Source organism: Pseudomonas duriflava, assembly GCF_007830155.1.
Taxonomy (GTDB): Bacteria; Pseudomonadota; Gammaproteobacteria; order Pseudomonadales; family Pseudomonadaceae; genus Chryseomonas; species Chryseomonas duriflava.
This window is the reverse complement of record NZ_VLKY01000007.1, coordinates 1-112,487: the sequence shown is the minus strand read 5'-3', so window position 1 is coordinate 112,487 and position 112,487 is coordinate 1. Positions and strand designations below refer to the sequence as shown.

At 53.8% G+C, this 112,487-nt stretch carries 109 protein-coding genes, 1 tRNA gene, 1 pseudogene and 1 riboswitch (1 of these 112 running past the window's edge); of the genes and pseudogenes, 70 read left to right on the top strand and 41 right to left on the bottom strand.

Annotated features, from left to right (window positions below; genetic code table 11):
* Positions 1 to 1,629: the 3' portion of a SurA N-terminal domain-containing protein gene (locus IQ22_RS11665; RefSeq protein ID WP_145141939.1), read on the top strand. The gene continues 231 nt to the left of window position 1, outside the view; the window shows 1,629 of its 1,860 coding nt (coding positions 232-1,860); the start codon falls outside the window, past its left edge; its stop codon occupies positions 1,627 to 1,629.
* A gap of 178 nt (positions 1,630 to 1,807) precedes the next feature.
* Here IQ22_RS11665 and cysK read toward each other — a convergent pair whose 3' ends face one another.
* Positions 1,808 to 2,782 carry a cysteine synthase A gene (gene cysK / locus IQ22_RS11660; protein WP_145141937.1) on the bottom strand — a complete coding sequence of 325 codons (975 nt, stop codon included), beginning with the start codon at positions 2,780 to 2,782 and terminating at the stop codon, positions 1,808 to 1,810.
* A gap of 125 nt (positions 2,783 to 2,907) precedes the next feature.
* Here cysK and IQ22_RS11655 point away from each other — a divergent pair, with 125 nt between their 5' ends.
* The 5 genes from IQ22_RS11655 (at position 2,908) to IQ22_RS11635 (ending at position 7,700) form a co-directional block, all read left to right on the top strand.
* Positions 2,908 to 3,972 carry an AsmA family protein gene (locus IQ22_RS11655; protein WP_145141935.1) on the top strand — a complete coding sequence of 355 codons (1,065 nt, stop codon included), beginning with the start codon at positions 2,908 to 2,910 and terminating at the stop codon, positions 3,970 to 3,972.
* A 51-nt stretch (positions 3,973 to 4,023) separates the two neighbouring features.
* Positions 4,024 to 4,869, top strand: coding sequence for an AAA family ATPase (locus IQ22_RS11650; protein ID WP_145141933.1), 846 nt, complete (start codon positions 4,024 to 4,026; stop codon positions 4,867 to 4,869).
* 394 nt (positions 4,870 to 5,263) lie between these two features.
* On the top strand, positions 5,264 to 6,445 hold the full coding sequence (locus tag IQ22_RS11645) for a vWA domain-containing protein (RefSeq protein ID WP_145141930.1): 1,182 nt from the start codon (positions 5,264 to 5,266) through the stop codon (positions 6,443 to 6,445).
* A gap of 257 nt (positions 6,446 to 6,702) precedes the next feature.
* Entirely contained in the window at positions 6,703 to 7,302 is a 600-nt protein-coding gene (locus IQ22_RS11640; protein ID WP_145141928.1) for a tRNA-uridine aminocarboxypropyltransferase, read from the top strand.
* Positions 7,303 to 7,481: 179 nt separating this feature from the next.
* Positions 7,482 to 7,700 carry a hypothetical protein gene (locus tag IQ22_RS11635; protein WP_145141926.1) on the top strand — a complete coding sequence of 73 codons (219 nt, stop codon included), beginning with the start codon at positions 7,482 to 7,484 and terminating at the stop codon, positions 7,698 to 7,700.
* Between the two features lie 50 nt (positions 7,701 to 7,750).
* Here IQ22_RS11635 and IQ22_RS11630 read toward each other — a convergent pair whose 3' ends face one another.
* Positions 7,751 to 8,458 (bottom strand): 4'-phosphopantetheinyl transferase family protein, encoded by a 708-nt coding sequence (locus IQ22_RS11630; protein ID WP_145141924.1) that lies wholly within the window; start codon positions 8,456 to 8,458, stop codon positions 7,751 to 7,753.
* A 401-nt stretch (positions 8,459 to 8,859) separates the two neighbouring features.
* On the opposite strand from IQ22_RS11630, the gene IQ22_RS11625 reads away from it, so the two are divergent.
* Positions 8,860 to 10,191, top strand: coding sequence for a dicarboxylate/amino acid:cation symporter (locus IQ22_RS11625; protein WP_145141922.1), 1,332 nt, complete (start codon positions 8,860 to 8,862; stop codon positions 10,189 to 10,191).
* A gap of 55 nt (positions 10,192 to 10,246) precedes the next feature.
* Here IQ22_RS11625 and IQ22_RS11620 read toward each other — a convergent pair whose 3' ends face one another.
* Positions 10,247 to 10,747 carry a SprT family zinc-dependent metalloprotease gene (locus IQ22_RS11620; RefSeq protein ID WP_145141920.1) on the bottom strand — a complete coding sequence of 167 codons (501 nt, stop codon included), beginning with the start codon at positions 10,745 to 10,747 and terminating at the stop codon, positions 10,247 to 10,249.
* A gap of 84 nt (positions 10,748 to 10,831) precedes the next feature.
* Complete coding sequence (locus IQ22_RS11615; RefSeq protein WP_145141918.1) at positions 10,832 to 11,446, bottom strand: DNA-J related domain-containing protein; 615 nt, start codon at positions 11,444 to 11,446, stop codon at positions 10,832 to 10,834.
* A 100-nt stretch (positions 11,447 to 11,546) separates the two neighbouring features.
* On the opposite strand from IQ22_RS11615, the gene ttcA reads away from it, so the two are divergent.
* From ttcA to IQ22_RS11585, 6 genes are all read left to right on the top strand, one after another.
* Complete coding sequence (gene ttcA / locus IQ22_RS11610; protein ID WP_145141916.1) at positions 11,547 to 12,371, top strand: tRNA 2-thiocytidine(32) synthetase TtcA; 825 nt, start codon at positions 11,547 to 11,549, stop codon at positions 12,369 to 12,371.
* Between the two features lie 14 nt (positions 12,372 to 12,385).
* On the top strand, positions 12,386 to 13,057 hold the full coding sequence (locus IQ22_RS11605) for a DNA-3-methyladenine glycosylase I (protein WP_145142226.1): 672 nt from the start codon (positions 12,386 to 12,388) through the stop codon (positions 13,055 to 13,057).
* On the top strand, positions 13,057 to 13,818 hold the full coding sequence (locus IQ22_RS11600; RefSeq protein ID WP_145142224.1) for an NAD-dependent protein deacylase: 762 nt from the start codon (positions 13,057 to 13,059) through the stop codon (positions 13,816 to 13,818). Before IQ22_RS11605 ends, IQ22_RS11600 begins: the two co-directional genes overlap by 1 nt.
* Before the next feature lie 96 nt (positions 13,819 to 13,914).
* Positions 13,915 to 14,517 (top strand): C40 family peptidase, encoded by a 603-nt coding sequence (locus IQ22_RS11595; protein WP_425298857.1) that lies wholly within the window; start codon positions 13,915 to 13,917, stop codon positions 14,515 to 14,517.
* Between the two features lie 69 nt (positions 14,518 to 14,586).
* Complete coding sequence (locus tag IQ22_RS11590; protein WP_145141913.1) at positions 14,587 to 15,123, top strand: C40 family peptidase; 537 nt, start codon at positions 14,587 to 14,589, stop codon at positions 15,121 to 15,123.
* A 78-nt stretch (positions 15,124 to 15,201) separates the two neighbouring features.
* Positions 15,202 to 15,522, top strand: coding sequence for a hypothetical protein (locus IQ22_RS11585; protein ID WP_145141911.1), 321 nt, complete (start codon positions 15,202 to 15,204; stop codon positions 15,520 to 15,522).
* 36 nt (positions 15,523 to 15,558) lie between these two features.
* Here IQ22_RS11585 and IQ22_RS11580 read toward each other — a convergent pair whose 3' ends face one another.
* On the bottom strand, positions 15,559 to 16,059 hold the full coding sequence (locus tag IQ22_RS11580; RefSeq protein WP_145141909.1) for a hypothetical protein: 501 nt from the start codon (positions 16,057 to 16,059) through the stop codon (positions 15,559 to 15,561).
* A gap of 796 nt (positions 16,060 to 16,855) precedes the next feature.
* Here IQ22_RS11580 and IQ22_RS11575 point away from each other — a divergent pair.
* Genes IQ22_RS11575 through IQ22_RS11565 form a run of 3 tightly spaced genes read left to right on the top strand, consistent with a single transcriptional unit; the run spans position 16,856 to position 20,760 of the window.
* Entirely contained in the window at positions 16,856 to 18,022 is a 1,167-nt protein-coding gene (locus IQ22_RS11575) for a c-type cytochrome (RefSeq protein ID WP_145141907.1), read from the top strand.
* A 9-nt stretch (positions 18,023 to 18,031) separates the two neighbouring features.
* Positions 18,032 to 18,511, top strand: coding sequence for a (2Fe-2S)-binding protein (locus IQ22_RS11570; RefSeq protein WP_145141905.1), 480 nt, complete (start codon positions 18,032 to 18,034; stop codon positions 18,509 to 18,511).
* Positions 18,508 to 20,760 carry a xanthine dehydrogenase family protein molybdopterin-binding subunit gene (locus IQ22_RS11565; RefSeq protein WP_145141904.1) on the top strand — a complete coding sequence of 751 codons (2,253 nt, stop codon included), beginning with the start codon at positions 18,508 to 18,510 and terminating at the stop codon, positions 20,758 to 20,760. Before IQ22_RS11570 ends, IQ22_RS11565 begins: the two co-directional genes overlap by 4 nt.
* Positions 20,761 to 20,763: 3 nt before the next feature.
* On the opposite strand, the gene IQ22_RS11560 is transcribed toward IQ22_RS11565, so the two are convergent.
* Positions 20,764 to 21,633, bottom strand: a complete 870-nt coding sequence (locus IQ22_RS11560) for a metallophosphoesterase family protein (RefSeq protein ID WP_145141902.1) — start codon at positions 21,631 to 21,633, stop codon at positions 20,764 to 20,766.
* A gap of 425 nt (positions 21,634 to 22,058) precedes the next feature.
* Between IQ22_RS11560 and IQ22_RS11555 the strand changes: the two genes are divergently transcribed.
* On the top strand, positions 22,059 to 23,033 hold the full coding sequence (locus tag IQ22_RS11555) for a restriction endonuclease (protein WP_145141900.1): 975 nt from the start codon (positions 22,059 to 22,061) through the stop codon (positions 23,031 to 23,033).
* Between the two features lie 193 nt (positions 23,034 to 23,226).
* Here the strand turns inward: IQ22_RS11555 and IQ22_RS11550 are convergent, their stop codons facing one another.
* Positions 23,227 to 23,586, bottom strand: coding sequence for a YggL 50S ribosome-binding family protein (locus IQ22_RS11550; RefSeq protein WP_145141898.1), 360 nt, complete (start codon positions 23,584 to 23,586; stop codon positions 23,227 to 23,229).
* Between the two features lie 174 nt (positions 23,587 to 23,760).
* A riboswitch (cobalamin riboswitch) is annotated at positions 23,761 to 23,968 on the top strand.
* Between the two features lie 117 nt (positions 23,969 to 24,085).
* On the opposite strand from IQ22_RS11550, the gene cobO reads away from it, so the two are divergent.
* The 10 genes from cobO to IQ22_RS11500 are packed head-to-tail and all read left to right on the top strand — an operon-like array spanning position 24,086 to position 32,874.
* Positions 24,086 to 24,724: a cob(I)yrinic acid a,c-diamide adenosyltransferase gene (gene cobO, locus IQ22_RS11545; protein ID WP_145141896.1), complete on the top strand. Its 639-nt coding sequence runs from the start codon at positions 24,086 to 24,088 to the stop codon at positions 24,722 to 24,724.
* Positions 24,721 to 26,022: a cobyrinic acid a,c-diamide synthase CobB gene (locus IQ22_RS11540; RefSeq protein ID WP_145141895.1), complete on the top strand. Its 1,302-nt coding sequence runs from the start codon at positions 24,721 to 24,723 to the stop codon at positions 26,020 to 26,022. Before cobO ends, IQ22_RS11540 begins: the two co-directional genes overlap by 4 nt.
* Positions 26,019 to 26,678 carry a 5,6-dimethylbenzimidazole synthase gene (gene bluB, locus IQ22_RS11535; RefSeq protein WP_145141893.1) on the top strand — a complete coding sequence of 220 codons (660 nt, stop codon included), beginning with the start codon at positions 26,019 to 26,021 and terminating at the stop codon, positions 26,676 to 26,678. Before IQ22_RS11540 ends, bluB begins: the two co-directional genes overlap by 4 nt.
* The gene (gene cbiB, locus IQ22_RS11530; protein WP_145141891.1) at positions 26,675 to 27,583 is read left to right on the top strand and encodes an adenosylcobinamide-phosphate synthase CbiB; all 909 of its coding nucleotides are present in this window, start codon (positions 26,675 to 26,677) and stop codon (positions 27,581 to 27,583) included. Before bluB ends, cbiB begins: the two co-directional genes overlap by 4 nt.
* Positions 27,576 to 28,565, top strand: a complete 990-nt coding sequence (gene cobD, locus IQ22_RS11525; protein WP_145141889.1) for a threonine-phosphate decarboxylase CobD — start codon at positions 27,576 to 27,578, stop codon at positions 28,563 to 28,565. Before cbiB ends, cobD begins: the two co-directional genes overlap by 8 nt.
* Positions 28,562 to 30,028: a cobyric acid synthase gene (locus IQ22_RS11520; protein ID WP_145141887.1), complete on the top strand. Its 1,467-nt coding sequence runs from the start codon at positions 28,562 to 28,564 to the stop codon at positions 30,026 to 30,028. The genes cobD and IQ22_RS11520 overlap by 4 nt, the downstream gene beginning before the upstream one ends.
* Positions 30,016 to 30,531, top strand: coding sequence for a bifunctional adenosylcobinamide kinase/adenosylcobinamide-phosphate guanylyltransferase (gene cobU / locus IQ22_RS11515; RefSeq protein WP_145141885.1), 516 nt, complete (start codon positions 30,016 to 30,018; stop codon positions 30,529 to 30,531). Before IQ22_RS11520 ends, cobU begins: the two co-directional genes overlap by 13 nt.
* Before the next feature lie 2 nt (positions 30,532 to 30,533).
* A complete protein-coding gene (gene cobT / locus IQ22_RS11510) occupies positions 30,534 to 31,589 on the top strand; it encodes a nicotinate-nucleotide--dimethylbenzimidazole phosphoribosyltransferase (protein WP_145141883.1) in 1,056 nt (351 codons plus the stop codon).
* On the top strand, positions 31,586 to 32,140 hold the full coding sequence (locus IQ22_RS11505) for a histidine phosphatase family protein (RefSeq protein ID WP_145141880.1): 555 nt from the start codon (positions 31,586 to 31,588) through the stop codon (positions 32,138 to 32,140). The genes cobT and IQ22_RS11505 overlap by 4 nt, the downstream gene beginning before the upstream one ends.
* Before the next feature lie 2 nt (positions 32,141 to 32,142).
* A complete protein-coding gene (locus IQ22_RS11500) occupies positions 32,143 to 32,874 on the top strand; it encodes an adenosylcobinamide-GDP ribazoletransferase (RefSeq protein ID WP_145142219.1) in 732 nt (243 codons plus the stop codon).
* A 44-nt stretch (positions 32,875 to 32,918) separates the two neighbouring features.
* On the opposite strand, the gene IQ22_RS11495 is transcribed toward IQ22_RS11500, so the two are convergent.
* Together IQ22_RS11495 and IQ22_RS11490 are read right to left on the bottom strand one after the other, a co-directional pair.
* The gene (locus IQ22_RS11495) at positions 32,919 to 34,214 is read right to left on the bottom strand and encodes an OmpP1/FadL family transporter (protein WP_145141878.1); all 1,296 of its coding nucleotides are present in this window, start codon (positions 34,212 to 34,214) and stop codon (positions 32,919 to 32,921) included.
* Positions 34,215 to 34,357: 143 nt separating this feature from the next.
* Positions 34,358 to 34,837 (bottom strand): hypothetical protein, encoded by a 480-nt coding sequence (locus IQ22_RS11490; RefSeq protein ID WP_145141875.1) that lies wholly within the window; start codon positions 34,835 to 34,837, stop codon positions 34,358 to 34,360.
* Between the two features lie 365 nt (positions 34,838 to 35,202).
* On the opposite strand from IQ22_RS11490, the gene rnd reads away from it, so the two are divergent.
* The 3 genes from rnd to IQ22_RS11475 are packed head-to-tail and all read left to right on the top strand — an operon-like array spanning position 35,203 to position 37,608.
* Positions 35,203 to 36,330 carry a ribonuclease D gene (gene rnd / locus IQ22_RS11485; RefSeq protein WP_145141873.1) on the top strand — a complete coding sequence of 376 codons (1,128 nt, stop codon included), beginning with the start codon at positions 35,203 to 35,205 and terminating at the stop codon, positions 36,328 to 36,330.
* Between the two features lie 21 nt (positions 36,331 to 36,351).
* Positions 36,352 to 36,645, top strand: a complete 294-nt coding sequence (locus IQ22_RS11480; RefSeq protein WP_145141871.1) for a YcgL domain-containing protein — start codon at positions 36,352 to 36,354, stop codon at positions 36,643 to 36,645.
* Positions 36,646 to 36,675: 30 nt separating this feature from the next.
* Positions 36,676 to 37,608 (top strand): D-2-hydroxyacid dehydrogenase, encoded by a 933-nt coding sequence (locus IQ22_RS11475; RefSeq protein WP_145141869.1) that lies wholly within the window; start codon positions 36,676 to 36,678, stop codon positions 37,606 to 37,608.
* 38 nt (positions 37,609 to 37,646) lie between these two features.
* On the opposite strand, the gene IQ22_RS11470 is transcribed toward IQ22_RS11475, so the two are convergent.
* The gene (locus IQ22_RS11470) at positions 37,647 to 38,243 is read right to left on the bottom strand and encodes a nitroreductase family protein (RefSeq protein ID WP_145141867.1); all 597 of its coding nucleotides are present in this window, start codon (positions 38,241 to 38,243) and stop codon (positions 37,647 to 37,649) included.
* Between the two features lie 169 nt (positions 38,244 to 38,412).
* Between IQ22_RS11470 and IQ22_RS11465 the strand changes: the two genes are divergently transcribed.
* Positions 38,413 to 38,862 carry a YcgN family cysteine cluster protein gene (locus IQ22_RS11465; RefSeq protein ID WP_145141865.1) on the top strand — a complete coding sequence of 150 codons (450 nt, stop codon included), beginning with the start codon at positions 38,413 to 38,415 and terminating at the stop codon, positions 38,860 to 38,862.
* Between the two features lie 56 nt (positions 38,863 to 38,918).
* On the opposite strand, the gene IQ22_RS11460 is transcribed toward IQ22_RS11465, so the two are convergent.
* Both IQ22_RS11460 and IQ22_RS11455 read right to left on the bottom strand, forming a co-directional pair.
* On the bottom strand, positions 38,919 to 39,677 hold the full coding sequence (locus tag IQ22_RS11460; protein ID WP_145141863.1) for an SRPBCC family protein: 759 nt from the start codon (positions 39,675 to 39,677) through the stop codon (positions 38,919 to 38,921).
* Positions 39,678 to 39,800: 123 nt separating this feature from the next.
* The gene (locus IQ22_RS11455; RefSeq protein WP_145141861.1) at positions 39,801 to 41,822 is read right to left on the bottom strand and encodes a S9 family peptidase; all 2,022 of its coding nucleotides are present in this window, start codon (positions 41,820 to 41,822) and stop codon (positions 39,801 to 39,803) included.
* 99 nt (positions 41,823 to 41,921) lie between these two features.
* Between IQ22_RS11455 and IQ22_RS11450 the strand changes: the two genes are divergently transcribed.
* The 3 genes from IQ22_RS11450 (at position 41,922) to IQ22_RS11440 (ending at position 43,855) form a co-directional block, all read left to right on the top strand.
* Positions 41,922 to 42,362, top strand: a complete 441-nt coding sequence (locus tag IQ22_RS11450; protein WP_208733633.1) for an MFS transporter — start codon at positions 41,922 to 41,924, stop codon at positions 42,360 to 42,362.
* 173 nt (positions 42,363 to 42,535) lie between these two features.
* Positions 42,536 to 43,309 carry a class II glutamine amidotransferase gene (locus IQ22_RS11445; protein ID WP_145141859.1) on the top strand — a complete coding sequence of 258 codons (774 nt, stop codon included), beginning with the start codon at positions 42,536 to 42,538 and terminating at the stop codon, positions 43,307 to 43,309.
* A 33-nt stretch (positions 43,310 to 43,342) separates the two neighbouring features.
* Positions 43,343 to 43,855, top strand: coding sequence for a DUF2937 family protein (locus IQ22_RS11440; RefSeq protein ID WP_145141857.1), 513 nt, complete (start codon positions 43,343 to 43,345; stop codon positions 43,853 to 43,855).
* Between the two features lies 1 nt (position 43,856).
* Here IQ22_RS11440 and IQ22_RS11435 read toward each other — a convergent pair whose 3' ends face one another.
* Entirely contained in the window at positions 43,857 to 43,994 is a 138-nt protein-coding gene (locus IQ22_RS11435; RefSeq protein ID WP_208733632.1) for a hypothetical protein, read from the bottom strand.
* A gap of 142 nt (positions 43,995 to 44,136) precedes the next feature.
* Between IQ22_RS11435 and IQ22_RS11430 the strand changes: the two genes are divergently transcribed.
* Together IQ22_RS11430 and IQ22_RS11425 are read left to right on the top strand one after the other, a co-directional pair.
* Positions 44,137 to 44,213: transfer RNA gene (locus tag IQ22_RS11430), tRNA-Val, on the top strand.
* 716 nt (positions 44,214 to 44,929) lie between these two features.
* On the top strand, positions 44,930 to 45,298 hold the full coding sequence (locus tag IQ22_RS11425; RefSeq protein ID WP_145141855.1) for a DUF2493 domain-containing protein: 369 nt from the start codon (positions 44,930 to 44,932) through the stop codon (positions 45,296 to 45,298).
* Positions 45,299 to 45,509: 211 nt separating this feature from the next.
* Here IQ22_RS11425 and ssb read toward each other — a convergent pair whose 3' ends face one another.
* Positions 45,510 to 45,989, bottom strand: coding sequence for a single-stranded DNA-binding protein (ssb, locus tag IQ22_RS11420; RefSeq protein ID WP_145141853.1), 480 nt, complete (start codon positions 45,987 to 45,989; stop codon positions 45,510 to 45,512).
* 299 nt (positions 45,990 to 46,288) lie between these two features.
* On the opposite strand from ssb, the gene IQ22_RS11415 reads away from it, so the two are divergent.
* Positions 46,289 to 46,519 carry a hypothetical protein gene (locus tag IQ22_RS11415; RefSeq protein WP_145141851.1) on the top strand — a complete coding sequence of 77 codons (231 nt, stop codon included), beginning with the start codon at positions 46,289 to 46,291 and terminating at the stop codon, positions 46,517 to 46,519.
* Between the two features lie 10 nt (positions 46,520 to 46,529).
* Here the strand turns inward: IQ22_RS11415 and IQ22_RS11410 are convergent, their stop codons facing one another.
* Positions 46,530 to 47,225 carry an endonuclease gene (locus tag IQ22_RS11410; protein ID WP_145141849.1) on the bottom strand — a complete coding sequence of 232 codons (696 nt, stop codon included), beginning with the start codon at positions 47,223 to 47,225 and terminating at the stop codon, positions 46,530 to 46,532.
* Positions 47,226 to 47,894: 669 nt separating this feature from the next.
* Positions 47,895 to 48,125 carry a hypothetical protein gene (locus IQ22_RS11405; RefSeq protein WP_145141847.1) on the bottom strand — a complete coding sequence of 77 codons (231 nt, stop codon included), beginning with the start codon at positions 48,123 to 48,125 and terminating at the stop codon, positions 47,895 to 47,897.
* Between the two features lie 162 nt (positions 48,126 to 48,287).
* Between IQ22_RS11405 and IQ22_RS23340 the strand changes: the two genes are divergently transcribed.
* The gene (locus IQ22_RS23340; RefSeq protein ID WP_167654169.1) at positions 48,288 to 48,425 is read left to right on the top strand and encodes a hypothetical protein; all 138 of its coding nucleotides are present in this window, start codon (positions 48,288 to 48,290) and stop codon (positions 48,423 to 48,425) included.
* Between the two features lie 193 nt (positions 48,426 to 48,618).
* Here the strand turns inward: IQ22_RS23340 and IQ22_RS11400 are convergent, their stop codons facing one another.
* Positions 48,619 to 48,855 carry a hypothetical protein gene (locus IQ22_RS11400; RefSeq protein WP_145141845.1) on the bottom strand — a complete coding sequence of 79 codons (237 nt, stop codon included), beginning with the start codon at positions 48,853 to 48,855 and terminating at the stop codon, positions 48,619 to 48,621.
* Positions 48,856 to 49,138: 283 nt separating this feature from the next.
* Between IQ22_RS11400 and IQ22_RS23170 the strand changes: the two genes are divergently transcribed.
* The 3 genes from IQ22_RS23170 to IQ22_RS11390 all read left to right on the top strand — a co-directional run bounded on the left by IQ22_RS23170 (position 49,139) and on the right by IQ22_RS11390 (position 50,151).
* Positions 49,139 to 49,282, top strand: coding sequence for a hypothetical protein (locus IQ22_RS23170; RefSeq protein WP_158635428.1), 144 nt, complete (start codon positions 49,139 to 49,141; stop codon positions 49,280 to 49,282).
* Positions 49,283 to 49,442: 160 nt separating this feature from the next.
* Positions 49,443 to 49,769, top strand: a complete 327-nt coding sequence (locus IQ22_RS11395) for an I78 family peptidase inhibitor (RefSeq protein WP_145141843.1) — start codon at positions 49,443 to 49,445, stop codon at positions 49,767 to 49,769.
* A gap of 154 nt (positions 49,770 to 49,923) precedes the next feature.
* Positions 49,924 to 50,151 carry a hypothetical protein gene (locus tag IQ22_RS11390; protein WP_145141841.1) on the top strand — a complete coding sequence of 76 codons (228 nt, stop codon included), beginning with the start codon at positions 49,924 to 49,926 and terminating at the stop codon, positions 50,149 to 50,151.
* Between the two features lie 79 nt (positions 50,152 to 50,230).
* On the opposite strand, the gene IQ22_RS11385 is transcribed toward IQ22_RS11390, so the two are convergent.
* Together IQ22_RS11385 and IQ22_RS11380 are read right to left on the bottom strand one after the other, a co-directional pair.
* Positions 50,231 to 50,443 carry a cold-shock protein gene (locus IQ22_RS11385; protein WP_145141839.1) on the bottom strand — a complete coding sequence of 71 codons (213 nt, stop codon included), beginning with the start codon at positions 50,441 to 50,443 and terminating at the stop codon, positions 50,231 to 50,233.
* A gap of 437 nt (positions 50,444 to 50,880) precedes the next feature.
* Positions 50,881 to 53,310 carry a glucose/quinate/shikimate family membrane-bound PQQ-dependent dehydrogenase gene (locus tag IQ22_RS11380; protein WP_145141837.1) on the bottom strand — a complete coding sequence of 810 codons (2,430 nt, stop codon included), beginning with the start codon at positions 53,308 to 53,310 and terminating at the stop codon, positions 50,881 to 50,883.
* Positions 53,311 to 53,685: 375 nt separating this feature from the next.
* Between IQ22_RS11380 and IQ22_RS11375 the strand changes: the two genes are divergently transcribed.
* Positions 53,686 to 54,555 (top strand): bestrophin family protein, encoded by an 870-nt coding sequence (locus IQ22_RS11375; RefSeq protein ID WP_145141835.1) that lies wholly within the window; start codon positions 53,686 to 53,688, stop codon positions 54,553 to 54,555.
* Here IQ22_RS11375 and IQ22_RS11370 read toward each other — a convergent pair.
* Positions 54,552 to 54,992, bottom strand: a complete 441-nt coding sequence (locus tag IQ22_RS11370) for a hypothetical protein (protein ID WP_145141833.1) — start codon at positions 54,990 to 54,992, stop codon at positions 54,552 to 54,554. The genes IQ22_RS11375 and IQ22_RS11370 overlap by 4 nt on opposite strands.
* A 232-nt stretch (positions 54,993 to 55,224) precedes the next feature.
* On the opposite strand from IQ22_RS11370, the gene IQ22_RS11365 reads away from it, so the two are divergent.
* Entirely contained in the window at positions 55,225 to 55,479 is a 255-nt protein-coding gene (locus tag IQ22_RS11365; protein WP_145141831.1) for a DUF2789 domain-containing protein, read from the top strand.
* 105 nt (positions 55,480 to 55,584) lie between these two features.
* On the opposite strand, the gene IQ22_RS11360 is transcribed toward IQ22_RS11365, so the two are convergent.
* Positions 55,585 to 55,821, bottom strand: a complete 237-nt coding sequence (locus IQ22_RS11360; RefSeq protein ID WP_145141830.1) for a DUF2171 domain-containing protein — start codon at positions 55,819 to 55,821, stop codon at positions 55,585 to 55,587.
* A gap of 159 nt (positions 55,822 to 55,980) precedes the next feature.
* Here IQ22_RS11360 and IQ22_RS11355 point away from each other — a divergent pair, with 159 nt between their 5' ends.
* Positions 55,981 to 56,757, top strand: a complete 777-nt coding sequence (locus tag IQ22_RS11355) for a glutathione S-transferase family protein (RefSeq protein ID WP_244309098.1) — start codon at positions 55,981 to 55,983, stop codon at positions 56,755 to 56,757.
* A 14-nt stretch (positions 56,758 to 56,771) separates the two neighbouring features.
* Here IQ22_RS11355 and IQ22_RS11350 read toward each other — a convergent pair whose 3' ends face one another.
* The 5 genes from IQ22_RS11350 to IQ22_RS11330 form a co-directional block, all read right to left on the bottom strand.
* Positions 56,772 to 57,563 (bottom strand): SIR2 family protein, encoded by a 792-nt coding sequence (locus IQ22_RS11350; protein WP_145141829.1) that lies wholly within the window; start codon positions 57,561 to 57,563, stop codon positions 56,772 to 56,774.
* A 2-nt stretch (positions 57,564 to 57,565) separates the two neighbouring features.
* Positions 57,566 to 58,114 carry a non-canonical purine NTP pyrophosphatase gene (locus tag IQ22_RS11345; protein WP_145141827.1) on the bottom strand — a complete coding sequence of 183 codons (549 nt, stop codon included), beginning with the start codon at positions 58,112 to 58,114 and terminating at the stop codon, positions 57,566 to 57,568.
* Positions 58,115 to 58,274: 160 nt separating this feature from the next.
* Positions 58,275 to 59,012 (bottom strand): DUF72 domain-containing protein, encoded by a 738-nt coding sequence (locus IQ22_RS11340; protein ID WP_145141825.1) that lies wholly within the window; start codon positions 59,010 to 59,012, stop codon positions 58,275 to 58,277.
* A gap of 35 nt (positions 59,013 to 59,047) precedes the next feature.
* A complete protein-coding gene (locus IQ22_RS23420) occupies positions 59,048 to 59,662 on the bottom strand; it encodes a hypothetical protein (RefSeq protein WP_208733631.1) in 615 nt (204 codons plus the stop codon).
* Positions 59,663 to 59,882: 220 nt separating this feature from the next.
* Positions 59,883 to 60,329, bottom strand: coding sequence for a GNAT family N-acetyltransferase (locus tag IQ22_RS11330; RefSeq protein WP_145141823.1), 447 nt, complete (start codon positions 60,327 to 60,329; stop codon positions 59,883 to 59,885).
* 183 nt (positions 60,330 to 60,512) lie between these two features.
* Here IQ22_RS11330 and IQ22_RS11325 point away from each other — a divergent pair, with 183 nt between their 5' ends.
* Positions 60,513 to 61,811, top strand: a complete 1,299-nt coding sequence (locus tag IQ22_RS11325) for an NAD(P)/FAD-dependent oxidoreductase (RefSeq protein ID WP_145141821.1) — start codon at positions 60,513 to 60,515, stop codon at positions 61,809 to 61,811.
* 20 nt (positions 61,812 to 61,831) lie between these two features.
* Here IQ22_RS11325 and IQ22_RS11320 read toward each other — a convergent pair whose 3' ends face one another.
* On the bottom strand, positions 61,832 to 62,638 hold the full coding sequence (locus IQ22_RS11320; protein WP_145141819.1) for an IclR family transcriptional regulator: 807 nt from the start codon (positions 62,636 to 62,638) through the stop codon (positions 61,832 to 61,834).
* A 162-nt stretch (positions 62,639 to 62,800) separates the two neighbouring features.
* Here IQ22_RS11320 and IQ22_RS11315 point away from each other — a divergent pair, with 162 nt between their 5' ends.
* The 7 genes from IQ22_RS11315 (at position 62,801) to IQ22_RS11285 (ending at position 70,624) form a co-directional block, all read left to right on the top strand.
* A complete protein-coding gene (locus tag IQ22_RS11315; protein ID WP_145141817.1) occupies positions 62,801 to 63,499 on the top strand; it encodes an SDR family NAD(P)-dependent oxidoreductase in 699 nt (232 codons plus the stop codon).
* Positions 63,499 to 64,830: an NAD(P)/FAD-dependent oxidoreductase gene (locus IQ22_RS11310; protein WP_145141815.1), complete on the top strand. Its 1,332-nt coding sequence runs from the start codon at positions 63,499 to 63,501 to the stop codon at positions 64,828 to 64,830. The genes IQ22_RS11315 and IQ22_RS11310 overlap by 1 nt, the downstream gene beginning before the upstream one ends.
* Positions 64,831 to 64,937: 107 nt before the next feature.
* On the top strand, positions 64,938 to 66,614 hold the full coding sequence (locus tag IQ22_RS11305) for a peptide ABC transporter substrate-binding protein (protein WP_208733630.1): 1,677 nt from the start codon (positions 64,938 to 64,940) through the stop codon (positions 66,612 to 66,614).
* A gap of 111 nt (positions 66,615 to 66,725) precedes the next feature.
* Positions 66,726 to 67,676 (top strand): ABC transporter permease, encoded by a 951-nt coding sequence (locus tag IQ22_RS11300; RefSeq protein ID WP_145141812.1) that lies wholly within the window; start codon positions 66,726 to 66,728, stop codon positions 67,674 to 67,676.
* 10 nt (positions 67,677 to 67,686) lie between these two features.
* Positions 67,687 to 68,574, top strand: a complete 888-nt coding sequence (locus tag IQ22_RS11295; protein ID WP_145141810.1) for an ABC transporter permease — start codon at positions 67,687 to 67,689, stop codon at positions 68,572 to 68,574.
* The gene (locus IQ22_RS11290; RefSeq protein WP_145141808.1) at positions 68,571 to 69,590 is read left to right on the top strand and encodes an ABC transporter ATP-binding protein; all 1,020 of its coding nucleotides are present in this window, start codon (positions 68,571 to 68,573) and stop codon (positions 69,588 to 69,590) included. Before IQ22_RS11295 ends, IQ22_RS11290 begins: the two co-directional genes overlap by 4 nt.
* Entirely contained in the window at positions 69,587 to 70,624 is a 1,038-nt protein-coding gene (locus IQ22_RS11285; RefSeq protein WP_145141806.1) for an ABC transporter ATP-binding protein, read from the top strand. Before IQ22_RS11290 ends, IQ22_RS11285 begins: the two co-directional genes overlap by 4 nt.
* A 64-nt stretch (positions 70,625 to 70,688) precedes the next feature.
* Here the strand turns inward: IQ22_RS11285 and IQ22_RS23165 are convergent, their stop codons facing one another.
* Complete coding sequence (locus IQ22_RS23165) at positions 70,689 to 70,856, bottom strand: hypothetical protein (RefSeq protein WP_158635427.1); 168 nt, start codon at positions 70,854 to 70,856, stop codon at positions 70,689 to 70,691.
* A gap of 340 nt (positions 70,857 to 71,196) precedes the next feature.
* Positions 71,197 to 71,394 (bottom strand): hypothetical protein, encoded by a 198-nt coding sequence (locus IQ22_RS11280; RefSeq protein ID WP_145141804.1) that lies wholly within the window; start codon positions 71,392 to 71,394, stop codon positions 71,197 to 71,199.
* A gap of 164 nt (positions 71,395 to 71,558) precedes the next feature.
* On the opposite strand from IQ22_RS11280, the gene IQ22_RS11275 reads away from it, so the two are divergent.
* The 3 genes from IQ22_RS11275 (at position 71,559) to IQ22_RS11265 (ending at position 75,834) form a co-directional block, all read left to right on the top strand.
* Positions 71,559 to 72,749, top strand: coding sequence for an alpha/beta hydrolase (locus tag IQ22_RS11275; RefSeq protein WP_145141802.1), 1,191 nt, complete (start codon positions 71,559 to 71,561; stop codon positions 72,747 to 72,749).
* A gap of 380 nt (positions 72,750 to 73,129) precedes the next feature.
* The gene (gene dcp / locus IQ22_RS11270; protein ID WP_244309096.1) at positions 73,130 to 75,193 is read left to right on the top strand and encodes a peptidyl-dipeptidase Dcp; all 2,064 of its coding nucleotides are present in this window, start codon (positions 73,130 to 73,132) and stop codon (positions 75,191 to 75,193) included.
* A gap of 92 nt (positions 75,194 to 75,285) precedes the next feature.
* A complete protein-coding gene (locus IQ22_RS11265; protein WP_145141798.1) occupies positions 75,286 to 75,834 on the top strand; it encodes an adenine phosphoribosyltransferase in 549 nt (182 codons plus the stop codon).
* Between the two features lie 77 nt (positions 75,835 to 75,911).
* On the opposite strand, the gene IQ22_RS11260 is transcribed toward IQ22_RS11265, so the two are convergent.
* From IQ22_RS11260 to IQ22_RS11250, 3 genes are all read right to left on the bottom strand, one after another.
* A complete protein-coding gene (locus tag IQ22_RS11260; protein WP_145141796.1) occupies positions 75,912 to 76,307 on the bottom strand; it encodes an Arc family DNA-binding protein in 396 nt (131 codons plus the stop codon).
* 245 nt (positions 76,308 to 76,552) lie between these two features.
* Positions 76,553 to 77,131 carry an acyl-homoserine-lactone synthase gene (locus tag IQ22_RS11255; protein ID WP_145141794.1) on the bottom strand — a complete coding sequence of 193 codons (579 nt, stop codon included), beginning with the start codon at positions 77,129 to 77,131 and terminating at the stop codon, positions 76,553 to 76,555.
* Positions 77,132 to 77,211: 80 nt separating this feature from the next.
* The gene (locus IQ22_RS11250; RefSeq protein WP_145141792.1) at positions 77,212 to 77,583 is read right to left on the bottom strand and encodes a DUF4902 domain-containing protein; all 372 of its coding nucleotides are present in this window, start codon (positions 77,581 to 77,583) and stop codon (positions 77,212 to 77,214) included.
* A 167-nt stretch (positions 77,584 to 77,750) separates the two neighbouring features.
* Here IQ22_RS11250 and IQ22_RS11245 point away from each other — a divergent pair, with 167 nt between their 5' ends.
* From IQ22_RS11245 to IQ22_RS11235, 3 genes are all read left to right on the top strand, one after another.
* Complete coding sequence (locus tag IQ22_RS11245; protein WP_145141790.1) at positions 77,751 to 78,464, top strand: autoinducer binding domain-containing protein; 714 nt, start codon at positions 77,751 to 77,753, stop codon at positions 78,462 to 78,464.
* A 149-nt stretch (positions 78,465 to 78,613) separates the two neighbouring features.
* On the top strand, positions 78,614 to 79,852 hold the full coding sequence (gene alaC, locus IQ22_RS11240; RefSeq protein WP_145141788.1) for an alanine transaminase: 1,239 nt from the start codon (positions 78,614 to 78,616) through the stop codon (positions 79,850 to 79,852).
* A gap of 477 nt (positions 79,853 to 80,329) precedes the next feature.
* Positions 80,330 to 80,893, top strand: coding sequence for a GAF domain-containing protein (locus IQ22_RS11235; protein ID WP_145142213.1), 564 nt, complete (start codon positions 80,330 to 80,332; stop codon positions 80,891 to 80,893).
* Between the two features lie 63 nt (positions 80,894 to 80,956).
* Here IQ22_RS11235 and IQ22_RS11230 read toward each other — a convergent pair whose 3' ends face one another.
* Positions 80,957 to 81,466, bottom strand: a complete 510-nt coding sequence (locus IQ22_RS11230; RefSeq protein WP_145141785.1) for a hypothetical protein — start codon at positions 81,464 to 81,466, stop codon at positions 80,957 to 80,959.
* 208 nt (positions 81,467 to 81,674) lie between these two features.
* Between IQ22_RS11230 and IQ22_RS11225 the strand changes: the two genes are divergently transcribed.
* From IQ22_RS11225 to IQ22_RS11200, 6 genes are all read left to right on the top strand, one after another.
* A complete protein-coding gene (locus IQ22_RS11225) occupies positions 81,675 to 83,804 on the top strand; it encodes a DEAD/DEAH box helicase (RefSeq protein ID WP_145141783.1) in 2,130 nt (709 codons plus the stop codon).
* Between the two features lie 448 nt (positions 83,805 to 84,252).
* Entirely contained in the window at positions 84,253 to 85,407 is a 1,155-nt protein-coding gene (locus IQ22_RS11220; protein ID WP_145141781.1) for a mandelate racemase family protein, read from the top strand.
* Positions 85,408 to 85,693: 286 nt separating this feature from the next.
* A complete protein-coding gene (locus IQ22_RS11215) occupies positions 85,694 to 86,419 on the top strand; it encodes an oligogalacturonate-specific porin KdgM family protein (protein ID WP_425298858.1) in 726 nt (241 codons plus the stop codon).
* Between the two features lie 443 nt (positions 86,420 to 86,862).
* Entirely contained in the window at positions 86,863 to 88,650 is a 1,788-nt protein-coding gene (locus IQ22_RS11210; protein ID WP_145141777.1) for a sodium:solute symporter family protein, read from the top strand.
* Between the two features lie 105 nt (positions 88,651 to 88,755).
* Positions 88,756 to 90,495, top strand: coding sequence for a sodium:solute symporter family transporter (locus IQ22_RS11205; protein ID WP_145141775.1), 1,740 nt, complete (start codon positions 88,756 to 88,758; stop codon positions 90,493 to 90,495).
* 83 nt (positions 90,496 to 90,578) lie between these two features.
* On the top strand, positions 90,579 to 91,745 hold the full coding sequence (locus IQ22_RS11200) for an oligogalacturonate lyase family protein (RefSeq protein ID WP_145141773.1): 1,167 nt from the start codon (positions 90,579 to 90,581) through the stop codon (positions 91,743 to 91,745).
* Between the two features lie 14 nt (positions 91,746 to 91,759).
* Here the strand turns inward: IQ22_RS11200 and IQ22_RS11195 are convergent, their stop codons facing one another.
* Positions 91,760 to 92,497, bottom strand: a complete 738-nt coding sequence (locus tag IQ22_RS11195; protein WP_145141771.1) for a FadR/GntR family transcriptional regulator — start codon at positions 92,495 to 92,497, stop codon at positions 91,760 to 91,762.
* A gap of 420 nt (positions 92,498 to 92,917) precedes the next feature.
* Here IQ22_RS11195 and IQ22_RS11190 point away from each other — a divergent pair, with 420 nt between their 5' ends.
* The 5 genes from IQ22_RS11190 (at position 92,918) to IQ22_RS11170 (ending at position 102,682) form a co-directional block, all read left to right on the top strand.
* The gene (locus IQ22_RS11190) at positions 92,918 to 95,614 is read left to right on the top strand and encodes an EAL domain-containing protein (RefSeq protein WP_145141769.1); all 2,697 of its coding nucleotides are present in this window, start codon (positions 92,918 to 92,920) and stop codon (positions 95,612 to 95,614) included.
* 154 nt (positions 95,615 to 95,768) lie between these two features.
* Positions 95,769 to 98,504, top strand: a complete 2,736-nt coding sequence (locus tag IQ22_RS11185) for an AMP-binding protein (RefSeq protein WP_145141767.1) — start codon at positions 95,769 to 95,771, stop codon at positions 98,502 to 98,504.
* Between the two features lie 394 nt (positions 98,505 to 98,898).
* A complete protein-coding gene (locus IQ22_RS11180) occupies positions 98,899 to 99,096 on the top strand; it encodes a hypothetical protein (protein ID WP_145141765.1) in 198 nt (65 codons plus the stop codon).
* A gap of 815 nt (positions 99,097 to 99,911) precedes the next feature.
* A complete protein-coding gene (locus IQ22_RS11175) occupies positions 99,912 to 101,540 on the top strand; it encodes an SGNH/GDSL hydrolase family protein (RefSeq protein ID WP_145141763.1) in 1,629 nt (542 codons plus the stop codon).
* Positions 101,541 to 101,554: 14 nt separating this feature from the next.
* Positions 101,555 to 102,682 (top strand): pectinesterase family protein, encoded by a 1,128-nt coding sequence (locus IQ22_RS11170; RefSeq protein ID WP_145141761.1) that lies wholly within the window; start codon positions 101,555 to 101,557, stop codon positions 102,680 to 102,682.
* Positions 102,683 to 102,757: 75 nt separating this feature from the next.
* Here the strand turns inward: IQ22_RS11170 and IQ22_RS11165 are convergent, their stop codons facing one another.
* The 7 genes from IQ22_RS11165 to IQ22_RS11135 form a co-directional block, all read right to left on the bottom strand.
* Positions 102,758 to 103,816, bottom strand: coding sequence for a lipocalin-like domain-containing protein (locus IQ22_RS11165; RefSeq protein WP_145141759.1), 1,059 nt, complete (start codon positions 103,814 to 103,816; stop codon positions 102,758 to 102,760).
* Positions 103,806 to 106,274: an ABC transporter permease gene (locus IQ22_RS11160; protein WP_145141757.1), complete on the bottom strand. Its 2,469-nt coding sequence runs from the start codon at positions 106,272 to 106,274 to the stop codon at positions 103,806 to 103,808. Before IQ22_RS11160 ends, IQ22_RS11165 begins: the two co-directional genes overlap by 11 nt.
* Positions 106,271 to 106,948 (bottom strand): ABC transporter ATP-binding protein, encoded by a 678-nt coding sequence (locus tag IQ22_RS11155; protein ID WP_145141754.1) that lies wholly within the window; start codon positions 106,946 to 106,948, stop codon positions 106,271 to 106,273. The genes IQ22_RS11160 and IQ22_RS11155 overlap by 4 nt, the downstream gene beginning before the upstream one ends.
* Before the next feature lie 289 nt (positions 106,949 to 107,237).
* Positions 107,238 to 108,146, bottom strand: coding sequence for a bifunctional methylenetetrahydrofolate dehydrogenase/methenyltetrahydrofolate cyclohydrolase FolD (gene folD / locus IQ22_RS11150; RefSeq protein ID WP_145141752.1), 909 nt, complete (start codon positions 108,144 to 108,146; stop codon positions 107,238 to 107,240).
* A gap of 164 nt (positions 108,147 to 108,310) precedes the next feature.
* Positions 108,311 to 108,991, bottom strand: a complete 681-nt coding sequence (locus tag IQ22_RS11145; RefSeq protein WP_145141750.1) for a response regulator — start codon at positions 108,989 to 108,991, stop codon at positions 108,311 to 108,313.
* Positions 108,992 to 108,994: 3 nt separating this feature from the next.
* The gene (locus IQ22_RS11140; protein ID WP_145141748.1) at positions 108,995 to 110,401 is read right to left on the bottom strand and encodes an ATP-binding protein; all 1,407 of its coding nucleotides are present in this window, start codon (positions 110,399 to 110,401) and stop codon (positions 108,995 to 108,997) included.
* An 890-nt stretch (positions 110,402 to 111,291) separates the two neighbouring features.
* Positions 111,292 to 112,110, bottom strand: a complete 819-nt coding sequence (locus IQ22_RS11135; protein ID WP_145141746.1) for an alpha/beta fold hydrolase — start codon at positions 112,108 to 112,110, stop codon at positions 111,292 to 111,294.
* 137 nt (positions 112,111 to 112,247) lie between these two features.
* On the opposite strand from IQ22_RS11135, the pseudogene IQ22_RS11130 reads away from it, so the two are divergent.
* Positions 112,248 to 112,487 (top strand): annotated as a pseudogene (locus IQ22_RS11130) (IS110 family transposase); the annotation flags it as partial.

Sequence of the window (112,487 nt, the reverse complement as noted above, 5' to 3'; positions counted from 1 at the left end):
GCATTATTGGATGAACAACGACTTCGTGAAGCCGCACTGAAGGGCTTAATCGAGCGTGAGTTGCTCCTGCAGGATGCTAAGCAGAATAAATTTGCCTTTTCTGATGCAGCCTTGGATCAGCTAATTCTACAAACGCCTGAGTTTCAGGTAGACGGCAAGTTCGACGCACAACGCTTTGACCAAGTGATCACTCAAATGGGTTATTCGCGTTTGCAGTTTCGTAACATGCTCAAGCAAGAAATGCTGATCAGTCAATTAAGAGCAGGGGTTGCAGGGACTGGCTTTGTAACCGATGCCGAGCTTAATGCGTTTGCAGCGTTGGAGCGGCAGACACGCGATTTTGCTACGCATACGGTAAAGTCAGGTACCGTCAAGGTGACTGTGTCGGATGAAGAGTTGCAAGGCTATTACGATGAACATCGTACTGAATACCTGTCACCTGAGCAGGTAGTGATCAATTACGTTGAGCTCAAGAAAGACGAGTTTCTAGCCAAAGCTCAAGTCAAGCCCGAGGATGTCCAGGCGCTGTACCAGTCAGAGACGTCAAATCTGTCTGAGCAGCGTGAAGCGGCTCATATCCTGATTGAGGTGAACAGCAAGGTATCTGATGAGCAGGCTAAGGCCAAAATTGAAGAGATCAAAGCGCGCCTGGAAAAGGGTGAAGATTTCGCTGCTTTGGCCAAGGAGTTTTCCCAAGATCCTGGCTCGGCCAGCAAAGGGGGTGACTTGGGCTACGCAGGACGTGGCGTATACGACCCAGCCTTTGAAGAAGCTTTGTATTCATTGAATAAAGGGCAGGTCTCAGAGCCGGTCAAGACAAGCTTTGGCTGGCATCTGATTAAACTCTTGGGTGTACAGGCTGCCGATGTACCTAGCTTAGAGAGTATGAGGCCTCGTCTTGAGGCAGAATTGAAAGCACGTGAAGCCGACCGGCTGTTTGTAGAGGCTACACGCAATCTGGAAAGTTCAGCCTTTGAAGCCTCTGACTTGACTCAGCCGGCTCAAGAGTTTGGCCTCAAAGTTCAGACCAGCAAGGCATTTGGTCGTGAGGGTGGTGAGGGGCTAACTGCTAATCGTCAAGTCATTCAGGCGGCATTCAGTCCAGAAGTATTGGAAGATGGTGCCAACAGTACGGCGATTCAGGTAGATCCAGAAACGGTAGTGATTCTCCGCGTCAAGGAGCATCTCAAGCCTACCCAGCAAACCCTGGAGCAGGTCAAGGATACAATTCGTGATGCGTTGATAGAACAAAAGACCGCTGAAGCTACTCGTCAGAAGGGCGAAGCACTACTGGCGGACCTGAGGGCTGGTAAGACAGCTGCTGTCAAAGAGTGGAATGTTGTCGAAGCGGCTACTCGCAATCAGGAAGGTGTGTCGCCTCTGGTGTTACAACAGGTTTTCCGCATGACCAAGCCTGAAGCTAATGACAAACCTAGTTATGCCGGTATCAACTTGCCAGATGGAAGCTACACCGTTATTCGGCTGACTGGTGTCAGTGTGCCTAAAGAAGCCTTTACAGACGAGGAAAGGGCCATGTATCGCCGTTTCCTAGCCTCGCGTAGCGGCCAAGAGGATTTTGCGGCTTATCGTAGAGCACTTCAAGCCAATGCGGAGATCAAGAACCTCTGATGAGGTAATTGTTGAAACCGTATGGGGTACTAGATGCCAGTCAGTTAATTTTGACTGGCATCTTTGTTTAAGGATTTTGTATCTGGCGCTATGAGGCCTGGAAACTCACGCTTGACTTGGTGGCTGTAAGGGGCACTGAGTGTAATGCCGGGCTGGCAAGGCAGACACGGCAGACTTTTTACTGGACGGTTTCCTGCTCGCTGAAGAGATCGTCAAAGAGCATGGTTGAAAGATAACGCTCACCAGAGTCTGGCAAGATTACTACAATGGTTTTGCCAGCCATGGAAGGCTCACGAGCGATCCTGACGGCGGCAGCCATAGCTGCACCGCAGGAAATGCCACATAAGATGCCTTCTTCTCGCATTAGTCGCTGGGCCATGGTTTTAGACTCTTCGTCACTTACTTGCTCTACGCGATCTACCATAGAGAGATCCAGATTCTTAGGCACAAAGCCAGCACCGATGCCTTGGATCTTATGAGGGCTCGGTTTTACGTCTTCTCCAGCCAGGGTTTGGGTAATAACCGGAGAATTTTCCGGTTCTACAGCAACCGATAGGATCGGCTTACCCTTGGTGTTTTTGATGAAGCGAGAAATGCCTGTAAGCGTACCGCCAGTACCTACGCCAGCAACCAGGACGTCGACGGCGCCGTCTGTGTCATTCCAGATTTCAGGGCCAGTGGTTTTTTCATGAATGGCCGGATTGGCTGGGTTCTCGAATTGTTGAGGCATAAAATAGAGGGAAGGATCGCTTTCGGCGATTTCCTTGGCTTTCTCGATGGCGCCTTTCATACCTTTAGCTGGCTCGGTCAGTACGAGTTCGGCTCCTAGGGCTTTCAAGACCTTGCGTCGCTCCAGGCTCATGGAAGCAGGCATGCTCAGGATCAGTTTGTAACCTCGTGCGGCCGCGACGTAGGCCAGTCCAATTCCTGTATTTCCAGAAGTCGGCTCAATAAGCGTCATGCCGGGTTTGAGTTTTCCTGTGGCTTCCGCATCCCAGATCAGGTTGGCACCGATCCGGCATTTCACCGAGTAACCCGGATTCCGTCCTTCGATCTTGGCCAGAATAGTAACCCCCTTGGGGCCAAGGCGGTTGATGTAAACCAGAGGCGTATTACCGATGGATTGTGCATTGTCAGCGAAAATGCGGCTCATAGAGAGCTCCCTGCTTGGGTCGATGATGCTTCAGCCTAAGTCTCTAAGGACGAGGCGTCTAGTCCAAGGAAACTGACAGGGCAGTAGTCTGTCCACCCAAAAGGTTCCTAGAAGGGTATCAATTAATGAAACCACGTTACCGAAGACCGCTCCTGGTCGTTCTTACCTTGGTCGTATTGTTACTGATTTTGCAGATTGCCCTACCGTACGTAGTCCTGCATTACCTAAACGGTAAGCTGGCGGACATGGGCGAGTACCGTGGACATATCGAGGATGTTGATCTCGCCTGGTGGCGCGGAGCCTACCGAATCGATGGGCTCAAGATCGAAAAAGTGACTAGTAACATTCCTGTTCCATTTCTGGACATTCCCAGTACAGACATCGCCGTGAGCTGGCGTTCGCTATGGCAGGATCATGCCATCGTAGGGCGGATCGTTTTTGAGCAACCAGAGCTGAACTTCGTTGATGGGGGTGAAGATCCCAAACAGTCGCAAACCGGCGAAGGAACTGATTGGCGGGCGCAATTGGAAAAAATCATTACCATTACCTTGAATGAAGTGCGGATTGAAGAGGGAAAAATCAGCTTTCGGAATTTCAACTCATCACCACCCGTTAATCTTCAGGCAACCCAGGTCAACGCCAGTCTGTACAACCTAACCAATGCGGCTGATGCCCAAGGGCGCCGGGTGGCGCACTTTGAGGGTAAGGCCAATGTTCTAGACGGTTCGCCATTGGAGACTTCCGCTGAGTTTGATCCGTTTAGTGATTTCAGTAACTTCAATTTTAAATTGCGGATAACGCAGATCAGCCTGCCCAAGCTCAATGATTTCTCCAAAGCCTATGGAAAATTCGATTTCAAGGCGGGCAGTGGTGATTTAGTGGTTGAGGCAAAAGCGAACCAGGGGCAACTGAGCGGTTATATCAAGCCCCTATTCAAGAACGTAGATATTTTCGACTGGCGCCAAGATGTAGAAGCAGAGGACAAAGGCTTTTTCCGCAGTTTGTGGGAGGCCATTGCAGGAGGAGGGCAAACGGTACTCAAAAATCAGCGTAAGGATCAGTTCGCTACCCGTGTTGAGTTAAACGGTAATGTCAAGGATCAGGATATAAGTCCATTACAGACTTTTTTTTCTATCTTGCGTAATGCATTTATCCAGGCGTTTAGCGCACGCTATGACGAGCAGGGGTGAGCTACGAGTGCATGGAGCCGCTTGTGATCGAAACAGTGTTGAGGAGCACTCATGAAATTCGAAGGCACGGCCACGTATGTGGCAACCGCAGATTTGCAGTTAGCCGTCAATGCGGCTGTTATTTTGCAGCGTCCTTTGTTGGTGAAGGGAGAGCCAGGCACCGGTAAGACGCTTTTGGCTGAGGAGCTGGCGCAGGCCTTTGGGGCTCGCTTGATCACTTGGCATATCAAATCCACCACCAAGGCGCAGCAAGGCCTGTATGAATATGATGCAGTCAGCCGATTGCGGGATTCGCAGTTAGGTATGGAGAAGGTCCATGATGTGGCCAATTACATCCGCAAAGGCAAGCTATGGGAGGCGTTTGAAGCAGAAGAGCGTGTAGTCTTGTTGATTGATGAAATCGACAAGGCCGACATTGAGTTTCCTAACGATCTGCTACAGGAGTTAGATCGTATGGAGTTTCATGTTTACGAAACCGGTGAAACGATACGTGCGCGGCATCGGCCTATTATCTTGATTACTTCTAACAACGAGAAGGAATTGCCTGATGCCTTTCTTCGTCGTTGTTTCTTCCATTACATAGCATTTCCTGATCAAGAGACGCTGAAGCGTATAGTCGATGTGCATTTTCCTGGAATCAGCCAAAGTCTAGTCAATGAGGCTCTAGAGATATTTTTTGATATTCGAAAGGTACCAAGCCTAAAGAAGAAGCCTTCTACCTCCGAATTGGTGGACTGGCTCAAACTGCTCATGGCCGACGAAATTGGCGAGGCTGTATTACGTGAGCGTGACCCGCGTAAGGCTATACCGCCATTAGCTGGGGCTTTGGTTAAAAGCGAGCAGGATGTACAGCTGTTGGAGCGTCTGGCTTTCATGACGCGCCGTGGACGCCATTAACTCTTTAGCTCTTAGTAGAAAGTTTGGCCTCAGGATAATTATTTGGCGGTGCCGTACGTTACGAATCAGATGCGTTGTTGGAGCGGATGACTACGTATTGTCGTGCCGCATTTGCTACCCCTCTATAGTGCTAATCGGGGGCTTCAGCTTTACTCAGGGGAAGAAGTGGGAGCATACCTTTTCAAAGGCGCTGCGGCTTAATCTCCAGTTTTGAAAGGATCCTTGGTTAAGTGATGAGGGCGCTCGATTCCAATACTGGACTTCCTGGTTTGAATATTCATACGGATGCAGGCGTGAGCTGGTATCAATCTTGAAATGCGAAAGCTGGTGAGTGTCTAAGGCTTATAGTGCTTTTGGCATCAAAAGTGATGTCGCCTACTAACAGGAGCATTCCGTGCTGCTGAATCTATTTCATGAGCTTCGTGCGGCTCAGGTACCAGTTTCGTTACGCGAGTTACTCGATCTGCATGAGGCCTTGCGCCAGCATCTGGCCTTTGCAGATATGGAGGCCTTTTATTTTCTGGCGCGAGCCATCCTGGTTAAAGATGAACGCCATTTCGATAAGTTTGATCGTGCTTTTGCGGCTTATTTTGAAGGACTACAAGCGCTTGGGGCGCCATTAGATGCATTGATTCCTGAGGAATGGCTACATCGTGAGTTCCAGCGCTTTTTGACGGAAGAAGAGCGAGCGGGCCTACAAGCGCTGGGTGGACTGGGAGCTTTGCTCGAGATGTTTAAAAAGCGGCTAGCCGAGCAGACTGATAAGCATGCCGGGGGTAACAAGTGGATCGGAACAGGCGGTACCAGTCCATTCGGTTCTGGGGGCTATAACCCCGAAGGCATTCGTGTCGGCGAGGCTGGAGAGCGGCAAGGCAAGGCCGTCAAGGTTTGGGAGCAACGCGACTATCGAAACCTTGATGATCAGGTGGGGCTAGGGCGACGTAACATCAATGTGGCCTTACGACGTTTGCGAAAGTTTGCACGTGAGGGTGCTGCCGACGAGTTTGATATTGAGAGTACGATTGACCATACGGCGCGAAATGCAGGATTACTTAATATTCGCATGCGGCCGGAGCGGCATAATGCTGTCAAGTTGCTGCTGCTGTTCGATATTGGCGGCTCTATGGATATGCATATTCAGATCTGCGATGAACTATTTTCTGCCTGCAAGACCGAGTTCAAGCACCTCGAACATTTCTACTTTCATAACTTTATTTATGAATCTGTCTGGAAAGATAATCAGCGGCGCATAAGCGAGCGAACGGCCACACACGATATCCTGCATCGTTATGGTGATGACTACAAAGTGATTTTCGTCGGAGACGCCTCAATGGCACCCTATGAGATCATGCAGCCTGGCGGCAGTGTTGAATATTGGAATGAGGAGCCTGGAATCTTGTGGATGAAACGCTTCAAGCAGGCCTTCCGCAAGGTCATTTGGCTGAATCCTTACCCTCGAAACGCTTGGGACTATACGGCGTCTATTCAGTTGGTCCGGGAGCTGGTCGATGAGCATATGTATCCGCTGACCTTGGAAGGATTGGAGGAAGGAATGCGTTATCTAGCCAAGGGGTAGCAAGAGAGGGCCGAACATTTCGTCTGTTCTAAACTTTTCTGCCAGGGCGTTAATCGGTTCAGTGCGGCCAGGATTGGAGCTTTCGCTGGGTATACCAGGCATTCTGGAAATTCGTATAACCTGAATGTGGTCGAGGTACGTGGCTGGTATCTCAGTACGCCCTTACGATTCGGCTGTGTAACTTGATGGCTGATTGAAAATGCCCAAGCGAAAGATCGAAGGGTAAAATAAGCGCCATATCCACTGCGAAATTACTTATGCCTCGCCAACGCTGTAGCCAATGCTTGCGTCCGCAGAACTATTGCCTGTGCAATCTGATACCCCGGTTGCAGAGCATTACACGAGTCCTGATTCTGCAGCATCCCGACGAAACTCGGCATGCCTTGAATACAGCACGCCTAGCGGCCCTAGGGCTGGTGAACAGCGAGTTGTTGATAGGTGAGAATTTTGATGGGCTTGAGCAGTACTGGCGAGATTATTCGCCCTGGTTGCTCTTTCCGGGGGAGCAGGCGCTTGAGTTGGAAGCGGCGGCGCAGCGGCCGGAGTCGCTACCCCGGTTATTGATAGTGCCAGATGGTACTTGGCGCAAGGCTCGCAAGCTTCTTCATTGCAATCCTATATTGGCCGCATTGCCACGACTTTCTCTGCCACAAGGGCTGACGTCACGCTACCGGTTGCGCAAGGCACCTGAAGCTGGTGCCTTGGCTACGCTGGAGGCTATAGTCCATACGTTAAATGGATTAGAAGCACCGAATCGGTTCGATACGCTGCTTCTGCCGTTTGAGGCGTTGATCGACGGACAGATAGAAGCGATGGGGCAGGCAACCTTCAGGCGTAACCATGAAATACAGCCGTAACGGCTGTTATACAGCTGGCACTCGCTGCGGCAGGATGAGGAGTGGTAGGGTTTTGGCAGATAGCGCTTGTAAGCCGTGGTAGGCCAGTTACCTGAAAATCTGAATTTCCTGTACTGGCTGGGTTCTATTGTTATACCCGGTAAACATCCGGTATGACCGGTCGACGAAGGAAACAAGCGATGACCTTGAATATCCAGTTAGTACGACAAGTGGAGGAAGATGGAAGCATTCTGGCCTTCACTCCTATCCAGGCCGGCGGTGACCAGCCCATCGAGCCCGGTGTTCCCACCGAGCCAGTAACACCGCCTTCCCAGCCCATCGAGCCAGGTGAGCCTACGGTTCCTGACCCTATTCCGCCTACGCCAATCGCTGATGCCAGAAGTGGGATGTCCATCTGACGACGCCAGATAAACGGAGCTATAAGGCTCCGTTTTTTATCAATCAAAAATCAGGCCGGCACGGCTATCAGACTTATAATTCTGTTGTCCTGCAGAACATGCCAGGCCTCCAGTTCACAGCCAGCCGACCATTGTGTTGAGAGTGAGGTACGCAAGCGAAGCCTGGCCACGCCGTCTGGCGTCCAGTGGATTATTTCAGCATCCTGAAAGTAGAACCGTACTCCAGTAAGCGGATAAAGCGCCTTGAACAAACTTTCCTTGAGCGAAAAGGCAAGTGTCACCCAATAAGGATCGCTGGCCTCGTGTTGTAAGGTTTTTTCACTAGGCGTGAGGATTTCATCCGTCAGGCGCAGTGAACGCTCGGAGGATAATAGGATTTCGGTATCCATTCCTATACTTTGCCAATGCTTGGTTCGTGCTGCGAGGGCAGCTGCCCAGCCTGCGCTATGAGTAATGGAGCCACAGGTTCCTCTCGGCCAGCGCGGTGCCCGGTCTTCTCCTATTTCAGGTACATGAGGTTCCCCAGTGAGGGCGTGCAGTGCAGTTCGTGCGCATAACCGTCCAGCCAGAAATTCGCTGCGTCGCTTGGGAACAGCGCGTTGAAGTGTAGGGGGAGGTTCAATGCCTGAATTCATAAAGTCACTGTCAACGAGACGCGTTGGATCAAAGCCAACCGAATACAGAGCCACGTCCGAGAGCCGAACTGGAAAAGGCCATGAAGCATCAAGAGGTGTGCAATACGCAGGTATGAATGTCATGTCGCTATTGTCTTTAGTTTGCTAGGGACCAGTCAGGATGGTTCAGGCTGTCGTAGTGGAATCTACAACAATGACGCGTCACTCGAGTTAACTCAGGTTCTTAAACATTAAGTTTTTGATGTCAGCAATGCAGGGCGGATATCCACCTGACTGAAAGGGGGATATCCGCCATTCGAGGCGGCTATCCGCCTAAAAACCAAGTAATAGAAGAACGTTTCTGCATTAACTTATTGATAGCTAAAGAGTTTATAGATTTTTTAAAAAATGGCACGCCGGTTGCTTTGTCATGGGTAAGAGCGAGTTGATACTCGATCCACAAAAAGCTCTCCGGATAAGAGAGTGAACGTATTTGCTTGGCGTCTCGCAAGGATGTGAGCGTAAGCACCATGGACTCGATACCCATGACAGCTACTACTCAAACGACTTTAGTAAGCTCTGCCGTTAAACCGCCATTGTATAAGACCCTCTATTTTCAGGTTCTTGTCGCTATCGCTATTGGTATTCTGGTTGGCCATTTCTATCCTGATACCGGAGCCGCGCTTAAGCCGCTGGGCGATAGCTTCGTCAAGCTGATCAAGATGGTCATTGCACCGATTATCTTTTGTACGGTTGTAACCGGTATCGCTGGCATGCAAAGCATGAAGGCCGTAGGAAAAACCGGCGGCTATGCCTTGCTGTACTTCGAGATCGTATCGACTATTGCCCTGGTTATCGGTCTGGTGGTCGTGAACCTGGCGCAGCCGGGAGTCGGCATGCATGTCGATCCGACCAGTTTGGATACCAAGGGTATCGCTGCCTATGCCGCTGCAGGTGAGAAGCAGAGCACCGTCGAGTTCCTGATGAATGTTATTCCGGGAACCGTAGTAGGCGCCTTTGCCAATGGTGAAATCCTTCAGGTTCTGTTCTTCTCTGTGCTGTTCGGTTACGCCCTGCATCGGCTAGGTGATCGCGGGCGCCCGGTGTTCGAGTTCATCGATCGTATTTCGCACATCTTCTTTACTATTATCAATGTAATCATGAAGGTGGCGCCTATCGGTGCGTTCGGTGCCATGGCATTTACTATCGGTAAGTACGGTGTGGGCTCACTGGTCCAGCTTGGTCAGCTAATGCTGTGCTTCTACATCACATGCGCACTGTTCGTTTTGATCGTGCTGGGTGCTATTGCCCGTGCGCATGGCTTCAGCATCGTCCGGTTCATCAACTATATCCGTGAAGAGTTGTTGATTGTTCTGGGTACGTCTTCTTCTGAGTCCGCTCTGCCACGCATGCTGGCCAAGATGGAGAAGCTAGGCTGTCAAAAGTCGGTTGTTGGCCTCGTTATCCCAACCGGTTATTCCTTCAACCTGGACGGAACTTCCATCTATTTGACGATGGCGGCAGTCTTTATCGCCCAGGCCACGGATACGCCTATGGATATCACGCACCAGATCACATTACTGCTGGTATTGCTGATCGCTTCGAAAGGTGCTGCAGGCGTAACGGGTAGTGGCTTCATTGTTCTGGCGGCCACGTTGTCTGCTGTAGGGCATCTGCCTGTAGCTGGCCTGGCGTTAATCCTGGGTATTGACCGCTTCATGTCTGAGGCGCGTGCCTTGACCAACCTGATTGGTAACGGTGTGGCCTCGATCGTTGTGGCCAAATGGTGCAAGCAGCTCGACGAAGATACCTTGCGCCGTGAGTTGGCGAATGGCCCGACTAAGATTGAGGAAGAGGAGGCCCAGAAAGTCGCCTGATTTTCCTGCTCTATGGATGATCTATAAAGCCCGCCTTTTGGCGGGCTTTTTTATTTCAGTTCTGCTCTAGACGAGTCTGGCCGGTATAACTCAATGGCGAACGGCAACGGCGACAAGAATAGCGCTGACCTTTAGTAACCAGGCTATGGCGTCGCGCAGTAAATGGGAATGGGCTGTCCTGACAGCCGCAACGATAAAGATAGACCGTGCGGGAAGGGCGTTCGATTTCATACGTATGGCAGCGGTTCGGCTCCAGGCCGTAAACGGCACGCATAATGTTCTGCCATTCTTCTCCGTGCGGCTTGATTCGCATACCAAACAATTGATGAGCGACTAGATGAGCTACTTCGTGTGCCACCGTTTGCTTAAGAAAGTGCTCCTGGTTGTTCCGATAAAGTGTCTCGTTAAAGCGCAGTAGGTTTTCATTCAAGTGGGCCACGCCTGCCCTCTGTCCGCGCAGGCGTAGGCTGACCTGTGCGCGGGTGAAGGGTCTTTTGAAATACTGTTCGGCCCGCTGAAAGCAAGCCTCGACTCGAGCTAAAAGGGCTTCAGCCATGCGCAAATCTCCTCGGCGGCACAATTATGAAACAAAGTGCCGGCAGGCCCAATGCTAGCCGCTGACTGGTCGTTCAAAAAGCGATCAAAAACTTTGTAATGTACCGCTGCGTGCATAATGACGCTTGAGTGCTTCCATGGCGCCATTCAGGGACTGCAATCGCTCCGTGCTGCCGCCACGGTCAGGATGATGAAGGCTGACCAGTTGACGATAGCGCTGACGAATCTCGCTATAGCTGGCTGACTTGTCCAGGTCGAATAGGGACAAGGCGTGTTTGATTTCATCACCTTCGTGATAGCGGGACCAAAAGCTCTCGAGAAGCGCTTCCACATCCTCCAGAGTGGTGCTGTTCAATTGATCGATATCCAAGTAATAACTGCGCAACGGGTCGGCAACAACCAGGCCGGGCTGGGCGCGGCGATAATCCTGAAGTTGGAGGCGCAGGGGGCTGATTTCGAGGTGTGCGCTGGCGTCAGCCCATAGCCGGTCACGTAAGATATACAGCGCATTGAAAACGGTAAAATGAGTGCGGAATAGAACCAACTTATCGAGCAGGGCTACTTGAGGTACATAGGGCGATTGTTCGGCTCGTAGCCGCTGGATTAGGTCATACTCTGACAGGCCGGCCGGCGCAGAGCGAAGCAGCCTATATACGTGCTCGATAAACGATTCGTTGGGTAGGGAAAGAGACGACGTCATAGTGCGCACCGCTCGACCGTTGATGCAGGGTGGGGTAGGGGAAAGCGTGCTTTATGCGTAAAATGATCCTTTTTTCGCATTTCCATATCTGGATTCATCCATGGGTACCCTTTCGGTCAATCAGAATAAGCTGCAGAAGCGTCTACGCCGCCTGGCAGGCGAGGCCATCGCCGATTTCAACATGATCGAGGATGGTGACAAAGTCATGGTCTGCCTGTCCGGGGGCAAAGATAGCTATACCATGCTCGACGTCCTGTTGTATTTGCAAAAGGTCGCACCGATCAAGTTTGAGATCGTGGCGGTCAATATGGACCAGAAGCAACCTGGCTTTCCAGAACATGTCCTGCCGGCGTATCTGGAATCTCTCGGAATTGCCTATCACGTCATCGAAAAAGATACGTACTCGATCGTCAAGGAAAAGATTCCTGAAGGCAAGACGACATGCTCGCTCTGCTCGCGCCTGCGTCGCGGTACGCTTTATACCTACGCGGATGAAATAGGGGCGACTAAGATGGCGCTCGGTCATCACCGCGACGATATCGTCGAGACGTTCTTCCTAAATCTGTTTTATGGCGGAACTCTTAAGGCCATGCCTCCTAAGTTGCTGGCCGATGATGGACGTAACGTTGTAATCCGCCCATTGGCCTACTGCAGCGAAAAGGACATCGAGGCGTACGCTGAGCTCAAGGCCTTCCCGATCATTCCTTGCAACTTGTGTGGCTCGCAGGAAAACCTGCAGCGTCAGGTCGTGAAGGAAATGTTACTAGAATGGGAGCGTAAGTCGCCCGGTCGCACCGAGATTATGTTCAGGGCTTTGCAAAATGTGGTCCCCTCCCAGTTAGCCGACCGAAATCTGTTTGACTTTGTGAATTTGCGTATTGACGAAGACGCGACGCCGCGTTTCCTTGATGTCATGAATCTGTGACTAGTTGTATGCCCATGCGCGATTATGCCTGGCTTCATGATTTCTGCCTCCAGCGCTTCGGCTCCAGCCAGGCGCTGGAGGCAGTTTTGCCGCGTCCAGCTGATGCGAAGGTATTGGCAGAGGTCGAGGATGATCGTTATCTGTCACTCCTGACGCGCCGGATTTTTCGTGCTGGGCTGAAGCACAGTCTGGTCGATTCTAAGTGGCCAGCTTTCGAGGAGGTATTTTTTGGGTTCGACCCTGAAAAGGTCGTGCTGATGGGCGGCGAGCGGTTAGAACGATTGATGCAGGACACCAGGATCATCCGGCATCTGGGAAAGCTAAAAAGCGTGCCGCATAATGCTCAGCTTATATTGGATATTCGCCAAGAATATAATCGCTTTGGCGTGTTCCTTGCCGAGTGGCCAGTCGACGATATTGTGGGGCTATGGCATCTGCTGAGTAAACGTGGCAATCAACTGGGTGGTCTCTCAGCGCCACGGTTTCTGCGTATGGCTGGCAAGGATACGTTTATTCCTACACAGGATGTTGTAGCGGCACTCAAGGCCCAAAAAATTTTAGACAAAGACCCGACCAGTCAGCGCGATCGAGCTGCAATGCAAGAAGCGTTTAATCAATGGCGACACGAAAGCGGGCGTCCGTTATGCCAGCTTTCCGTAATGCTGGCGCATACGGTAAATCACTGATGGATGCACGGCAGGTAGTTGCTCGCGAACTCAGCCGTGCACAGCGGATACTGATCATTACGGGCGCTGGGCTGTCGGCAGACTCGGGATTGCCAACCTATCGCGGTTTGAACGGGCTATACAACGGTTTGACCGAAGAGGGTATTCCTATTGAGTCAGCGCTTTCGGGGCCTATGCTGCGCAAGCGTCCAGAGGTTTGCTGGAAATACTTGGCGGAACTGGCACGCGGATGCCTCAACGCTGAGCCGAACGACGGGCATTATGCAATCGCTGCCTTGCAGCAACGTAAATCAGAGTGTTGGGTGCTGACTCAGAATATAGATGGCTTTCATCGGCGTAGCGGATCGCCGGTGGATCGTCTGATCGAAATTCATGGTGATCTGGCGCCTGTGTATTGCTCAGTTTGCGGCTATGGCGACGTCTCTTTTTCCAGGGTCCTGGCTTATCCATTACCGCCTCGGTGTGACCGCTGCGGTGGTATTTTACGGCCATCTGTTGTCTTGTTCGAAGAGGCTTTACCTGCCGAGGCGCTTGCTCGGTTGGTGCAGCAAATCAACTTAGGGTTTGATGCGATAGTGCTCGTCGGAACAACAGCCAGCTTCCCCTATATTGTCGAGCCCGTACTCCACACGCTCCAAAGCGGAGGTTTTGTCGCTGAAATAAATCCCGCTATGACTGATTTGAGTGCTGCTGTCACGATCAGGCTTCAAGAAAGGGCCGTAGACGTTTTGCCAATAGTTTTAAGTCACATATGTGATTAAAAAAACTTGCCAGCTGTGAAGCGAGTCGGCAAAGTGTCGCAACTTTTGGAATTTGACACGGTTGTGCCCATGCTACGGACTCGCTTAGCACCCCTCGTGCCCCTTAGTTTTATTTTCGTGTTGGCTGCTTGTGCGAATGCACCACACTCTTTTGATCAGGCCGGCCTGAGCGAATCAGTCATTAAAGACGCCTCGGTCCAGTCTGCATCCTCGCAGCAAGAGTCTGTTCAGCGGGACTCTAGATCGAGTCAGGGCGGTAATACTCATAAGGTGTTGGACTGGGAGCAGGAAGTAGGTTCTACCCCGCCCATGCCCGTACTGGCCGATAGCATTATCAGTCGTGCCGAAGAGCTTCTAGGAACGCCTTACCGGAGTGGTGGCAGCACTCTCAAAGGCTTTGATTGTAGTGGTTTTGTCAGCTACCTGTTCCGTGAAGAAGCCGGTATCCAGTTACCTCGTTCTACGCGGCAAATGATCAATCTCGATGTTCCGGTCGTAAGCAAAGCCGATCTGGAGCCGGGCGATATCTTGCTGTTCAACCATAACGGGCGTGGTCGAGTCAGTCATGCCGGTATCTATATGGGGGATGGTAAATTCATTCATTCATCAAGCCGTCGCAGTGGAGGCGTTCGAGTAGACAATCTGGATGACCGTTATTGGAAGGTCAGCTTTCTTGAAGGCAAGCGTATCTTGCATTGACGGCGCTTTGGGTCCGTCATGGTCGTAAGCGGGCTCGAATGCGGAGCGTAAAACCAAATGGATTGCCCTATGTCTGCTCTCATGCGTTTTGCTCTGATCGGTGTCGTAGCTCTCTTGACTGCATGCGTGGGGAATTCTCCGCCGGTCGTGTCGCCTCAGCCCGCCGCGCCCATGTCTGTACCGAATACCTATTCTCAAGCAGCAGACGATGTTCTGTTTCGGGCATTGGGGCTGGTAGGGACACCGTATCGTTACGGCGGCAACACGCCGGCGGGGGGGTTTGATTGCAGCGGTCTGATCAACTTTGTCTATCAAGATGTCATGGGTATTCGTCTTCCTCGTACGACCCATGACATGATCAACCTGAACACGCCATCCGTTGCGCGGGCATCTCTCCAGCCGGGCGATCTTGTGTTCTTTGCAACGGCAGGCGGCAAGCAAGTCAGTCATGCGGGTATTTATGTTGGAGAAGGGCGTTTCGTTCATGCGCCCAGCTCCGGTGGTACCGTCAGGCTTGATAGCCTCGACAGTCGCTATTGGCAAAAGGCTTACCTGAATGCCAAGCGTGTTTTGGTCACGTCGAATCTAGCTAGCAGCGCTCCTTAAGGCAGTCGGTCGGTAGGGTACGAACTCCTGTAAGTCCCGGGTATCTGAAAGGAAACCTGTTTTGTCTTGCCAGATGCCATGCCAGAAGCAATTCGTCTCCCGCCCCAGCCTGATACTTGTGAGCTATGTGGGCGGCAGACTCCTCTAACGCGGCATCACCTGATTCCTAAATCTCTTCATGACAAGCCCTACGTACAGAAGCGCTTTGGGCGTACGGAGCGGATTACGGCCACGCTGTGGATCTGTCGCCCTTGCCATAGCCATATTCATGCTACGTTCACTGAGAAGGAATTAGCGCTGGTATACAACAATCGGGAACGTTTGATGGAAGATGAACGCATTCGATTGTTCGTCGAATGGCTGTCACGCAAACCGGCTGGATTCGTACCGAAACGCTAGGACGCAGTACGCACCCAGCCAGCTTTAGTCAGTGGATTAGTTCACACTATAGCCACGGCCTGTCAAGCAGGCTGTCAGAGCGCGTCGATAATATTCGCTGCTTGTAACTGGAGGGGCCGTGTTGGCTGTAGCAGGGTCGAAGCCACTTTGGCTTACGGCCCATTTGTGGCACTCGTAGCGGTCCTGTCCCTGTTGTTCTACGGTTTGGCCGCGTGCGGGATAGGCAATGACATCATAGGTCTGGCTGCTTACCGTGGCAGGTACAGGCGGTGGCTGGACCACGACATAGCGCTGCTGATTAGCGTTCCAGGCGTAGTACGTACCAGCGGCCAAAAAGTAAAGGGTACTACCAATCCAGACCTCGCGGGCAAAATTAGGCAGTCCGTGTCCATGACGTGGGCCTGGGTTAAACGCAGGGCCATGGCCTGGACGGCCTTCTTTCCAGCCTGGGCCGCGAGGTGGCTCTGCCCAAGCCGTGCTGGATAGGCTCGTGGCTAACAAGATGATCGCTAGGCGTTTAATGGTTGAAATGCTCATTACCTTCTCCTTGACTTAACGTTCAAGTCTGTTCCGATATGAACATACCAATTTGAAGCAGGGGGTAGGTTTAGGTTGGGTAAAGACTGGGTAAATCTTATGCGTATGACGGGAGAATGACAGTCTAGTGCTTAGATATCAGAGCTATAGCAAATGATAAATTTAGTCATGGTAATACCAGCCTTACATGGTGCGCACGGAGTTCCGCTCGCTGTCATATCAGTGCTGGCTAAACATAGGTAATAGCATTATGGGTAGAAATAAAATAAGTACGCTTTTTTCAGGTATATAAGGTCGCTAGAAATCATAGGTGTTTACGAAGATGAGAAGTTTTGTTAGCCATTTAACCCTATCGGTCTTGTTATAAGGATAGAGTGATAGGTGGCCGGTAAATGATTACGTTTAAGCCGTGTTCGGGATAAAGAAAGGCAAGACAGGTTTAGCCTGAGGTATTCGGCAGGCTATGGATAAGGGTAGGTGTTTTTCCAGTCGGGCTTGCTTGGGAAGCAACTGAGTGACAGGCGGGGAGTTGCTTGACGATAAGCTATGTTCTTAAACCTTATTAAAGAATGTAGGGAATTTATCTTTTGAGATTTGATCTAAGGTCGGCTCCGGCTGTTTTGCTAGTCGGTCCTGGTATGCTTTATCGTAGTTATGTCATTGTGCAGCTGTCGTCTCGAAGGATGATTCGAGACAGAAAACATTAAAAATAGGACGACAGCCAATGGGGCTATGCCCATTCTTATGGCGGTTGCTATATAGCGCTTTGCCTGTGTTGTGGATGATGCTAACGAGTATGGCAGTCTGGGCGAATAATGGTTTCGCTACAGATGCACAGCGCGGTGAGTATTTGACGCGGGCTGGTAATTGCCAAAGCTGCCATACGCGAAAGGATGGTTTGCCCTTTGCGGGGGGGGTGCCGTTCAAGACACCTTTTGGGACCTTATACTCAAGCAACATCACGCCCGATAACCTTACCGGTATTGGTGCCTGGAGCGACGAACAGTTTCTGAGGGCAATGCACGAAGGTATCCGTCCTGACGGCCAGCACTTGTATCCTGCTTTTCCTTATACGGCTTACACGAAATTGTCTCGTAACGATGTGTTGGCCATTCGTGCCTATCTCCGCTCAAGGCCAGCTGTAACCTATCGGCCACCTGCTAATGACTTGCGGTTCCCTTATGATCAGCGCTGGTTGATCCAGGGGTGGAAGCTGGTGAACTTTCGAGAGGGACGGTTTAATAGAATCTCATCGGATGAGCAGGTCAATTGGGGGGCCTATCTGAGCGAGGCTCTAGGACACTGTGGTGAGTGTCATACGCCTCGTACTTGGAATCAGGGTCTCGACAAATCGAGGCATCTAGCTGGCGCTACTCAGCAAGGCTGGACGGCCTGGAATATTACGCCAGACGTACGTGGTATCGGTGCCTGGAGCGACGAAAAGCTGCTGGATTATCTGCGTAATGGCCATCGACGCGGTGAAGCCGTGGCTGGAGGGCCTATGGCTCAAGTGGTCAGCGATAGCCTGCGTTATTTAAAGGAAGAAGATCTTCAGGCCATTATCGCGTATTTACGTAGTCTGCCTGCTCAGCCAGGTGCTGTTCCGGCACGCTCGGAAATCAGCGGTGCGGCCAGTCGTGCGGAAGATGCCCCCGTCGAGAGGCTTTTCAATGCTCTATGTGAAAGCTGTCATCATCCAAGCGGAAATGGAATGGGGGGGGCATACCTTTATTCTTTCCCCAATTACTCAGCCGTCCGTGATCCCAAGGGTACTAATCTGATCCGCGTCATGCTCGAAGGGCTTCAGCGGCGTGGTGCTAATGATGAGGCATTCATGCCGGCGTATCGGGATGTTTTGAGTGATGCTCAGATTGCTGATCTGGCTACTTATATAGGTCGGCGATTCGGTGGACATACGACAACATTCACGCCTAGTGATGTTGCAGCACAGCGTGAAGAGTAAGGAGGGGGTGTGACCGTGCTTAGCCTGACAATAAATGGAATCACGCATAAGGTAGATGCTGACCCACAAATGCCTCTTCTTTACGTATTACGTAATATAGTGGGTATTACAAGTCCCAAGTTTGGTTGTGGATTGAGTGAGTGTGGTGCTTGTACCGTCCTGGTTGAGGGTAAGCCTGTACGTGCCTGCTGCGTGCCAGTCGTTTCGTTTTCAGGACAAGCTGTTACCACACTGGAAGGGCTTAGCACATCAGATGCGCCGCATCCCTTGCAGCAAGCCTTTATAGACGAGCAAGCGGTTCAATGCGGGTATTGTATTTCCGGCATGATCATGACTGCACATGCGCTGCTGATGACGAACCCCTCTCCTACCAGCGAGGAGATCAAGCTGGCTTTGATGGGTAACCTATGCGGTTGCGGGACTCATGTAAGAATCGTACGCGCTATTCAGCGAGCAGCAACGATGCTGCGTGCGGGACAGTCGACATGATTGATTGTCGACTGTCCCGCCGAAATTTCCTGCAAGGTTGCTCCGCTCTGATTGTGGGTTTTAGCCTTACGCGTTCTTTAGCCGCTCAAGTTCTAGCCCCTGACCTGCCTGTCGAAGCCGTACAAAAGACGCTTGATATTCATGCGCTCGATGCCTGGTTGGCCATTCGAGATGATGGTCGCATTGTTCTTTACAGTGGCAAGGTTGAATTGGGGACAGGCGTAAAAACCGCGTTGTGCCAGATAACGGCAGAGGAATTGTGTGTTTCATTCGAGACGGTGTCTCTGGTGCAGGGGGATACCTGGTTAACACCTAACCAAGGCATTACTGCTGGAAGCAAGACCATTCAGGTTGGCGGTGCTCAGATTCGTCGTGCGGCCGCCAGTGCTCGACAGTACCTTCTTGAAGAAGGGGCCCGCCGGATGGGGGTGGATCCTTCGGTACTGGACACGGTCGAAGGGCGGGTGATGTACCCAGGCGATTCCGCCGAGCGCTACGTTACCTATGCGGAGCTGGTGGCGGGCAGGTCCTTTGAACGCCCGGTGAACCCTCAGGTTGATGAGCGTGCTCCTGAAGCGTTTCGGGTAGTAGGTAAATCCTTACCACGGCTCGATATTCCTGCCAAAGTCTTTGGGCACTTTCAGTATATGCATGATATTCGTGTGCCCGGCATGATGCATGGCCGCGTAATTCGGCCCCCTATTACCGGAGCGAGCCGGTTGGATGGGCTTTCAATCGCACATATTGATGCCAGTCGCTTGCCTGCCGGAGCTCGTCTTATCTACGAAGGTAACTTCATTGGTGTAGTGGCCGAGGATGAATGGGTAGCGATGCAAGCGGCCGACGCGCTGCGCGTCACGTGGGGGTATACCTCCACTTTGCCTAATCCTGGTGACTTATATGACCGCCTGAAGTATATGGCCGAAAAGCCTGAGGTTCAGGTGGACCACGGTGATGCCGCTGGGCAGCTAGCACAGGCGGCACGCATCGTAGAGGCAGAGTATCGCTGGCCTTATCAAAATCATGATTCTATTGGCCCTTCTTGCGCGCTAGCTGATGTGCGTCAGGATGAGGCAACTATCTGGTCAGGTACGCAAGGTGTCTATGCCCTGCGCAGTGCCTTGGCAGATCTCTTGGAAATGCAGGAGTCCGCTGTTCATGTGATTTATACCCAGGCTTCCGGCTGCTATGGGCATAACGGAGCTGACGATGCGGCGGCTGATGCTGCCTGGCTATCCAAGCGTTGCGGACGTCCGGTACGGGTTCAATGGTCGCGTGCTGATGAGCATGGTTGGAATCCAAAAGGGCCTGCCATGATCATGCGTGTAAAGGGCGGGCTGAATGCAACAGGTGATCTAGTTGCTTGGCATTTTCAAAATTGGACGCCTACGCACCTAACGCGACCTAATGCTCGGACAGGGGCGGCGGGTCTACTGGCCGGACAGCTAATTCGCGGTGTGCCGCTCAAGGGCCAAAAGGGTGGCGGCAACCGCAATGCCCCGCTCAATTACACCCTTGTAAACTGTCGTGTCGAAACACATTGGATCAAGCCGCTCGACTCCCCCCTGCGGCCTTCCGCACTGCGAGGGCTCGGGGCTGTGGCAAATACCTTCGCCAATGAGTCCTTCATGGATGAAATGGCTTTCGCTGCCCATGTCGATCCGCTCGAATTTCGCTTGCGTTACTTGCAAGACGCTCGTGCTCGTGCCGTATTAACCGCTGTAGCCGAGCAGGCCCGCTGGGTTCCTCAGCCTGTACAGGCTAAAGCATGGTGTGGCGAGTCTACGCAAGGGCGAGGTCTCGCCTTTGTTCAATATGAAAATGAGAATGCCTATGTGGCCGTGATTGCCGATGTTGAGGTGAGCGAGGCCGGTATTCGAGTCCAGCGTGTCACGGTCGCCCATGATTGTGGATTGATCGTTAACCCCGACGGGGTCAAAAACCAGATTGAGGGAAACGTCATTCAGGCCACGGCTCGTGTGCTCAAGCAGGAAGTAACTTTCACGCCTACAGGGGTAACGAGTCTGGAATGGAATACTTGTCCGATTCTCAGCTTTCATGAAACGCCGGAAATCGACATTGTGCTGTTGGATCAGCCGAACCTGCCCTCAGTGGGAGCTGGCGAGGCGACATCTGCAGCGGTGCCGGCGGCAATCGCTAATGCCGTCTACAACGCTACGGGCCTTCGGCTGCGGCAGGTACCGCTGACTCGCCAGCGTCTGGCTGAGGCAAGGGAAAGGCTGGCCTAAGGGTTACTGCTGGCCGCCGGGGATGAGAACTTCGTGGCGTTCCGTTTCAAGTGCTTCCTTGTTCGAATGCCAGCTCAGCATGAACCGTTCAGCAACAACAAAGCATCCCTCAATGAAGTCCCAGCGCTCTACATCTACGCATTTATGGGCAGTATCTGTCAGGGTAAGGCGATTGAACGAGTTTGGTGCCGTTCCGCGGAGGCGGGACGAAAGGGTTGTGCCGGCCTGAACAATCCAGACTTCACGTGAAAGATCCGGATACTGATTTCGCAAGGGCAATACGTAGGGCAGATGGATATGTCCACCCATGACCAAATCCAGGCCGGCATCTGCCCAGATGGATAACGCTTCTTCAGCGCCGCCTTGCAGATTGCTTAAGTCCGACATTTCCATGGCACCAAACGGTTGGTGAGCAACTACGATGCGTAGTTTATGCGCGGGTGTACGGATAAGACGTTCTGCCACGCGCTCAACTTGCTTTGGCGTCACGGCGCCATCTTTGCGCCGTGTAGGATGGGTAGTGTTGAGGCCTATTATCAAAAGCTGATCGTTTTCGAAGAGCGGCTCCAGATTTTCCCCGAAATGCTGCTTGTAATTGGCATAAGGTGCAGTAAAGCGAGCAAATAGATTGTACAGGGGGATGTCATGGTTGCCGGGAATTACCAGGGTGGTAGGGATTCCATGGGATTCCAGACGCTGCACATAGGCTTGGCCTGCCTCGAATTGTGCCCGTCGAGCACGCTGGGTGATATCTCCAGAGAGCACTAGAATATCGGCGCCATGCTCCTGAACATGGTTTTCTAGGGCTTCTAGAACAAGTGGCTGTTCTGTGCCGAAGTGTGTGTCGGAGATGTGCAGAATGGTCGTAGTCATGGATGTCTTGTAGATCAGCTGTCAGGTTACGACCGCCAAGGACGAGGAATAATTCGATAAAGGCCGTCATGCTGTTGGTAAAGAGCGGAAGCCTAACAGAGCCGCTCCAGGGTTCCCAAGGTAGACGGTGCGGTATGGATTGGGCTAAAGCCTCTTCGGTGGCACCACAGGGGAAATTTGTGATGTAGTAAGTATGGTGTGTGCAATGAAAGTCTCAAAATTGAAGGCTCACATTGTTAACGCTTGTTGTCGGAGCAATAGGACGGTAATTCCTATAGTCTCATAACGCATTAATGTCCGGCCAAGCCTTATTCTGGGCTAGGCAATGTTTCATTATCCTGAACAGGCTATGTCTCGTCAGAGTTTGCAGTCGACTAGGTCAAGCAAAATTCGTCCGGCTTCAGATTATTGGAAAGACATGAGCTATGAGCCAAGCGTGGAAAATCGAGGTAGAAGGGCGCGCGCTCAATGAGGCCTTGCGGCGTGGTGTCCTAGCGTTGGGGTGGCCTAAATTGGGTGACTTGCGAGCCTATCCCGATACTGAATCCATCAAAAGCAAGCTTTCTGAATATTGTTCTCATCACCCTGAGTCATTGCTTGATCGCTGGGCTGGAGTCCTGAAGACGCTGAGCCATGACATCGAAGTAGGTGATGCGGTGGTAGTCTATGATCATGCCACCCGCCAGTACTGGCTAGGGCATGTGACCAGTAGTTATTGCTATGATCCCTTGGAGTGCGAGGAGTGGCCCAATCTACGTCAAGTCGAGTGGTATGCGCAGATTCCTCGGGCCAATTTGAGCGTTACTACACGAAATGCCTTGGGCGCCTTGCAAGGATGTGCTGTACGTAGCGACCTTTGGCAGCAGCTTGACGCCTTGAGCCGTGGCGATACGGACAATCGCGGTGGCGAAGAGGTCGAGACGTTGCTGCATGCTCGGCAGGACATGGAGCTTCAGGCCAAAGAGCTCATCGCCGATCGTATCGACCGCTTGGCTGAAGATCAGGTCATTCAGATCGTGGCTGGATTACTACGGGCGATGGGGTTTGTAACCAAGGCTGGCCGGTTATTCGAGCGAGGTCTCGATATCGAGGCTTCCCAGGATGGGCTGGGATTACGTCCGCCTTATATCAAGGTTGTCGTCAGGCATCGCAGGGGAATCATTGGCAGTGATGCGCTGCGCCATTTTTGTCAGCAATTGAAGATCGACGACAAAGGATTGTTTGTGAGTACCTGCGGCTTTAGCCAGGAGGCTTTGTATGAGTCAGAGCGAGCGGGTCCGCTACTGGCTCTAATGGACATGGACCAGTTGGTCGAGATGCTTCTGGTGCATTACGAAGCGCTTGACCTGGAAATCAAATCGCTGGTGCCATTAACACGGATTTATTGGCCTGCTGCCTGATGGATCTAGTGGTTACGTTCTAGGCTCGTATAGCTGAAGTATGCTTTACGAATCAGGCAGAACGTCACATTACATTTCTGCGGCGTGGTATTGCATGATGGTGAGGCCGTCCGCCATGTTCACACCGCGGCTCAGCTGACTGAGTCGCGGTGTGAACGATCAGCCTTTGCCCACTGGAAGGCTGATCATTGGCTTAATAGTGCCAGGCGTCGTACAGGTCGCTAGCCGTGGCGCTGGCTACTTCACTGCGTGCTTTGAGCCAGTCGGTCAATACCTGCCGGTCCTCTTCGCTAGGTGAGTGATAGCGCTTGGAGGCCATGATGGTGCCTTCGATCCAGGTCTCACCGAAACCGCCGACGTAATCCAGGTCGCGCGATTCGATAAAGTCGATAAAGGCTTCGAGGAACGCATCGAGTTCCGGGTCTTCGAGGGTCTGTTTGAAGTCAGCCTTGAGCTCAAATGCCAGTTCCTGGAATTCACCCAGATAAAGCTTTTTGCGCAGGCGGCGTTTCATACGGCTCAGGCGTGGATCGATAGCGGTGGTGTCGGACATGTAGGGAACCTGTTTCTGGATGAATCGAGGTCAGCCGTTTGCAGGGCGAGCGGCTGGAGAAGCGGTGCATTATCACTGCCTTATCCCAGCATGGCTATCAATTGTGACAATCAGGCGCAAGGCTGGATGTTCAATCAGGTTCGATCACGTTGACGCTCCGCAGGCTTGGCCGTAACCTGCGCCCCTGTTCGAGGTGCCTTGCGTTCCGACGTTGGACGTGGAATGACGAGGTGAAACAGGGAAGCCGGTAAAAGCCGGCGCTGCCCCCGCAACGGTAAGTGAGTGAAGACCACACGGGCCACTGGGTTGTTCGCCTGGGAAGGCGTGGTCGAGGAGCGATCCCCTCACGAGCCCGGAGACCGGCCTCGAGCGTTACACGGCAATGCGGAGGGCATTGATCGTCGCACGGTGCTTTATGGCGTCGTTCGTCGTGCCTTGTGTCTGACTTTCACAGTCGGATCCTTCCGTTCGCCTCAGTCCCTGCCTGAAGGAGAGCGTCATGAGCGATACCCCCGAAAATGTCGCAGCGACGAACGCCGAAGCGCGTAATGAGCGCCACCGCGAGCGCATGGTCCGCAAGAAAACTGTTATGGATGAGCGTATTGCTAATGCTCAGAGCGAACGTGGCCTGTTGCTGGTTAATACCGGAATCGGTAAAGGCAAGAGCAGTTCGGCCTTTGGCATGGTTGCTCGTGCATTGGGGCATGGGCTCAAGGTGGGCGTGGTGCAGTTCATTAAGGGGCGCGTCAGTACCGGGGAGCAATTGTTTTTCAAGCGTTTCCCTGAGGAAGTGCGCTATCACGTGATGGGTGAAGGCTTCACCTGGGAAACTCAAGACCGTCAACGAGATATTGAGACCGCAGGCAAGGCCTGGGAGGTGGCGGTGGAGCTGCTCAATGACCCGGGTATCGCCCTGGTCGTTCTGGATGAGCTTAATATTGCCTTCAAGCATGGTTACCTAGATGTTGACCAGATATTGGAGGATTTGCGTAACCGGCCTCTGACGCAGCACGTTGTGGTGACCGGGCGTGGCGCGCCACAGGCACTGATCGAAGCAGCTGATACCGTTAGTGATATGAGTCTGGTAAAGCATGCCTTCCAGAGCGGTATTCGCGCCCAGAAAGGAATCGAATTTTGAATGCGTCATTGGATCGTCATTGTCCAGCTCTGTTGATAGCCGCTCCGGCATCAGGACAAGGGAAAACCAGCGTGACGGCAGCGCTGGCCCGTTTGCATGTACGGCAAGGCCGTAAGGTTCGTGTTTTCAAGTGCGGACCAGATTTCCTCGACCCTATGATCCTTGCTCGAGCGAGCGGTGCGCCGGTCTACCAACTTGATTTATGGATGGTGGGCGAGGCGGAAAGTCGCCGGCTGCTCTGGGAGGCGGCTGGCGATGCGGATTTGATTATGATTGAAGGTGTGATGGGCCTGTTTGATGGGACGCCCTCCAGTGCGGACTTGGCTCGGCATTTTGGGGTGCCCGTTCTGGGGCTCATCGAAGCGACCGGCATGGCGCAGACGTTTGGGGCTCTGGCCTACGGCCTGGCTCACTATCAACCGGATCTGCCATTTGCGGGGGTTATGGCCAATCGGGGCTCCAGTGCACGGCAGACCGAATTGCTGAAAGCCAGCCTGCCGGAAGGTATGCGTTGGTATGGCGCTTTGCCGCGGCAGACGGCTATCGAACTGCCGAGCCGGCATCTGGGCCTGATCCAGGCCGATGAGCTGACTGATCTGGACATTCGACTGGATGCGGCAGCGGATGCCCTGGCGGCCAGTGCCGATACTTCGCTACCAGATCCGGTACTTTTCCAGGCGCCTGTTGTATCCGAGGCAGCCCCGCTTCTGGCTGATGTAAGAATTGGCGTAGCCCGCGATGCGGCACTGTCCTTCTTGTACCAGGCCAACCTCGATCTGTTGCGTGCCATGGGAGCCGAAGTGCGCTTCTTTTCAGTGCTCACGGATCATGTTCTCCCAGAGGTCGATAGCCTGTATCTGCCGGGCGGTTATCCAGAACTGCATTTGGAGACGCTTGCGGGCAATGAGCCTATGCAGGCCGCTATCAGGGCTCATCATGCTGCAGGCAAGCCCATTTTAGCCGAGTGCGGAGGTATGCTTTACCTGCTTGATGGTTTGATGGACAAGGCTGGCACGCGGGGCAACATGGTTGGTTTGTTGCCGGGCGAAGCGGTATTGCAGCCCCGGCTGACGGCCCTTGCGTTGCAAAGTGTCGCGTTCGAGGCGGGTACGCTGCGAGGGCATACCTATCATCATTCTTCCTTACAGTCCCCTTTGGAGCCGACCTGGCGAGGCGTCTGTCCTAATGGCAAGGCTACAGCGGAAGCTGTCTTCCAGCAGGGTAGGCTGACGGCTAGTTATATTCACTTCTATATGCCTTCCGCTCCAGAAGCGGCAGCAGCTCTGTTAAAACCATGAACAAACATGCCTTTAGTTCCGCCGAGCAGGCGGCTGTTTATCGCGTCATCGCGGAACGCCGTGACATGCGCCATTTCTGTGGCGGACATGTACCGGATGAGCAACTGCTGCGTTTGCTCAGCGCCGCTCATCATGCCCCTAGTGTAGGGTTGATGCAGCCGTGGCGTTTTATGCGCATTACAGACGGCGAATTGCGCACTGAGCTGCATCGTTTGGTCGAGGCCGAGCGGGTACGTACTGCCGAAGCCCTGGGTGAACGCAGCGATGAGTTCATGCGCCTCAAGGTCGAAGGCTTACGCGACTGCGCAGAGGTTTTGGTGGCCGCGCTCATGGAGGGCCGCGAGGCACATGTTTTTGGGCGTCGTACGCTGCCGGAGATGGATCTGGCCTCGCTTTCCTGTGCCATTCAAAATCTGTGGCTGGCAGCCCGGGCCGAAGGGCTTGGTATGGGGTGGGTCTCGCTGTTTGATCCTGTAGCGGTTGCCGATGTACTCGGCATGCCCACTGGAAGTCAGCCTGTAGCAATTCTATGCCTTGGCCCTGTCGAGCGGTTCTATGAGCAGCCTATGTTGGTCGAAGAAGGGTGGCGTACACCCCGATCGTTGGACGAGTTGGTCTACGAAAATCGCTGGGGGCAGGAGCGCACAACGCCATGAGTCTGGCCATTATGACGTGTCTGGGCGTGCTGCTGGACACACTGTTCGGTGAGCCCCGGCGCGCCCATCCATTAGTAGCGTTCGGGCGCTGGGCAAGTGCACTGGAGCGCCGGTTCAATCCGGGTGGCCGTGGGTGGCGTAGCCATGGGCTGACAGCCTGGTGCCTCGCGGTTTTGCCCTGGGTAATGGTGTCCGTCATGCTGGTTAACATCCCTTATCTGGGCTGGATGTTCGAAGCGCTGGCCTTGTATCTGGCGCTGGGCCTGAAAAGCCTGGGCGAGCATGCGACGCCGATTGCCCAGGCCTTGCGCCGCAATAATCTGGAGGTGGCGCGGCGGCGTGTCGGGTATATCGTAAGCCGTGAAACGTCTGATCTCGATGAGACGGCCGTGGCGCGTGCAGGTACCGAGTCGGTTCTGGAAAATGGCAGTGATGCCGTCTTTGCAGCGCTGTTCTGGTTTGCCCTGCTAGGGGCTCCAGGCGTGGTGTTGTATCGGCTTGCCAATACACTGGATGCCATGTGGGGATACCGTAACGAGCGCTTCGAGCGCTTTGGTTGGGCTGCTGCGCGGATAGATGATGTGCTGAACTATCTTCCAGCCCGGCTGGTGGCTTTGACGTATGCCCTATTAGGAAACTTCAGCGCGGCGATTCACTGCTGGCGAACCCAGGCGCCGTTATGGGATAGCCCGAATGCTGGTCCTGTCATGGCGGCAGGGGCCGGTGCGCTGGAAGTCCAGTTGGGTGGGCCGGCTCGTTATCAGGGTGAGCTGCATGATCGCCCCGTTCTAGGGCTTGGCCGTCTCCCCACGGCGCACAGTATCGATATGGCCCTGCTGATGGTGCGGCGAGGCGTTGTGCTCTGGGTTGTGCTGATCGTTATAGGAGGGCTGCTCAGTGCTTGAGCACGGTGGTCGCCTGCGTAAGGCTGCGCAACAGTATGGTATTCCCTTGGAACAATGGCTGGACCTTTCAACCGGTCTGGCGCCAACGCCATGGCCTATTCCTGAAATCCCCCTGTCGGCCTGGGCGCGGCTGCCCGAAGACGAGGATGGCCTGGAGGCTGCTGCACGTGAATATTATGGCGCCTTGTCACTATTACCCGTCGCCGGCTCGCAGGCGGCCATCCAGGCGTTACCTGCATTACGATTGCCAGGACGGGTTGGCCTCTTGACACCGTGTTATGCGGAACATGAACAGGCCTGGCGACGCCAGGGGCATCAAGTGGTTCCACTTCGAGACGATGAAGTTGACGTCGCATTGGATAGCCTGGATGCGCTTGTGCTGGTGAACCCTAACAACCCGACGGGCCGCCTGTTGACACCTGAAACGCTCATGGCGTGGCAGGCTCGGCTGGCGGAGCGGGGCGGCTGGCTTGTAGTGGACGAGGCCTTTATGGATCTCACGCCTGCATACAGTTTAAGTGCTTATGCCCATCGCCCAGGTCTGATTGTCCTGCGCTCCTTTGGCAAGTTCTTCGGATTAGCCGGAATCCGCCTGGGTTTCGTATTGGCACCAGATGCCTTGCTTGCTCGCCTCCAAAAGTTGCTCGGACCTTGGGCCGTCAGCGGGCCGGCCCGCGCCGTGGCACGAATGATTCTGCTGGATCAGAGCGGACATGCTTGGCAACGCGAGCAGCTTGAACAGGGCAGTCAAAGGCTTTCCGCACTGCTTCAGCGCTATGGTGTGATTCCAACGAGCGGATGTGGCCTATTCTGCTGGTGGCTGGATGAGGGAGCTGAAGCACTGCATAAGCATCTGGCTCAGCGAGCAATTCTAACCCGTTTATTCCCCGCACTATCGGGGCTGCGCTTTGGCTTGCCAAGCGCTGAGGCTGATTGGGCTCGACTTGAGCAGGCCCTGCATGGTTATAAGGACAGATCATGACAACCCTGATGGTACAAGGCACCACGTCTGATGCCGGTAAAAGCACATTGGTAGCGGCCCTGTGCCGCTGGCTGAAACGCAAGGGCGTGGCTGTGGCGCCCTTCAAACCGCAAAACATGGCGCTTAACAGTGCCGTGACAGCTGACCACGGCGAGATCGGTCGTGCACAGGCCGTTCAGGCGCAGGCCTGTGGAATCGAGCCGCACACGGACATGAACCCGGTCTTGCTCAAGCCCAATACTGATATCGGGGCGCAGGTCATCATTCACGGGCGCGCCGTGGCGACGATGGATGCCAAAACCTATCACGGCTACAAGCGCATCGCCCGGGAGGCTGTGTTGGCTTCTCATGCTCGCCTGGAAAATCAATACGATGTAGTGCTGGTAGAAGGTGCGGGATCTCCTGCGGAAATAAATCTGCGTGAGGGTGATATTGCGAACATGGGCTTCGCCGAAGGCGTCGATTGCCCGGTAATCCTAGTTGCTGATATTGACCGCGGTGGTGTTTTCGCTCATCTCGTCGGTACGCTTGAGCTACTTAGCGAAAGCGAGCAGGCGCGTGTCGCCGGTTTTGTCATCAATCGTTTTCGGGGGGATATCGCGTTACTCAAGCCCGGGCTGGATTGGCTTGAACAGCGTACGGGAAAACCGGTCTTGGGTGTCTTGCCGTATGTGCATGACCTGCATCTGGAGGCAGAGGATGCGGTCGACACGCGGCAAGCGGTCAAGCAGGGGCATGTGCTGAAAGTTGTCGTCCCGGTGTTTCGGCGTATCAGCAACCATACCGATTTCGACCCGCTTCGCCTTCATCCTCAGGTTGAGCTGGTGTTTGTTCGCCAGGGAGAGCCGTTACCAGCGGCTGACCTGATCATTCTGCCTGGCTCGAAAAGCGTACGAAGTGACCTGGCATTTCTTCAGGCGCAAGGATGGGACACAGCTATCCGGCGCCATTTGCGTTATGGCGGAAAACTTCTCGGCATCTGTGGCGGTTATCAGATGCTCGGCATGACGGTAAGCGATCCGCTCGGCCTCGAAGGAGAGCCGGGTACCAGTGTTGGCCTGGGATGGCTGGATATCCATACCACGCTTGCTGCGGAAAAGCAGTTGTGCAATGTCACAGGGCGGTTCCGCTTGTCAGGGTTGCCTGTCAGTGGTTATGAGATACATGCAGGCGTGACCGAAGGTGTTGCGCTCGAGCAGCCCTTGATCATGCTGGATGACGGCCGAAGTGATGGCGTCTGTAGTGCTGATGGACAGGTCATGGGCACCTACCTGCACGGTTTATTTGAATCGCCAGAGGCCTGTATAACGTTGTTGCGTTGGGCAGGGCTGGAACAGGTCGAGCGGGTCGACTATCGCGCCTTGCGCGAGCGTGATTTAGAGCGACTGGCTGACTTGATCGAGCAGCACCTTGATACAGCGCGTCTGAAACAACTATGTGGAGTGCCTTTATGCGAGAGTTGATCCTGGGCGGCGCCCGCTCAGGTAAGAGCCGACTGGCCGAGCGGCTGGCCAGTGAGTCGGGTCTTGCGGTGACCTATATCGCTACGGGGCAGGCCTATGATGACGAGATGCGGGCCCGAATAGCGCTGCATGCCGGGCGGCGGCCAGCCCAGTGGGGGTTGGTGGAGGAACCTGTGTGTCTGGCTGGAACGCTAGAGACCCTGGCGTCTCCTGAGCGCTGCCTGTTGGTCGATTGCCTTACCTTGTGGCTGACCAATTTGCTCATGCTCGACGATGCCGAGCGATTTTCCCGAGAGCGCGAGGCGCTACTCCACTGCCTGCCTGCGCTACCGGGGCGGATTATTCTGGTCAGTAACGAAACCGGCTTGGGTGTTGTACCGATGGGCGAGTTGACTCGCCGTTATGTCGACGAAGCCGGTTGGTTACATCAAGCCCTGGCTGAGCGCTGTGAACATGTCGTGCTAACCGTGGCGGGTCTGCCAATGACGCTCAAAGGAGCTTGATAATGCTGCAGTACTGGTGGCAGTCCGTCTGCCAACCCCTGGATGAAGAGGCGCGTGCGCGCGCCGCAGCCCGACAGGCGCAACTGACCAAGCCGCGTGGCGCCTTGGGGCGGCTTGAAGAAGTAGCGATTGACCTGGCAGCCCTGCAGGGCTGCGAACTTCCTACGCTAGAGCGCATATCGATCAGTGTGTTTGCAGGCGACCATGGAGTGGTCGAAGAAGGTATTTCGGCCTATCCGCAGGCGGTAACGGGCGAAATGTTACGCAATTTTGTCCGCGGTGGCGCTGCGATCAGCGTGCTCTCACGAAGCCTGCAGGCGCCGTTGGAAGTCATCAATCTGGGTACGGTCGAGCCGCTCGAAGCGCTAAATGGCGTTACGTTCTTGCCGCTGGGACCTGGGACCGCGAACTTTACAGTCGAGCCCGCTATGACAGTCGCACAATGCGAAGCCGCCTTGCTGGCAGGGCGAGACAGCATTCAACGTGCTCGCACAAATGGCGTTCAGCTATTCATCGGCGGTGAAATGGGCATTGGAAACACTACCTCTGCGAGCGCCATGGCGTGTGCCTTGCTAAACGTTTCGCCGGTGAGCATGGCAGGGCCGGGTACTGGCCTCGATCGTGACGGCGTAGCCTTGAAGGTTGCCGTTATTCAGCGTGGTCTGCTACGACATGGCGAAGCCTTAAGCAGTCCGCTGGAAGTTTTACGTCGCCTGGGGGGCTTTGAGATTGCCGCACTGACTGGAGCTTACTTGGCATGTATGCAGGAAGGTATTCCCGTTCTGGTCGACGGCTTTATCTGCTCGGTAGCAGCCCTGTGCGCTGTGCGATTGAACCCGGAGGGTCGCTCCTGGTTACTCTTTTCACATCGCGGCGCCGAGCCGGGCCATGCCGCCATACTAAGCGCATTGGATGCACGCCCGCTGCTTGACTTGGGACTACGGCTGGGTGAGGGAAGCGGTGCTGCCGTAGCGGTTCCGCTGTTGCGGCTGGCTTGCGACCTGCATCAAGGCATGGCGACCTTTGCCGAGGCCAGCGTCACGGATCGGCTGGAATGACATTTTTCTTGTTGCGACATGGCGAAACGGAAGGGCCGGGAGGCTTTCGAGGTCGACTGGATCCCAGGCTTACCCCAAAAGGGCTGGCCCAGATGCATGCTGCCATTGCAGGTGAGCCAGCGTGGGAACTTGTCGTCAGTTCACCTTTGCAGCGTTGCCTGCTGTTTGCGCAGTCCATAGCCGACGCTGACCGAACCAACTGTCTGGTTGAGCCGGGTTTGCGAGAGTTAGACTTCGGTGACTGGGAAGGGCATACGGCTGCTGAGTTGATAGAGGATCAGGCAGAGGCGTTAGGTCTTTTCTGGGCGGATCCTTATACCTACACGCCGCCTAACGGAGAGCCTGTTGCAGCCTTTGAGGCACGGGTTCTCGCAGCTATGCGCGCACTGGTAAGTGATTATTCCAGAAGTCGAACTTTAATCGTCACGCATGGAGGAGTCATTCGGCTACTGTTGGCTCGCCAGCAGGGGTTGCCTCGGCATGCCTTGCTGCAGGTTGAGGCCGCATATGGCAGTTTACATGCCTTTGACCCGCATGCGCTGGGTCTTTGATGATGCTGCCCTTTCTCATTGCTCTGCAGTTCCTAACCCGAATTCCGGTGCGCCTGCCTGGTATGCCTCGACCTGAGCAGATGGGGCAGTCCTTGTTATGGTATCCCGCCGTAGGGCTGCTTATTGGCATGCTGCTCTGGAGTATTCGTGAGCTGGTGGAAGCCAGTTCATTCTTGTTACAGGCTGCGCTCATTTTGGCGGCGTGGGTGCTGGTAACCGGAGCGCTTCATCTGGACGGTCTGGCAGACACAGCCGATGCGTGGGTAGGTGGCTTTGGTGACCGAGAGCGCACGTTGGCCATCATGAAGGACCCGCGGTCCGGCCCCGTCGGTGTAGTGACAATAGTTGTGGTGCTCCTGCTCAAATTTGCGGCACTCACTGCGCTGCTGGAATCGGGGCAGCTAGGCGCACTCGTGCTGGCACCCTGGTTGGCGCGTATCGCCTTGCCAGCGATTCTGCTAAGCACCCGTTACGTAAGGGCGGGAGGGCTAGGGCAAACGTTGGTAGACCATATGCCGCGCTGGCGCCTGGGTATTACGTTGAGCGCTTATGGCTTTGTCGCATTATTTGTTCTGCCAGGTGCTCTTTCGGCAGTGATCTGTGCCGCGCTGATTTTCTGGACATTACGGCGGCAATTCAAAAGGCGGTTGGGCGGCATTACGGGCGATACAGCCGGAACGCTAGTCGAGCTGACCGAATGCGCCATTCTGGTGACGCTGGCATTGCATGCCTAAATGAAAACGCCGCCCAAAGGCGGCGTTGTTAGCCAGCATCCACATTAGAAACGATAGCTCAGCTGTGCCGCAATGCCGTGAGCACTGTTCTTGACGTTAGCGTTGTAGGCAGGTTGCAAGGTATTACCTTCCCGATTAATCGACGATTCGCTTTCCCACAGGTAGGCATAAGCAACATCGACGGTCATGTCAGGTGTGGGCGACCAACCGGCTCCGATCGAAACAGTCTTCCGGTTTCCGACGGGAATACGTACGTTGCGGTATTCGTTATCGGTCGGTGACGGATCAAGGGCAAAACCGGTACGCAACACCCACTGCGGGTTCAGTTGATAAGCCGCTCCGATGGCATAGGACCAGGTATCGTGCCACTGGAGTTCCTCGTCCACCGTACCTGTCACATTACCTAATCCGGGTATGGTTGGCGTACCAGAGTTCTCGACGACGATCGCTTCCAGGCGACTCCAGCGAGTCCAGGTTGCTCCACCGTAGAGTGTCCACCGGTCGTCCAGCTTGTAGGTAAAGGACGCATCCAAGGATTCTGGTGTCGTTAGATCCAGCGAAGCGTCATAACTGCCGTTGAGCGGGCTTATAAGAGAGTTCACTACCGGTGATGCACTGGAAACGCCAGTGACCTTGGTATGACCTTCCAGTTCGTACTTGACCTTGGAGTGATACGTAACACCTACAGCTAACTGATCCGTTACGTCCGCCAATACACCTATATTGTAGCCAACCGCAACATCATCCCCCTTGATGTTCAGCTTGGCATCGCCACCGCCCAAGGCAGCCAGCGACAGGTTATTGGTCAGCTTGCCTTCGATCCGGTTGAAGGTGGGGCCGAAACCAATAGACACCTTATCGTTGATCTTATAGCTCAGGGTAGGCTGTACGGTAATGACCTCGACCTTGCTGTAAAGGCCATGGTAGCGGCCCTGAAAGCTTTTCTCGTAATCACTGATCACGGCGTAAGGAACATAAATCCCCAAACCAAAATGCCAATCCTCATTCAGGGGTGTGACCACATAGCCGAATGGAATGGCAGAAGTCGGAACCATGTCCCCTTTATTGGTTCCAGTGGCACTGCTTTGTGCGTCGCTATAGTCCGTGCTGGCATCGATAACGGCGACACCGCCAGTGACCTCAGTACGTTCAAGCTTAGACATACCTGCCGGGTTACCAAAGACCGTCGAGGCGTCCAGGGCCGAAGAGGAGCGTCCGGCAAAGGAGGTACCCATGCCGCTGGCACTTTGTTCGTTGATGGCGATGCCGTTGGCAAGGCTAAGGCTGGAATAGCTGGCGATAGCCAGCGCTATTGCTGATTTCAACCCTATTGTTTTCATTGTTAGCGCAACTCCAGAAGATGACGCGGGCGGAAACTATCAGAATGGGAAGTGCTTTTCCAAGCACCGTCCATAAGCTAGACGCTCACTAATGCTTTTAACAGGCTCAAAGGCTTTATTCAAAAAAGACTACTGAGTCACGCTTAGGCCACTTGGTTCCAGGCTTCGCTGCAATGTCGCCAAGCGGTAAGAAAGTCCTGTAGCCGCCCCTGGGAATTAAAAACCCTGCGCCACAAACGGGCTTGACCTTGTCGGTCTGCTGGAGAAGGGAGGGGAAGACCGGACTCCTCGATCAAGAGCCAGGCGATTGCCGTCGCGTAACGTAAGTTGACGGTAAGCTCCAGATGAGGAGCACCAAAAAAAGCATGCTGGCTGGCCAGCCCGCGTACTAGGCTGGCTCGCTCTGGATCATGAGCCAGATAGGCATCCCAGAGAGCAGCGTGGCGCTCGGCCGTGATGCGATAGATACCATGATGCTCCTGATTTTCCAGGGTCGCTCCCAGGGCGGACTGCGTAGCTGCCGTAGCCAGCAGCATCATTTCGGCGGCTGGGGAGTAGCGATCCAGGTAGACAAGCGTTGGACGAATGACATACTGGCTTAATTCGCATGCAGCGATTCCCATGGCTACCTCATCACTAACGCGTTGATCCGGGTAGTCCGGATGATTTGCCGATAGGTATTGTCTTTTCGTAGCCCTGACTTCACATGACCTTAGGCTCTTAACTTCAAGTTTAGTCTTAACATTGGCACCTAACTTACGGTTTTTAGAAGATTTTGAAGTTTTCATCCGTGTTGATATATCGCTTCATGATGGTGCATTCACCTTTTTGAGCGTCGAGATGGTTACCCTGCTCCTTGAAAAAATGAGGGTTTATGCATGGTAAGACAGCGGAGCGGATTAAAGGTGGCATATAGCCGCGCCTGCGTTAATGCTTCTTCAAGCGGCCAGGGCGGATATACTTCCGGTATTAGTTCTGGAGGTTTTACGTGACCCTCGCAATACAATGGATCAAAGACAACGAAAGCCTGGCTCGTCATTGCGCTCATTGGCGGACCTGCCCCTTTGTTGTGCTCGACACCGAATTCATGCGGGTCGACACGTTCTATCCCATTGCTGGACTTGTTCAGGTGGGCGACGGAGAGGCTAGCTATCTGATTGACCCGCTGACCATCGATGATTGGCAGCCCTTCGTCGAGGTGCTTGAGGCGCAGGCCGTAGTCAAGGTTTTACATGCCTGCAGTGAAGATCTAGAGGTCTTCTTACAACTGACAGGTAGCCTGCCGGTGCCGTTGTTCGATACACAACTGGCAGCGGCCTACCTGGGCATGGGGCATTCAATGGGATACTCGCGACTGGTACACGAGGTCCTGAATATTGCCTTGCCCAAGGACGAGACGCGTTCCGACTGGCTACAGCGTCCCCTGACGGAGCTGCAAGAGCGCTATGCCGCTGCGGATGTAGAGCACCTTGCAGAGCTGTATCAGGTTCTGTCGGCGCGACTGGATCCCTCCAAGCGGGCTTGGTTGCTGGAGGATGGAGCAGAGCTGGTTGCGCATTTGCGTCAGGATTCTGATCCCTCTTTGGCGTACCAGGACGTCAAGCTAGGTTGGCGGTTATCGCGTCAGCAATTGGCGGTGCTGCGGGAAATCTGTGCCTGGCGTGAGCAAGAGGCTCGTCGTAGCAACCAGCCGCGTAACCGGATCGTACGTGAGCGGTCCTTGTGGCCGCTGGCCCGCTTACAGCCTACCGATAAAGCCGCGCTGGCTCAGATCGAAGACATGCATCCGCGAACAGTCCGCCAGTATGGCGACGTGCTTATCCAATTGATTGCCGATGCGGCCAAAGTACCGCCTGAATATTGGCCTGAGCGTTTGCCAGAGCCACTGCCCCCTGAGATTTCTCCTATTCTCAAGGATCTGCGCTTGATTGGGCATAATGAAGCGGAGCGCTTGAATATGTCACCTGAACTGATGCTGCGCAAAAAGGTGCTAGAGGCTCTAATCAAAAGTGGTTGGCCCGACGGTGAGTATGTATTACCCGATACATTACGCGGCTGGCGGCGTGAGTTGATGGGGCAAGCCCTGCTGGATCGCTTGGCCTTACTACGTGCCTGACCAGTTTAATCCGGAGTACTCATGAAGCGAATTTGTTCAATTTATAAAAGCCCGCGTAAAAACGGGATGTACCTTTATGTTGAAAAGCGAGATGGCCTAACCCGTGTTCCTGAGGCTCTCTTAACGGCGTTTGGCGCGCCGCAGCTGGCTTTTGAGTTCATTTTGACTCCTGAGCGTCGTCTGGAGCGGGAGGACACCGAAAAGGTATTGGCTAATCTGGAAAAGCAGGGATATCACCTGCAAATGCCGCCGCCGGAAGAGGACTATATCGAGCACTTGCCAGAGCATCTGCTACGCATGAACGATCCCGTTTAATCAGGGTTAACCCAATCCAAGGATAGGTCGATGCGTATACTGCTCCTAGAGAAAAGCCATGCGGCTTATACAGCCGTGCTACGAAAGACGGTTCCAGAGCTTGAGTTCGTAGCGGGTGACGAGCCGGCGGTAATGGCCGAGGCGGCCAGGGGCTGCCCAATCTGGTTTGGTCAGCCTGATCAGCTGGCCTATTTGCTGTCTAAAGGGATTACCCCGCGTTGGCTGCACTCTACCTGGGCCGGTATTCGCCCTTTGCTATGCGACAAGCTACCCTCGGATTATGTTCTCACTCGTGCCGTAGGTGTGTTTGGGCAACTGATGGCGGAATATGTGCTGACCCATCTGCTCGCCCATGAGCGCCAGGTGGCGAGTCGCATGTATGCACAGGCCGAACGGAGGTGGGATGCCAGAGTGCCGGGCTCGTTGGCGGGACGTAATATCCTGATCGTTGGCGCGGGTGATATTGGTCGTGATGTGGCCCATTATCTTCTTCCGTTCGGCGTCAGCGTACGGGGTATTGCCAGAGCACCTCGGGCTATTCCAGGCTTTGAGCAGGTGTTAGGGCTGAGTGAGCTTTCTGTGGAAGTAGGTGAAGCGGACTACATTATTAGTCTGCTGCCGGATACGCCAGCTACAGCCAACCTTTATACACAAGCGCTGTTTGCCCGGATGAAGCCTTCTGCAGTATTCATCAACGCTGGGCGTGGTACGGCCGTGGTTGATGCAGACCTGGTTGCTGCGCTTGAAGCAGGGCAGCTGGCTGGGGCTGTATTAGATGTCTTTCGAGAAGAGCCGCTTCCTTGTGATCATCCTTTCTGGACAGCGCCGCGTCTCACAATCACCAGTCATACGGCTGCTGTTGATGCGCTATATCCAACGGTCAGGCTTTTTCTGGGCAACCTGAAACGTTTCCAGCAAGGGGAACCGCTGCGTGGGCAGGTTGATTTTACAAAGGGATATTAGGAGCTCCAGCCGGTATGGGCCGGCTGGATACCGAGCCATTAACCTAGCGTGTAAGGACCTTCGACTGCCAGCTCTTCAACGGGGCGGCGGGGGCTTGGCTGTTCACGGGCTTGCAATTTCTCGGGTAGCGAGGACTTGTCGCCCAACTTGCCGATCGCAATAGCCATCTCGATCTTGAGGTCAGTAGGAACCTTCAGTTCCTGGCGAATCCGATCATATTCAATGCCGGCCATGCCATGGGTATGAAAGCCTAGCTTGCCTGCTTGTAACGCCATGAAGCCCCAGGCCGCTCCGGTATCAAAACTGTGTGTGCCCAGTGGTGTCTCTTCACTACCACCTGGGGGTACGAATGTAGTCTTGGACAATACGATTACCAGCGCAGCAGCATGTTGAGCCCAGCTGCGGTTGTATTCGCTGATCATCTGCTGGAACAGCTCCCAATGCGCCGAGCCGCGACGGGCATACAAAAAGCGCCAGGGCTGCGCATTGTAGGAAGACGGTGCCCAGCGGGCGGCCTCGAAAATACTCATCAGCTCGGTTTCTTCAATGGTGGCATCGCTGAAAGCGCGTGGAGACCAGCGTTGAACGAACTGTGGATCGACATCATACTGCGGAACACGGGTAGCGGCTGTCATGAGGCCTCCTAATAAAGGAACGGGGCGCCGCATTCAGGGTGAGCGCGGCGCGTCTAAATCCGCCGCTACGTTACCGCTGCGGTGTGCATTCCGACAAGCTGCATGAATGGTGCTTGGCCCTTAGGCGCATGAGGACTAGACTGCGCGCTTTTTCCAGACGACTCTGCTTATGGCCGCCAAGACCCAACCCTTTTGGAAACGCAAGACCCTCGACCAGCTCGATCAGGAAGAGTGGGAATCGCTCTGTGATGGCTGCGGTTTGTGCTGTTTGCAAAAGCTTGAGGATGAAGACGACGGCAGCGTTTATTACACACGCATCGCTTGCCAACTCCTTGATCTGACAACATGCCGCTGCACGCGCTACGCCGAGCGCAAGCAGTTCGTGGCGGATTGCGTCCAGCTGACCCCGGATCAGGCGGATCAGTTCAACTGGCTGCCGCCTACCTGCGGCTATCGACTCGTTTCTGAGGGAAAGGACCTATTGCCATGGCATCCGTTGGTTTGCGGTGACGAAAAGGCCGTACATGATGCAAGGATTTCTCAGTCCGGGCGTATGCTCAGTGAGACGCAAGTTCAGGAGGAAAATTGGGAAGACTATCTAATCTTTCGCGCGGGTTGATGGCAAAACGTTCCTGCAGAGGGGAAGCCTTGCGCAATAGGCGCAAGGCATGAGCGTCAAACGGCAGCCGGTGGACTCACCAGAGAATCATTGCCCGTCACTGTTGCGGTCTCGGTAGCACGACCTGCATTTTCGAGTAGTGCCTTAAGTTGTTCCAGGTGTCTGGATACCTGGGAGGCCGGATTGCGACCCATAAGTGTAGCCAGCGCATGGCCAGCTACACCGCCCGGTGGATCATAAGCAATCAAGGTTTCAACTTCGGTTCCGCCATTCGCAGCGTCACTGAAAGATACCCAGCCCATACTATTTAAATCTCCTCCGGCAACGGAACGCCAGCCGATGAGCTGGTTCGGTTCGTCCTCCGTGATGATCGAGTCCCATTGCAACGAGCCGGTAGGGCCTTGAATAACCCAGTGAGAGCGCTTGTCGTCCAGCACATCGATACGTTGGACGTTCCCCATGAAGGCAGGCAGATTATTGAAATCACGCCAGAAACGATAAATGTCTGCGCGCGGACAGTTGATTACTATGCAGCAGGATTCGGTTTTGGCATTTTTCCACTGATAATCGCGAATCAAACCACGTTCAAATTCGCTATGGCTTAAGGCTTGTTTAGCAGCACAGTGCCCTGTATAGCCACGATAAAGTGCCATGGCACCGAAAACGGCACTCACGACACCCCCGATTCCGCCGCGGCGAAATCCTTTGATTAACAACAGGCCACCTCCAGCCAGGGAGGCGACGCGTTCGAGTCCCCCTACATTCTGCATATGGTCAGATAGAGAGGTAAGACGTGTAAGACGGCGACCCGGCATGGCGAGCTCCTGAATGGCGGAGATTCAAGAAAGACCATCGCTATGCCCGGCCGTTCCCTCAAAGAACATTGATCCGGTTCGGTAGAGAAGCTGGCAGGCGCCAATAGGGCCTGCCAGCAGTCGTTACGCTGTAAGTCTTAATACTTTCAGTAGAAAGGCGTACTCCAACGCAATGTCGTGTAGCGCCTGGTAGCGGCCGCTCTTACCGCCATGACCGGCACCGAATTCAGTCTTGAGCAGCAGCAACTGATCATTGGTGCGTGTAGCCCTTAATTTGGCAACCCATTTGGCGGCTTCCCAGTACTGAACGCGTGTGTCGTGATAGCCCGCAACAGCCAGAAGGGCAGGGTATGCCTGGGCGGTTACGTTTTCATAAGGGGCATACGAGGCGATCCGGGCATAAACGTCTGCTTCGCCTGGGTTACCCCATTCATCGTACTCCGTCACTGTTAGTGGTAGATCTGGCTTGAGCATCGTGTTGAGCACATCCACGAACGGAACTTCCGCAATGGCTGCAGCGAATAAGTCGGGGCGCTGATTAAGGACCGCACCGATCAGCAGGCCGCCCGCACTGCCGCCACTGATGCACAGTTGATTTGGTGTGGTATGACCTTGAGTGATCAGATGCTCGGCGCAGGCGATGAAATCGTCGAAAGTGTTCTGCTTGTTTTCCAGCTTGCCGGCTTGATACCAGGCTTCGCCTAGCTCGCCGCCGCCACGTACATGGGCGATGGCAAAGGTGAAGCCACGGTCAAGCAAGCTCAGGCGCGCATGGGAAAACCAAGGGTCAAGGCTGTGGCCATAGGCACCATAACCATAGAGATACAATGGAGCTGGCTGACCTTCTCGATCCTTGCGCATGACCAGGCTGATCGGTATATGTGCGCCATCCTGGGCCGTAGCCCATAACCGTCGGCTAACATACTCGTCTGCATTAAAAGGCCCTTCGACTGGAACCTCCTTGAGTACGGTTTGTTCGCCTGTGACCAGATCCAGCTGGCGTACCTGTGCCGGACGATTCAAGGATTCGTAGCGTAGTCGCAGTACTGGGCTGTCAAATTCCAGAACATCAACCACGCCCAAGCTATAGACCTCATCTGGCAACTGAACGCGATAAGGCGTCTGGCCCTTTGGACGTACTTCGAGAACAGGCAGGCCAGCCTCACGCAAATTCAGCACATAACCATGGGCGTTGAGGTTAACTTCTTCAAGCATCCGCTCCGGATCATGCGGGACCAGCAGCTCCCAATGTTCCCGGCTAGGCTGGGTATCGGGTGCCTGATATAGCGCATAGTTGATACCGGCCTGGTTGCTGCGAATCATCCAGCCGTCGGCACCATGGTCTGGAAAATATTCATGTCCCTCCTGTCGCGGCGCAAGGCAGACAAACGCCTCATTGGGTTTATCGGCATCCATGACCCAGGCTTCGCTAGTGGTCTTGCTGTGAGACAGCAGTATTAGCTTGCGCTCCGAGCTGGAGCGGTAACAGCCAATGAAGAAGCGGCCATCGGTTTCGTGGAAGACCATTTGCGCCTCAGCATCTCCTAGTCGATAGCGATACAGCTTGTGAGGTCTGTGGGCTTCGTCACGCTCGCCAAAGAAGAGCGTCTGGCTGTCGCCTGCCCAAGTAATACTCCCGTCGCACTCTTCGAAAGGGAGAGCTGTAAGCTCACCGGAAGCAATATCCTTGATAAACAGGCGATACGTTTCATCACCCACTTGGTCGATGCTATAGGCCAGCTTGCTTTGATCCGGACTAATGGTGAAGCGGCCAATCGATAAAAAGCCGCCCTCTGCGAGGAGATTGGCATCCATCAATAACTCTTCACAAGACTCGTCGATCGTGAGCGAGCCGTCTTGCGGCCGTGGGCAACGATAGTGGCGAGCATACTCATCGCCAGCTTGGGTGCGGTTATAGTAGAGATAGTCCTTCCACGGTACGGGCAAGGACAGGTCAGTCTCTCGGATACGTCCTTTAATCTCCTGGAACAGCGTCTCGCGCAGTTCGGCTTCAGGGGCAAGCGCATCCTCCAAATAGGCATTTTCCGTCTTTAAGTAGGAAAGCACTTCCGGATCGTCCCGTTGCTCCAGCCAAGCATAGGGATCGGCACCGTGCAAGCGTCGAGCGAGAGGGGCTTGTGTCATCGGAGACTCCTTGAATATCGAAAGAACCAGTCAGGGGCGCCCATAGGGGCAAAAGTCGTTATCATAGGCACCCTTTTCATAGACCCGCCATGTATTGAAATGACTGAACACGACTATTTGATTGCCTGGGCCGTCTATGGTGTCTCTGCACTAGGCTGTCTGTGGGTGTGTTTCAAGGCGACCGGCTGGATGTGGCGCTGGTTACGTGAGCCCATCCGCCTGATCGTTGCCCTGCTGCTGTTCTCACCGACCATAGCCGATCCCGAACATGGGTTTTATGCGCCTTCCAGCGCGATCGTTGTGCTGGACCTGGTGTTTCATGTTGGTAACAGCGCTTGGCGTGCCGTGGCCGAGATGGCATTGTACGGCTGCATTGCCTTAATACTGTACCTTGTGTTCGTATTGGTTCGCTGGTTGATCCAACGCTCGCGTCGTAATCAGCCGCCAGTCGAGCAACAGGTTGCCTCGCCTCCTGTTTCATCTCCGTTGCCAGCCGGGGCGCTGCCAGAGCGGCGAGGGCGTGTCGAGCCGCGTCTATGATCATGGGTTGCGTCTGATCGTTCTTGCGTTCAGCATGGCGAGGCAGCGTTCCCCGCATTATCACCAGTCGTTCCTTTAAAGGGCGTCTGGTTAGAACAAGTCCGCCGAGTATGAGGCGGTCATCAGCTGTCAAAGCCTACTCGACGCCTGCCTTATCGAACCGAGGTCTGGATATGTGCGAACTGCTGGGTATGAGTGCCAATGTACCAACTGATATCACGTTCAGCCTGACGGGGCTGATGCAGCGCGGTGGACGCACCGGGCCGCACCGTGATGGTTGGGGGGTGGCCTTGTATGAAGGACGTGGTATCCATTTATTCAAGGATTCCATGCCAGGGGCCGATTCGGAAGTGGCCCGCATGATTCAAGGGTATCCGCTCAAGAGCTGCATAGTCATTGCACATATCCGTCATGCAAACGTCGGCTCGGTCAATTTGGCCAATACGCATCCATTCATACGCGAGATGGGCGGACGTTACTGGTGCTTTGCCCATAATGGTCAACTCAAAGACTTTGCGCCGGAACCTGGCCTGTTTCGGCCGGTAGGCGAGACCGATAGCGAGGCGGCGTTCTGCCATTTGCTTAACCAGGTCCGCTGTGAATTTCCCGAGTCGGTGGAGATTGAGGCGCTGTTGCCTACGCTAGTTAGCGTCTGCGATGGCTACCGTCAGTTTGGGGTGTTCAATACCTTGCTCAGTAATGGCGAATGGCTGTTTACCTTTTGTTCGAGCAAGCTTGCTCATATCACGCGTCGAGCCCCATTCGGCCCTGCTCATTTGAAGGATGCTGAGGTGACAGTGGATTTCAAGGCGGAGACGACGCCTGATGATGTCGTAACCATCATTGCCACCGAGCCTCTGACGGAAAACGAGACCTGGACCCTGTATGAGCCGGGAGAATGGAAGGTCTGGCGGGACGGGGAAATTATCATGCAGGGGCGAGTTTGACGTCCCTGGTTTATCGACACGCAAGGAGCTCCGATGCTGCGTAGTTATATCCGCCTGGTTCTGTTCGCATTAGGTCTCTTGATAGGCGTCCAGGTACCCGGCTTCATTACGGATTACGCCCAGCGTATCGAGGCTCATCGGCTGGAAGCACAGCAGGCCTTGGAGGGGTTCCGCAAGACGGCTACACAATTTTTTGGCGGTGACCTCGACCGGCTCGTGGCTCACTATCGGGCCAGTGACGATCCTGTTTTCCAAAACGATGCGGACAGTATTGGCGTCCTAATGCGGCGCGACCAGATGCTGGAACGTCAATGGCAGGCCATGCAGGGGCCGTGGTACGAGCGGATCTGGCATGTTATAGCCGAGGCTAATCCCGTTATTCTCCAGGAAACCTGGGCGGGTTACCGCTACCAAGTCGTTTTGACTCCAGAGTCCATTGGCTGGGGGTTGGCGTGCGCCTTTCTCTTATCTTGGATCATCGAATCAATTGCGCTAGCACTAGCCATTCTGATTCTGCCGCGGCGTAAATCTCGGCGACTGGTTTGATTTATGGCTTTGCGGCGATACGCCATACCGTATCGCTGGCATCGTCAGGCACTATCAGTGCACCATCGAGCATTACTACCACGGTAACCGGATGGCCATGCACGCGTGCCGAGGCCCCGTTAGCGATAAAGCCGGTCAATAAGTCTTCTAGCCAACTTCAGGGTATTTTGCTGTGCCGTATTGAATAGTTTATAGGGATAAAAAATTTCGTTTTTTTCAGTGAGTTAGATATAAAAACGCTTGACGCCTTTGTTCGATTCAGTAAAATGCGCACCCACAGCAGGCACGTAGCTCAGCTGGTTAGAGCACCACCTTGACATGGTGGGGGTCGTTGGTTCGAGTCCAATCGTGCCTACCAAACATTCCCGCACTGCTGGCGGGAGAGAAAAGCCGATCCGAAAGGGTCGGCTTTTTTATTGCCTGAAAATAGCTATTCTGTTTCGTCATGATTTTATTCTAGAGCTTGTGCCGGGTTCATGTTTGCTCAGGTATTCATGAATTTAGTTACTTGCTTTAGGCGTGGCGGCAAAGCTCCAATGAGAAGTTCTCAAAGAGACCGCTAAAGCCAGGAAGCTATGCATGATTTGGAATAGGGCTATTCCTTTAGAACTTGGAAAGTTTATCCCGTTTCTTTCTTCGCTTCGTCTCTTTGTCAAAAGCTCATGGCAATCCAAAGAAAGTATTCATGTTTAGCCAAGCGCAAGCTTTGGATGAACTGTTGAGACATTTTCAATGTTCAGCATGTACAGGTTTCTTGTGGCCTGTATGTTCAGTCGAGCATAGGCGTACAGGGCGCATTTGAGTTATATGATGTTTTCAGCAGCCATAGGAAAGCCCCACGGCGTTGAATTATTGCGTTGGAAAGAGCAATAAAGGTAGTAAATTGCATAGTATCCAAATGCTCTACCGATGGCTGGCATTGAAAGGTAATTAGTTGGCTTTCAATACTTAGAGACGGGTTGATTAGGCATGTTGCGTTGATCCAGGCTGGATAAGAGTCCTGCTGTAGTATTTACTGCGTACCTTGTAAGCACTTAATCAAACGGCTCCTCGACAAGACTGAGGGGGGACATCATGCGTTTGATCGTATGTGGTGGCCGCCATTTCAATGACCAAGAGTTCGTGTTCGCTGCGCTAAATGCCGTGATGACTAGAAAGGGTATTGAAATGATCATTCACGGCGGATCGACCCCGGTTGATCGATGGGCCGAGGCGTGGGCTCATGAACATGGCATTAAAGCTATTGCCGTGCCTGCCAAGCTTCATTTATTTGGCCCGCGCGCCTTTCCCTTGCGCGTCACTTCAATGTTAAGACTTCATCCCGATGGAGTAGTAGCGTTTCCTGGAAGCGAGGGTACTGAAAGTCTCGTTCAGCAAGCCCAGGCAGCAGGAGTCAAAGTCTGGCGACCACGCAAACAGGCGTTCGCAGAGGTTTCTCATTAATCTTGCGTTACTGATGGATAGCCTATTTCTTTGTGTGGCTGTCTTGATTAACAGCTCGGCCGCATAGACCAACAGTAACTACGCCACGTGTTTGACGGGCAGCCGCTAAAGGCATCCAGCCAAAAAGATGGATGTAAGCAATAAAGTTTATGGTCAATATAGATAAAAGAGGTACTTATATAAGCACCTCTTTTATCCTGAAGGAAAATTTTTAAAACGGAATGTCCTGATCGAAGTCTTCGTAACTAGGAGCTGGTTGCTGAGCTGGCGTACGCTGTGAATTATTAGACCGTGAAGGACGCGGCTGGGATTGGTAGGCCTGCTCACCTGCACCTGTTTCGTTACGCCCGCCAAGAAGTTGCAATGTGCCGCCCATATCTACCACAACCTCTGTGGTATAGCGGTCCTGACCTTCCTTATCCTGCCATTTGCGTGTACGTAAACTACCTTCGACATAAAGTTGTGAGCCTTTGCGTACATACTCTCCTGCAATTTCAGCCAGCTTGCCAAAGAAGACAACGCGATGCCACTCGGTGCGCTCCTGCTGTTGGCCGGTTTGCTTATCTTTCCAGGACTCGCTGGTAGCCAGCGTAACGGTGGTGACAGCATTGCCGTTAGGCATGTGCCGTGTTTCAGGATCGCCACCGACGTTGCCGACGAGAATGACCTTGTTGACGCCACGTGATGCCATGATAAGAACTCTCTGAGTATTTGCACTGTATAAGTATACAGTATTTTCTTGCGGAAGTCAGGTTTGTATTTTGAAATCGGTGTCTCAACTACAGCGTGCCGAAGAGAAATCTTCTCGGCAAAAGTTAGTCTTGCAGTCCTGGCGGTCTTCTATCGTTCAAGGGGGGGGGAGCTGTGTCGCTTGAGGGTGCTCTAGAGGCGGCGTGAGCATGCAGTAGGAATGATAGGCTCATAAGGTGTCACGACTTTTCCCGTCATCTCGTAGAATGCCCCTTTTGATGAGGCGGGAGACAGGGGAGCATGCAGCAGAATGTACTGGCCCAGCTGTGGGATAAGCTTTATTGGGTAATGTTATGGGCTGTCAGCTATATGCCGGTCACACTGGCTATTCTAGGTGTAATGCTAATTGTCGGAATCAAACATAAGGATAGTAATGGTGGTCGAATTCTTCTTTTGTTATTCGGCCTTGTGGTAATTCTGTTGGCAATTACCGTCGAGACACTATCCAGGCCTTTGCCAGGCCAGGGTTAACCTTTCGCCTTTATGCTCTCTTGCAGGACTTAAGGTCCACATTGCCAACAAAGCGGTTACCGTGTCCCATGATGCACGCTAGCCGCTGATTCCGCTGGCGCTCCCAGCGTTCGGCAGGATACTGCTTGTTCCATGCAGAATAGAGATGGCTATCCTGCTTCGATAGACGCAGGCCGTATCGCTCGCTCATATAAAGGTAGGTGCGGGCAACCATGCCTCGGATTTCAGGACGGGGCATGGCTTTGCGAGCCTTGAAGTCTACGACCATCTGGCAGGCACCATACTGATTGGGTTTCTGAGGTAGCCACCCAAAGCCGAAGTTACTTCTATCACCGTTGACTTCTCCTACCACGGGAATCAAGTTAAACAGGTCTGCCTCAGCCATTTGGTATACATCGTCGGTCGACGTGCAATTCTTTCTTCCGCCTTGCTGCCAGCATTGACGCTGATGGCCTATCACCCAGGCGGGTACGATATGCTCCCATTCAATACGTGAAGCCCGGTTGGCATTTTTCCGTGGTACATATCCGCAACTCTTTAAATCAACAGTCTTGCCCGAATAATGACAGCCGCAATAAAAATCTACTTGCTGCTGTTTGTAGACTTTGGCTGCAACAGCCTTAGCTTCACGAAAAGTACGTGGAGCCTCAGCATGAGCGTATGAGGCAAGCAGAAACAGCGGAAAGAGAAATACTAGACGGAACATCGGTTAGGCTCTAATGCAAACTCAGCGCGGATGGTAGCGAGCCATTACCCGATGTTCGAAAGGTTCACCTTAGATATGAGAACTTTATCACTGTATGCATAGACAGTTCTCAATAGTGGCTGTAAACAGCGGTCATGGATAACACGTGTTAGGAAGGTATGGTTCTATTTTTCAAGCACCAGCTTCAAGGATGGTTATTGGGGTGACGCCGAGTTGTTTTTTGCCAATGACAGATCATTTCAAGCGTGAGGCGCTCTTCCCAAGTGCATAGCTCTATTCCTGCCGCCAGTAATTTCTGTCGTGCAGCAGTTAAAAGGTGATGAAGGGAAGAAGGGTTACAGTAAATAGCTGTTCGGATCCGTCCTGATTCATATCTAACGATCCCTTTAGTATCTACGGCTTTAAAGGCGAAGGTGCCGCGAGTGTCTCTGTTCGTGAATCGACATTCGAGAGGAGCAAGCGCGGCTTGAATCTTGGTGCGAGCGGCATCGTAACGTGAGGGTTGCATGATGTCAGTATGATCATTAATTAGGTGGCACACTGACATTAAACTGACGCAAGAGTTCTATGGTGACAGTAGGCTTTTCAATCTATTGGTACAGAACGAATTATTGACAGGTAAAACCGCTGTGCCCCAGTGGAAACAGCTGTAATACAAAGCTTAGCATTTTACTTGCGACGATCACGAATGATGCAAATAATCATCGCTACAGTGCCAACTACCATTGTGGCGATTCCAAAACCCAACTGAATTTTAGCTTTGCTACCGGTGCAGATTTCTTCAATAGCACCATGTCCCGGGCATCCGCCGGTCGTAAACCAGTAGGCGTTACCTAATAAGAGCATGCCGAAGGCGCATGACAGGAAGGCAGTAAGCAAAAGAAACAGTACGGTTCGCACTATCAGACCCTCAAGTGACTAAATGCTATAGGATACCTGACAACGGTGCACATATGAGGTGCCGTGAGTAATCTCGTTGTTTCATCATGCAAGGGCCCCGAACCATCTATTAGACAGGAAGCCTAATAGATAGCTTATAACCCAGGCAGCGAGGTAAGCAGCATGACTGATATGGAAGATATCAATCCAGACGCTATTGATACCGACCCGGAAATTCAGCCTGATCCCGATGAAGCGCCCGTGCAGGAAAAGCCAAAGGATAGTTCCGACAAGGAGAGTCTTTCCTCCGGTAGTGTCTGAGTTTCACCTTAAAAGGCGGGCCGTTATATACGCTCGGCCCGGCTTTTTCGAACACGATATGGTTATGTGCCGGTGCGCACAAGTATAGGCTACAGCGCACTAAGCAACTCAATAGAGTAATGGCAGTAGTATCTCAGTAGCTCGGTCTGACCGTGAAGCTTGTAACTTATTACAATATGGTACGCTTGAAAAATTAGCGGTAGTGCCATGCTACATTAAGCAGATTCATCTTTTGTGCACGTAAGCGGCGTTTATTCAGTTCATCACAATAAGGTGGGAACTCAATGTCTATGTTTTCGGCTCCGTGTTGCTGAAGGACATATAGCAAGGCTGTACTTTCATCAATATCAGTAGGAGCATTGGGAATGGCCAGCTCTTGCTTCTCGCCAGCTGCTTCGTAAGTGATAACCAGATTGCCTGTGTCGTTCATAATCGAAGTCCTTGTTTCAAGTGTATACGCGAAGCTTTAGCTTGGACGCTTGGCTTAAGTATTCATTCCTTGCTAGATAAGGAAGTGTGAACGCTTTCTTCTGCTATCCGACAATCTATAGAGTAGGCCGTCACAAATTAACGGGTGAATGATTGTTTTGGCGCTTGTAGCAAAAGAAACTCACTGAGTAATCACTAGGAGCTTCAGATTGGTACATCATTGCAGATGGCTGATTCAAGGGATTCTATTCATTCTTTTGCTGGCCTCAATGTTTGGCTTTCGCATGACGTGGCGTCATTTTCTAGGGCACCGAATCGCAACGCGACTGGGTATAGACAGGGCTGAGCTCAATGTGTTGGGTGTTATCGCCTTGCTGATTATGGTTTTTTTCCTGCTGCGCTGGACGACACATTACGGCGGGCTGTGAAGCTTTTTGTATACACGTCGGATAAGTCGATAAGCAGTTGTTATAGGGCCAGGTATCTTTATGGCTTTGTAACCGAGTTTTCCTATTTGTCCGTAAACCCTTGTTTTACCCCAGTCATCCTACGTATCTTGAGGTTTTAACTAGACAACAAGGCGTTAGGATGTTCTGGAAAATAGCTTCGGTAACACTTCTGATCTCTTCGTTCATGCTGGCTGGGTGCAGTACTTCTGAACCTGAGTCATCAGGATCGTCTGCCCGCTCAGCTACTGGCTCAACCTTGGGGAGTGGTTGTAATTCTGATGCAGCGCAGTATGTGGTAGGCAAAACTGCTACCCCTGAGTTGTTCAAGCAGGTTCAAGAGCGTGCTGGAGCTAGAGTGGCGCGCCTGATTCGTCCCGATGATGCCATTACTATGGATTTCAACTCCGAGCGGCTGACCATTACAACAAACGATTCTCTTGTAATTCAAAGCGCTCGATGCGGATGATCTTCTCTGGCGGGCTCCTCAATTAGTCTGCCGAGTCTCTCGATAGGCAATAGGCTTCGCTCTGAATTTTCCCTGAGTTCGGGAACCCTATGTGACCTTTATGGAGTCTATGAGTCAGGCAGCGCCGTCTGACCAGTCAAAAGGGAGGGAATGTATGAGTTTACGTATCTTTGGCGATCATCGGGCCTGGGCTAGTGCTATTGAGAGCGAGCATAGCATTGAGGCCTTTATTGCTGTGCAAGGGCAGGGTAAGCAGGATGAAGTCCTGCACCGTGTGGCTCAGGATCGGACGTTCAGGCATCTGCTCGAAGCAGAGCAGGCTGCTGATGAGATCCTGCAGCGGATAACCGGCATCACCCAGGATGGCCAGTTGCTCTTCTAATTTGGTCTTCTGAGCCAAGGCCAATAAGCCGCCCATAAAAAAGCCCCATCAAGATGGGGCTTTTTTCAAGAAGGAGATCTTAAACGATCTCAACTTCCTGAGCTTCCATACCTTTCTGACCTTTAGCGGCGATGAAAGATACAGTCTGACCTTCTTTCAGGCTCTTGAAGCCGTTAGCTTTGATCTGACGGAAGTGAACGAATAGATCAGCACCGCCGGAAGCGGGAGTGATGAAACCAAAACCTTTTTCATCATTGAACCACTTAACAGTACCGTTTTCGCGATTTGCCATGGTGTTTTTACCTTTAAAAAATTTAAGTTCCGGTTAAGGGAAGTCTTGACCGAGACTGAGCACTGAGAGTAACGGAGTCGTAACGATGTTGGATCTGTATCTAAACACCATGTTGCGATTCACAGTAATGCACGGGCACAGCAGGATCATATTACGACCATATATGATCATTTGAAAAGACCAAAAGTTCAGTAAACGCATCTGCCCATGAATTCAGTTGTCCGGTCATCGGGTATAGACAAGCGATTGATGCCTTTTACGCCGCTGAAAAAGCCTCGTTTTGTCGCGATATTTTGCTTTTTATTGCCTCGGGTTGTAGAGACGTGTAGTCAAGATAATCAGATGAAATAAAACGATGCGGAGCAGGATAAAAGGCAGAAAAGGACGTGCTGGATGGGGGGCAGCGGAGCCGCCTGAGCGACTCCGCTATTTCTGGCTTACTGCTTAGGTAGGGCGAAGGCTACGACATAATCGCCTTGGCGTGTACCCAGAGAGCCATGGCCGCCAGCATAGACGAGCACATATTGGCGTCCATCCTTGCCGGTGTAGGTCATGGGCGTTGTCTGGCCGCCTGCGGGCAAGCGACCCTCCCAGAGTTGTTCGCCATTGCGAACGTCATAAGCGCGCAGGTATTGATCCAGCGTGCCGCTTAAGAAGGCTAGGCCGCTGGCCGTCATGATGGGGCCACCTAGCGCTGGAACGCCCATGGGCAAGGGTAACGGTACGGGAGCGCTATCGCGTACAGTGCCGTTCTTGTGCTTCCAGATCACTTTATTGGTGGTCATGTCGATTGCGGCAACATAGCCCCATGGCGGCGACTGACAGGGCAAGCCCATTGGCGAAAGCAGAGCGCCCATGATGACGCCGTAAGGGGCACCCTTGTTAGGTTGTACGCCTTCGGTCTCGCTCTTCCGGGCCGGACCGCCTTCGACTTCTTCACGCGGCACCAATTTGGATGTGAACGCCATGTAGCTAGGTGTGGCAAACATGATCTGTCGGATTGGGTCGACGGCAATGCCACCCCAATCGAACACACCGAAATTACCTGGATATACGATCGAGCCTTGCAGTGACGGCGGAGTATAAATGCCTTCGTAGCGGTGTGCCTTGAAGGTAATACGGCACAGCATCTGATCAAGTGGCGTAACGCCCCACATGTCCGCCTCGGTGAGAACCGGTGGCATCATGTTCAGCTCGGACATCGGCTGGGTAGGAGACGTATGGTCGCCTTCCACGGCGCCTTGCGGTACAGGTGTTTCCTTGATCGGTACAATGGGCTGGCCGTTGGTACGATCCAGCACATATAGGCTGCCTTGCTTGGTGGAAGCAATCAGGCCAGGCTTGATGCCGTCAGCCGTCTTGATATCCATCAACGTTGGCTGGCCGCCAACATCCATATCCCACAAGTCATGATGAGTAAACTGGTAGTCCCAGCGAACCTTGCCAGTATTGATGTCCAAAGCGGTCACGCCTGCGCTGTAACGCTCGGACTCTGGGGTGCGGTGGCCGCCAAACTGGTCAGGGGTCTGATTGCCCATGGGTAGATAGATCAAGCCCAGCTTTTCATCTACCGACATGACTGACCACATGTTGGGTGAATTGCGGGTATAGATCTGACCTTCCGGAAGGGGTTCGGTGGCATCGGGGTTGCCGCTGTCCCAGTTCCAGACCAAATGACCATCGTGAACATCATAGGCGCGGATAACGCCGGAAGGTTCATCGATAGAGGCGTTATCTGTTACGTGGCCGCCAATGATGACGAGGTCTCGTGTGACAGATGGAGGAGAGGTCGAGTAATAGCCGCCTGGTGTGAAGCTGCCAATACCGGTAGTAAGGTCGATAGAACCGCCATTACCAAAGTCCTGGCACATCTCGCCAGTATCAGCATTCAGGGCGATCAGACGCGTGTCAGCTGTCGGCAGGAACAGGCGACGGGGGCAGGAGTTGCTGGCAGAAGCTGGCGCTGCAGCAGTTTCTGCTGGACTGGCCTGGGCTTCGGTCTGGGCGTAGGCCGCATCGTCATGATAACTCACGCCTCGACAGGTCATGTGAGCCCATCCCTTGAAGCTGTCTGCATTCTGAGTGCTCAGCTTGGGGTCGAAACGCCAGATTTCCTTGCCGGTGTCTGGATCCAGGGCGATGACCTGACTGTGTGGCGTACACACATACAGCATACCGTTGACCTTGAGCGGCGTATTTTCCGCTGTCGTCTCCTGAGGATCGTTCGGGCCAGGAATGTCACCGGTTCGGTAAGTCCAGGCTACTTCCAGCTGCTTGACGTTGTCAGGCGTAATTTGAGTCAGCGGAGAGTATTTATCACCAAAGGCGGTACGCCCGTAGGACTGCCAATCTCCGTCCGGCATCGCTGGGGCTGCATTGAGCGTACCGGCACTGGCGCGCTCAAGGTGACCTTCAATGGTATGCGGGTTGGTGAACTGGCTGGCTACAGCTACAGCACCGGCAATGACGACAGCTCCGGCTAGAGGTGCAGTACCAATGGAGTTAGCGCCGGCTTTACGAGCGATAGGGCGACGTACCCACGGCAGCAACAGCACAATACCCACTACAAACCACAGGGCCAGGCGGGGCACCAGTTGCCACCAGTCTAGGCCTACTTCATAAATCGACCAAATTGTAGAGGCCAGCAGAACAAGCGCAAATAGCCAAAGTGCCGCCTTGTTAGCCAGGATTAGCAAGAGACCAGTTAGCAGAACACCTGCTCCGGCCAGTGCGTAATAGAAGGACCCACCCAAGGTTATCAGTTTGATGCCGCCAACGAGCATGGCGAGACCAATCAACGCAAGGGCGATACCGACTAATGTAGAAAAGAGGCGCGCTTTTGCAAACGGCCCAGTCGTTTCGTTCATGTAGGCAATACCAACTTGTTAAAAGGATTCCATCGGACTTGACTCTTTCGAGAGTCCGAGAGTTGCAAGCTTTTGAGGGGATTTTTGGCGTTCTTATACCGGTATTTTAATCCAGCTTTCGTTGTTAAGCTCGCTAATAATCGACAACAGTGTTTTGTCATGACATCTGTAGCAAGACGCTTGTGTCATGTTTATCCCCAAAGCTTTTTCTTTAAAGCTATCTAGTCTGAAGGTGTCAGGGTAGAAACACGCCGCATCATTCTGTTGAGCTGAGCGTGGAGAAGCGGCCCTGTCGTGTGGTCTGAAGGCGGTAAGAATGAGGTTCTCCATCATCCCTTCCTTATAGAAGCGAGTCTTGCTGTGACGTCCGTTATCATGAACAAACTGAGTTTTGTCTGGAAAACGTTCTCCTATGTTGGCTGGTCTCTGTTCGGGTTGTTTATCTGGGACGTAGTCGTCACGGTAGATTTCATGCTGTTTGTCGATCCTCGGATGAGCCTGCCCACGATGCCTCTCACTTTGTTGGGGTCGGCTCTGGTTGTATTGACTAGCTTCAGGAACAGCAGCGCCTATAACCGATGGTGGGAAGCACGCACGTTATGGGGCGGCATGGTGAACAGTTCACGCAGCTTTGGCCGTCAGGTGCTGACTTTGATTGATGATCCGGGTGACATGAGTAACCCCATTAAGGCGGAGCTCCTACAGCGGCATGTGGCTTATGTGAAGGCCTTGGCCATGCATCTCAAAGGCAAGGGGTTCAGTCAGGAGGTTGCCAGTCTGATACCGCCAGAAGAGTTCGCCTTGAGAAACGAAACCAATAATTTTCCCAACGATATTCTTAGCGGTTCCGCCAACTTGATAGCCGCAGAGTACAAGGCAGGGCGCCTTGATAGCATTCGGTTAGCGCGCCTGGAATCGACGATGGTGGACTTGTCGAATTGGCAGGGAGGGATGGAGCGGATCGCCAATACACCGCTGCCTTACCCTTACGTGTATTTTCCTCGATTGTTTGTAACGCTTTTCTGCCTCATCGTTCCCGTTGGTTTAGTTGAAGCATTAGGCTGGTTTACACCACTAGCTTCGACCGTGGTGGGTTTTATGCTGCTGGCAATTGAAAAGATTGGCAGTGATCTACAAAGTCCTTTTGCCGAAAGTCAGCACCAGATCCAGATGACTACGATCTGCGCAACGATCGAAAAAAATCTGACCTCCATGCTGCGTGATGCGCCAAGGCCTAGTCGTTAATGGAGCTTGGCCTTCGCTAGTTCCTTTTCAGCCCCGTTTCGCTGTAGAGCGAGGCTTCTGGCGCTCAGGCAGGTGTAACAGATACAGCTGTACCAGATTAGCCATAGCATGCCCGCATGGACAAACAGGCGCAGCAGCAGGATTGTTTCAGTGAGAGCAGGGAAAAGCCCTGCATGCTGCCAGACGTAAAAATGCATAGGCATCATAATCAGCGATGCGGCAAATAATAAGATGCCTACAGATCGGCGTAGCTCCTTGAACAAGAGACCGATGGCGCCAATCATTTCGAAGATGCCGCCAAAGCAGACCAGCGCAAACCGGTAAGGAATCTCGATTGGGACGAGTTTCACAAAGTAGCCAGCTGCAAACAGATGCGCCGCACCACCGATTAGAAACCATAGGACAACCAACGTAACCGCTATTTTTTGATAACGCATAATATGAGACCTGGTTATCAATTTATTGTAGGGTTGTGACAGATTTATTTAGGGTTTTCTCTGTAAGAGCCACTTGGAAAAGATGAAAAGTTTTTCGCCGGAATGTGTATTGAACTGATTCCTTCGAATAGCTCTCTACTTTGAAGCAGCCTCGATTGGCCGGATCTTTTGATGATGTTAAGTACACGTCGACCGGCTGGTGAACTATGACTTTCTTTGAGTGGAGATGAACATGGAACTACCTGTCAAAGACCTTACGACCCTGTTCGATCAACTTGGCCTGGACTCTGACGAGGCAAGTATCGAAGCGTTCATCGCGCAACATTACCCGCTACCGGACGACATGAAAATATCCGAGGCGCCATTTTGGTCAGCGGGACAGGCAGCCTTTCTTAAGGAAGAGATTATGAAGGATGCAGAATGGGAGCCCATCGTTGATGAGCTGAATGTTCGTCTACATGAAAACAAGAGTCCGGCTTCAACGTGATATGACGGCTCTAGCTACAAAAAGGCGGCAAGCTGGAGTGTGCCGCCTTTTTGTTGTTCTGCCTGATAGTGCTCGGCACTCAAAAGGGCTGGCCTGAAAAAGACATCACGCAGACTGCCAATCCCGTTGAGCTTCTTCCCGTGTTCTCATCAGCGTTAGCGTACTACCTTCAATCTTTTCGACCCATTCCACCGGAATAACATGGTATTGCCCTTGAGCATCCGGATCGTCCTGGGCCAGTTTGATACGGTCGGGCCTTACGATATCGTGCACCTTGCCAACATGGCCACCATCAGAGCCAAGCACGTCGGCTTGTACGGGAATTTTGGCGATATCAACCATTATTGCTCTCCTGCTCGTGGATAAATCTAGGATCACTAAGGGCGATTCCTATTTTGTGATTACCGCGGGCGAAAGAACGTTCTGGAAGGAACGACAAAAGGTGTCTTTGTCTGCCAGGCCGTAAGGGCTATCGAACCTCCAGGCTGCCTTTAGGCTCTTATGAGCATTAAGTCCGCTCCGGTCATGGGGTGGCTAATTGCTATCAATTACGGGAGAGCGGTAATGATCGAGCTATACGGCATGGGTAGCCCGAATGTCTTAAAGATTGTTTTGATGCTCGAAGAGCTCGAACTGCCTTACCGCTTCAAACATGTACACGTCTGGCGGGGCGAGCAGTTCTCCGAGGCGTTTCAGATGCTGAATCCCAACAGCAAGGTGCCGGTGTTAATCGATCCCGACGGGCCGGGCGGTGAGCCCTATTCAGTTTTCGAGTCAGGCGCCATTCTGATTTACTTGGCTGAGAAAACGGGAAAACTACTGCCTGCTCAGTCTACGGAGCGATACGATATTTTGCAGTGGCTGATGATTCAATTGACAGGAATAGGGCCCATGTTCGGGCAGCATGTGCATTTCTCGAAATTCGAACCGGATGTATCGGACTATGCCCGTTCGCGCTATACCTCTGAAGCGATCCGCCTGATTGAATTGGTCGAGGCACGTCTGTCGACCAAGGCGTATCTTGGCGGCGCTCAGTATTCTATTGCCGATGTGGCGACGTATCCCTGGATGGCTATTCTGGAGTTTCTAGGGCTTGCTAGTGAGCGTTATACCCATCTGGCCCGCTGGTTGGGTGAAATCGCTCAACGGCCAGCAGCGCAACGACTAGTTGAAATGACCAAGCAGATCCAGGCGGAGGGAGCCGCTTCCCGCGCCCAGGCGACTCCAGACGATTACGACCGTATTTTTGGCCGAGGCCGTTACGCACGTAAGCCTTGAGCATTGGATGCTGGTTAAGCATCTACCAGTTCTTTCAAAAAACAGGTCAGGGCATGTCCCGGATCGTCATGCTCAGAAGACAGCATGCGAATACCCCATTGGCTCAGGACTTCCTCTTGCACTGGATTAGGCATATGGGAGAACACGTAGGAGATCGGACGTACACCTGACGGTTCGTACCGGCTCCACATTTTTGAGAGCCGGTAGAAGAGCAGTCGAATATTGGTATCTGACAGGCTATAGCCGATAAAAAGCACGGCTTTACTGAGCGTGTCGGCTCTGAGCTTGATGTCTAGCGGGGTCTCGAATTGCAGACGTTCGTAGTAGCTCGTTTCTGCAAGAACAATAGATGAGTCATCATCAAAGTCGCCATGGAACTTGATGATCTGGCGAATTCCCTCCTGGGCCTTGACCAAGTCGCTCGCGTTGGCAATCTTCAGGTAAGGCTTGCCATAGGTGTCATGAGCGATTTCCAGCCAGCGGTCGTAATTAGTGGTGTAGATGGAAGAAAACTTGCCATGGACGATGAGGCGATGGATTTCTGAAGCTCGGATATCCACATTTTTGTGCCATTCCCGGTCCATCCAGCTCCTGAGCGCGCCTATATTGCCTTTCTTGAGCCGGTAATATTCGGCCAGGGCTAGAAAGTTACCGTAGGTATGGAACACGTCGGGGTCGTAATCGAGCTGAAGGGCGATTTCATCAATCAGCTGTTTCCACGGCGGCAAGCCTAAATTGGCTGAGACTCCTGCACCGACGAACAAGATCAAGCTACCGCTCCGGTAGGCTTCCTTAAGTGTTTCCACAATCAGTGCTCCTGCAGGAAATTAGCGAAGGCCTCGAGTGCTTTGCACCGCATGGAGTATTTGAGTCTCTCAGTACCCAGCTCTGCCAGGGTCTTGTCCACGCCTGCTGGCATGAATACGCAGTCCCATTCCAGATTAGGATCGCCGGCCGGTTGTTCAGTAATTCGGCCTGAAGTCTCACCTTCAAAAAAGTATTTTTTACGGCCATCGCAATAGCCGATCAGTGTTTTGGCCACAGCGGATGGATCGTCCAGATTGCCAATGATTGTGGTAAAGCGCTCAGCCTGGAGCTTGTCCCAGAACAACTGAGTCAGACCTGCCGGAAAATCGTTAAGACTCTTGATATACAGGCCAGTGTGCTCAACAAAAACCGGTTTGCCGATGAGTTGAAAGGCCTTGAGCAGTTTGTCGCTGACCAGCCGTTGGACATCTTCCGTTTGAAGCTCTTCGAGCTTGACTTCGTAGGTAGTAATCTCGATATGCCTGTGTGACAGAAAGGTGCGTACTTCCTCCACCTTACGGGTATTGCTTGAAACAAATCTGATTTTCATGACGGACCTGCAGCGCTGTACGACTGATCCTTTCGCTTTTTCCGTTTGGGTACGCGGGGCGCTAGCTGTTAGAGCGGCAGGGTGGGGACAGGTTCGAGCAGTGACGGATTTTGAGGGAAACACGCGCAGAGACGTGGTATGTCTGGCGTGACTAAACTGTTTACAAGGCAAGCAGTCGTAGCATATCCAGTGCGTTGGGCACCGCTGCTCCGCTGGCAGTGTTATCGAAAATGCACCAAGCCGGGATACTGCGCTCGCGACAAGCACGCAGTGCGTGGGCGACTGGCTTGAGCTGGTCGAGAGAATAGGTGGAGTGATAGAGGTCTGGCGAGCCATGTAGGCGATAATAGACAATCCCCGGCCAGCCACTGGGTTGATCGCCGCCAGGCAGGGGAGAAGGATCGGCAGCTACCTGGCCGATCTGATAATCATGCAGCAACATTTGCGCGGTATCGCTGAGCCAAGTGGAGTGCCGAGGCTCAAGAACAACGCCACCGGAGTAAAGGTCGCGCACGTCTTCATAAAAGGCGCGTGCCGTCTCGGCCTCGAACACTAGAGAGGGCGGTAATTGGATAAGAGGACAACCCAACGTATTGCTAAGGTGCGAGCATTCGGCCAGAAAAGTAGCAAGCTGTTCCCGGCTGTATTTGAGGCGCTGCTCATGGGTAATCTGCCTAGGCATTTTGACCGAGAAGCGAAACTCCGAAGGAACGCTGCTGGCCCATTTGGCATAAGTGGCAGGGCGGTGCGGTCGGTAGAATGATGAATTGATTTCTACTGCTGGTAGGCCTGCACTATAACGCTCAAGGTGTGTGCCCTCAGATGGAAAGAGAGCCCATACGGTGCGTGGCAGACTCCAGCCGGCGCAACCTAGAGAGATAGCGGTTGTGTCTGCCACGTACGGGCTTAGGCCTGAAATAACACACTCAGCCTTCAGAGATGGGCCTCGATGAACGTTTTCCAGTCAGGAGTAGCCCGGTTCGTGTTCAGGTACAACTCCCGTTCATCTTTGTCCAGGCGCGACCAATACGGCGTCCAATACTGGCTCCACCAGAAGGCTGTCTCGCCTTGCAGGGCAGCCAGGCCCTTCACATCTAGAGCTGGGAACGCCTGCCAGGGCGCAGGCGGAGCGATACGGCATTGGTCGAGTTCGATCAGAAGCTCCATTGAGTCCGTAACCAGATTAAAGAGCGTGCCGTTGCATTCGGTCTGCATACGGAGCATAAGCTTTTCACCTTTAGCATTGCTGTAGGACGTTATTTCCGGGGTGCTAGAGGTAGGTGTGAAACCAAGTTTCATGAGCGTTGCGCCCAAAGTCATCTTGTCTTGGTTACAGCTCATGATCTGCATCTGATAAGCACGGATGCCAAGCGGTTCAAGGCTTTCAGCGCCAGGGTAATCGGCTGTGAGTGGCGGATGATCAAACAGGGGGAACTCAGTCCCCAGCTGTTCAAGCTGACGGTCAATGTCGTCGAATGTCCGCTTAGAGACCAGACGCTTGAGCATAAGCAGAAAACCGGTTCCGTTAAGCAGAGAGTGCGATGTCATGGTGGCCTCCTGGCGCGTCTGGGACATACGGTCTTGAGACCCGGCGCTTTGCATTTTGCTTCAACGCGTCAGCAGAAAAATTCCTTGTGCAGAAAGAATGCGATCCATGGCAAGTGTAGCGGCGAAGCGTGGCTGTTCTGGCAGTGTAAGTGGCCGATGTGGCCATTCCATGAACGCAGCGCCGGATATTCGTAACGAAACGCTGCAAGCTGATGAGAAATTACGTGAGGTGTTTCGATCTATGTCCCAGCGCCAGCAGGGATTTACTCTGCTGGTACCGTTTGAGACGGTCGTGCAGTGCCCTGGGCAAAAGCGGATTTGGTTTAAAACCTAGCTTTTCGTAGAAGTCTTTCATGCTTGGCTCGCAAAATAGCCAGACAGAGCCAGGATGGGAGGCGAGCGCCGCATGAACCAGCTGCCGCGCGATACCCTGCCCGCGCCGGTGCGGTGCAACGAAGAGGCCTGTCAACCACAAGCCCTCCTCAAACGGAGTCAGATTCAGGCCTGCCACGATCTCAGGCTGCCTGGCTACCCAGCGCTGTATGCCAATACCCGTTGCGGCACGCATATGGCTACGGTGACTGCGGTAGAACTTGTCGAGCAACAAACGGTGTTCAGGTGGCAGTTGCGAAAAAGACAATGGTGGTTGGGGAGGCTGTAGAGACATTAGCAGTAAAGCATTGGGTAATAGATAGATAAAAAAGTGTACCGGCAAAGATCTTTTCAGGAGGCTTTCGGTGGGTTAAATCCCATGATGTGAGAGCATACGCTATCAACTCGTTTCTACGCTTGCAGGTCCCTAATCCAGGCACTAGAACCCTTAGGTAATTCGCCGCGATAGGGACCGCCCATGTACCCGCATATCAAACACGTCGAGAGTGATCATACGCTTCCAGCGTCTGCTGACGTGGTGGTTATTGGTGGCGGGATCGTAGGTACGTGCACAGCCTATTTTCTTGCTGAGCGCGGCGTCGATGTCGTACTCCTGGACAAGAGCGGTATCGCCCATGAGCAATCCTCCCGGAATTGGGGCTGGTGCCGAACAATGGGGCGCGATCTGGCCGAAATTCCCTTGGCTATCGAAAGCCTGAAACTATGGGACGCCTGGTCACGCAAGCTTGAGCACGATACAGGGTTTATGCGCTCAGGGATTCTCTACGCCTGCGAAACTAAGGCTGAAATCACCGAACGGGCCGAGTGGCTGAGGCAAGCTGGTCCGCTCGGGGCAACGGCCCGGCTGATCGACCGCAACGAGATGACACGATATCTCGGTAATACACCGCCTGTCTCATGGAGGAAGGGCTTACTAGCCGAGACCGATGGCCGCGCAGAGCCGGACATCGCTACGGCTGCTATTGCCGAAGGAGCGCGGGCGCGGGGAGCAAAGCTGTTCAGTCGCTGTTCGGTGCGGGCGCTGGGCACCCAGTCGGGAATGGTGACATCGGTGCTGACCGAGCGGGGTGAGATTCGTTGTCAGCATGTGGTAGTAGCGGCAGGGGCCTGGTCGAGTCTGTTCTGTCGCAACCTGGGTATCCGTTTCCCTCAGCTCAAGGTCATGGGCTCCGTCATGCGGACGGCCCCGCTTGACGGCGGGCCGAAGGGCGCCGTCGCAACAAGCAAGGTGTCGTTTCGAAAGCGGGCCGATGGCGGCTATACCGTGGCTATGCGCAATACCAACATAGCGCCTCTGGTGCCGGACAGTTTTCGTTACTTCAATGATTTTCTGCCCATGATAAGAAATCATCACCAGGAGTACCGGCTACGCGTGAACAGGCATACTTGGCAGGAGTTACGGACGCCCACGCGATGGTCAAACACGGCTATTACACCGTTTGAGACACAGCGGTTGTACGACCCCAAGCCCGTCGATACATTTCTTGATCAGGCCTTGATTATCCTGGCGGAGAGCTTTCCAGTTTTTGCTGATGCGAAAATAGAGCAGCGCTGGGCCGGTCTGATCGACGTCACGCCGGATATCGTACCCGTAATCGACCGGGTCGAGACGTTGCCCGGTTTGTATCTGGCGAGTGGCTTTTCCGGACATGGTTTCGGAATAGGCCCTGGTGCCGGTCATCTGATGGCCGATATCGTGACCGGCAGTAGGCCATTGGTTGATCCTTCCCTGTTCCGTTTCGAGCGGTTTGCCTGATGCGAGGCTCTCATTGCCGCTTAGGCTTCTCCCAGTCTCGACATGATGGCGTCGGCCTCCAGGCGCATCGCGTCGGCCAGGTGCGCCTTGTAGCCTGCCGTCAGGCGGGTGGCCTGCATGGCGCAGCTCAGGGCAGCTACAGGCGCTCCGGTGTTATCCAGCAAGGGAACGGCAAGACCTGTGTAGTCGGGCAGGCATTTATCAGAGATGCCGCAGGAAAAGCGCTCCTGCTGCATTCGCATGATAGCCCGGCGTATCTGGGCAGTTTCGATGGCATATTCACGCGCCAGCCGCGGGGCATTGTGTTGCAGGATCTCGTTGCGCTTGGCAGGGGGCAGATAGGCGAGCAGGGCGATGGACGCCTGGCCTACGCCCATGAGAATGCGCGCGCCGACGGATTGGGCGAAGCGCTGGGTCGGGTGGGTGCCTTGTTGCATTTCCAGGCACAGCGCGAAATAGCCGTCCGGTACGAACAAAAAGAACGTATCACCGAACAGCTCCGCCAGGCGCATCAGCGCCGGTCGGGACAGCTCGCGTACGCCACCGGTATTGCCTGCCTGGGCGCCCAGCGAGAGCAGCTCGTAGCCCAGAAAATAATGTCCCCGCACGCGTGGCGTACGAATGAAGCCATAGGATTTCATGGCTTTGAGCAAACGGTAGAGCGTCGCGCGACTGAGGTGTGTGTCGGCGCTGAGCTCGTCGATGCTGGCACCGCGTGCGCCGCGTGCCGCGATGGCCTGCAGGATTTCGAAGGAACGGTCGAGCGTCTGGGTGCCTTGCATGCCGCGTCGTTGCGGTTTCGATTCCAGTATTTCGCTATGGGGCACGTCTACATCTCCCTGGTACAGGCGAGGTCTCGACCGGGTGAAAAGATCGGGCCGGGTCGTACTGCTGTTTCGCCAAGGTTAGGTAATAGCCGCTAAAAGGTTTGCAATATCCGGGCCCATTAGTGTGGGTAGGTCGCCGTTGCGTTGAAAGCGAGGTGGATTATGGATGAGCGAAAGGTGGTGCTGATTTCTGGGGCTAACCGGGGTATTGGCGAGGCCGTTGGGAGACACTTGGCCGAGCAGGGGTGGCAGCTTTCCCTGGGGATGCGTATGCCTCGGGAGGCGGCATGGCATGAGCGCGACGGCATTCAAGTGGTGCGTTACGACGCCAACGAGGCAGGTTCCGAGGCAGCCTGGGTTGATCAGGCATTGAAGCGTTTCGGCCGTATCGACGCCGTGATTGCCAATGCAGGGTTGATGATTCCGAAAACCGTGATCGAAGCCAGCGACGAGGAGCTGGACAGCCTGCTGGAGATCAACGTCAAGGCACCACGCCGTCTGGTCGCGGCAGCCTGGGAGGCCTTGGGCGTGAGCGGTCAGGGTCGGGTCATTCTAATGGCCTCGCTCTCGGGCAAGCGGGTCAAGTCAGCCGCCTCCGGCCTGTATGCCATGACCAAGTTCGCCGCGGTTGCGCTAACCCATGGTATCCGCCAGGCCGGCTGGGAACAGGGCATCCGCGCTACGGCTATCTGCCCCAGCTTTGTCGCGACCGATATGGCGCGCAGCATCACCACACGGAATGACGCAGAGATGACGCACCCGGCTGACATTGCCCGCCTGGTAGGCGCGTTACTTGAATTGCCCAACGAAGCCAGCGTGGCTGAGCTCACGATCAATTGCCAGCTGGAGGAGTCGTACTGATGCCCGGACCACGTGTCGTACCTGTACAAGGGGATGAAAAGCTGCCGCAGCGCGCCGATGTCGTTGTGATTGGTGGCGGTATCATTGGCACTTCGACCGCTCTTGAGCTGGCTGAGCGCGGTTTAAGTGTTGCCCTCTGTGAAAAAGGCGGTATCGGTCAGGAACAGTCGAGTCGCAACTGGGGCTGGGTGCGTATCTCCCGCCGCGATCCTCGGGAATTGTCCCTGATGGCCGCGGCGCTCGAAATCTGGCAAGGGCTGAGCCAGCGTGTCGGGAAGGATGTTGGTTATAAACGGGCGGGCATCCTGTTTACCTGCGCCGATGACAAGAGCTACGACGAGCACGCCCGTTGGCAACGTAACCTGGAGGGATATCCGGTACAGGCACGCATGGTGTCTGGAAGCGAGCTGAACCGTTTATTGCCTGACAACCGAGCCGTCTACCAGGGGGCGCTTTATACTCCGGCAGACGGGCGTGCCGAACCGCAAAAAGCCGCGCCGGCCATTGCCGAGGCGGCACGCGCCCAGGGTGCCGCGATTCTGACCGACTGTGCAGTGCGCGGACTTGAACAATCAGCGGGCCGGATCTCGGGAGTTGTCACGGAGCGCGGTCCAATTGCCTGCTCCTCTGTTGTGCTCGCCGGTGGTGCTTGGTCGAGTCTGTTCTGCTCGCCTTTGGGGCTTCATTTGCCCCAATTGAAGGTAATGAACTCGGTCCTGCGCACCGAGCCGCTTGCAGGCGGACCGGAATCGGCCATCTGGACACAAACATTTGCTGTCCGAAAGCGCCAGGATGGTGGCTATACCGTCGCCTCTGGCCACGAGAATATTGCTGACATTGTGCCGGACTCGTTCCGTTACGCCCGACAGTTCATGCCTGCCCTAAAACAACAGTACGACTCTCTATCGTTCCGCCTTGGGCGGCGCTTCATCGAGGAAGCCGCCTTGCCTCGTCAGTGGCCGCTCCAAGAGGCGAGTCCTTTCGAATACTGCCGCGTGCTTGATCCGATGCCGTCCATCGAGCAGTCCAATCGCGCTTTCAGGCATTTGGTCGAGGCGTTTCCAGTGTTTCGTAACGCGCGCATTGCCCAACGCTGGGCAGGCTGTATCGACGTGACACCGGATGCCGTACCGGTGATCTCATCCGTAGACACGCTGCCGGGCTTTTTCATCGCTACAGGCTTTTCTGGGCATGGCTTTGGCATTGGTCCTGCAGCCGGCCGACTCATGGCCAACCTCGTGACTGGCGAGAAGCCCATCGTGGATACCCACGACTTTCGTCTTTCACGGTTTAGCGACGGTTCAAATCCACGACCAATCAGTGGGTTCTGACGTCGCCTGATCGGGATAAAGCGCTCACAAAGAAGCGTGCCATCCGTACTAACGATGACTCAGGCGCAAGCCACCTGCCTATTCCCACCCGATACAGGAGCTTCACCATGTCTCATCGCACTGATTCGGATAAGCGCAGCAGCCTTTTGAACCCGACCCGTCGCCAGATGCTGGGCATGTCTCTGGCCGGAGCTGCCGGATTGATGCTGCCCTGGACTCGTTCGAGCATGTCCTTCGCAGCCACGCCTGGTAATCCCTTTGGGCAGGTGATCATTGGCTTTTCCCAGGAGCCAACCGTCTTCAATCCGCACATGCCGCATATCGAAGTAGATGAAGGTATCTACTGGAACCTCTATGACCCGCTGTTTGGAATCGCGCCGGATGGTTCGTACGTCCCGGCACTGGCGGTTGAGGTACCAACCGTTGCCAACGGTGGTATTTCCGAAGACGGCCTGCAGTGGAAGGTCAAGCTACGGGACGGTGTGACATGGCACGATGGTAAACCCTTCACGGCGGATGATGTGAAGTTCACGCTAGGTCTGATCATGGACCCCAAATTTCGCAGCGGGCGGCGAGCCGGGCATGATCTGGTACGCGACATTACCGTCGTGTCACCTACTGAAATCCAGTGGCGCATGGAAAAGCCCTACGCGCCGTATGCGTCGATCCTGTCGTCTACCTTTATCGTGCCCCAGCATGCGTTTGCCGGTATCAGCGATCCGAACACGGCACCGTTCAACAACGCTCCGATAGGAACCGGTCCGTTCAAGTGGGCGAACCGCGTACCAGGCGATCATATTCAATTGGATGCCAACCGCACCTACTACGGACAAGCGCCTCATCTGGAGCGGGTAGTGTTTAAGTACATTCCTGACCTGACCGTCATGTACACCCAATTCAAGACGGGCGATATCGACGTGACGGCCATGCAGGGCATCATGCCCGATCACTATGAGGAAGCCAAAGGATTGGCCGGGCGTACCGTAGTGAATCTGCCGGTGGCCACGATCGAGGCTGTAGCGTTCAACCTGGAGCGACCGCAGTTCAAGGACCCTGCTGTACGCAAGGCGTTGTACCTGGCGCTGGACAAGCAAACCATCATCGACGAGCTGTACTACGGTTTGCCTTCCCCAACTGAGACCTACATGCCTCAGCAATCGGCCTACTACAACCCAAACCTGCCCAAGCAGACGTTCAACCTCGAGGAAGCCAGGCGCATCCTGGACGAGGCGGGCTGGAAGCCGGGTGCCGGTGGTATCCGCGAGAAAGAGGGGGTACGGCTATCGTTCACCAATTCCACCACGGCGGGCAATCAGGTACGTGAGCAGACCCAGCAGTTCATGCAGCAGACCTGGCAGGAGATCGGAGTAGAGATGCAGATTTCCAATCTTCCGCCAGCCGTCATGTGGGGGGATTACTGGATGCAGTCCAAGTTTGATTCGGTGGTGGTCGGAATCAACTACCTGACCGGGGCCGATCCGGACACAACCGATTATTTTGGTTCTCATTCCATCAACGCCCAGGGTGGCGCCGGACAAAACAACTTTCAGTACAAAAGTACTGAAGTCGACACGCTTCTGACGCAGGGTGCCACCGTGCAGGACGTGGAAAAGCGCAAGCCGATCTACCTCAAGGTACAAGAGGTCATTCGCAACGATCTGCCGATACTTCCCTTGTTCCAGTACACCTATGTTCGTGGCTACAAGGAAGGCCTGAAGGGATTTACCGGCAATGTGAATCTGCGCATCGAGCCTTGGAACGTGAATACCTGGATGTGGGCATAACGCACGGCTTTTCGCCCGGTCGAGCCATCGGGCGTTACCGTTTGATCAGAAGCGCTCAGCTCACTGCCTGGCGGCTTGGCTGCCGGTGTGATACGCGTTGGGGAGGCGGACATGACCCGTTATATCCTGAATCGTCTCGGCCAGAGTGCCGTTATTCTCGTACTCGTCTCGTTGATCGGGTTCGTTGTACTCAACCTGGCACCCGGAGGGCCGCTGTCTCAGTTCGCCTTGACGCCTGGGATGAGCCAGGCGGAGCTGGATCGCATCGCCGAGCAGCTGGGGCTGAATCGTCCCTTGCTGGTTCAGTACATCGACTGGTTTAGTCGCTTGTTTATAGGGGATTGGGGGCGGTCGTTCCGGGACGGTCAGTCCGTACTCGCGATCATCGCCGGGCATCTGCCCGCCACCTTGCTGCTGATGGGAACCTCGACCCTGGTATCCATCCTGATTGGTACCTGGGTCGGCGTCATGGGCGCGGTACGGCGGTACTCGGTCTTCGACACGCTGGCTACGGTGGGAGCCATGGTGGCCTTGTCCATTCCTACGTTCTGGTTTGGCCTGGTCGCCATCTATCTGTTCTCGCTCAACCTTAAATGGCTGCCTGCCGGGAGCATGTACACCATTGGCGATCAATCTATCGGCGACTATGCGATTCATCTGATTCTGCCGGTAATGGTGCTGGCGTTCGTCAACGTGGCAATCTGGAGCCGCTATATGCGTTCGGCGACGCTGGAGGTGATTGACCAGGATTTCGTCAGAACGGCACGGGCGAAAGGACTGCCGTATCGGCGCGTCCTGATCCACCACATCGTCCGTAACGCCTTGCTGCCCATGATCACTCTGGCGGGCCTGCAACTGCCTACCATCCTGGGCGGTGCCCTGGTGACCGAGACGGTGTTTACCTGGCCCGGCATGGGGCGGTTGTTTCTCGACAGCATCGGCTACAGCGATTACCCCGTGATCATGGGCATCCTGATGTTTTCGGCCATTCTGGTGCTGCTCGGCAATCTCATGGCTGATCTGTTGGTTGGTCTGGCCGATCCGCGTGTTCGATTGGGTTAAGGGGACAACCATGACTACAGCTGCCGCACCGCTTTCTGTCTTCGCTACGCCCGCCTGGTATCAGAACCGCACCTTGCGACGTTTCATGCGTCACCGCCTGGCGGTAATGGGTACGGTGATGATCGCCCTGTTGATCATGGCCTGCGTGTTCGGGCCCTACCTCTTGCCTTACGATGACTTGAAGATTGATATTCGCCATCGCTTCGCTGCACCGTTTACCGGCGATCATTACCTGGGGACCGATGCGCTGGGGCGTGATACGGCCGCAAGGTTGCTTAATGCCGGCCGGATTTCTCTATTGGTCGGTTTTTTCGCCATGGTCATCAGTACGGTCATTGGTGCAAGTATCGGGGTCATTGCCGGTTATTACCGGGGCTGGCTTGGCGCAGTCCTCATGCGCATCGTCGATGCCTTCCTATCCTTTCCCAGTGTGTTCCTTGTGCTGGTTCTGGCGGCCTTTATCAAGCCCAACCCAATAATGATCACTGTCATTATCGCGGCCACCAGCTGGATGGAAATCGCACGGATTGTCGAGACGGAAATCCGCTCCTTGCGTGAGCGCGACTTCATCCTAGCGGCCCGGATGATTGGTGCGAGCAGCCGCTGGATCATGTTTCGCGAGCTTGTGCCCAACGCCATCGGCCCGATTATCGTCGCCGCAACGCTTACCATCGCTCATGCCATTCTGCTAGAGGCCTACATCAGCTTTCTGGGCTACGGCATCCAGCCTCCCTTACCCAGTTGGGGAAACATGCTGAACAGCGCACAGCAGTATCTGGGTAAGGCCCCTTGGCTCGCCATCGTACCTGGGCTGGCCATTACCCTGGCCGTTGCCAGTTTCAACTTCATCGGCGATGGCCTGCGCGATGCCCTGGATGGAAGGAGTGACCTCAAATGAGCGCCAATATCACTGTGTCAGATCTGTCCGTGTCCTTTCGTTCGGCTCGCGGTTATGTACCGGTCGTGCATGGCATCAGCTTTTCCATTCGGCCTGGCGAGACGTTGGCCCTTGTAGGCGAGAGCGGGTCGGGCAAGAGCGTGACCAGCATGGCCATCATGAAATTACTGGCACCAGCGCCCATGACACGGATCGAGGGGCGCGCTGTCGTGACGGACAATCAGGGCAATCCAGTCGATCTAGTCGCTCTAGACGAAAAGCAGCTGCGCCATATACGGGGCAACCGTATCGCCATGATTTTTCAGGAACCGCTGACGTCCCTTAATCCTGTGCATACCGTAGGCGATCAGATTGCCGAGGCGATCCGCTTCCATGAACGGCTGAGTAAAGCTGAAGCGCGGCGCCGGGCGCTCAGTCTCCTGGAGCAGGTAGGAATTCCGGAACCGGCCAAACGGCTCGACACCTACCCCCATGAGCTGTCGGGTGGGATGCGTCAGCGGGTGATGATCGCCATCGCTCTGGCCATGGAGCCGGATATCCTGATTGCCGATGAGCCGACTACAGCCCTGGATGTCACTGTACAAGCCCAGATTCTTGGCCTGCTACGCGACCTGCAGCGCAAGAAGGGCATGGCAATCCTCTTCATTACTCACAATTTCGGTGTTGTCGCTGAGATTGCCGATCGAGTGATGGTGATGTACGCCGGGCGCATCGTGGAGGAAGGCTCGGTTTTACATGTGCTGTCATCGCCACGCATGCCGTATACCCGTGGGTTGCTAGCGTCCGTGCCACGTCTCGAACATGCAGGTCTAGGACAGGCCGAACTGGGCACTATTCCCGGTTACGTGCCTGATCCGGCCGCACCTCCCGCGGGGTGTGCTTTTCATCCACGCTGTGCCCATAACAAGCCTGGCATCTGCGATGTCGAGCCGCCGGAATTGGTCGAGGTAAGGGCAGGGCACCAATTGCGTTGTAGTCGCTGGCAGGAGCTGTGCCTGGAAGGAGGTGTCCGATGAAACCGCGTCCCTTGATCGAGGCCGTAGGGCTTGCAAAGTATTTCCCGGTTCGCCAGGGCCTGCTCGCCAGGAATAGTGCAGTGGTTCGGGCGGTTGATGGCGTTGATCTGACGATTGCGCGTAGCGAAGTGCTTGGGCTGGTAGGCGAGAGCGGCTCGGGAAAAAGCACGTTGGGCCGTAGTTTGATGATGCTTGACCCGCCCACAGACGGTCAGATCGTCTTTGACGATACCGAGATCACGCCTTTCAGTGATCGGCTGCTTCAGCCTTACCGCAAGCGCATGCAGATGGTCTTCCAGGACCCGTTCAGCTCGCTCAATCCACGCATGACGGTAGGCGAAATTCTGGAGATGCCCCTACGTTTCCATGCGGCTGCGCTCGATAAGGCAGGACGCCGCGAAAAGGCTGAGCAGGCACTTGAGACGGTTGGGCTGCCCGGCCAATACCTGACGCGCTATCCCCATGAGTTCTCGGGCGGCCAGCGGCAGCGGATCGGAATTGCACGCGCCCTGATCCTGGAGCCGGAATTCATCATGGCTGACGAGCCTGTCTCTGCCCTAGACGTCTCGGTGCAGGCGCAGGTCCTGAACCTGTTCGCGCGGGTGCGCCAGAACATGAACCTGACCATGCTATTTGTCACTCATGATCTGGCGGTGGTTGGGCATATTGCCGACCGTGTCGCCGTGATGTACTTGGGGCGAATCGTCGAAATCGCACCAACCCGCACCCTATTCGCCCAGCCCCGTCATCCCTATACCGAGGCATTAATGTCGGCTATTCCCATGCCCGACTCTGGAAATCGCCGTCAGCGCATCGTGCTCAAAGGAGATATTCCCAGTCCGATTTCACCACCGTCCGGTTGTGCCTTTCGAACACGCTGCCCTTATGCTGTGCTGGAATGTGCCCAGGCACGCCCACCGCTGCGCTTGGTCGAGCCGGGGCACCAGTCCGCCTGCATACGGGACGACCTGACTCTGGTTTCGCCCCTAGACGCAGTGTCCGAGGCGAGCCCTACATGGGCGCGGGCGATATGAATTATCTGCGCTTGATAGGTCGCTCGGGTATGCCACGGCCGCGCCTGCTTCCAATCTGGAACTGTTAAAGGAACATGTCCGGACGGATATCTATATTGTTGGTAGGTTTGACCACTACCCTCATGCTGGCACGAGTGGTGGGATACAGGCCGTCCTGTTGGAAGCTGAGAAAACCAGCTTTAGTGGATTGGGCCGTAATGCCAGGCATCACGTGCCCACCTTTCATTTTCACGCATTATTCGCCCTCTAGGAGTGCCGAAGCCGGAGAGAGGCGAACGGCTGAGCGGGTTGGTCTGGACATTCCAAGACGATCCGCTGGGATTACTTTTGGATGAGCGAACTGGACATACAGCTCAGGACCAGTCCATGGCTGTAGGTGTTGACTCCAGGCGTCGTGACCGTTAACGGCTTGTAGTATGCTGGGCAGTAGGTCGAATGGGCCATGTCGTACCGCAGCAGAATCTGGCGCTTCCGCTTGAACCCTTGTAAGCCGCTCCGGCCTTCGCAAGTATGTGCTATGACCAAGAGCAGGATAATCGTCTGGCCCGAGGTAAAGACTTTGAATTACCGCCTTACGCCTGATTGTCGCTAGCCAAACGTTCCAGTTCTCGCCTTACCATCGCAGCATACGCCGGTGGTGTAAGCTCGTAGAGCTCGGTAGCTACCCAGACCTTCCAACGTGCGCCCAGCTCCGCGCGGGCATTCCATAAACGCTGGGCTTCGGCTTGGGCCTGCTCAGCGTGTTCTCGATGAAAATGTGCTCTGTTCATTAATGCTTCAGATCGGAAGGGCGAGATAAGACCTGACAGCGCTCAGGAAACCGAGATGCTCTCGTTTGCAGCGCTCTGTATCGTTTCATTTACCTACCATTGACCTGTAAAGACATTTGGCTTGGCATCATGTACCGATAATATTGTATCAACGGATCGTCGACATGATCGCTGCTTTGCCTTCTCCTAGGCCGCTGCTGCTTGCCGTGGCGATTACCGGTCTACTGACTGGTTGCCTATCTCATCCCAGGCCGAAAGAATCGATAGGTTCCAATGCTCTGATCGAGCAGCTTCAAGCCACAGGCTACCAGCCGTCACAACCTCGCTCCCGGTCGATGGCAAGCTGGAGCGAGCGGTGGACCGTAGGTGAAGAGAAAGTTGATACCGAGTGGCTTGTACCGGAAGGTGTGCAAAAGGCTCCCTTGATCATTTACATGCCAGGTCTGGGGGAGGGCAGCGAAGCCGGCCAGCTCTGGCGTGAGGCATGGGTGCAGGCTGGCTATGCTGTGCTTTCTATCCAGCCGGCCCGGTTCGGACGTACGATTTACTCCAGCCGTGAGGCGGAGGCCGGCAGCTTTCGGGTCCTGGCTCAGCGTAGCTATTCCCAGGAGGCGTTAAAAACCCGTATCCATGTTATCGATCAGATCGTGACGCAGCTTCGGCTACAGGCGAGGATGGGCGAGGCCCGTCTAGCGCCTATTGATTGGGAGCGGCTTACTGTTGCAGGCTATGATCTTGGGGCACAGACCGCTGCTGCACTGGCAGGCGAGCGTGACCCCGGCCAAACGCTGCCGGAAACAGCCATTAAGCCGGTGGCTGCCATCTTGCTCAGTCCTTATGTACAGGATATGGCCAACCCGGTACGTTTCCGAACTATCAACGTACCGGTACTGACCGCAACCGGCCCGCAGGACGAGGACGTGTTCAGTTGGGTACGCTCGGCTGGGCAGCGGCGCCAGCTCTGGCAGGGCCTAAGTGTGCCTGGTAGCTACCAGCTTATACTGTCCGACGCCGATCATCGTGTGCTCAGCGGCTCTTTGGGCGATCAGCCTCAGCATGAAAAGAGCAACAAACGGGCAGAGGAGCCTTCCGACGGGGCGGGACCCGGCGGCAGAGGTCCAGGCGGCGGGCCTAGTGGTCCGGGGAAAGCGCACGGAGGGCGCGGGGGCTCGTTCGGCCATGGGCAAGGCGAGGAGAGCAGATTCGATCCGCGACAGGCCGCTGCCATTCGTGCCGTCAGCACAGCCTTTCTTGATGCCACGGTAGAGCGTTCCACACCTGCTCAGACATGGCTCAGCCAGCCCGCAAACGCCTGGTTGGGATCGCAGCAGGCGCACCTGGATCTGAAGCGTTAAACCGGATCGCTGACGATCAGCATCAATTGGCAGTAATCCTTAACACTGCTGACACTCACGGGTACGCATAGCTTAAGGAGTGCCTTTCGAGGCGGGGCGCTCCTGTTCTATCGCCTTTCTGGTTCGAATGCTCAACGGCTCCCGCATCTTGTCCTTCTCTTGCGTTTCCTGAGCAAGGTTATGAACTTGTAAGAGATATCTTCAGCCTGAACCGAGGCGTTATATGCGGGCTGTTTATCTGTGAGTATCAGAAAAAGCGGGTACAGTCGGATGCGGTTATCCTTATGGTTGGCAACTGCTATCGCTTTTCCACAGCGGATACTCGGGCAAGGAGCATTCACTCCTGCTCCAGTAGCAGGCAAACCATAATGGAGACCCCCATGGCAGACACATCAAATGACAACCCGTTTTATCAGGTCAGTACGCTGCCGTTCCAAGCGCCACGGTTCGATCGCATCCAGGTCAGCGACTACGAGCCGGCAATTATTGACGGCATTCGCCAAAAGCGTGATGAAGTCGAGCGGATCGCGACCAATCCGGAAACGCCTACCTTCCAGAACACTTATGTTGCCCTGGAGCAGTCCGGTGAGTTGCTGGAGCGGGTGATGAGCGTCTTTGGCGCCATGACTTCAGCAAATACATCCGAGGAGCTTCAGCGCATCGACGAGGCGCAGTCCCCGAAACTGGCGGCCTTGAACGATGCCATCATGCTGGATGGCACCTTATTTTCGCGTCTTCAAGCCGTGTACGACCAGCGCGACGCACTGGATCTAAGTGCGGAAGATAGGCGCCTGATTGATATTGTTCATCAGCAGTTCGTTCTTGCCGGAGCCATGCTTTCCGAGCAGGACAAGGAACGCCTCAAGGCATTGAACCAAGAGTCGGCCACTCTGACGACTCAATTCACCAACAAGCTGTTGGCCGCCATGAAAAGTGGTGGACTGGTGATTTCCGATCGTGACCAGCTAGAGGGGCTGTCTGACGCCGAATTGGATATTGCGGCGCAAGCGGCACGCGAACGTAACCTTGAAGGGCAGTGGCTACTGGCTTTGCTGAACACTACACAGCAGCCAGTGCTCATATCCTTGAGCAACCGAGCGACACGGAAGGATCTCTTCGACGCCTCCTGGACGCGAGCCGAAAAAGGTGATGCCAACGATACCCGCACACTCATCAAGCGCTTGGCCAAAATCCGTGCTGAACAAGCTCATTTATTGGGATATCCCAATTATGCTGCGTGGCGACTGCAGAGCCAGATGGCCAAAACGCCAGAAGCCGCGTTAGCGTTCATGAGGCAGATCGCCCCGGCTGCTACGGCACGGGCGAGACGTGAAGCAGCAGACATCCAAGCTGTTATTGAGCAGCAGGGCGGTGATTTTGCGCTCGAAGCCTGGGACTGGCCTTTTTATGCCGAGCAGGTTCGCAAGGCCCGATACGATCTTGATGAGAGCCAGATCAAGCCCTACTTTGAGCTGGATAATGTTTTATGGAACGGCGTATTCCATGCCGCTACTCTGCTATATGGTATCCGCTTCGAAGCACGCCCGGACTTGCCGGTCTATCACCCAGACGTCAGGGCTTATGAGGTTTTCGATCAGGACGGTCAGTCGCTAGCGCTGTTTTATGCGGACTTCTTCGCCCGCGATAACAAGGGCGGCGGCGCCTGGATGGGAAATTTCGTCAATCAGTCGAAGCTGCTGGGTACTCGGCCAGTTGTCTATAACGTTTGTAACTTCAGCAAACCTGCTGTAGGACAGCCAGCGTTATTGTCCTGGGATGATGTCATCACACTCTTCCATGAGTTCGGGCACGCGTTGCACGGCATCTTTGCCAATCAAATGTACGCAACACTGTCTGGAACTAGCACACCCAGCGATTTTGTCGAGTTTCCTTCGCAGTTCAATGAATACTGGGCCGATTACCCGGCCGTATTCACGCACTATGCCAAGCACTACCAGACCGGAGAGCCCATGCCGCAGGCATTGATCGACAAGATCGAAAAAGCCTCCCGGTTTAATAAAGGCTATGACATGACCGAGCTGTTAGCTGCGGCATTGTTGGATATACGGTGGCATCTGCTTAACGCAGACCAGCCCGAGCAGGATGTTGCAGCCTTTGAGACTGCTGCATTGGAGCAGGAGCAGGTTTATCTCCGCTACGTGCCGCCCCGGTATCGATCCAGTTATTTCATGCATATCTGGGGTAACAGCTACGGAGCTGGGTATTACGCTTACCTCTGGACGCAAATGCTTTCTGATGACGGCTTCGAATGGTTCAAAGAGCATGGTGGTTTGACGCGGGAAAACGGCCAGCGATTCCGGGACATGATCTTGTCACGCGGCAATAGTGAAGACCTCGAACAGCTTTATCGGACCTGGCGCGGCAAGGAGCCGAGTATCGAGCCCATGCTGGTCAATCGCGGACTAAAAGAGGGCCTTGAGTAAGAGGGTAGGCACGCCTGCAGTGTTCAAAGGGCCTGTCCTCTTCAGGCTGGCCCGTTATACTGTGCGTTTCGCACGTTTGCATGAGCCTTACCATGAACCTTGATCACTCCAGCCTTAAATCCCTGATTCGCGCCGTACCTGACTTCCCCAAGGCCGGTGTGATCTTTCGCGACATCACGCCTTTGTTCCAGTCACCCCGCGCGCTGCGGCTGGTAGTGGATAGCCTGATCCAGCGCTACGTGGACGCTGAGTTCACCCATATCGGTGCATTGGATGCCCGCGGTTTTCTGATCGGGCCTATCCTGGCGTACGAGTTGAACAAACCCCTGATTCTGTTTCGTAAGAAGGGCAAGCTTCCGGCTGAATTGTTGATGGAAACGTACACTACTGAATATGGTGACGCGGTCATTGAGGTTCAGAAAGATAGCTTAAAAGCAGGTGACAAGGTCTTATTGATTGATGACTTAATCGCCACGGGCGGTACGTTAATCGCCGCAAGTAATCTCATCGCACGCATGGGCGCTTCTGTCTATGAAGCGGCTGCGATTGTCGATCTGCCAGAGTTAGGCGGCTCCAAGCGCTTACAGGATATGGGGATTCCCACGTTCAGCCTGACTGAGTTCGCCCTCTCCGAGCGTTAACGGGACACAATTCGCCTATTTGGCAGGGCAAGCCGGTTTCTTTAACCGGGCCGAATAGGCGACCCGGCAACTGTACCTTAAGCCTCCTGTGAGCTTTCAGACTCTTCAGCGGCAATCAGCGAGACCAGAGCCTTTTGTTGAGCGCCGGAAAGATGACGAAAGCGTTGCAAGAGTTCTCGCTCATGGGCGCTCAGAGTGGGATCGCTAAGGCGAACGGCAGGGTCGCTTTGAATTACTCCTTCCTGAATCAAGCTCTGCTCCAGACGGGTAATGATCTCGGAATTCATGCTCCGATGATGTGTTCTGGCTACGACTGCAATATGTTCACGCATGCCATCCGGAAGACGAATCACGAATTTCTCGACGGCACGCCCACCTCCGGTGCGGATGTCTGAAGGGTCATCACTCTTCGCAAGATCCCTTATAGTATTTCCGGCAGGGCGGCTCGAATAGGATCGAATTACTGGTGTCATGAGTCATTATCCTCTGTTTTACGACACGTGCAGCTGAGGGACGGGATCAGGAAACCATTACCGTCGTAACTCCAAGCACATACACATAATGCTCAAGGCAATAAGGCTAAAGCCTTGGTTGATGGCAGGCTTGTCTCGCTGCTCCTTGAGCGCCGCAGCGAAAGCCTTGAACTACTGATTTCAGAACCGTTTTATGTGATCACTGTTTAATGGCGTACGAGGCAAGGCATCTCGGTAGAAGACGGTCACAGGCCCAGTGCCGAAGTTGTCTGATGATCGATTTCGATCCAGAACGCCACGACTGGTTTGTCATCGATCAGCTGAGGGACCGAAACCCGGTGGACATTTACACCTGCACGTTTAAGCAGACGTTCGTTGCCTACGGCCGAGAATGCAATCAAACGGCATGCGCCTTGATTGCGAGCGGTTTCGACAACTTTGGTAATGAGCATAATCGAGTTGCTCCAGGCTTGTGCGGCTGTCAAACGCTCATTGGGAGGTGGGCTAATGGCGAAGCGTGAAAGCTCCCAGACATCGGGTGAGTGAGGAAGCGGCGCGCCGCCCATGAGATGAGGGAATATTTCGCCCAATAGGTAGGGTTTATGAGTGGGTAGTAAACGGGCGCAACCGCAAATCTGCTTGTGCTCGTCATGCGCAACCACGTACAGCGTGTCGGGTCGGTCGAAGTTGTCTTGCTCATGGTCTTTCGGGCAATCCAGAGGCCATCCCATCTTGTCCACGAAGATCCTGTAGCGATAAACAGAGAGTGCCTGTGCCATGGCGGGTTTCAATTGTTCCGCGGTCCCTGTTACCGTATTGAGCATGTTACCTCTCCTGTTAGTGACTTTCGTCAATTACAAGAGAGCGCCACTCTTTTGGACAGCTGCCCTTTTGGACAGGTCGGTCAGTGCATGAAAGGAATTCCGCGCTGCCAGTCTTGTCCAGCCAGCCATGACGTTAATAGTTCTTCTGTGCAGCGTACGCCCAGGTCATAGCCCGTCGTGCAGCGTAGCATCAGGTTACTTTGAACACCGCCGGGGGCCAGGTAGATCAGTTGATCAGGCTGTGAGCGAAACCAGGCCCATCCAACGCTTACCTGAGACGCTTTGTTCGTACTCGCCCACTCGCAAAAACCTGCGCATAGCGTCTCGATACCCAATAACCGCAGCTCTTCCTGGAGGTCGTCGTCCAGCCAGGCCATATGCTGTTTGAAGGAGAGCTGGCTGAATTCACTGAAAGACATACGTATGAATTGGTCAGGCGCTAGGGCAAGCATAGAGGAGCCTTTAGGATGAGTGGTTATGTCCAGAGCAACCAGATGGCATCAGACTTTAATATAGTTGCCCCTGGCTATTAATACCCGTGTCACAGGCGGATGCTACTGGGTCCGCTACAATTGAAAAACTGCCCATTCGGGCATCTTTACCTAGGGCATGATTACCAGTGAAAGACTGGCGTGAAAGTTATCTCAGTCTGTGTGCCGAAGCCCGGTCAGAAGTTCAGCTCTTCAAGGAGCTGGCAAAAATCGTCGAGAATCTTGGTTTCCAGTATTGTTCGTATGGTTTACGGGTTCCCTTGCCTGTCGCTAATCCAACGTTTCACTTGTTCACGAACTATCCCTCTCGATGGGAAGAACGCTACATAGCAAACAACTACTTTGGCATAGACCCTACGGTTAAACATGGGATGAGCGAAGTATCTCCTCTTACGTGGGCTGCCGATCAGGCCAGGGATCAGCAGGATTTTTGGGAAGAAGCCCGGCAACATGACTTGCGTCATGGATGGTGCTTATCATCCTTTGGGCACTTTGGTACGGGTGGTTTGTTATCTCTTGTGCGTTCGGCTGACCAAATCACGACGAAGGAGTTAGATGCAAAGGAAGCCAAATTGATCTGGCTGACGAAGCTTGTCCATTCTTCCATGGCACGCTTCTTAGCTCCGAAGATGATGCCTGAGTGCCTTGCTGAACTGACCTTTAGAGAGAAAGAGGCCTTGAAATGGACAGCCGTAGGCAAGACATACATCGAAGTCGGCATGATCCTTGGTATTGATGAGCGCACCGTCAAGTTTCATCTTGTCAATGCCATGCGCAAACTGAATGCTGCCAACAAAGCTGAAGCCGCGGTTAAAGCATCCTTGTTGGGAATGTTGTTCTAGCAATTTGTCTTCGGCCTTTCTCGCTGTTCTGTCGGCTGTGTAAATAGCCCGTGCGCTTCGCTTAGGTATCCGCTACAGTTTTGGCAGGTCACATGCAAGTGACCGCGTCGCTCGGACGGTTCCGGGCGCTTACGTTTACTGAGGATCACATGGTTGACTCTACTACCATGCGCCGTTTTGCGCGCATTGATCGCCTTCCGCCCTATGTTTTCAATATCACAGCCGAACTCAAACTGGCGGCTCGCCGTCGTGGCGAAGACATTATCGACCTGAGTATGGGTAATCCCGACGGTGCCACACCGGCACATATCGTCGAGAAGTTGTGCCAAGTTGCCCGGCGCGACGATACCCATGGTTATTCCAGCTCTAAAGGCATTCCACGCCTGCGCCGGGCTATTTCCCGTTGGTACAAGGAGCGTTACGAGGTCGATATCGACCCTGAGTCGGAAGCCATCGTCACTATCGGCTCCAAAGAAGGATTAGCTCACCTGATGCTGGCCACATTGGACGCCGGCGATACCGTTCTAGTACCAAACCCCAGTTACCCGATTCACATCTATGGCGCCGTGATTGCTGGGGCACAGGTGCGCTCGGTGCCGTTGGTGCCGGGCATGGACTTTTTTGCCGAACTCGAGCGGGCGATACGGGAAAGCATTCCCAAACCAAAGATGATGATCTTGGGCTTTCCTTCCAATCCCACCGCGCAGTGCGTAGAGCTTGAATTCTTCGAGCGGGTAATAGCACTGGCCAAGCGTTACAACGTTCTGGTCGTGCATGACCTAGCCTATGCAGACATCGTATTCGACGGTTGGAAAGCACCCTCGATCATGCAAGTGCCGGGCGCCAAGGATATTGCCGTCGAGTTCTTCACACTGTCTAAAAGCTACAACATGGCGGGATGGCGCATCGGCTTTATGGTCGGTAACCCTGAGTTGGTCAGTGCGTTGGCGCGTATCAAGAGCTATCACGACTACGGCACCTTTACGCCATTGCAGGTTGCTGCCATTGCCGCACTGGAAGGTGAACAGCAATGCGTTCGCGATATCGCCATGCAGTATCAGCAGCGCCGTGATGTCTTGGTAAAAGGTTTGCACGAGGCGGGGTGGATGGTTGAGAACCCCAAGGCCTCGATGTATGTCTGGGCCAAGATTCCCGACGCTTATGCACACCTGGGCTCATTGGAGTTTGCCAAGAAGTTGCTGGCCGACGCGAAAGTGTCGGTCTCGCCAGGCGTGGGCTTTGGCGACTATGGCGATGATCACGTACGGTTTGCCCTGATCGAAAACCAGGACCGTATCCGTCAGGCTGTGCGTGGCATCAAGACCATGTTTCGTAATGATGGCCTGTTGCCTAAGCCGCCTCATCGACCGAAAGCAACAATTGAGTAAACTGTCTGTGGCCGGGTCCTTACCCGGTCACTTTAAAATGATCAGCATGAAGCATGTGCCAGTACCTCTTCAGGTGCTGGAAAGTGTATAGGCATTGGTAGCATACCGATTTTTAATCATTAGCTGACGTGATAATCGTGTCTCTCAATCGGCCATAATCTTGGCTGTTCACAGTTGGGCAAGTGGACGTTTATCGGCTTGTTCAGCTCTTCGGCGGTGCGGATATAGGCATACGGTAAGGCGTCATGTATATATTTTGTGACGTCTATCGCATTTTGGTGTTGCGGCTTTATTAGCCTATCTACCCAAGCTAGGCCTGGTATCAGTTCCCGGCTTTGGTTGTAGTCGTCTTGTTGCCCGTAAGCTATTTCTAGTATCTCCTCGAGTTCACGTTCCATGCCTCTCTTAACTGCTAAATACAAAGCCTTGGATGCTACTCAAACACCAATGCCGATGCATTCCATGAAGACTGCTGCCATGAAAACCGCACCTCTTCCCGAGAATGAACAGGAGCGTTTGGATAGGCTGCACTCGCTTGGGTTGCTCGATACGCAGCAAGAGGAGCGGTTTGACCGATTCGTGCGCTTGGCAATGGCTTTATGTGATGTGCCTATCGCTGCCGTTTCGCTGGTTGACGCTAACCGGCAATGGTTTAAAGGGTGTACGGGGTTGGGCGTAAGCGAAACCTCCCGGGATATTTCTTTCTGTGGGCATGCCATTTTGGAAAAACGCGTCCTTTATATTCCTGACGCTAAGGCTGATCCCCGCTTTGCAGATAATCTCTTGGTAACCGGCGAGCCCTTTATTCGATTCTATGCTGGTTGTCCGATTTTTACGCCTGATGATAAGGCGATCGGTACGTTATGTATTATCGACAAACGCCCTCGAGCCTTGAGTGCTGATCAGTTGCTACGCTTTCGTGATCTGGCTGATTGTCTGCAGCGAGAAATCGTTCTGCAGATGCTTATGCAGGACATCAAGCGACTGACTTCTAGTTCGGCATTAACGTTTCTGAGCGGGGCGCTAACAAGCCAGCCATAAAGGGCAGGGAGCTGCATGACAGTACGTTTTTGTAAGCACATACGCCCTTGCCGGTATTGAATGCTACTTAGAAAAACCCTGTCGGGCAATTTCCTGTTCAAGAGCAGCCTCAAGTCTCGCACGGTTTTCAATCCACCAGCCTGCATCGTCGATCAGCTTGGCGATAATTATGTGGTCATAAAAGGTCTGAAGCTGTGGAGCAGGCTCGCTTGGAGACTGAGCATTCTGTTCTTCGTAGCGACTAAGCTGCTTTTGCTTTGTCCAAAGGTAATTCCAGCGAAGGCTGTTGGCCAGGCTGACTTTGATAGCTGGCCCTTTGAGTTGGACAGCGCCTAGTGTGGCTTTCATGAGGGGGTTTGCGGGGCGAGGGCCCATCTGCTGACATATATCTTCAAAACGCTGAAGTGCTTGCCGAAGTACATGTCTTGCAGCCTCATATGTTTCCCAGGCGGCTTCGCCGCGGCGATAGTGAAAGTATTTTTCGTTCACGATGCTGGCAATATCGCGCACGGCCTTTTCTTGAACCGCTACAGTTTTGGCCATTTTTTCGCGAGAGGCATAGGTGAGAGGCACTGCAAGGTCTCTTTAATGCTGGAGTTACTACTGCAATAGGGTACTACTCTCCACGTACAGGCTCTAGAGGGGCTGGCTAGAGCGGGTCCAGCCTTTCGCTTGCTGATTATAAGTGGCTGTTATGGCCGAACAGCGATAACCGGAGCCAGCATATATGACCGAAACCCCTTATCATTACGGGGATGTCTTCTCTGGATGAATCAACCGCATGCTGTCTGCCGTCAAGCGTTACCTTGCTGGGGCGCTATCGAGTTACTTTCCACGAACGACTGAGTATTTGAAAGACCCAAACGAGGGCGGCTTGTCACATCCCAAGCCCAGCAGTAAGGCTGCTTCGGCCTTGACGAGCAAATTGAAAGCCGCGCTACTGCCGAAAAAAAGAGTTCAGCCAAAGCCCGGCCGTACGACAACAAAGAAGTCTGCCAGAAATGTAACTAAAGCCACTGCAAAATCCGGTGCGAAATCTAGTTCGAAAGCAGGAACCGCTTCTCGCCGCGGTAAATCGACCGCTGGCGCTAAAAAACCTGCCAAAGCGAGTGGTAAGCGCGATAAGCCTGCCGGGGTCGACACACCTCAGCACCAAGTTGTGCGCGATGTCCAGGTAGGAGAGGGGATTTACGACGCCACGCCTCTCATGATTGACGATACCGCTATCAAGGCGATGCGCAAGCAAGTAGCCGAGGCTGTGCGTGCTGGTGTGGTCAGCATGCCTTCGGACGAGCAATGGTCCATGATTCTATGCTCAAGCCCGGCCACTCGTATATTTGCCGGGGCTGGCTCAGGCAAGTCCACCACTCTGGTGTTGCGCGTGGTATTCATGTTGTGCCACATGAGGATCAAGCCCGAGCGCATTACCGTCATCTCGTTTACCAACGACTCTTGTGCACAGCTTCGTGATCAGTTGAGTCGGGTTCTGGCGTTTTGGTCCTATCCCTTTGAGGTGGACAAGGCGCAACGCTGTGTGCGCACCTTTCATGCGGCCATGGGCGTACTGGCAAAAGAGCTCTTGGGCAATCCATCTTGGTTCGAGCAGCTTGATGATCGTAAGTCTTTTGCACTCGAACTGGACAATCCCCTGGCTGCTGGCCGGCTGCGTCCTGCACAGCAGCGCTTGCTCAAACAGACATATCAAACGTGTTATGCCCAGGTTCCAGCGTTTCGCAGGCGTGTTCACAAGCTATTGGGCTTGCCCATGCCAGAAGCGGACGATCAAGAGCAATCATCTGCGGTCCAGGCACCGCTGGATGGGTTCAGATTAGCCGGTGAGTTTACTTCTGTACCCTTGTTCGAGGCCTTTTACACGCAAGCAGGATTTATCGAAAGTATTGGTATCCGGCTCGATCAGCTCGATGTAAAAACGATAGCCTGCTCTACCCGTGAGCGCATTTTTCTCGAGGCGCTGGTTCTATTCTGGAAAGCCTTTGAAAAGGACTTGCAGGGGCAAGGGCTCATGACCTTCAACAGGGCTTTTCAGGCGCTTACGGAGCGGCTTGCTGCTGAGCAGAGCAGTATTTCGACCGAAATACTTGTTCCGTATAGTCATTTGCTGATCGACGAATTCCAGGATATTTCCCCGCAGATTGTGCAATGGCTCCAGGCCCTGCATCGTTGCCTGGCAAAGCGGGGCGAGGCGGTTAGCCTTATGGCCATCGGCGATGACTGGCAGTCCATCTATGGCTGGCGCGGTAGCTCACCCGAGCTGTTCATGAATTTCGACAGGTATTTCCCTAGTAAAGGGCGCACCAAAAAAAGTGCTGTGCTCATGCTGGAAACGAATTATCGATCGGTCGAACCTATCCTGCGTGATGGCGAAGCGGTACTTTCCGGTGTTGCGTACAAGCAGGATAAAGTCAGTAAGGCTCATAAGCCTACCAAACCTGGCGATCATGGCGTCCAGGTCGTTTCTCCATTCGACGTTCACAAGCGCCTGCCTGATCTCATCAAGGAGATCGAAAACCAATGTGCTTATGCAGCCAGTTGCCAATCAAGGGAGCGTATTGCCGTGCTGGTACTGGCGCGGCGCAACGAGACCTTGAAGATCATCCAGGGACAGTTGCAAAAGTCACTTCCAGTCAAGTGCTACACCATTCATCGCGCGAAGGGTTTGCAGGCTGAGGTCGCTCTCATTGTTGATGACGGTATGATAGGTGAAGAGCATCCACTGCGTAACACGTTGTATGCCTATTCGGGATTCTTTCGGAACAGTTACAGCCAGGCTATGGCCGATGAGGGATTGCGGCTGGCTTATGTAGCTATTACCCGAGGGGTAAGCCGAGTGCTCTGGTATGCACGTAAACCCCACGAGTACATGCGTGTGCTACGTACTAGCGAAACGTAGTGCTAGTCGCTTCGTCCTGCATCCTTTTTCTTGAGTCCTTTTCCTTAACAAGCCTGCCAATACCGCTGTTTATAGCTGCTTTTATAACGGAAGCGGAAAATCTAATTTTTGTAGCGAATACGCTTTCAACAGGTGAGTAGGGTAGTAATACAACCTTAGCGTATATTCATAGGTCATTATGAGGAATAAGGGTTGTCTTACTAATGGCATGGCATTTTTATCTGGCAGGCTGTTCAGTCCTCATATAAATAATTTCTCCTAAAATAATCTTATAAATCATGAGTTTGATTGCATTTTTGACTACCACAAGGCCATCTTTGTTACAAAAAAAATACTGTATAGACGCTTGACAGAGATTTTGTTTAGAAAAATACTCCGTTCATGTTGTATGACGACGTACCGATAAAAGATAGAGAAAATAACAATATTCAAGGAATGCCTCCTTTCTATGAAAATTACTCAAGTCAGCGTCGATGTGTTCTCTTACCCGACTCGCCGCGCTGTAGATAGCGCCGGGCACTCGCATCCGGGAGATGAAATCCAAGCCCGGATGGCCTTGCTCAAAATCACCACTGAAGACGGATGCGAGGGCTATGCCTTTGGAGCCCCTGAGCTAATCCGTCCCTATATCATCGATAATTTTGTGCGCAAGGTTTTGATTGGCCAGAATGCATTGGATCGCGAACGTATCTGGCAGGGCCTTGCTCATTGGCAGCGGGGCAGTGCAGGCCAATTGACTGACCGGAGCCTGGCCATCGTAGAGCAAGCGCTTTGGGATTGGGCTGGACGCAAGGTTCAGTTACCTGTGTACAAACTGCTAGGAGGCTACCGTGACAAGGTGCTGGCCTATGGCTCAACCATGTGTGGTGATGATCTGCCGGATGGTTTGTCAACGCCTGATGAGTATGGCCGTTTCGCCGAAAAATTGGTTGCTCGCGGCTATAAGGGAATCAAGCTGCACACATGGATGCCACCCATTTCCTTTGCACCTGATGCCAAAATGGATGTAAAGGCCTGTGCGGCTGTACGGGAGGCCGTAGGTCCAGACATCGCGCTCATGCTGGACGGTTACCACTGGTACAACCGTACAGATGCCCTTTATATCGGCCAGGAAATTCAAAAGCTTGGTTTTGCCTGGTTTGAAGAACCCATGATGGAGGAGTCGGCTGAGTCCTATGCTTGGCTGGCTGAAAATCTCACTATCCCAGTGCTGGGGCCAGAAAGCCTGGGCGGTAAATTCCATAGCCGTGCCGCTTGGGTTAGCAGTAAGTCATGCGACATTCTGCGGGCCGGCGTAATGGGGGTTGGGGGAATCGGGCCATGCATGAAAGTGGCGCACCTGGCTGAATCTTTTGGCATGGATTGCGAAATCCATGGCAATGGCGCCCCTAATCTGGCTGTAGTCGGTGCTATCAAGAACTGCACATGGTACGAACGCGGTTTGCTGCACCCCTTCCTGGAATATGACGATGTACCAGCCTATCTCAATAGCATTGTCGATCCGATGGACAAGGAAGGGTATGTCCATTTGCCACAGCGCCCAGGGTTGGGTGAAGACATCAACTTTGCCTACATCGAAGCCAACACTGTTAACCGTTACTAACCAGTAGTACTTGAGTGTACTACAGAGCGTGTTTGACAGAACAAGAGAGGACCGACTTATGACTGCCTATTTGCATTATGAAGTGCAAAAAGACTCTGCCTGGTTTGTCGCATCCTTTCGGTATTCAAACTATATCTGCGCGTTCTCTGTTTAAAGATATAGCTATGGCAAGGCGCGAGAGGTTTGTTAATGGCAGAATAGTTACGAAGGAATGTATTTTAATACGATGTTGTGCCGTGTAAACATATAAGTCTATCTCACATACAAGAATAAGATCATGAAGACAATAATAAAGACTATCGCTGTTGCATCATCTTTGAGTGTGGCTGTTCTGGCGGGCAATACCCAGGCAGCTGATTATGGTTATATAAACTATCGTCATCAATATATTGATGACGCCCAACTCCACTCGGATCGTGTCTTGTTAGGCATACGGCTGGAGAACGGTCTTGGATTCGAGGGTGAGCTGAAATACAAGACCGGGGGAAGCCGCAAGAACGTCGCATTTGATAATACTGTAGGCGATGGTCACGAGTTCACAGCAGATTACCGTTATTCGTTAAGCCCACAGTGGACCATTGCGCCCTTTATAGGGCTGGTTGCGGTTGAAAATGCTACGACCTACAGAGCCGGAACCCGTCTGGGCTACAAGATCAATAACCAGTTCACCGTATCCGGGCGCTATCGCTATGAGTACCGCAAACTAGACCGCGATCAGATCGATCCTGACGTGGCGGACCGCGCCAAGCAAGATCAGCATGTTCATCGTTTCGATACTTGGTTGGGTTATACCCCAGGCGGGGCCTGGTCTTATGAATACAATTATGTGTTCTTCAAGGCCGATTATACGCGCTATAACGGAAAGAAAACCGATTACGAGCAGAACCTCGCCTTCAAATACAAGTGGGATAAGCGCTGGCAGCCTTATTTCGAAGTGGGTGACATAAAAGTCAACGCAACTGAAAGTGATCGTCAGATGCGGTTCCGTGTAGGCGTGCACTACAGTTTTTAATCTTATTCATTATTTAGTTTGTCGCTCTGCCGCGTTGTAAGGCTGCGAATGACTAACTTTATATTCAGGCGCTGCGGGTAAGTGGCGCTTGAGTTATCAAGTTGTTCGCTTTCATTATTAATTTAAAAGTTAATTGAACATTATTTCGAAATAATGAAGTCATGTTCTCTTTTATTCGGTGAATAACATGAGAATAAATAATGATAAGAAGCTTCTTATGCTCCATAGCGTACTACCGCCTCTGGTCAAGATGACCATGAAGAATTCGGCTGGATCAGCTCAGGTGTCAAACGGGCCCCTCTCGGAGCTGTTGATTACTTCCGGCCCCTTATGCGGCGACTCGCGTTCTTTCCATCGAGCGTAAGGCAATTCGCACCGGGTTATCCGGCATCTCCTCTGATTCGCTCCTTGGGCCGTAACGCCCTTAAATGTGAGAGAACGCTATGAACATAGATATGTGGGTGGTCGCAGGTTATTTTCTGCTTATGGTCATCATCAGTGTCGCTTTCAAGAAAATGGCCAATAAATCGGCAAGCGACTATTTTCGTGGCGGCGGCCGTATGCTGTGGTGGATGGTAGGCGCAACCGCCTTCATGACCCAGTTTTCAGCGTGGACGTTTACAGGCGCTGCCGGTAAGGCTTTCAATGATGGGCTAGCTGTCACCTTCGTATTTCTTGGCAATATCTTTGCTTACGCTATTTCCTACTGGTGGTTCAGTCATCGCTTCCGGCAGATGCGGGTAGACACGCCCACGGAAGGTATCAAGCTGCGTTTTGGCAAGACCAATGAGCAATTCTTTACTTGGGCTATCATTCCGCTGAGTATCCTGAACGGCGGTGTCTGGCTTAATGGTCTGGCTATCTTCGTAGGTGCTGTGTTTGGGTACGACATGAGTACGACCATTTGGATCACCGGCATTTCAGTGCTGTTGATTTCCCTGTTGAGCGGGGCATGGGGTGTCGTTGCCAGCGATTTCGTCCAGACACTTGTTGTCGCAGTTATTTCTGTAGCCAGTGCTATCGTTGCGCTAGTAGCTGTAGGCGGGCCTTCCGAAATTGTCGCACGGTTCCCGACCAATTTCGTGATGGGGCCGGACATGAACTACGGCCTTTTGCTCGTTGGTTCTTTCCTGTTCTTCCTGGTCAAACAGCTGCAAAGCATCAACAACATGCAGGACTCTTATCGCTTCCTGAATGCGAAGGACTCTAATAACGCACGTAAGGCTTCCTTATTCGCCTTGGCGCTGATGATAGGCGGTACCCTGATTTGGTTCATTCCCCCTTGGGCAACAGCCATTCTATATCCGGACGCGCCGTTGGCTCACGCCGAATTGGGCAACAAGGCCAGTGATGCGGTCTACCTGGTCTTTGCCGAACGCCTGATGCCGGTCGGTACTATCGGGCTGCTGGTTGCCGGGCTCTTTGCAGCGACTATGTCATCCATGGACTCGGCACTGTGCCGAAATGCAGGCATTTTCGTCCGTAGCTTTTGGTCGCCGATTATTTGCCGTAACAAGCCGGTTAGTGAGCAAAAACTGCTGCGTGTGAGCCAGGTTGCTACAGTGGTCAACGGTATCCTGGTGATTTTTATTGCTCAGCTTTTCGCCCAACTTAAAGGGCTAAGCCTGTTCGAATTGATGATGCGAGTGGCCACCTTGCTTCAGTCGCCCATTCTGGTGCCGTTGTTCTTTGGCATGTTCATCCGCAAAACGCCCAAGTGGGCAGCCTGGGGTACTGTTGCCTTCGGTATGTTCGTTTCCTGGCTGATCATGAACGTCTTTACGGCGCAGTGGTTTGCCGGTTTGTTTGGGGTAACACTGACTGCCCGTGAGCTTTCCGAGCTGACGACCACGATTACCGTAGCGGCGCATCTGGTGCTGACAGGGGGCTTCTTCTGCGCGACTTGCCTCTTCTATAAGGAAGAGGCCTTTACGCCAGAAGAGCGTCAGCAGACGCAAAAATTCTTCACGGATATCGAGACGCCGGTGGTGGCAGAGAGCGATCAGGATGTCTATGACCGTTTGCAGCGCAATAAGCTAGGGCAGATTACCCTGATGATGGGTGCGGGCCTGATGCTAATGGTGCTGGTGCCAAATCCGCTTTGGGGGCGGCTCCTGTTCGCAGCCTGCGCAGCCTCGATCCTGCTGTTCGGGTATTTCCTCAAACGTAGTGCTGGCGTAGAGGGGAGCATCGCTGCCGTACAACCGCCATTGGCTGAGCGAGTTTCCTGAAACCTATATGTGTTGTGCTACCGGCGCCCATGAGGGTGCCGGTTTGCCTTGTCAGGCAATAAGGTCAGCTAATTTCTCAGTCATGTCGTTATCAAGGCTCTTGCAATGACCTCTCTCGATTTGGCGGTAGTAGGGGTATACCTGCTGTTTATAGTAGGCGCCGCCTGGTGCTTTCGCCGCTTCGCGAGCAATAGCAGTCACTATATTAATGGCGGCGGATCGATGCAGTGGTGGATGGCCGGTGCCACTGCCTTTATGACACAGTTCAGTGCTTGGACGTTTACCGGCGCCGCCGGCAAAGCATTTACGGATGGTTTTCCGGTACTGGCGCTGTTTTGGGGTAATGCCCTGGGCTTCTTTGTTGCCTGCCGGTTTTTTGCGGCGCGCTACCGCAAGCTGCGGGTCGAGACCTCAATGCAAGTGCTTGCCTTGCGGTTTGGCAAGCCCACCGAACAACTTTTCACATGGCTGCAGTTTCCGCTTTCCACCTTGACTGCGGCCGTCTGGCTCAATGGCCTAGCGTATATCATTTCGTCTATGACAGGCTTCGGCATTGTCCCAACCCTGCTTCTAACAGGGCTGGTGATCACTTTCGTTTCGGCCAGTGGTGGTGCCTGGACGGTTAGTGCCACGAATGTTATTCAGTTGGTGTTGATTCTGGCTATTACCCTGGTAACCGGTGGTTACGCCTTGTATCAGGGCGGGGGGGCTAGTGAAATTATTGACCAGTTTCCTGTCGACTTCTGGCAGGGGCGTGACATGCATATCCTGCACATCCTGATGTTATGGATAGCGATGATTTTGATGCAGCAGGTGCTGTCCACAAATAATGCCATCACCTGTTACCGCTTTCTCGTAACGCGTAACGAGCGGGAAGCTCAAAAGGCAGCCTTTCTGGCAGGCGTGTTGTTCGTAATAGGCCCAGTCATGTGGTTCATTCCGCCTTGGGTCGCAGCCATACAAGGGGCGGATCTCGCTGCTCACTATCCTCAGCTGGGTACACAGGCCAACAATGCGGCTTATCTCTTTTTTGTCGAGAAGGCTATGCCGACCGGCACCCTGGGGCTCACCCTGGCCGCTATGGTGGCAGCGACAATTGCACCCATGAGCACTGCCTTGAATCGCAATGCCGGTATTTTTATTCGTAACGTCTATCAACGGCCGGAACATGAAGAACCGCACCTGATGAAGGTTGGCCGCTGGGTAACCTTGTTCAATGGCGCTCTGGCTACATTAGTAGCTTGGTGGATGGCGGAGCAAGAGGGCATCGGTTTCTTCGATCTGGTCATGATGATCAGCTCCATGTTGCTGTTGCCGTTATCTATCCCGGCCATGCTGGCTGTTGTGGTGCGTCGTGCACCCGACTGGGCAGGATGGAGCACGGTCATGGTAGGTGGTTTGGTTTCTCTAGCGATGTACCTTGGCTTTAATCCCACCGTACTGCCCATTTGGCTTGGAGGGGAAACATTGACCGCACGTGAGGCTGGCGATCTCAAGTTCGCGATGACGGTATTAGCCCACATCTTGATCACGGGAGGTTATTTCCTAATGACCCGGTTCTGGTACAGCCCCAGTGCCAGCATCTCCAGGCAACGCCAGGTTCGGGAGTTCTTTGGCAATATGTGCCGCCCTTTGAAGCCAGACGAAATAGCCCGGGTCGATACAAGCCAGGCTCGGAGACTGGGAACGCTGTTGCTAGCCTTGGGCGCGTTGTTATTGCCCTTGCTCGGGTTGGCTAAGGCGCCTTGGGGGCTGGGATTACATGCAGCCATTGCGGCAACGGTAACCGTAGCGGGCTTGGCTTTACGCTTTTTGGCTGGCAAGCATGAGCGGCCAGATAGGTAGTACAAAATACTTTTTCAGGCCTTGCACCGCTGATGGTCATCTACGTGAACGTTTAGCGAGTGCCAATAAACGAGGTGTGATTCATGGCGAAAGGCTCAATCGTACAACTCGATTTCCATCATTTTCGTGATCCGAATACCGGTGCGTCTGTTACTCGACTGACACCGCCTGAAGTGCTGTGTCATCGGAACTACTTTTATCAGAAGTGTTTTACCAGTGATGGAAACACGTTGTTGTTTGCGGCTGAATTCGACCGGCACCGCAACTATTACTTGCTCGACCTTGAGACGCAACAGGCTGTTCAGTTGACCGAGGGGGCGGGTGATAACACCTTTGGCGGTTTTTTATCTCATGATGATCGTTATCTTTACTACGTCAAGAATGAGCGTTACTTACAGCAGGTGGATCTGCACAGCTTGAGCGAGCGTATGGTGTATCAAGTGCCTGACGGCTGGGTCGGCTACGGAACCTGGGTAGCTAACAGCGCGTGTACGCGTCTGGTTGGTATTGAGATCGACCGAAAAGACTGGACGCCCCTGACGGACTGGGAAGTCTTTCGAACCTTCTTTACGCGTAACCCACATTGCCGGCTGATTCAGGTCGATCTTGATACCGGTGAGTCAAATGTCATTCATGAAGACTATGTATGGCTGGGGCATCCCATCTATCGTCCCTTCCATGACGAGACGGTCGCCTTCTGCCATGAGGGACCGCATGATCTGGTTGATACGCGCATGTGGCTGGTGAACGAGGATGGTTCCAATGTCCGCAAGGTCAAGGAGCCTGCTCCTGGTGAGAGTTGTACCCATGAATTTTGGGTGCCTGACGGTTCAGCCATGGTGTATGTCATCTACCCAAGGGGGCAACAGGCGCGGCAGATCTGGCGTTTCGATGCTAACAGCGAAACCAATGAGCGGCTGATGGATATGCCAGCGTGCTCTCATCTCATGAGCAACGAAAACGGCACCTTGTTGGTAGGCGATGGCGCGGGCACGCCTGTGGATGTGGACGATACCCAAGGATACGAAATCGAAAACGATCCATGGCTCTACGTGTTCGATGTAAGCGCACGCAAATACGCACGGCTGGCCGTGCATAACAGTACATGGCGCGTGCTGAACGGAGACCGGCAGGTAACACACCCGCATCCGTCATTCACGCCGGATAATCGAAAGGTGTTGTTCAGCTCGGATTTCGAGGGTCAGCCTGCTGTTTACCTGGCGACTCTGCCTGATACGCTCTTTGCCTGATCAGGATCTGTTAGCTACTGATAGAGCGTGTGACGTGCTTCATGAGCGCGATACAGGCGTTCACGGCTGTTGCTAAGGTGGAGGTACATCGCGGCGCGAGCTGAGTCAGGGCTCTGCATCTCGATGGCACTGAATATTTTATCGTGCTCTCTATGAACAAGATCCAGGTAGGCCAGGCGGTCCTTGGTAGAGACATAGGCTGAGTTCAGCCGTGTACGGGGAATCAGTTTAGTCCCCAAGTGCTTCATGATATCGAACAGGTATGCATTACCCGAAGCCTTGGCGATCTTCAGATGAAACTGAAAATCGGCATGCACGGCAATACCTGATTTGCTCGAGCCGCTGTCCTTCATTGCGAGCAGGGCTGCTTCGATATCATTGAGTTCTTCTGCGCTGCGATTGAGGGCGGCCAACCCGGCGGCGGCTACCTCCAGGCTCATGCGTAGTTCCAGAAGATTGAGTACATCCTGCAAGGTCGTGATGGTTTCCGGACCTAGCTGCAATGTCTGTGGTGGAGGCATATCCACGATGAAAGTGCCAACGCTTCGGCGTGTCTCCACAAGTCCTGCCGCCTGTAGACGAAGAATGGCCTCGCGGACCACGCTACGGCTGAAGCCCTCGCTGTTGGCAAGCTCAACCTCCGAGGGCAACTTCTCTCCCCGTGCAAAAACGCCGTCGCGAATATACTGGGACAAGCGGGTGACCAGTTCTTCAGCAAGGCGTTTGGGCTTTGGAGAGGATCGCTCAATCATATTCGGCTCGTCTATCCTTTGGCTCGGCATGTCCGCCTCTGCTGCAAGCATACACATTTCGCTTATCAGTCTCAGGGAGAACGCTATAAAAGCTGATTGTAAGGGGTATAGGCTCGTTATTCGGTATCAGCTTTCCTGAGGTCGCAAAAAACAGTCAGCGTAGCGTCTTACCTTGAAATACAAAGCCATAGGCACGCGGCAACATTCAGGTGAGCAGCGGTCAACAGAGTACAGGGATCCCTCTATTTGTGCAGTCGTCCGCATACTCAGTGAGAAACAGCCAAGGCGTTATAAAACATTTCTCGCATAATCACGTCTCAAATAGACGCAGGTGCGTCAGATCGATTCTATAACGAATAAAGTTATCGCTGCCCTGGCGCGCGGGCACGCGAGGCGTGCGCAATATGGAATGACGACTCGATGGCAGATTATCCGGACGATTCAAGCTTGGTTGACGCCGAGTCCGAACGCATAGCACTTTTAAACACCTTGGAGATGCTCAATACCGATGCTGAGCCGGTCTTCGACCGTATTACTCAGCTTGCTGCCGATATCTTCGAAACACCTATAGCTTCAGTCACGCTGCTCGACGGAGACCGTGCTTGGTTCAAGTCGTGTGTGGGCATTTCATTTGACGAAGCGCCGCGGGAACACTCCTTTTGCGCCTATTCGATACAGCAGCATGATCCTCTCATCGTGCCGGACATGATGAAGGATGCGCGTTTCATGCAAAATCCTTATGTCCTTGGGCCACCGCATATTCGTTTCTATGCCGGGGCTCCCGTCGAGTCCCTTGAGGGCCATGCTCTGGGCGCTCTGTGTGTCATCGATACTCAGCCAAGACAGTTCAGCTCCAGACAGGCGCGTATTCTAAAATCACTGGCTGGCATGGTTTCGCGTGAAATTCAAATGCGTGAAGCTACCACCCTGTCTCGCAGGCAACTGCTTCGCTCCAGTGAGCAGATCGCGGCCAGCGAGGCGCGCTTTCGTACCATGTTCAAGCGGGCTAGCGTAGGTATCGCTCTGGTCTCTCCAGAAGGGCGTTGGTTCAACGTCAATGATTCACTATGTGCCATTGTGGGATATAGCCAGGAGGAGATGGCGCAGCTGACCTACCGAGATATTACGCTTGAGGATGATCTCGATACTGCCGTAAAGCTCGTCGATCAATTGACGCATGGCGATATTGACCAGTATCAGTTGGAAAAGCGTTATCGGCGAAAAGACGGTTCGACTGTTTGGGTCAACTTGCTGGTGACCAAGCAACTGGATACCAAGGGGAACCTGGAATACTACGTCTGTATCGTCCAGGATATTCAGGCGCGCAAGGAAGCTGAAGATCTGCTGATCGCGTTACAAAGCGATTTGGAAAAGCAGGTTCAGGATCGAACCCAGGATCTTCAGTACGCTAATGAAACATTGTCCTATCTGATTGAGCAGCAGGCACAATCCGCCCAGGATCTGCTCATGCGGGAAGTCGAACTCAGCGCCATCCTGGAAAATACCAACGATGCCTACCTCAGCACGGATGACACTGGCGTTATCACAGCATGGAACCGTAAGGCTGAAGAGACCTTTCGCTGGAAGCGGGAGGAGGCCATAGGTCGCCGCATGGATCAGCTCATCATTCCGCCGGCTATTCGAGAAACGCACCGAGAAGGCCTGAAAAGTTTTCTGAGCTCCGGTGATGGTGAAGTATTAGGCAAGGTGCTCGAATTACCGGTCGTCCGTAAGGATGGCATGCTGATTCCCGTTGAGATGCGCATAACCGCAGTCGATATTGAAAATCGTCGCATCTTTAGCGCCTTTTTACAGGACATTACGCAACGCAAACTCGAAGAGGAACGGCGCGAGCGTGACGCACAAGAGGACGCTTTGACAGGGCTGTCGAATCGCCGGGCCATGTATGCTTTTCTGCAAAACAAGCTAAAGGCCGACTTGTCATCTGCCAATCCGCTTCAATTACTGTATCTGGATCTCGACCGCTTCAAGCCCGTTAATGACACTCTTGGGCATGCGGCCGGCGATCAGGTATTAATGGAAGTCGCGTATCGCCTGAAAAAATGTCTGCGTGACGATGACCTTGTTTCCCGAATAGGGGGCGATGAGTTCGTCATCATTGCGAACGGCCTTACCACGCGTGTAGCAACCGAGGGGCTGTGTCGGCGTTTGCTAGAGCAAATCGCTACGCCCATTCTTATCGGCGAGCATGAGGCCGCGATTGGGTGCAGCATCGGAATCGTTACGGCTCCGCAGGATAGCCGCCGGGCCGATGAGTTGCTGAGGTTTGCCGATATTGCATTGTATGAAGCCAAAGCCGCGGGCCGTAATACATGGCAGTTCTATACTGAGCAGATGAGTACGCGTCTATTGATTCGACGTCAGATCGAAACCGATCTGAAGAAGGCTTTGCGGCGTAACGAAATGCGGCTCGAATTTCAACCGCGTTATGATGTGAAGTCGGGGACTATCGCTGGCGCAGAGGCCCTGGTCCGCTGGCAGCACCCGGTCCGGGGCTACCTAAGCCCAGATCATTTTATTTCCATTGCCGAAGAGACCGGGCTGATCGTGCCGCTCAGTGATTGGGTGTTACGGCAGGCCTGTATCGAGGCAGGAAAATGGGAAAAAGCCTTATTCGTTTCAGTGAACTTGTCACCTGTCGAATTCAAGCGAAGCGATCTTGTGGCCCGGATACGCAAGCATCTGGAAGAAACCGGGCTGGCGCCCGGCAGGCTGGAACTTGAAATCACCGAGGGCGTAATGCTGGACAACGCCAACGATGCGCTGGCAACCATGCGCCAGCTCAAGGCCTTGGGTGTCCGAATTTCCATGGACGATTTTGGTACGGGATATTCGTCCCTGAGTTATGTACATACCTATCCTTTCGATGGCATCAAGATCGACCGTAGCTTTATTTCGAGTCTGGATGATTCCTCGAGTGGAGAGGCGATCATCGAGGCCATTGTCGGGCTCGGACGCGCCTTGTCCTTAACCGTTACAGCTGAAGGCGTTGAGACCGAGCGGCAGCTTGATCTTTTAGCCCGTCTCAAATGCAACCAGGCGCAAGGGTTTTATTTAGGGCGTCCGGTTCAGATGAAGGCGTCTGGGTTTTTCTGATCCTGTATGCCCAAGTCGGATAAGCTAAAGATCTTGTATTAGCGATCTTGCAATATTTTGAAAAAATTTGTGCAGGGAAGGGAATCTTTATAAGCGAAGCCGGTCGGAGGCTTGATTTCACGTTGTAAACAGGCTGGATACAAGGACGAATCTAATGAACCGACCTCCTGTACAGACATCATCTTTTTCACAGAGCATGACGCCAGCGGTTACCGCAAGCGAAGGACTGGAAGGCGCTCTTACTCTTGGTCAATCCCTTGCCCGCATCGCAATGGCTTTCCCCGAACGTGAAGCGTTTGTCTCTACTCGCTTTGCTCCGTTTACCTACGGTGAGCTCCAGCGACAGATTGAGCGCACCCGTATTCAACTTCGTGAGGCAGGCCTGGGTTCTCAGGCGCGTATTGGCATTATCGTGCCAGAGACCGCACAGGCCGCTTTAGCCATCATTGCTGTCGCCTGTTCCGCTATTGCCGTTCCGCTCGATCCGCGTCTGACAGCGACGGAATTCGATCAATTGCTTGGCATGCTTGGGTTGGACGCATTACTGCTCATGCAGGATGAAGCGGGCTCAAGTTATCCTCCTGCCGAGCACTGCGGTGTGGCGCTCATCAAGGCGGTCGCGGAAGAAGAGGGTATGCTCGGGTTTAACCTCGCCGCGTCCCAGGTGAGCGCAGCATCGCTCGATGAAGAGCCAGAGCCCGAGGCGCCTGCATTTATTCTGCGAAGCTCCGGCACTACGGCATTGCCCAAGCTAATTCCGTTCAGCCACCAGAACCTGTTGGCAGCCGCTGAGCGATGGAAAGCCTGGTTTCAGCTTGCACCGGATAATCGCTGCTTGTGCGTATCGGCGCCTTATTATTCCCATGGACTGAAAGTCACTATTCTCGCCCCGCTTCTGGCAGGCGGAAGCGTAGCCTTTCCACTTAGCGCGGCTACTGTTGATGTACAGGAATGGTTTGAGGATTTGCAGCCGACCTGGTATTCGGCGGGTCCGGCTATTCATCAGGCTATTGTGGATATTGCCAGGAGTAGATCGGGAACCTTCCGTCATCAGCTGTGTTTTGCTTCGTCCGGCGGGGCTCCGCTCTCTGCGGAGGTCAAGCAAGACCTGCAAGACGTGCTTGGGATTCCAATCCTGGAACACTATGGGTCCAGCGAGGCAGCCCAAATTGCTGCCAATACTCCTTTTCCAGGCGAAAGCAAGGCCGGTACGGTGGGACGGCCCTGGCCAGGTAGCGTGCTGATCGTAGACGAAAGCGGTGCTCCTCTGGCTTCCGGTCAGCGCGGTGAAATCCTGATTAGCGGTCCCACTTTAATGAGCGGCTACCTGGGGGATACAAGTCTGAACGAGGCGGCCTTTACCAACGGCTGGTTTCGCTCCGGTGATATCGGAAGTCTTGATGAGGAAGGCTTTCTGACCCTCCATGGTCGTTTGCGTGAAGTCATCAACCGAGGCGGCGAAAAAGTCAGTCTACAGGAGGTTGACGAAGCACTAATGCGTCATCCAGCTGTGCTGGAGGCGGCGGCTTTCTCGATGCCTCATCCACGCCTTGGGCAGGATGTTGCCGCTGCGGTGGTTGTGCGTCCTGAAGCTACTGTCAATGCTGCCGCCCTGCGCGAGTTCCTGCGAAATGAGCTGGTGTACTTCAAAATACCCAGACGTATTCTGATTGTGGATCAGCTGCCGAGAGGGCTCACAGGAAAGATTCAACGACAGCGACTGACTGAAGCGCTTATTGCAACGAAAGAACAGGAAGCGGACGCATGTGCAGGAGAGGATGCGCCTCTCTCATCGTTGGAAAGTAGCGTTCTGGCCATCTGGCAGCGGTTATTGAAAACCCAGGCCGTTACGGTTGAAGATAATTTCTTCGACAAAGGCGGGGACTCGTTGCTGGCGACCGAGATGTTGGTCGAAATCGAGCAGCTTTTGGGGCGTGTAGTCCCAGAGGCTATTTTGGCTGAAACTGATACGCTCAAGGAGCTAGTGGTACGGCTTGAGAACCTAGCTACCCATTTCGACCCAGTTATTGAATTCAATTCAGCACCTGATCGCACGCCGCTGTTCTGGTTTCATGGCGACTTCGCTCAGGGGGGCTACTATATTCGGCGTATGGCGAAGCTGCTTGGGCCGCAGCAACCTATTACAGCTATCGCCCCTCATGGCCTGGGCAATGAGCCTATTCCAGACTCGGTCGAGAACATGGCACGTGAACGGTTGCCGTACATTCTTGAGCGACAGGCGACAGGGCCTTACCGACTGGGCGGTTATTGCAATGGGGCGCTGGTGGCCTTTGAAGCGGCGCGTTTGTTGATCGAGGCCGGACATTCGGTCGAAATCGTAACGTTGATCGATCCGCCCACGGCCAATGTGCGTCCATGGTCTCGGCTTATTTTGAAAACGCTTGGGTACATTCTCCCTGATCGCCAACTCGCTCAGGTATACGTAGGGCTAAGCCGGTTTGGTGAGACGTCTAAATGGCCTTACCCAAAGCGAATTGGCCATGTGTTAGCAAAACTTTATGAAAACGGGATGGAGAGGCTGGCCCAAGTTCGAGGTGGTCAATCGACCAAGACCTCAGAAAAGGATTGGGAGATTCATCAGCGTTTTCTTCAGTATTCAAACGTTATGGCGCGCTATCTGCCAACTCGGCTGGCGGCTCCGGTCGTCTATTTTTCTGCCGATTACACCAGCCGTGCCTGGCGGCAAATGGGGGTAAGCTTTGAGAGCTTTGATGTGCAGGGCGGCCATCACCGCTGCATAAAGGATTATACGGCTTCGATCACCACGCCGCTAAGCGCCTTACTCGAACGCACGACGACCGAAACGTCAACGTCCAGTGCGTTGCTGCAGGGTGTGAGGCGTTCCGACCTGGACGGCGTTGCTGATTGAGTTGTAGTCGTCAGGTCTTTAAAGGGCTTCTAGCTAAAGGTAGTAGTGCGTAAGTTGCTGCCTGGCTAAGCGCGTGTCGGGTATGATCCGACACGCGGCAGCTCATTCGGGCCTCGTTCCGCTCATGTCATATGTTCGGTCGAACGATAGACATGCCCGTTATCTAACGTGATTGTTTATGAAAATCGCTAGGTCATTACTTCTGTATTGGTAACGTCTTGGTAGTGCATATTCTGGTGTCTGGATAAAGATCATCCGGAGGTTGGCTCGCCGCCATCTGGCGATGTTTAGGCGGCGTGTCTATTCTCAAGTCTGCCCTGTTTTAGGCCTGCGGAGAGGGATGGGCATCGTATGCAGGTTGAACGCATTTCTTGGTTTCTGACCGGAGGGGCCAATGACAACGCTGATTAGTCGAGAACCCTGGTGGGCTTCGCCGCCATATCCAGGGCAGAACGAACTGGATCTAGAATGGGGTTACCTGGAGGTGTATGACTCCCTGGAGTTTCGCTTTGTTCATGTTCGTCCTACAGATGAGGAAATCATCAATCGAAAGGGCTGCCGAACCTATGTCGAGCCGTCTCCCTCTGCCTGATTCTGCCTTTACTCACCTAGCTTGCCACCAAAAAGCTTTTCCCAATCGTGCGCGTCTCATTACGGTTGAGCCGTATGTTCTTTCCTTTACAAGAGCTGTTTTCTAGATTCTTGGCGCAACCCAAACGCACTTCAAGCTCTTTTTAAGGATTGTCATCGTACCTTAATAGTGTCATTTTCCTTTGGCAAAAAATTTTGGTTTTCAATTTTAAAAAATAGCTTTTATTAAAATTATTATAATCAATAAGTTACTAGATTATTTTGATTTTTGATATTAAAAAGCCATTGTTGACAGGTGTCTGATTAATTATTTAACTGGTATGACGACATACCAATGAAGCGTGTTTCAGGATCTTTGATCAAAACAAAACGTTTCCTGCGAATGTCCTCCCATTTCAGGTCTTAACAAAAACAAAAAAGGACTGACCATGCCATTTCGAGCCGACTTTACGTCCTGGCTGCGGCATACCGCTCATACAGTCGCCTCTATATGCAGGCTGACCTATTCAGGTAGTGGCCTCTTACTGCTTAAGGCTGCTGATATCCGGCCTGTTTTTCCTTACCTATCCGTTAAGACAATAGTCGGTCGAAGTGCAGCTCACGCTAGTAAGACGTTTCTTTGCAGACACCCTCCGGTGAGCGGTGTCTCCTGTCTTTGCTCCCTACCACACTACCTTTCTCGACGAATACCGATATGGCCTGAATCGCTTCATGGCGCGTCTGGCTAAACACCGTATTCGAACGTGCACTCATCCTTAGCGGGCTGAAGCGTCGATTCAGCCTAATTCCAATGTCAAACAAAAGGATGTATGACCTATGCGGATAAAACACTCCGTTTTAACGGCCGCCCTGTTGCTGTCAAGTGCAGGTCTTGTACAGGGGGGCACGCTATTGAAAGGCGTAGCCATGGCCGACGAGCCCTTGGCGCATGCCAAGGTTACAGTGGTAGATAAGTGGGGCAATAAAAAGGTCGTCAAGACTGATGCCAAGGGAGGATGGCGTCTCGATGCCTCGAATCTGCAGCCCCCGTTGTTGCTATCGGCTATCGACCTGTCACCACGTGACGGCGTCGTTACTGAGAACTGCCTCTATAACGATCAGCCACGTACACGCTGTATGGCGTCGGTTGTCACTACGCTGAACAGGGGCGGTAATAACACCGTTAACATCACACCGCTTACGGATCGTATCGTTTCCGAGATTGCTCAACGGCTCGGTTATGTAGGCCCGCAGCAGTGGGTAGAGAGTGGAAACGCTGCGCAAATGAGCGAGGATTTGCTTACGGAGCCACTAGCCGCCATGCGTGCCGGGTTCAAGCAGGCGCTAACTCAGGCCGGAGTTGCTAATGTACAACGCTACAACCCTATGACTTCGCCCCTAAAAGCGGACGGGAAAGGTGTGGCGGCGGTATTAAAGGTTATTAACCATAATCGGGGGTATCACAACGATACGGGAGAAGCGAGCGGTACGGTCCTGACCGACATCCGGTTTCGTCCTATCGTAGGGTTTAGCGACAGTGGCGCTGCCAGCTACAACAGCCCTTATGAGCCTTTCGATTACCTGCGTGCGCGCCGCGAGCTGGATGCCATTCTGAAGGCTCGAACACGCGTGCTGATCGTCAGTGACTCCACGGCTGCAACCTATGAGGTCAGCCGCTTGCCGCGCATGGGGTGGGGGCAAGTCTTTCAGGACTTTTTCCGTGAGGACAGCCGGGTCGAAATACTCAATGGTGCACGTGCTGGACGTTCCAGCCGGGATTTCTATAACGAGGGCTGGTACGAGCAGATGGCCCGGTTCATGAAGCCAGGTGACTATGTAATCATCGCTCACAGCCATAACGATGAGAACTGCAACAGTGCGAAGGCGGTACGTGGTGCGGCTGATGTAAAGAACCTGTGTACGTACCCGAACGACAGGAACGGTAACAAGCAGTATCCCGAAGGGCAGCCGTACATGTCCTTTCAGAATTCGTTGGAGCGCTATATCACACTGGCCCGCCAACATGGTGCTCGCCCGATCATCATGACGGCCACCACACGTGTCATGACGGCCAACCGTAAGTATGCGTTTGAGAATGGGGATACCACGCCGGTAGGCAGCACGCATTACACTCAGCAGAACAGCGAAAACGGCTATGCCTACGTTGGAGACTATTCCGCTACGGTGCGCAAGACTGCGGCCGATAATCGCGTGCCTTTCATCGATCTGGAGCGGCTGACGATCGATTTTGCCAACCAGCATCGTGACGACTGGAAAAGCTACTGGCTGGCGGTAGACCCTAACGACCCCCGTTACCCGTATTACAAGACTCAAACGGCTGGCACGCTGGACAATCCCGATCGCACGCATTTCCAGCAAAAAGGGGCAGAAGCTGTAGCAAGAATGGTTGCAGATGCTATTACTGAACAGCCAGGGTTAGTCGATCTGGCAGCCCATCTAAAATAATAAGGAACAAGAAAATGCATAGGCCTATCCCTTTGCGTGGCGCCTCGCTCCTGGTAGCTATTTCTCTACTTGCGGTGTGCCATAGCGCCTTCAGTGCCGACTATCAAGCTATTGTATCTAAGCAAGCACGACAGGATGGCTTTCGTACCATCAACGAGGCGCTCAAGGCTGCCCCGGCGGATGATTCTCCGTATGTCATCTACGTGGAAAAGGGTGTGTACGAAGAGCGCCTGAACATTACTCGGCCCAACATCACTTTGCTCGGTGAGCAGCGTGACGGGACGATTATCTCGGCGGGGGTATACGCCGGCATGCTTGATGAGCAGGGGCAGAAAATAGGAACGTCAGGTAGTCGTACGGTTCTGGTAAACGCGCCGGACTTCACAGCTCGAAACCTGACCATTCGCAACAGCTTCGATTATCCGGCCAACGCGGAAAAGCTGGATACCGATCCTACGAAGGTTAAGGATACGCAGGCCGTGGCGTTACTTCTGGACAGTAAAAGCGACCGCGCGCGCTTCCATCAGGTCCGGTTGGAAGGCTATCAGGACACCTTTTATACCAAGGCCGGTAGCCGAAGTTATTTCACCGACTGCGAGGTGAGCGGTCATGTGGATTTCATCTTTGGCTCCGGTGTCAGCGTATTCGACCACTGCGACATCATCGCCCGGCGTCGTACGGACATCGCTCCGCCTCATGGTTACCTGACTGCACCGAGTACCGACATCAACTCGCCGTATGGCCTGGTCTTTCTGCACAGTCGCTTGCTCAAAGAGATGGGCGTACCGGCACGAAGCTTTGCTCTGGGGAGGCCCTGGCATCCCACGACAACATTTGATGATGGGCGCTATGCCGATCCAAATGCCATAGGGCAGTCAGTTTTTATCAAGTCTTACATCGATGACCATATTTATGGCTGGGACAAGATGTCCGGCAAGGATAAGGACGGCAACACAATCTGGTTTTATCCTCAGGACTCCCGGTTCTATGAGGGGCGCAATTATGGTCCAGGGGCTGCCCTCTGGGATGTACAGCGGCGTCAACTCTCGGCAGATCAGCTAAGGGACTTTACCGTGGCTGCCATTTTTCCTGACTGGAAGCCACATAAATATCCACGCTCGGTCAATGGGAAAGGCCAATAGTCCTAAAAGTCGGTAGAGGCGTGCTGGGTCGGCCTCTCGAGGTCCTGACCCGGCGTGCTCAAGCGCTGAGGCTTTTCAGTAACCTGTCATCTCCAGATATCCAATACCCGTTTCGCTGCCTTCAACACGTACCGGGCCTTCCCAATAGGGTGTGCCGACGGCCATCCAGGCGTGTGGGTTGAGGGCTGAAATTTCAACCTCGAGCCCGTGACGAAGAATAGCAAGAGACCAGCGTGTCGGCACGTTACGCTGGGCTACACGGGTTTCATGCAAGGGTTTGAGTATGATGTCTTGGCCGTGTAGGGGCTCGCTGTGGCCGTCGGGCTCGATCCAGTTGCCGCTTAAATAATCCGGCCCGTCGGCATGCCTCAAGCGGAACAGCATCAGCTGCCGGCCGTCCTGCAAGTGCAGGGAAAACCAATCCCAGCCATACTGATCGGCCGCCAGCGGCTGGCTGCTCCATTCGCGGTCCAGCCATGCGGTGCCACTAACCTCAACCTGTCGCCCGTTTATTTCAAGCTGACCTTTGGCTTGAAAAAAAGGCTGGCTGTAGTAATACGACGCCTGGCCGCGATCGGATTTGCGACTAAACCCGTTATCCCCCTGAAGGACCAGCGGACGATCAGTATACAAATCCAGACGATAAGCAAAGGCTTCGCCGCGCGCCTGCACATGGAGTACCGATTGAGCGTCTCCTTGCATGGACCAGTCATCAATCCACGCCTTGAAGGGCGCGGTTGTCACGCCGGCCTGACCTACGCCGCCCCGTCCCTGAGTCTGAGCTGCATAATGATCGGTGGCGGTAGTCAAAGCGGCATGGCCAAGCCATAGATTGCCGTTGTCCCAACCGGGCTGATCGGCGGCAGGACGCATGGCGCTACGGAATAACGTCCATTGCACACCATATGCATTGCCTTCGGCATCTTCGAGATTGGCGGTGAGGTACCACCACTCGATACGAAAGTCGGGGTGTGCACCGTGGTCGGCCGGAAACTGGAATAGCTTACCGGGAACGACCTGGGCAAAGTCTTCGCTGGCCTGCCCCAGCCCGGCGAAACCTTCGTCAGGGGGAGGGGAAGCGTCACAGCCTGCCAATAAAAGGGCGAGCCCAAGGCAGAAGGGTTTAGCGTTCATCACTCAGCACTCTTAGCAGGTCCACAGGACGACTGCGCCACAATGACCATAAGGGCCAGGCCGAGGCGAGCCAAGTCGCCAGCAGGGCAAGACCCGCCAGACGTATGAGCTGGCTGGGAAATACCTGTAGTGGCAAGCGCCAGCCAAAGGCTTGCACATTGATGACAGCTACAAGGCACCAAGCCAGCAAAATACCCAGCGGAATCGCAAATACTAACGTTAACAAGGTAAGCAGCCAGGTTTGGCCCAGGTTAAGTAACATCAACTGCCGTCGTGTCACACCCATGGCCCAGAGCGGAGCCAGTTGCCCCAGGCGGCTCTGGCTTTGTGTTAGCAGAGCGATGAACAGGGCAATACCCGCCACAATCAGTGTCAGGGTGTTGAGGGCGGTTGTGGCGCTGAACGTACGTTCGAAGACCTGGGTGGCCCATTCTTTGAGTCGCGCTTGATCAACGAGACGAGTGTCGTCCAGGGAAAAGTTGCGCTGCAGGGTGTGTTTGAGCGTTGCAACAGCCGTTGGGTCCATACGGACCGCATAGCGGCTGACAGGTAAGGCAGGCCAGTATTTTCGCATATCGGCGGCATTTACCAGAATATGCCCTCGCGGATTACCGTAGTCCGCGTATATGGCCACCACGCGAGCCTGCCAGATGCCTTCGGCGGTAGGCAGTTCAATCGTATGGCCGATGCCTACCTTCAAATGACGGGCCAGTTGTTCGCTGAGCATAAGGCTGCCTCCGGCAAACAAGGCATCCCAGGGATTACCGGCTTGCGCTTCAAGAAGAGGCCAATGCTGGCGATAGGTAGCGTCATCCTCCATGCCGGCCAGCGTCAACGGCCAGCCCTGAATTTCAGTTTCTAGCTCAAGGCCAGGCAATACACGTCTGACAGCGGGCTGGTTAGGCAGCCACTGCTGTAAAGCAACTGCCTGCTCGGGAGTTTGCGGCCGAATGTACAGCTCTGCTGACAGACGCTGGTCTAGCCAGGTGGTGAATGTCTGGCGGAACCCCTCGGTCATACTGCCAGCTCCGATGTTAGCGGCAAGCGCCAGCAGCAGCGCCATAAGCGCTAGGCTCATTCCTGGAAGTTGTTGACGGCAGTCAGCAAGAAACCAGGCGGTCAGCGGCGAATGCCCAGGGCGGGAGATCAGGCGTAGCAAGGTACTTAGCAACAAGGGTAAGCCAAGGGCGGAGGCCAGCAATAGACTGCCCATTAGGATAAATCCGCTAGTCAGGCTGTCGCCTACCCAGGCAGCCGTCAATGCAACTAGCGCGGCGATACCTGCCACCCAACCTTGACGGTGCAACCAGGCTCGATGCGCCTGATGCCAAGCCTCATGGTTGGCAAGGGCCAGTAGTGGTAATCGTGCGGCGCGCCAAAGGCTATTGGCTCCTGCCAGAAGGGCACCGATCAGGCTCAAGGCTAGGCTGCCCAGCCACCAGGTCGGGCTGAGTGTAAGCTGTCCCGCTACTTCGGCACCGTACAGTCCACGTAGGCTGGCTGCAACGTCAGGCAGCAACAGGCTTGCGAGAACATAGCCGCTGACTACGCCTGCAATTCCGCCCAATAGGGCTAAGGTACTGAGTTCGATTACCAGCGCAAGAAGCAGGTGTTTGACACTGACTCCACTGGCGCGCACGGTACGCAGCAAGGGACGGCGTTGCTCTAGCGCCAAGCCGATGGCTGCATGGACAATAAACAGGCCAACCGCAAAAGCGAGCAGGCCCAGCGCGGTCAGGTTGAGGTGAAAGCTTTCGGTCAGTCGCCCAGGGTCATTCTCATTGGATTGATGTTGCCATTGAAGACGCTCATTCCAGGGCGGGGGTAAATCGCCTTGTACGCTTGCCGGAAGGATCAGGCGAGAGATCTGGTGCGGCATGTCCAACAGGCGCTGAGCAACTCCAATATCGACCAATAGCAAGCCAGGTGCCATACGGTTTTTGCCTTGGAGTGGCGGAAGCTGTTGACCGTTAGCCAATAGCGGCTGGTCGCCGTTGTGCAGGTCTAGTTCACGTAGTGTTTCTTCAGCAATCCAGGTTTGATTGGGTGGGCTGATAAATGCGGTTAGGTCAGGTGCATCGGCCGGTTCGCCCGCCAGGAGCGAGCCAGCGGGCAGGCTCACAGGTTCAATTCCCATAACCTGAAGACGACGGTTCTGACGCTCGAGCACAACGCTGCCTTGTAAGACCGGCGAAACCGGCCAACCCAGGCGGCGAAGGGTACTAAAGCTTTCCTGTGGCAGTGGGCTGCCGTTACGGGCACTAAGCGTTGCCTGTGGAATGCCGCCAATCAGTTGGCTCGCACGTGCATAGCTTTCTCGTGCTTGGCCATTAAGTGCCAGCACTCCGGTCAAAAGAGCAGTCGCCAGCCAGAGCCCGGTAAACAGGCTGAAAAACTGTATTGGATGCTTGCGCCAATGACTGAGCAGGCTGCGCAGTGTCCAATAGAGAACCGTCATGGTTCAGAGACCACAGAAACCGGATCGATGCGACCCGCTTTAAGGACCACACGTTGCTGCAGTTGCGCCGCGACATGAGGGCTATGGGTCACCATCAATAAGGTACAACCACTTCGGCTCACCAGCTTCAGCAGCAAATTCAACACTTGGCCACTCGTGGTTTCATCCAGGTTGCCTGTAGGCTCATCGGCAAGTACCAGGGCTGGCTTGGAGGCTAATGCACGCCCCAGCGCCACACGCTGTTGCTGGCCGCCTGACAATTGCTCAGGGTAGCGCTGAAGCAGCTCTCCCAGCCCAAGTTGCTCGGCCAGTTGCTGTTGCCATACTGGATCATAACGACCGGCCAGGCGGGCTTGGAAGGCCAGATTGTCCGCAACCGTCAGGCTGCCAATCAGGTTGAACTGTTGAAAAATCAGGCCGATTTCACAACGTCGCCAGTCCGCCAATTGGCGCTCGCTCATCGTGTGCAAGGCTTTCCCTGCAATATTGATATGGCCGCGGTCAGGTGTATCCAGCCCGGCAATGAGGTGCAGTAGCGTGCTCTTGCCGCTGCCCGATTCGCCCATCAAGGCGAGGCTTCCGCCGCGCTCCAGATACAAGTCTATCCCGCGAAGTACAGGCAATGGGCCCTGAGGCGTGGGATAGTGTTTATGTAGATCTGTCACCTGAAGCATGGCAGGTCCTTGAACGACGATCGAGGTACGTAAGGAGCGATGAGCAGGATGAAAACCGCTCCGTCATTAAGACGGACCGCATAAGCGGCCCCATGATTCAGACAAGGCGCTGAAAGGAGCGGGACGACTCGGTAAGCGGGATAGAAAAATAACGTTGAGCCAAGCAGGAGCATGTGGTTTCTGCCGCTTTAAACTCTTCTAATACCAGCCCTATACAGTTATGAAGTAATCAATCCCTCTGAAAGAAGCATGCCCTTGTTATCAAGAGGGCATGCCGAGGGGCAAGAAGTTACTCGCCAGGCTGTTCACCGGTTGTTAGTCGGCGTGCCGCCTTCAAGGTGTTTTGCATGAGCATGGCAATAGTCATTGGGCCTACGCCGCCTGGGACAGGGGTAATTGCTGTAGAGAGCGGGGCTACAGTAGCGTAGTCCACATCACCGACCAGGCGTCCGCCATCAGGCGTTTCGACCCGGTTGATTCCCACGTCGATCACTATGGCGCCGGGCTTAATCCAATCTGCCTTGACCAGACCCGGCACGCCCACAGCCGCCACAACAATATCGGCTTGACGGCATACAGCAGCCGGATCGGCTGTGCGGCTGTGAACAAGGGTCACGGTGCAATCGTGTTGCAGCAGGAGGTTAGCCATAGGCTTGCCAACAATGTTAGAGCGGCCGATGACGACGGCATGCTTGCCGCGTAGGTCATTGCCTATCACGCTCTGTATCAGATGCAAGGCGCCCAGTGGCGTACAGGGGACAAGGGCTTCCTTCATCGCGCCGGTGGAAAGATGACCCACATTCACATAGTGGAAACCGTCCACATCCTTGAGTGGGTCGATCGCCTGGATAACCTTGTAGGCATTGATCTGCTCAGGCAGGGGCAGCTGCACAAGAATGCCGTGAATGGCCGGGTCGGCGTTGAGTTCAGTGATAAGCTCCAAAAGCCGGGCTTCGGATGCATCAGCTGGCAGATCGTACTGGCGGGACAGAAAACCGCACTCTTCGGCGCGGCGACTCTTGTTCCGCACGTAAACAGCACTAGCGGGATCGTTGCCAACCAGAACCACAGCCAGGCCTGGCGTAAGGCCCTCGGCCTCAACGGCAGCTTTTACATTTATAAGTACGGCCTGAGCCGCTGCCTTGCCATCGATAATATGAGGCGTGCTCGTAGGCGACGAGGGAAAAGCAGTATTCATTGAGTGGGTCCGGTATGTAATCGCGATATAGGCGGCCTTGGGTAGTGCCGCAGATGGCGGAATGGTCCATATCTAGAGCGCCTTGGTCAATGATTGCATTGGAAGCACTACTCTTCGATAGGGGTAGGATGCTGAACCAATCCGCTATAACATCCAGGATTGATTCATGTCTCGAAGCTATAGCCAACCCCATACACCGAGCGGATGAAGTCACGGTCGGGCTCGACCTGCTCCAGCTTGCGACGCAGGTTTTTCACATGGCTATCTACCGTACGATCTGTCACAACACGATGATCCTGATACAGGCTGTCCATAAGCTGGTCACGGGAAAACACCTGCCCCGGTCGCTCGCTCAGTACGGCTAGCAGCCGGAACTCGACGGGGGTCAGGTCCAGTGCAACGCCGTTCAAATGGGCCTGATAGCGGGTGGCGTCGATAACGAGCCCGCGTGGCGGCATAGCTGTAATAGTCCGGCGCAATACGGCCTTGGCCCGGGCAACCACCTCACGGGGGCTAAAGGGCTTACAGATATAGTCATCTGCGCCCAGCTCCAAACCCAGCAAGCGATCCACTTCTTCCACGCGGGCCGTGATCATGATAATGGGGACTTGGCTAATGGCGCGCAGCGCCTTGCACACCTCAATGCCGTCCTGGCCGGGAAGCATCAGGTCCAAGAGAATCAGACTCGGTAGGTGCCGTTTGCATTCAGGCAATACATCCAGCCCGTTATCTAGGACACGCGCTGTCCACCCAGCGGCTTTCATGTAGTCCACCAGCAGGGCGGCCAATTTAGGTTCATCTTCTACGATCAAAATATCTGGGCAGGAGGGCAGTGGGGCTTGCATGGGTTATTCAGTCATTCGAGGCGTTTGGGGAAAATATAGTGTTACGCAGAGACCACCTAGCTCCGACGGCGAGGACTGAATCGTGCCGCCATGCGCTTCTACGATGCCGCGGCAGATGGCAAGGCCTAGCCCTGCGCCGCCCGTTACACGGTTGCGCGACTGCTCGATACGATAAAACCGTTCGAACAGCCGGGGCAGTTGCTCCTCTGGTACGCCCGGCGATGAATCGGCAAAGCTGATAGTAATATTGCCAGGCATAAGCTTGACGCTGATTACAATGCGGCCTCCTGCATTGGTATAGTGACAGCTGTTTTCCAGCAAATTAGAAAATAGCTGTTGAAGCCTGCTCTCGTCGCCTGTGATCCAAAGGTCTTCCGATGGAAGATCAAGCGTCAGGGTAAGATCATGCTGCCTACAGCGCGCCTGAAACGTGTCGGTAACGCTTTGCAGAACGATATCAAGCCGTACCGGTTCTTTTCGATAGGCCTGAGCACCTACTTCGGCCAGTGATAAGGCAAAGATATCGTCGACGAGCTTGTTTAACGCACTGACTTCGGATTGCAGCGATCGGATGGCATCCAGACTCAAGGGTCGTACCCCATCCTCCAGAGCTTCGAGCTCGCCGCGTAGCACGGCGAGGGGCGTGCGCAGCTCATGGGAGATATCCGCCATGAAATGCCGACGCATGTTTTCATTGCTTTCCAGGGCATGTGCCATCCGGTTGAAATCCTGGGCCAGTTGGCCTATTTCATCCTTGGAATGTACCTTCACGCGAATCCCGTAGTCGCCGGTAGCCACTTGATGAGTAGCCTGAGCCATTTGCCTGACAGGACGTAGCAAGGTACGTGCGATACGCCAGGCGATAAGCCCCGAAAGCAACAGGCAAAGGCCAGCAATGACAAGACTGGAGCGGGCCTGATTGGTCTGGAAGCGCCGATCGCCAGTAGCGCTTACGTTTTGGAACGGCGTCATGGCCAACCAGCCCACCGTTTGATGATTAACACGTACGGGCCGTAAGGCCGCTCTGTCACGATCAAAACCGGTATAGCCTATAACTATCCGGTGCTGGGCATCGAGCAGAGTAAAACGCATGTGCGCGCCGGTCAGGTCGGAAGTGGACGGCTCGCCAGGACCTAAGGGTCTTTCCTCATCAGTCAGAAAGGCCGTAGACCCCAGAATCTTGAACCACTCGACACGGTCTTTTTTAATGAACGTCCAACTGCCATGTTCGGCATAGGCTCGCTCTACCGCAGGTAGCGTCGACTCCAAGCGGATTATGGCTTGCTCATTCAAAAAGCCAAGAAAACCATGCCGGAAACTCCAGTGCGCCGCGAAACCCATTCCAAGCACAACGAAAAGACATAAGGTCTGCACAACAAGGAAGACCTTGGTAGAAATACTAAGCTTCATAAGGAGAAAATGGCCGGTAAGGTAGGCCATTTAGTCGAGAAGATCGCAATGTTTCAAGCGCTGCGGTCGATCTTCATAGTATCTACACATTTAACCGCCACGCTTGCAGCCTCTGTTATCGATACGTTGGAGCGCAAGCGCTTATGCCATCTAACCGATCACTCAATCCTCTAGACTTCCTTGGTATGCCGGCTTTCATAGCGCTGGCATTGGTCATTCTGTGGTCCTATCTGCACGCGCATGAGAGGCCCCAGGCAGCGCAGCCCTTTAAAGCGACCCGCTTGCCCCAATTAGTAGGGCAGCTCTAATAGCCGATGTGACCCTAATGGGTCGCACACGTCTAGGGGCATCCTTATGCGATCCGGCGAAAACAGCGCCATTGAGCGTGCTCGAATGGGTAAACCAGGTTGCCATCTTTCCAAGTCGTCTTGCCGCACAGGTCAGGCGACTTTTCCAATAACTCTCCCTGTTTCTTGATCACCTTTTCTGAAACAACTCGCTTAGCTTAGCACTTAGTAAATCGCTTATATCTTCGGAAATAAGATCGCCTTCGAAAAATTCGCAGTGCTGCGACAGACCTGTCGAGGTATCCCATTTTTCTAACGTTTGGTTAATGGTCGAGTGACTGGAACCGCTTGTTAGGCAGCGGATCGAAGCGGGCTTCTTTGGATGTTGCCGTTGCCACACGGTGCTCGAACGCGGGCGTTTAAGCGAGCGGATAATGACTGATTCAACACCGCTGCATGCTTTTGGTCACCTGCTTGAAGAGCTGGGCGGGAAAAGACAGACGTGCCGATTAGCAGCACGGTGAATGCAGATTGAAAGAGGAGCGGGGACTGGGAAACAAACCTCCATGTCAGCATCCGATGGATGGCATGGTTGTGTGATTTTTAGGCTTGAATGAAATCTAAAATTTCCTTTATTAACCTACCAGGCTTCTCTTCAATGACGAGGTGGCCCGCATCATCAATGATACGAAGAGCTGACCCCGGAATCATATTGTGGAGCTCTTCCCCTCGCTCTAACGGTATCCAGTTATCTTCGCGTCCCCACAAAATCAAAGTAGGGGTAGTGATCGTATGATAAAGCCTTTGCGCCTCGTCGGTATATTTGGAGTCCGCTTGAGCCATTTGACGATAGAAAGCTGCCTTTCCTTGCCTGCTGATCCACGGCAGAACAATACCGTTCAGTGTAGTGTCATCAAGCGGCTTGAAAGCAGCCGTTTGCACATAAGCCCGGACCACTGCTTCATGAATATAGTCTGGCAACTCTGCAAATGCGGCTTCATGAGCGTTGACATGGCGAAAAAAAGGAGACCCCCATGGAGAGACAGCGACCGGATCAATCAGAATGATCTTTTTAAAGCGCCGACCATTGAGAAGGTGAGTTCTGAGAGCTGTAGCGCCACCGAAGTCATGACCAACAATAATAGGGTCATCCAGTTTCCAGTGGTTCAACAAACAATCCAGAACTTTATTCTGTATACCCAGCGAGACATCACCTTCATCTTTGCTCGACTGGCCGTAGCCTAGCAAGTCAAAAAAGTAGACGGTGTACTCTCTGGATAACTTCTGGATTAAATGACGTAGATTGAATGATGACCAAGGTGTTCCATGAACAAGAACCATTGGTGGACCCTCACCCAGCCGCCCATAACAAATATTCCGCCCTTTATAGTCATACGACTCAGGAAGTTCCCAGCTATTCATCAATCAGACTCCTTTTCTATATAGCGCCTGAGGTAAGCCAAACCGCGAAGCGGCGTCAGCTTGAGTGCTGTAATGGACTCTCCCTGCACCACATTTCTTCTATAACACAGTGGTGACTGTTCGCTGGGAGAGGTGCGATGAAATGCATAGCGGTTGATTTGGCCAAGTCCGTTTACCAGGTTGCCGAGAGTGTTCAGGTCGGTCGGGTGGATCGGCGCAAGCGGCTCGACTCCAGGGCATTTGCGCAATATGTACAGGAGCAGCTCGAGCCTGTCGAGTGGGTGATGGAAGCCTGTGGCACCGCTCACCATTGGGGCCGGTTGATGCAGGAGAAAGGACATCGTGTCGTGCTCTTACACCCTCGTTACGTGCGCCCG

What these genes read in the sequence shown, in the direction of transcription:
- IQ22_RS11225 (WP_145141783.1), top strand. Translation starts at nt 81,675, where the DNA reads ATGCTGTCTGCCGTCAAGCGTTACCTTGCTGGGGCGCTATCGAGTTAC.
- IQ22_RS11425 (WP_145141855.1), top strand. Translation starts at nt 44,930, where the DNA reads ATGCGTTTGATCGTATGTGGTGGCCGCCATTTCAATGACCAAGAGTTC.
- IQ22_RS11200 (WP_145141773.1), top strand. Translation starts at nt 90,579, where the DNA reads ATGGCGAAAGGCTCAATCGTACAACTCGATTTCCATCATTTTCGTGAT.
- IQ22_RS11260 (WP_145141796.1), bottom strand. Translation starts at nt 76,307, where the DNA reads ATGACACCAGTAATTCGATCCTATTCGAGCCGCCCTGCCGGAAATACT.
- IQ22_RS11195 (WP_145141771.1), bottom strand. Translation starts at nt 92,497, where the DNA reads ATGATTGAGCGATCCTCTCCAAAGCCCAAACGCCTTGCTGAAGAACTG.
- IQ22_RS11385 (WP_145141839.1), bottom strand. Translation starts at nt 50,443, where the DNA reads ATGGCAAATCGCGAAAACGGTACTGTTAAGTGGTTCAATGATGAAAAA.
- IQ22_RS11235 (WP_145142213.1), top strand. Translation starts at nt 80,330, where the DNA reads ATGAAAACCGCACCTCTTCCCGAGAATGAACAGGAGCGTTTGGATAGG.
- IQ22_RS11490 (WP_145141875.1), bottom strand. Translation starts at nt 34,837, where the DNA reads ATGGGAATCGCTGCATGCGAATTAAGCCAGTATGTCATTCGTCCAACG.
- IQ22_RS11145 (WP_145141750.1), bottom strand. Translation starts at nt 108,991, where the DNA reads ATGCAAGCCCCACTGCCCTCCTGCCCAGATATTTTGATCGTAGAAGAT.
- IQ22_RS11165 (WP_145141759.1), bottom strand. Translation starts at nt 103,816, where the DNA reads ATGAACGCTAAACCCTTCTGCCTTGGGCTCGCCCTTTTATTGGCAGGC.
- IQ22_RS11460 (WP_145141863.1), bottom strand. Translation starts at nt 39,677, where the DNA reads ATGCCGGGTCGCCGTCTTACACGTCTTACCTCTCTATCTGACCATATG.
- cbiB (WP_145141891.1), top strand. Translation starts at nt 26,675, where the DNA reads ATGAGTCTGGCCATTATGACGTGTCTGGGCGTGCTGCTGGACACACTG.
- IQ22_RS11390 (WP_145141841.1), top strand. Translation starts at nt 49,924, where the DNA reads ATGAGTTTACGTATCTTTGGCGATCATCGGGCCTGGGCTAGTGCTATT.
- IQ22_RS11480 (WP_145141871.1), top strand. Translation starts at nt 36,352, where the DNA reads ATGAAGCGAATTTGTTCAATTTATAAAAGCCCGCGTAAAAACGGGATG.
- IQ22_RS11650 (WP_145141933.1), top strand. Translation starts at nt 4,024, where the DNA reads ATGAAATTCGAAGGCACGGCCACGTATGTGGCAACCGCAGATTTGCAG.
- IQ22_RS11415 (WP_145141851.1), top strand. Translation starts at nt 46,289, where the DNA reads ATGCAGCAGAATGTACTGGCCCAGCTGTGGGATAAGCTTTATTGGGTA.
- IQ22_RS11285 (WP_145141806.1), top strand. Translation starts at nt 69,587, where the DNA reads ATGAAACCGCGTCCCTTGATCGAGGCCGTAGGGCTTGCAAAGTATTTC.
- IQ22_RS11400 (WP_145141845.1), bottom strand. Translation starts at nt 48,855, where the DNA reads ATGAACGACACAGGCAATCTGGTTATCACTTACGAAGCAGCTGGCGAG.
- IQ22_RS11550 (WP_145141898.1), bottom strand. Translation starts at nt 23,586, where the DNA reads ATGTCCGACACCACCGCTATCGATCCACGCCTGAGCCGTATGAAACGC.
- IQ22_RS11220 (WP_145141781.1), top strand. Translation starts at nt 84,253, where the DNA reads ATGAAAATTACTCAAGTCAGCGTCGATGTGTTCTCTTACCCGACTCGC.
- IQ22_RS11265 (WP_145141798.1), top strand. Translation starts at nt 75,286, where the DNA reads ATGAACCTTGATCACTCCAGCCTTAAATCCCTGATTCGCGCCGTACCT.
- IQ22_RS11635 (WP_145141926.1), top strand. Translation starts at nt 7,482, where the DNA reads ATGACCTTGAATATCCAGTTAGTACGACAAGTGGAGGAAGATGGAAGC.
- IQ22_RS11325 (WP_145141821.1), top strand. Translation starts at nt 60,513, where the DNA reads ATGTACCCGCATATCAAACACGTCGAGAGTGATCATACGCTTCCAGCG.
- IQ22_RS11620 (WP_145141920.1), bottom strand. Translation starts at nt 10,747, where the DNA reads ATGGCTGAAGCCCTTTTAGCTCGAGTCGAGGCTTGCTTTCAGCGGGCC.
- IQ22_RS11600 (WP_145142224.1), top strand. Translation starts at nt 13,057, where the DNA reads ATGGATGCACGGCAGGTAGTTGCTCGCGAACTCAGCCGTGCACAGCGG.
- cobO (WP_145141896.1), top strand. Translation starts at nt 24,086, where the DNA reads ATGAGCGATACCCCCGAAAATGTCGCAGCGACGAACGCCGAAGCGCGT.
- IQ22_RS11355 (WP_244309098.1), top strand. Translation starts at nt 55,981, where the DNA reads ATGAGCATTAAGTCCGCTCCGGTCATGGGGTGGCTAATTGCTATCAAT.
- IQ22_RS11560 (WP_145141902.1), bottom strand. Translation starts at nt 21,633, where the DNA reads ATGACTACGACCATTCTGCACATCTCCGACACACACTTCGGCACAGAA.
- IQ22_RS11470 (WP_145141867.1), bottom strand. Translation starts at nt 38,243, where the DNA reads ATGACAGCCGCTACCCGTGTTCCGCAGTATGATGTCGATCCACAGTTC.
- IQ22_RS11310 (WP_145141815.1), top strand. Translation starts at nt 63,499, where the DNA reads ATGCCCGGACCACGTGTCGTACCTGTACAAGGGGATGAAAAGCTGCCG.
- ttcA (WP_145141916.1), top strand. Translation starts at nt 11,547, where the DNA reads ATGGGTACCCTTTCGGTCAATCAGAATAAGCTGCAGAAGCGTCTACGC.
- bluB (WP_145141893.1), top strand. Translation starts at nt 26,019, where the DNA reads ATGAACAAACATGCCTTTAGTTCCGCCGAGCAGGCGGCTGTTTATCGC.
- IQ22_RS11140 (WP_145141748.1), bottom strand. Translation starts at nt 110,401, where the DNA reads ATGAAGCTTAGTATTTCTACCAAGGTCTTCCTTGTTGTGCAGACCTTA.
- IQ22_RS11280 (WP_145141804.1), bottom strand. Translation starts at nt 71,394, where the DNA reads ATGAACAGAGCACATTTTCATCGAGAACACGCTGAGCAGGCCCAAGCC.
- IQ22_RS11315 (WP_145141817.1), top strand. Translation starts at nt 62,801, where the DNA reads ATGGATGAGCGAAAGGTGGTGCTGATTTCTGGGGCTAACCGGGGTATT.
- IQ22_RS11370 (WP_145141833.1), bottom strand. Translation starts at nt 54,992, where the DNA reads ATGCGTTATCAAAAAATAGCGGTTACGTTGGTTGTCCTATGGTTTCTA.
- IQ22_RS11655 (WP_145141935.1), top strand. Translation starts at nt 2,908, where the DNA reads ATGAAACCACGTTACCGAAGACCGCTCCTGGTCGTTCTTACCTTGGTC.
- IQ22_RS11175 (WP_145141763.1), top strand. Translation starts at nt 99,912, where the DNA reads ATGCGGATAAAACACTCCGTTTTAACGGCCGCCCTGTTGCTGTCAAGT.
- IQ22_RS11410 (WP_145141849.1), bottom strand. Translation starts at nt 47,225, where the DNA reads ATGTTCCGTCTAGTATTTCTCTTTCCGCTGTTTCTGCTTGCCTCATAC.
- IQ22_RS11300 (WP_145141812.1), top strand. Translation starts at nt 66,726, where the DNA reads ATGACCCGTTATATCCTGAATCGTCTCGGCCAGAGTGCCGTTATTCTC.
- IQ22_RS11375 (WP_145141835.1), top strand. Translation starts at nt 53,686, where the DNA reads ATGAACAAACTGAGTTTTGTCTGGAAAACGTTCTCCTATGTTGGCTGG.
- IQ22_RS11290 (WP_145141808.1), top strand. Translation starts at nt 68,571, where the DNA reads ATGAGCGCCAATATCACTGTGTCAGATCTGTCCGTGTCCTTTCGTTCG.
- IQ22_RS11275 (WP_145141802.1), top strand. Translation starts at nt 71,559, where the DNA reads ATGATCGCTGCTTTGCCTTCTCCTAGGCCGCTGCTGCTTGCCGTGGCG.
- IQ22_RS11365 (WP_145141831.1), top strand. Translation starts at nt 55,225, where the DNA reads ATGGAACTACCTGTCAAAGACCTTACGACCCTGTTCGATCAACTTGGC.
- IQ22_RS11640 (WP_145141928.1), top strand. Translation starts at nt 6,703, where the DNA reads ATGCCTCGCCAACGCTGTAGCCAATGCTTGCGTCCGCAGAACTATTGC.
- alaC (WP_145141788.1), top strand. Translation starts at nt 78,614, where the DNA reads ATGGTTGACTCTACTACCATGCGCCGTTTTGCGCGCATTGATCGCCTT.
- IQ22_RS11395 (WP_145141843.1), top strand. Translation starts at nt 49,443, where the DNA reads ATGTTCTGGAAAATAGCTTCGGTAACACTTCTGATCTCTTCGTTCATG.
- IQ22_RS11440 (WP_145141857.1), top strand. Translation starts at nt 43,343, where the DNA reads ATGCTGCGTAGTTATATCCGCCTGGTTCTGTTCGCATTAGGTCTCTTG.
- IQ22_RS11250 (WP_145141792.1), bottom strand. Translation starts at nt 77,583, where the DNA reads ATGCTTGCCCTAGCGCCTGACCAATTCATACGTATGTCTTTCAGTGAA.
- IQ22_RS11180 (WP_145141765.1), top strand. Translation starts at nt 98,899, where the DNA reads ATGACAACGCTGATTAGTCGAGAACCCTGGTGGGCTTCGCCGCCATAT.
- cobT (WP_145141883.1), top strand. Translation starts at nt 30,534, where the DNA reads ATGCTGCAGTACTGGTGGCAGTCCGTCTGCCAACCCCTGGATGAAGAG.
- folD (WP_145141752.1), bottom strand. Translation starts at nt 108,146, where the DNA reads ATGAATACTGCTTTTCCCTCGTCGCCTACGAGCACGCCTCATATTATC.
- IQ22_RS23170 (WP_158635428.1), top strand. Translation starts at nt 49,139, where the DNA reads ATGACGTGGCGTCATTTTCTAGGGCACCGAATCGCAACGCGACTGGGT.
- dcp (WP_244309096.1), top strand. Translation starts at nt 73,130, where the DNA reads ATGGCAGACACATCAAATGACAACCCGTTTTATCAGGTCAGTACGCTG.
- IQ22_RS11345 (WP_145141827.1), bottom strand. Translation starts at nt 58,114, where the DNA reads ATGAAAATCAGATTTGTTTCAAGCAATACCCGTAAGGTGGAGGAAGTA.
- IQ22_RS11575 (WP_145141907.1), top strand. Translation starts at nt 16,856, where the DNA reads ATGGCAGTCTGGGCGAATAATGGTTTCGCTACAGATGCACAGCGCGGT.
- IQ22_RS11330 (WP_145141823.1), bottom strand. Translation starts at nt 60,329, where the DNA reads ATGTCTCTACAGCCTCCCCAACCACCATTGTCTTTTTCGCAACTGCCA.
- IQ22_RS11605 (WP_145142226.1), top strand. Translation starts at nt 12,386, where the DNA reads ATGCGCGATTATGCCTGGCTTCATGATTTCTGCCTCCAGCGCTTCGGC.
- IQ22_RS11580 (WP_145141909.1), bottom strand. Translation starts at nt 16,059, where the DNA reads ATGAGCATTTCAACCATTAAACGCCTAGCGATCATCTTGTTAGCCACG.
- IQ22_RS11450 (WP_208733633.1), top strand. Translation starts at nt 41,922, where the DNA reads ATGACTGAACACGACTATTTGATTGCCTGGGCCGTCTATGGTGTCTCT.
- IQ22_RS11505 (WP_145141880.1), top strand. Translation starts at nt 31,586, where the DNA reads ATGACATTTTTCTTGTTGCGACATGGCGAAACGGAAGGGCCGGGAGGC.
- IQ22_RS11255 (WP_145141794.1), bottom strand. Translation starts at nt 77,131, where the DNA reads ATGCTCAATACGGTAACAGGGACCGCGGAACAATTGAAACCCGCCATG.
- IQ22_RS11190 (WP_145141769.1), top strand. Translation starts at nt 92,918, where the DNA reads ATGGCAGATTATCCGGACGATTCAAGCTTGGTTGACGCCGAGTCCGAA.
- IQ22_RS11205 (WP_145141775.1), top strand. Translation starts at nt 88,756, where the DNA reads ATGACCTCTCTCGATTTGGCGGTAGTAGGGGTATACCTGCTGTTTATA.
- cysK (WP_145141937.1), bottom strand. Translation starts at nt 2,782, where the DNA reads ATGAGCCGCATTTTCGCTGACAATGCACAATCCATCGGTAATACGCCT.
- IQ22_RS11555 (WP_145141900.1), top strand. Translation starts at nt 22,059, where the DNA reads ATGAGCCAAGCGTGGAAAATCGAGGTAGAAGGGCGCGCGCTCAATGAG.
- IQ22_RS11500 (WP_145142219.1), top strand. Translation starts at nt 32,143, where the DNA reads ATGCTGCCCTTTCTCATTGCTCTGCAGTTCCTAACCCGAATTCCGGTG.
- IQ22_RS11170 (WP_145141761.1), top strand. Translation starts at nt 101,555, where the DNA reads ATGCATAGGCCTATCCCTTTGCGTGGCGCCTCGCTCCTGGTAGCTATT.
- IQ22_RS11475 (WP_145141869.1), top strand. Translation starts at nt 36,676, where the DNA reads ATGCGTATACTGCTCCTAGAGAAAAGCCATGCGGCTTATACAGCCGTG.
- IQ22_RS11360 (WP_145141830.1), bottom strand. Translation starts at nt 55,821, where the DNA reads ATGGTTGATATCGCCAAAATTCCCGTACAAGCCGACGTGCTTGGCTCT.
- IQ22_RS11160 (WP_145141757.1), bottom strand. Translation starts at nt 106,274, where the DNA reads ATGACGGTTCTCTATTGGACACTGCGCAGCCTGCTCAGTCATTGGCGC.
- IQ22_RS11585 (WP_145141911.1), top strand. Translation starts at nt 15,202, where the DNA reads ATGCCAGAAGCAATTCGTCTCCCGCCCCAGCCTGATACTTGTGAGCTA.
- IQ22_RS11630 (WP_145141924.1), bottom strand. Translation starts at nt 8,458, where the DNA reads ATGACATTCATACCTGCGTATTGCACACCTCTTGATGCTTCATGGCCT.
- IQ22_RS11625 (WP_145141922.1), top strand. Translation starts at nt 8,860, where the DNA reads ATGACAGCTACTACTCAAACGACTTTAGTAAGCTCTGCCGTTAAACCG.
- IQ22_RS11380 (WP_145141837.1), bottom strand. Translation starts at nt 53,310, where the DNA reads ATGAACGAAACGACTGGGCCGTTTGCAAAAGCGCGCCTCTTTTCTACA.
- IQ22_RS11455 (WP_145141861.1), bottom strand. Translation starts at nt 41,822, where the DNA reads ATGACACAAGCCCCTCTCGCTCGACGCTTGCACGGTGCCGATCCCTAT.
- IQ22_RS11295 (WP_145141810.1), top strand. Translation starts at nt 67,687, where the DNA reads ATGACTACAGCTGCCGCACCGCTTTCTGTCTTCGCTACGCCCGCCTGG.
- IQ22_RS11305 (WP_208733630.1), top strand. Translation starts at nt 64,938, where the DNA reads ATGTCTCATCGCACTGATTCGGATAAGCGCAGCAGCCTTTTGAACCCG.
- IQ22_RS23340 (WP_167654169.1), top strand. Translation starts at nt 48,288, where the DNA reads ATGACTGATATGGAAGATATCAATCCAGACGCTATTGATACCGACCCG.
- cobU (WP_145141885.1), top strand. Translation starts at nt 30,016, where the DNA reads ATGCGAGAGTTGATCCTGGGCGGCGCCCGCTCAGGTAAGAGCCGACTG.
- IQ22_RS23420 (WP_208733631.1), bottom strand. Translation starts at nt 59,662, where the DNA reads ATGACATCGCACTCTCTGCTTAACGGAACCGGTTTTCTGCTTATGCTC.
- IQ22_RS11155 (WP_145141754.1), bottom strand. Translation starts at nt 106,948, where the DNA reads ATGCTTCAGGTGACAGATCTACATAAACACTATCCCACGCCTCAGGGC.
- IQ22_RS11590 (WP_145141913.1), top strand. Translation starts at nt 14,587, where the DNA reads ATGTCTGCTCTCATGCGTTTTGCTCTGATCGGTGTCGTAGCTCTCTTG.
- IQ22_RS11465 (WP_145141865.1), top strand. Translation starts at nt 38,413, where the DNA reads ATGGCCGCCAAGACCCAACCCTTTTGGAAACGCAAGACCCTCGACCAG.
- IQ22_RS11210 (WP_145141777.1), top strand. Translation starts at nt 86,863, where the DNA reads ATGAACATAGATATGTGGGTGGTCGCAGGTTATTTTCTGCTTATGGTC.
- IQ22_RS11495 (WP_145141878.1), bottom strand. Translation starts at nt 34,214, where the DNA reads ATGAAAACAATAGGGTTGAAATCAGCAATAGCGCTGGCTATCGCCAGC.
- IQ22_RS11565 (WP_145141904.1), top strand. Translation starts at nt 18,508, where the DNA reads ATGATTGATTGTCGACTGTCCCGCCGAAATTTCCTGCAAGGTTGCTCC.
- IQ22_RS11615 (WP_145141918.1), bottom strand. Translation starts at nt 11,446, where the DNA reads ATGACGTCGTCTCTTTCCCTACCCAACGAATCGTTTATCGAGCACGTA.
- IQ22_RS11520 (WP_145141887.1), top strand. Translation starts at nt 28,562, where the DNA reads ATGACAACCCTGATGGTACAAGGCACCACGTCTGATGCCGGTAAAAGC.
- IQ22_RS11445 (WP_145141859.1), top strand. Translation starts at nt 42,536, where the DNA reads ATGTGCGAACTGCTGGGTATGAGTGCCAATGTACCAACTGATATCACG.
- IQ22_RS11185 (WP_145141767.1), top strand. Translation starts at nt 95,769, where the DNA reads ATGAACCGACCTCCTGTACAGACATCATCTTTTTCACAGAGCATGACG.
- ssb (WP_145141853.1), bottom strand. Translation starts at nt 45,989, where the DNA reads ATGGCATCACGTGGCGTCAACAAGGTCATTCTCGTCGGCAACGTCGGT.
- IQ22_RS11135 (WP_145141746.1), bottom strand. Translation starts at nt 112,110, where the DNA reads ATGAATAGCTGGGAACTTCCTGAGTCGTATGACTATAAAGGGCGGAAT.